Below are 115,343 nucleotides of genomic sequence, written 5' to 3'. Positions count from 1 at the left end.
GAGCGTGGACAAGATCGTCGCCGCCGCGAAGCGGGCGATGGCGGCGGGCTGAAGTCCCGGGCGCCGGTCCGCCGGCGCCCATGCCGCGCATGACGCGCACAGCCCCGCGGATGCGGTACACCACAGGGCACGCGGACGCGGCATCCGCAGCGGATATTCCGACGGCAGGCGCCGCCTGCCTGCACCCCATCTACGGCGGGTCGCGACCCGCGCTACGGAACGACACCATGGCCAATCCCACTTCCTTCCGCCTTCCCGATCTCGGCGAAGGCCTGCCCGATGCCACGATCGTCGAATGGGCGGTCAAGGTCGGCGACACGATCCGCCTCGATGACGCACTGGTCTCGATGGAAACCGCCAAGGCGGTCGTCGACGTGCCCTCCCCGGTCTCGGGCAGGGTGCTCCGGCTCGCCGGCGAGCCCGGCGACATCATCGAGACCGGCGCGATCCTGGCCGAGTTCGAGATCGATATCAGCCAGCCGCAGCGCGCCGAGGGCCAGGACACCGGCCACCATCACGGCCCCCCCAAGTCCACGCCCGGCAAGGGCGTCGGCAGCCAGGACCCGGCGCCCGACGACAAGGTCGTCGCGTCCAGCGAAGGCGGCGCGATCAGCGCCAGTGACGAGGCGCAGCCGGAAGCGAAGTCCGAAGCGGCCGGCGGCCGCGCCGACAGCGGCACGGTTGTCGGCGCGATGCAGTCCTCCGATGCGGTGCGCAGCGAGCAGGCCAGCTCGGCCGGTGGCGTCAAGGCGATGCCGGCGGTACGCGCGCTCGCGCGCAAGCTCAAAGTGGACATCGTCCGCGTGCGTCCCAGCGGCGCCGACGGGGTGGTGACGATGGCGGACGTCAAGCAGGCAGCCGCCGACGGCAGCGCCGCCCAGGGTGCGCCGGGCCCGCGCAGCGGCGAGCTGGAATCGGCTGCCAGTCATGCACGCCCGGCCCCGGCGCCCGCAGCGCAGCCGGTACGCCAGGCCAGCGAACGCACCGCGCTGTCGGCGTCGGGCAAGCCGATGAGGACCCAGCCGCCGACGGTCTCGGCCTCCGGCCAGCCCGAACCGCTGAAGGGCGTGCGCCGCAACATGGCGCGGGTCATGGCCGATGCGCACGCCAAGGTCGTGCCGACGACGCTCAGCGACGACGCCGACATCCACGCCTGGACGCCCGGCAACGACGTGACCTCGCGCCTGATCCGCGCGATCTGCGTGGCCGCGCGCGCGGTGCCGGCGCTCAACGCATGGTTCGACGGCGACAAGCTCACCCGCACCCTGCATCCGCACGTCGACATCGGTATCGCCGTCGACACCGACGACGGCCTGTTCGTGCCGGCGCTGCGCAATGCCGACATGCTCGACGCACGCGGCGTGCGCGAAGGCATCAATCGCCTGCGCGCACAGGTCGAGGACCGCAGCATCCCGGGCAGCGAACTGACCGGCTACACGATCTCGCTGTCGAACTTCGGCATGTTCGCCGGCCGTTACGCGACTCCGGTCGTGGTGCCGCCGTGCGTGGCGATCGTCGCCGCCGGCCGCGGCCGCCACCAGATCACCCCGGTGATCGGCGGCTTCGAATCGCACAAGGTCATTCCGCTGTCGCTGACCTTCGATCATCGCGCCGCGACCGGCGGCGAGGCCGCGCGCTTCCTCAAGGCGATGCTCGACGATCTGGCGCTGCCGAACTGAGTCGATGACCGGCAACGTGGCCGCGCCAGCGTTTGCGGGCCGTCGCGTCCTCGTGGCCGGCGGCAGCCGCGGCATCGGATTCGCGATCTCCGATGCGTTCGCGCGCGAGGGTGCTGCCGTGTCGTTGTGCGCACGCGACACGGCCGGCCTGCGACGCGCGGCCGACGCCCTCGCCCGCCACGGCCGCCCGGTGCATCCGGTCGCCTGCGACCTGGCCGACGCATCGCAGATCGACGCCTGGGTCGGGCCGGCCGAGGACGCGCTCGGCGGCATCGACATCGTCGTCAACAACGCCTCGGCGCTCTCGCACGCACAGGGCGACGCCGCATGGCAGGCCGGCTTCGATGTGGACCTGATGGCTGCGGTGCGCTGCAACCGCGCTGCGCTTCCGCAGCTGCGGCGCAGCCCCGCCCCGGCGATCCTCAACGTGAGTTCGATCAACACGCTGAATCCGACGCCGCGCGCGCCGGCTATTCGACGCTCAAGCCGCGCTGAACTACTACACCACGACGCTGGCCGCCGACCTCGCGCGTGAGCGCATCCGCGTGAACGCCATCGCGCCCGGATCGATCGAGTTCCCTGACGGGCTGTGGGCGCGACGCGCCGACAGCGATCCGACTTGTCCGCACGCATCCACGACTCGATTCCGTTCGGCGGCTCGGCACGGCGCAGGATGTGGCTGCGGCCGCATTGTTCCTGTGCGGACCACAGGCGCGCTGGATCACCGGCCAGATGCTCGCGGTCGACGGCGGGCAGTCGCTCGGCGTCTAGCGCGGGACGCCAGACTCGCCAGGCGGGAAACTCAGCTTCGCGCCGGCGCCGTCGTGCTGCGCCCCGCTTCGCTCAGGGAGGCGACAACCACGCATCCGCGGCATGCATGCGGTAAAGGCCGGAGTCGGCCGCCATCTGCTGCAGGTGGTTGCCGTGGCCGGCGCCGTAGATCACCAGCACGCGGTCACCGTCGCCGGTCCCGCGCGCGATCGAATTGAAGATCGCCAGGTTGCGCCCGTACCAGTAGCGCACCCAGCGCGCGCCGACCAGATCGTCCACGCTGCCGAACTGCGCGAGGGCGTGGTAGCTGCGCCCATTCTCCGCCCGCCACGGGTCCGCATTGAGATGACGCAGCATCTCGCGCACGGTGCCCGATGCGAGCACGCGCTTGTCCGCCTCGGACCAGGCCTGCATCTCAGCCAGGAACGCGTCATACGCCGGCTGCTGCCCGGTCCCCGCGAGGGCTGCGGTGTAGTCGATGCTGGCCGGTTCGACGCCCGGCGCGAGATCGTCGGCATCCACCGCGAAGACCGTTGGCAGTCCCGCGGCGCAGGCGATACGAAAGCCGAGCTGTTCGGTCTCGCTGCGCCGAAGCGGCCGCTCGCCTGCACACGAGGCTGCATAGTCGCGGTCGATGCGCGGCTGTCGATCGGCGCCTGCATCGATCATCACCTTCGTAGGCCGATACCGGGCCAGCTGCTCCGCTACCGCCTCGATCTCGCGCTGGCGCTTTGCGCCGAGCACGTCGTCGGCCACGACGTTCACCACGTCCCGCCCGGGATTGTCCATGTGGTAGCTGCCGACGAAAAGGAACTCCGCCCGCGGCGACGCCGCGGCCGCAGGCTCGGCGAGCGTCGACGCGAACAATCCCAGGGTGATGGCAGCAGTCCGAACGGGGGACATGGCACGACTCCGGCAATGGCGGGCGGCAGCGCCCGCACTGACGCGAAGCTGACGCACTCACGGCCGTCGCTCACCTGCCATAGGTCATAGGCGCCACGCAGTGGATACGGAACACGCGCGATGCTCCGGCCTACCGCCCGTGCCGAAGGATCTCCGATGTCCCACCAGAGCCGCCTGTCCACGTTCGTTCTCGACTGCGAGGTCGACGATCTGGCGCCGCATGTCGAATTCTGGAGCCGCGCGCTCGGCAAGCCGGTCGCGACCGCCGACGAGGATGGCGACGGCCGCTACGCGGTGCTCGAAACCGCGGACGACGAGCCGATCCTGCTGCTGCAGAAGGTCGACCATGCATCGCGCATCCATCTCGACATCGAGTCCGACGACATCGACGCCGAGGCCGATCGCCTGGAAGCGCTGGGGGCGAAGAAGATCGCCTTCGTCAAACGCTGGTGGGTGATGGAGGCGCCGAGTGGCCATCGTTTCTGCGTGGTGCGTCCGCAGCGCGCGCAGTTCGGAGCCCATACGAGCCGCTGGGACTGATACGCGCCGTCTGCCGCTGAGGCCGCGGCCCGACGTCGCTGCGCTTCGGGATGACGCCCCGGCCGTACCCGCCCCCAAGGCGAGTACAACGAAACTCCACCAGGCACGGCGCGCGATTGCGATTGGGAGCCGCACAGGCACTGCGCGCCACAGCGCTTTTTCCTCAGCGCACAGCGCGGTCCAGCCACACCGCCAGGCCCTGGGCGTTGATCTCGATGTCGTTGCCGAGGACCTCGACCACGCGCGAGGACGCGTCCTCGATGCCGTGGTCGCGCGCGCGCGTCGTGTAGAGACGCGTCAGCCCCCCGACGATGCGCGCATGGCGGTCGGCGTGCCCGTGCGCGTCGCGGGCGATCGCCACCATCGCATCGATCTGTTCGTGAAGGTCGGCGCCCAGACGCACGCAGTCGTCGACCTCGCCGTAGTGCGCGATGCGGATCGTGTCGGGCGCGCGGGCGAGCAACTTCTCGATCGAGTCGTGCATCTGCTGCGGGTCGAACTGCACCGGCGAGGTCGTCGGCACCGCGAATGCACCGGAAGACCCGTCGAACTCGCGATATGAGAGGCCGAAGGTGTCGCCAGCGAACCAGCTGCGCGTGGCCGCGTCCCAGACGCTGTAGTGATGCAGTGCGTGGCCCGGCGTGTCGATGCACAGCAGCGGGCGGTCGGCGAGCTTGACGACGTGTCCGTCTTCGGCGACTACCACGCGATCTTCGGCCACCGGCAGCATGCCGGCGTGGTCACGCGCGAACATCGCCTCTCCATAGACCGCCTTCGCGCCGGCGATCAGCCGCGTCGGGTCGATCATGTGCCGCGCGCCGCGCGGGTGCACGACAAGCTTCGCGTTCGGCAGCGCGCGCATCAGCGGGCCGGCGGCGCCGGCGTGGTCGAGATGCACGTGCGTGACCATCAGCCAGTCCACCGCGTCGCGTGACACGCCAGCTGCCTCGATCGCATCGAGCACGGTCTGCGCGCAGGTCGCGGTGCCGCAGTCGATCAGCGCAGCGCGGCCACCGGATTCAACGAGATAGGCGGCGCACAGGCCCGGGCGGACATAGCCGGTGTCGATGATCGTGATCGCGTTTGGATCGTGCATCCAGATCTCCCGTTGAACAGAGAGGACAGTCTAGGACGCGTGGTGTCGACGCCCGATACGGCCTTGGTCGAAGCTTCAGCCGCGGCGCCGCAGCACGCGCGCGCGCAGCGCGAAGGCGACGCCGAGCACTGCGAGGAACACACCGTAGCCCACGGCGGTCGCGAGGATCTGCGCCCACATCGAGCCGTGGCCGCGATCGGCGACCGCGTACGCCCAATGGATCGACAGCAGGAAGGCGCCCACCGAGACGGCGAGACTGACCATGTCGAACACCACGCGGCGCGCGCCGCGCGGCTGGCGCGGGTACACCCAGAACAGCGTGCCGAGAATCAGGAACCACGGCAGGAACAGCAGCAGTGCAAGATTCTGGGCGACTGTCGGGCTCACGACGTGGCCTTCTCGGCGTCGGCGGCGGCCAGCGCATCGAGCGCGGCCTGCACGGTGGCGGCATCGACCCCGACGCCGAACGTGGCCGGTGCGTCCGCAAGTGCGAGCTCACCGCGGCGCAGGCGCGCGATCATCTGGCCGGCATCACGCGGCGCATCGAATGCACTGCTCTGCATCAGCACGCGATCATCGTCGACGAGCTTGAAGTAGAACTTCCCGTCGGCCTCGCGGTACTGCTTGAACATCGGCGGCGCGGCCTTGGCGGACGCGGGCGCGTCGGACGGAAGCGAGGCCGCGCTGCCGAGGTTGCGCAGACCGACCGCGTCGCGCAGTTCGCGCAGCAGCGGAATCGCGTAGCGCTCGCGCAGACGCTGGCCGCCATCGCGCAGGATGTCCTCGATGTCGCCGGGTCTGGTGATCAGGGTCTCGTAGCGGTCCCGCATCGGCGCGATCTCGCGTTCGACGACATCGAACAGCTGCTGCTTGGCATCGCCCCAGCCGATGCCGTCGGCGAACGCCGCCGCGAAGCCCGCGGTTTCGTCGGGCGTCGCGAATGCCTGGTAGAGCTGGAACAGCGCCGAACCTTCGGTCGACTTCGCCTCGCCGGGCATGCGCGAGTCGGTGAGGATCGAGAACACGAGCTTCTTCAGCTGGGCGGGCGGTACGAACAACGGGATGGTGTTGTCGTAGCTCTTGCTCATCTTGCGGCCGTCGAGACCCGGCAGGGTGGCGACGTTCTCGTCGATCGCGGCTTCCGGCAACGTGAACCAGTCGCGGCCATAGACATGGTTGAAGCGTTGGGCGAAATCGCGCGCCATTTCGATGTGCTGGATCTGGTCGCGGCCCACCGGCACCCGGTCGGCGTTGAAGATCAGGATGTCGGCGGCCATCAGCACCGGATACATGAAGAGGCCTGCGGTCACCCCGGCGTCATCGTCCTCGCCCTCGGCGCGATTCTTGTCGACAGCGGCCTTGTACGCATGCGCCCGGTTGAGGATGCCCTTGCCGGCGACGCAGGTCAGCAGCCACATCAGTTCCGTGGTCTCGGGCACGTCGCTCTGGCGGTAGAACCACACCTTCGACGGATCCAGGCCGGCCGCAAGCCAGGTCGCCGCGATCTCCAGCGTCGAGCGCTGGGTGCGCGCCGGATCCTGCGCCTTGATCAGGCTGTGCAGATCGGCAAGGAAATAGAAGCTTTCGGTATCAGCCGCACGGCTGGCGGCGATCGCAGGTCGCACGGCGCCGACGTAGTTGCCGAGATGCGGCGTGCCTGACGTGGTGATGCCGGTCAGGACACGGATGGGGCGCTGGGTCATGGGTTCGCGGAAGGCGGATAACAGGCCTGCAGTCTAACCGCTGGTGCCGCCCGACCCGGCCGATGCCGGCGTGACCAGCCCCTGGTGAACACGAAGCCCGGACCCCCGATCATTCGTGCCAGGCAGGCCGCCCCGCCAGATACCGCCGGTCGGGGCTTCGCATGATCGATTGCAAGCCGGATCCGGAGAACAGCCCCGGCCCGCGCTCAACCGGCCGCGAACCCGCACAAGCGAACGGACCGGGGTGACCGGTCCGTCCGTTTCCGCGCGATGCGCGCAGTGGTCAGTCGTTGAGCGTCTTCTCGAACTCGCGCACTTCCTTTTCGGCACGGTCGCGTTCCCAGCCGTATCGCTCCTGCAGCTTGCCCGCGAGATATTTGCTGTCGCCGGCCACCACGTCGAATACGTCATCGGTCAGGTCGCCCCACTTGGCCTGCGCCCTGCCTTTCAACTGCGTCCACTTGCCGGCAATGATGTCTTTGTTCATGGGTTTTCCTGTGTGTGGTGGGGATGATCCGAGCGGGTTTTGCGTGGCCCGGATATCGGGATCCATCCTGACTTGGCACACATGATTGCCGGGTCGAGAGTTCGTGAGTCGGCCGTCACCTCGCTGAGTGCCCGCTCAGGTAGAACGCCGCCCCCCAAAAAAAAAGGCCGGCATTGCCGGCCTTTTCTCCACAGCGGTCGAATCAGGGGCGCGTGGTCGTGCCACCGGTCCGGTCCGCGCTTTCTTCAACCTTCTCGCCAACCTTCTGGACGTCCTGGCCAGCGCCCTTCATGGTGTTGCAGGCACTCAGGGTGCCGGCGGTGAACAGGGCGAGCAGCAGCAGTGCGGTCGTACGCTTCATTGAATCCTCCAGGGAGTTCCGGGTCGTTGCGAACAGCTGCGGGTATCCGCAACCATGGCGCGACTATAGGAAGGCGCCTCGTGAACGCGGCGTGCATCGCGAGCCGCGCCCGAGCGCCCTGTTCAATATTGCATGCAGGATGTGACGTCCCGTTGCTCAGTCGCGCATGAGGGTGGATTTGCCGAACAGGCTCTCCACCAGGTCCACAGCCAGCTCGGCGGTGGCATTGCCCTGGTCGAGCGCGGTGTTGACCTCGACGATGTCGAGCGAACCGAGGCGCCCGCTGTCGGCGATCATTTCCATCACCAGCTGCGCTTCGCGGTAGTTGATGCCGCCGGGGACCGGGGTGCCCGTACCCGGCGCGATCGTCGGATCGAGCACGTCGACATCGAAGCTCACATGCAGGTGCGTGCCCGCATCCACCCCCTCCAGCGCCTCCTCGATCACCCGGCGCATGCCGACTTCGTCGATGTAGCGCATATCGTAGATGTCCAGGCCGTGCTCCTTGACCATGCGCTTCTCGTCGGGATCGACAGAGCGGATGCCGATCTGCCGGAACTGCGAGACCTGCATCGACGGCGACGCCCCGCCCAGCGTGGTCAGCACGTCCGGGCCGATGCCGCACAGGCAGGCCACCGGCATGCCGTGGACGTTGCCCGACGGGGTGATCTGCGAGGTATTGAAATCGGTATGCGCGTCGAGCCACAACACGCGCAGCTTGCGACCCTGGCTGCGGCAGTGGTTGGCCACCGCGGCGATCGAGCCGATCGCCAGGCAATGGTCGCCGCCGAGCATCACCGGCATGCGCCCGCGCGCGAGTTCGGCCGTCGACGCCTCGAGCACCGCGCGATTCCACGCAACGACTTCCTCGAGGTGTCGATAGCCGTCGTGCGGGCCGGTCCACGGATTCTTCGGACCCTTGAGGTCACCCAGATCGGCGACATCCACGCCGCGCGCGATCAGCGCCTCGACCAGTCCGGCGACCCGCAGACCTTCCGGCCCCATCGAAGCACCGCGGCGACCTGCGCCGACATCGGTGGGCACGCCGAAGATCGAGACCGGGGGATACGTCTGCTGCATGAGTGCTCCTCGCGAGGCGCGACCGCCACGTGCCGACGGCGGTGGGATGGCATCGACACCGGGCAACCGCGGGGGGCGCGAACATGCGCGAAGGCGCGGGCGGCATCGGAACTGGTGCCGGCACCCGGATTCGAACTGGGGACCTACCGCTTACAAGGCGGTTGCTCTACCAACTGAGCTATGCCGGCATGGCATGCGGCGGCGCCGCGCGGGGATTCTAACCTGCATCCCACTTCGGGTTGCACGCGTGCGGCTCGACACGCGGCGCACCGGCGCGATCGCGCAGCGATGCCGTGGTGTCGCTGTCGGCCAGCATCGCGTCGATCCAGTGGCGCTGCTGGGGATTGGGGATGGGCATGGCAACCACCTCGAAGCCGGCTGCGCGCAGCGCCTGCGCCCGTGCGCGCGCGCCGGACTCGCCGCCGAAACGGCCCAAGGCGATGGCGTTGGCCTCGGGGCCGTCGGCAATGATGTAGTAGTCGTTGAAGCCTGCTTCCAGCAGGCGCGCGACCATCTGGCCCGCGGCGGCGCGGTCGGGCAGCGGCGCCATCCACACCCGCCAGCCGCGGGATGCGTCACCAACCTCGCGCGAGGCGACACGGACCACGTCGGGTGCGATCCGTTGCAGCGCCGCGTCCCGGGCGGCCGCGGTGTCGAACGGCCCCAGGGTGGCGCATTGCGGAGGATCTGCCGGACGCGGTGAGACGGGGGCGTTCGGCGACGCGGCCGACATCCGTGTCACCGCCGGCTCCAGCGCTTTGCCTCCGGCCGACACGGCGCCTTGCGCCTCGCCGCGATCCGACCCTGCAGAGCCGGGCCCTGCAACCTCCCGCGCCAGCTGCAGGGTCGATTCCGCCGTATCGGCCGCAACGACCTCCACCGCTGCGGCGCGCAGCGACCACCAGGCGGCGACGCCGAGATTGAGGATCACCAGCAGGACAACGAGCGCGCGCAGCAACATGGTCGAATCCTAAGCTTCCCGCCGGGCGGAACCGATCGCACGGTACCAGCGCGCGAGTCCGTGCAGCACCAGGTCGCTGCGCCAATGCGCGCCAGGTAACCGCGCGCGCAAGGCGGCGGCACCACCGCCATGCAGCAGCAGCCGTGGCATGGCGCCCAGACGCGCGTGCGCCTCCGTCCGACTGCGCTCGACGAGGCCGAGCGCCGCGCCTTCGCATCCCGACACCAGCGCATCTTCGGTATCGGCGGCGAACTCCGCATAGGCGCCACCGCTCGGCGGGAGCTGGGCGACCCGGCGATGCAGGGCCTCGCGCATCAGCGACGGCGACGGCGCGATCCGGCCGCCGAGGTGGCGCCCCGCGTCGTCGATCAGATCCACGGTGAGCGCGGTACCGACCCCGACCACCAGCGTCGAAACCCCATCGGCCTGCGCGGCGAGCAGTGCGAGGAACCGGTCGACACCCAGCCGCGCCGGGTCCGCATAGGCGATGCGCAGGCCGTCGAGCGCGGGCAGGGTCTGCGCAAGCTGCACCCGGGCGCCACGGGCCGCCAGCGCATCGAGCAGGATCGCCCGCAGCGCGGGCGCGGCGACGCTGGCGACGATCGCAACGTCGATCCGCGCCGGCAGGGCATCGAGCCATCCGGCATCGAATCCGCCGTCCCCATGCGCGGTGCCCTGCACCGGGCCGATGTCCCCGTCGTCGGCAAGCGGGGCGAACTTCAGCCGTGTATTGCCCAAGTCGAACAGCCAGGTGCTCATGCGGCGCCGGTCCTGCGCACGCTGACTTCACCGGCGTGGAAGGCGCGCAGCAGGCCATCGATCTCGACCTGCAGCGCGCCGTCGTCGGCGATGCCCGCGGCGATGCCGCGCACCGGCGCGGCCTCCGTGTGGATCTCGACCTCTGCCCCCGAAAGCGCATCGATCCGCGCGTAGCGTTCGCGGAACGGGGCCAGGCCTTCGCGGTCGAACAGGTCGAGCGCCGGCAACCAGGCCCCCAGCACGGCTGCGGCCAGACTGTCGCGGGTCGGTACGGCGCTGCCGCCGCACCGCGTCAGGTCCGTCCAGGGCTGGTCGATCAAGGCGGCCTGGGCCTCGGGCATGCGCACATTGATGCCGATCCCGAGCACGGCGCGCGCCGGACCCGCATGCTCGCCCCCGCCCTCGACCAGGATCCCGCCGAGCTTGCGCACCCCATCGGCCCCGGCGACGACGAGATCGTTGGGCCACTTCAGCCGCACCGCGCCGATGCCGAGGCCGTGGATCGCCTCCACCGCGGCGACGCCCGCGACGAGGCTCAGCCCGCCCAGACGCGCCAGCCCGCCCTCGAAGCCGCGCTGCAGCGACAGGTACAGATGCGCGCCCAGCGGCGACTGCCACTCGCGCCCGCGCCGGCCACGCCCGCCGGTCTGGCGCTCGGCCAGCAGCACCTGCGCAAGGGCGCCGGGCATGGGACGTCGCAGCAACTGCGCGTTGGTCGAGTCCACGCTCCAGGCCACCTCGAGCGACGAGAGCCGCGCGCGCGCATCCGCAGGCAGCGCGGCACGGATCGCGTCGGCGTCGAGCAGGGAGAGCGGCTGCGCCAGCGCGTAGCCGACGCCCGGCCGAGCGACGATCGGCACGCCGGCCTCGCGCAGCAGGCTGATCCGCTTCCACACCGCGGCACGCGTCTGTCCCGACTCGCGCGCCAGCACGTCCCCCGAGACCGGCCCGGCGATGAGTCGCTGCAGCAGGGTGCGCTCGGGCGTGGGATCGGCTGGCGCCGACGGCGGCGGGAAGGAAGGCATCGAAGGATTATCGGCGAGCCGGCGACGGGTGTCGCCCGCTGTTGTGCACGACGCCCCCGAGGCTGGGGTATGATCGGTCGGCTGCGCACCGCTTCCGCCGGGGGTTCCGATGTCCGCACGTTTGATGGTCTGCCTGTTGCTGCTGGGCGCGAGCCTGCCGGTCATCGCACGCGATGCGCGCGCCGAGGCGGGCGCCGAGGCGCTGTGTCCTCCCGCCACCGGCCAGGCAGAAGCGGTGCTCGACACCGGAAGCGTGCGCAGTGCGCCCGCCGCCAGCGCGACGAAATCACGGCCCGCGGCCAACGGCGGCGGCGAGGTCGAGCACACCGTCCGCGGCACGCGCTGGCACAGCTTCCTGCCGGGCATGTTCCGCTGAGGCGCGTTGCCGGCACGTGCGTTCGCTGATCCGCCGCCTGTTTCCGGGCGCGCCACCCACCATTCCCGATGTTCCCTGGGCTGCAGCCTGCGAGCGCCTGCCCTGGGTGGCCGCGCTCGATGACGCGCGTCGGCAACGGCTGCGCACGCTCAGCGGCGCCTTCCTCCACGACAAGACCATCACTCCGGTCGCCGGCCTGGAACTCGACAGCGAGGCGCGGGTCGCGCTGGCAGCACTGTGCTGCCTGCCGCTGCTCGAGTTCGGCGCGCAAGGCCTGCATGGCTGGTCGCAGCTGATCGTGTATCCCGAGGCGTTCCGGGTGAACCGCAGTCATCTCGACGCGGCGGGGGTGATGCACGAATGGGAGGACGAGCTGATCGGCGAGTCCTGGGACAGCGGGCCGCTTGTGCTGTCCTGGGCCGACGTGCAGGCCGACATCGCCGAGCCCGATGCCGGCTTCTGCGTGGCAGTGCACGAGATGGCGCACAAGATCGACGTCCTCGACGGCCTGCTCGACGGCACTCCGCCGCTGCCACGCGAGTGGCAGCGCGCCTGGGCGCGCGATTTCCAGCGCAGCTTCGATGCCTTCGTCGAACGCGTGGACGCCGGCGAGGACATGCCGATCGATCCCTACGCGGCCGAGGCACCGGAAGAGTTCTTCGCGGTCTGCAGCGAATACCACTTCAGCGCGCCAGCGTTGCTGGCCGAGGTACTGCCCGATGTCGCCGCGCACCTGGTCCGCTTCTACGGCGCCTCGCCGTTCGCGACCCGCGATCAGAAGCCCGGCGGCAACCGCACAGAGAAACAGGCGCCGCCGAGTTCCTCGGACCGGCCTACGCTCAGTTCGCCCCGATAGCTGTGGACGAGGTCCTGCACGATCGACAGGCCGATGCCATGGCCCTGCACGCGCTCGTCGCCGCGCACGCCGCGTTGCAGGACCGCGGCCACGCGGTCGGGCGGAATGCCCGGACCGTCGTCCTCGACGATCAGCACCAACCCCGGACGGCGGTTGGGTGCGGTGTCGCCGGGCCGCACGGTCAGCAGCACCCGTGACTTCGCCCACTTGAAGGCGTTTTCCAGCAGGTTGCCCAGCAGTTCCTGCAGGTCGCCGGGCTCGCCGTGGAAGCGCGCGCTCGGGTCGATCTCGAACTCGCAGACCGTGCCCTTGGCCGCGTAGATCTTCTCCAGGCCGCGCACGATCTGCTCGGCATGCGGCTCGATCTCGATCGGCGCGGAAAACAGCTGATGGCCGCTCGAGGCGGCGCGCGCGAGCTGGTAGGTCACCAGATCGCTCATGCGCTGCAACTGGGTCTCCACCTCTTCGCGCAGTTCGGCATCTCCGGTGCCCGCGTCGAGGCGCGAACGCAGCACCGCGAGCGGTGTCTTGAGGCTGTGCGCGAGGTCGGACATCGTGTTGCGTTGCCGGGCGAGGTGCTCGCGCTCGCTGTCGATCAGCGCATTGATGCTTTCGGTCAGCGGTTGCAGCTCGTGCGGATGCTGGGTGCCCATGCGCTCGGCCTGGCCGCGCTGCACGCGTACGAGTTCCTGCTCCACGCGCCGCAGCGGCCACAGACTCCAGCGCACGATCAGGCCCTGGAGCAGCAGCAGGATCACACCCGCGACGCCCAGGTTCACCCACAGCGCCGCACGAAAGACACGCAGCTGACGCGGCACGATGCCGGCGTCCTCGATCACGTAGATGGTGTAGGGGAATTCCTCTTCGCTGCGGCCGTCCGGCGCCCACACCAGCCCAAGACCGTAGCGGTAGACCTCGCCCGGGGTCCCGTTACTCTGGACCATCGGCAGCGGACCTTCGAACTTCTCTTCGCGCGCCGACAGCATCGGCGCTTCGGGCAGCTGCGGACCCGACGCCGAGCGCGAGGTCCACGTACCCGACGGCAGTACGACCTCGGCGTAGAGCCCGCTGCCCGGCCGCAGGAAGCGGTCGTCGGGCGGCGACTCGGAGGGATAGATTTCGCCGCCGCGCAGGAACTCGATGTCGCCGGCGTAAGAGTAGACGTAATTGCGCAGCCGCTCGCGCTGGCCTTCACTGGCCACGTCGATGAAGGCGCGATCAAGCGCATAGCCGGCGAGCGCCAGGAAGGCGAGCAGGCCGATACTTGCGGCGAGCAACTGCCGCGCCCGCAGCGAACGTGGGCGCAGGCGTGCGGACAGTGGGCGATCAGCCACCATGGTTCAGAACTTCGTACACATCGGCCGCGCATGCTGCGCGAGCGGAGCATGCGACGCCAGCGCGGAATGCCGGCGGCGCCGGATCATCCCTCGCCGTTGCGCGGGATGGCGAACCGATAGCCGCGACCGCGCACCGTCTCGATGGGCTTGAGCGTGCCATCGGGATCGAGCTTCTTGCGCAGGCGGCCGATGAAGACCTCGAGCACGTTGGAGTCGCGGTCGAAATCCTGCTGGTAGATGTGCTCGGTGAGATCGGCCTTCGAGACCAGCTCGCCGGCATGCATCATCAGGTACTCGAGCACCTTGTACTCGTAGCTGGTCAGGTCGACGTTCTTGCCGTCGACGCTGACCGTCTGCGCTGCCAGATCCAGCATGACCGTGCCGCATTCGAGTGTCGGCTTGCTCCAGCCCGCGGCGCGGCGCACCAGCGCATTGATGCGCGCGAGCAGCTCCTCGACATGGAACGGCTTGACCAGGTAGTCGTCGGCGCCCTGCTTGAGGCCGTCGACCTTGTCCTGCCAGCTGGAACGCGCGGTCAGGATCAGCACGGGAAACTGCTTGCCTTCTTCGCGCAGGGCCTTGATGAGTTCCATGCCGGACATCTTCGGCAGCCCCAGATCGATGATGCCGACGTCGAACGGAACCTCGCGACCCATGTACAGGCCTTCCTCCCCGTCCTGGGCAGCATCGACGGCGAAGCCTTCGCGCTTCAGACGCGCGGCAAGGGTCTCACGCAGGGGGGCTTCGTCTTCGACGAGCAGGATTCGCATGGGTCAACTCCGGTCTGACGGCCGGACCGGCCGTGAATGGGGGCGAGGATGCACGATCAATCGTCGTCGCCGCGTGCACGGGACGCGCGGTCGCGCTGGGCCGGATCATCCACGTAGATGCGCACGCGCCCGCTGTCGTCCATCACCTTGACGCGATTGAGGTCGCGGCCGTCGGAGTGCATCTGTTCGATGCTGAGTACGCGACCGCCGGTGTTGCGCTCGATCCGTCGCACCGACGCGGTCATCGAGTCCTGCGAGCGCTGGCGACCGCTCTCGTGGCGCGGCAGCGAGGTGCGCATGTCGGCGCCCCGGCTGGCCGGGTCCTGCTGCGGCGCCTGCGCGATCGCGCCCGTCGAGACCACGCCGAGCAACAGCGCAACCAGGACATACAACGGACTTCGATGCTCGGGGACAGACACGGCCGCTCCTTGGAGGACAGGTCGAAGAGGAGAGCAAGGATGGTCGGGGCCGGGCAGTGAATCCGTCCTTAACTTTTCGTTGACATGGCTGACTCTATTCAGCTTCGCGCGTCCGGTCCACGATCACGCCGCGCTGCGGTCGCGCGCGCGGACCTCGGTAACGGCGAGGGCTTCCTCCACCAGGCCCCAGTCCGCGCCGGGACGATGGGCGCCCTCGCTCAGGACCTGACGGAATGCGCGCCCACCGGGCTGCCCGTGGAACAGGCCCAGGACGTGGCGCACGATGTGCTTGAGGGCCGCGCCCTCGGCCATGCTCGCCTCGGCGTAGGGACGCAGCGCACGCAACAGTTCGCCCCTCGGGCGCAGTGGCGCGCCGCGCAAGGTGGCGTCGATGGCGTGCAGCAGATACGGGTCGTGATACGCGGCGCGGCCCAGCATCACCCCGTCGACCTGCCTCAGGTGCGCCAGTGTCGCGTCCAGGCTCGCGATGCCGCCGTTGACCACGACCGGCAAGCCGGGCCGTTCGCGCTTGAGCCGGTGCGCCCAGTCATAGCGCAGCGGCGGAACATCCCGGTTCTCCTTGGGCGAAAGCCCCTGCAGCCAGGCGTTGCGCGCGTGCACGACGATCATCGAGGCGCCCGCCGCGACCGCGCCGTCGACGAAGGCCGCGAACACGTCGTAATCGTCGTCCTCATCCACGCCGAGCCGGCATTTCACCGTCACCGGCACGTCGCTGGCCGCCGCCATCGCCGCCACGCAGTCGGCGACCAGGGCGGGCTCGCGCATCAGGCAGGCGCCGAAGCGCCCCGCCTGCACCCGGTCGGACGGGCATCCGCAATTGAGGTTGACCTCGTCGAAGCCATGCGCCGCCGCGATGCGGGTCGCTTCGGCGAGATCGGCGGGCTCGCTGCCGCCCAGCTGCAGCGCAAGCGGCGCCTGCTCGGGCGTCAGCGCCAGCAGGCGGCTGCGATCGCCATGGATCACTGCGCGGGCGTGGACCATCTCGGTGTAGAGCCGCGCACCGGGCGCGAGCAGGCGGTGGAACTGGCGGCAATGCACGTCCGTCCAGTCCATCATCGGGGCCACCGACAGACGCACCGAAGCTGCATATGCAGCGGCGCGAGGGTCGGAGGGCGGTGTGGGCGTTGCGGTCGTCATGTCTGCTGGGAAAATCCGGGGCCGCGATGCACCGGCGCCGTTGGACGCGCCAGGCCCGCGCGCGGGGCGTCAGGATACACGCCACCCCTTCATGCCACGACGGAGCTGGTTCGGCGATCCTGCGCCGCCGCGCCCGAGCCGAGGCATCGATGGTCTTCGCCCAGATCCTGACGCTAATGCTGCTGGCGTGGTCGCTCGGCGCGATCCAGCTGATCGACCGCGCGCGAGGGCTGCATGCCACTGCGTTGTGGCTGGCCGGCGGATGGGCGCTGGCGGTGGTCGCCGTCATCGGCACCGGTGGCTACGGCCTGCTGCGTGACGGCCACTGGCAGGCCCTCTCCACCGGCCAGGCGCTGCATGCGATCTTCGGCGAGGGCAGCCTGGCGCTGCGGCGTTCGGAATGGGGAGCGCTCAATCGCGCCGTCGGCGTCTATCTCAATCTCGACATCGCCTGGACACTGCTGGCGCTGTGCCTGGCGCAGTTCCACGGCTTCGTGTTCCGGGCCGGCGCGGCCGAGCGCCGCAGGCGGCAGCGCTTGCGTCCGCGATCCCGCTGAATCGCGTGTCAGTCAGTCGGCGCTCGCGGAGTCCGCGGTGGCGCGGCCGATACCGGAAGCACCCGCAGCTCGGCGTGGGCGCCGTCGAGCACCGGCGTCGCCTCGATCTGACTGCCCTCGACCGGCAACGCGCCATGCGCGCTCGACTGGCTGACGATGCGTACCAGCTCGGTCGAACCATCCGGCCACACCACGCGGAACGTGTTGCCCGGCGGCAGCGCTAGGAACGGCGTCGGACTCTGCGCACGATAGAGCGCGGCGATCTGCGCCGCGCCGAGCTGGCGTTGTTCGAGCGGCGCGGCCGTGGTGGTTGCGGCAACCTCCGACAGGCGCCGGTAGTTGTCGCTGACTGCATCGACGACCACGCCGGCCACCGCCACCGAATAGCCGACGAACAAAGCCACCCAGAGCCAGGCCCGGAGCTTGCGGGGAAGGATTCGTCTCATCTCATCACCATTTCGAGCAGGTGTCGGGACTCGGGGGCGTCCTCGACCAGGGTTTTTTTCATGCGATCGATCGCTTCCGCACCTTGCCGCGGCACCGCCGCGTCACGGACGAAGCTGGAGAAATCCTGACGTGCATCGCGCGCGCAGATACCGCCGTTGGCGCAGTACTGGGTCATCAATGCGCCGCCCGAGCTGCAGTCGAGGCCCAGATCGCAGGCAGCGAGCTGCCAGGCGAACTCGCTGGCCTGGGTGCCGGCGACGGTGTCGGCCAGCGCCACATCACCGCTCGCCGCCACGCCCATGGCCGGCGACAGCGCGGCGAAGGCTTCGGGATCGCGCGATATCTGCACGCGTTCGACCAGGCCACGCCGGTAGTCCATGTCCTCCGACAGCGGTGCGCCCATCGCCAGCAACGCGGCTTCGGCCGCGAGGCTGCCGGCCTCGGCGGCGTCGCGGCGCCTCTCGACCAGTTGCACGAACGTCGGCGCATCGGCCGGAACGAATCGCCCGCAGCGCGTCCCGATCCGGCCGCGCGCGGCGCCGAGCGTGCGCGCCGCATCGAGCTGCATGCTGTCGATGAGGGCGCTGTCGCGGGCGAAACCGGCGGGATCCCGGGCGAACGGCGCGCAGTACTCGTCGACCCGGCTCAGCATCCAGCGTGCCTCGGCATCGCCCCGGTCAGCCATTGGCCGCAGCTGCTGGCGGAAGGCGAACAGATCCTCGGCCGCCTCGAAGGCCTGCGGCAGCGGGCGCGTCGGGGCCGGCGGGCGGACAGCAGTCGCGCGCGGCGGGATCTGCGGCGCCGCCAGCTCCGGGGTGGGCGTGCCCAGCGTCTCGCCAACCGGTGCCTCGCTCCAGTCGTCCCCATCGGTGCTGGCGGCCACTGGCGCGGCCGGGCGCCACATCGCCAGACCCGCGGCGAGGACGCTCAACAACACAATGGCGGCGAACATTCGAACGGTCACGTGAGGTCCCTGCGGCCCGGCCGACCTACCGTCGGCGGCGGGTTTCGCGCGAATTCTAGCCGACTGCCGCTGCCTGGCCCGACAGGGGCGCGTTGCCGCGCGCAGCGGGCGACAAGCGTGCCCGGGCCGCAGCTGCCCCCCGCGCTGCGGCACCCCGACCCTTTACGCGCATCGGCGGGCGGACCAAGATGCCCGGCCCCCTCCCCCCTGGATCCGCCATGCCCTTCCTCGAACTGACTCTGCGCTGCACTGAAGCCGAGCAGCCGACCTATGCGCAGGTACTCGAGGACGTCGGCGCCCTGGCGGTGACGATGCTCGATGCCGATGCCGACACCACCGACGAGCAGGCGATCCTCGAGCCCGGCGTCGGCGAGACCCCGTTGTGGCGCGCGATCGTGCTGACGGCGCTGTTCGAGGCCGACACCGATGCGCTGGCGCTGCTGGCCGATCTGGAAGCCCTCGATGCGACCCTGGACTGGAGTCGCGCCGGCTTCCGCAAGGTCGAGGACCAGGACTGGGAACGCGCGTGGATGGACCAGTACGCGCCGTTGCAGTTCGGCGCCCGGACCTGGATCGTGCCGTGGAACGCGGACCTGCCCGAGGCCGCCGGCCCTGACGCGGCGGTGGTCCGGCTCGATCCGGGCCTGGCTTTCGGCTCGGGCACGCATCCGACCACATCGCTGTGCCTGCAGTGGCTCGATGCGCTGTCCGCCGAGGGCGCGCTCGCTGGCGCCAACGTGCTCGACTACGGTTGCGGCAGCGGCATTCTCGCCCTGGCTGCGCTCAAGCTCGGCGCCGCGGGCGCGGTCGGCATCGACAACGACCCGCAGGCGCTCATCGCTTCGCGCGACAACGCCGACCGCAACGAAGTGGGTCCGGCGCTGGAGGTCTTCCTGCCCACCGACGCCCCGGACGCGACCTACCCGGTGGTCGTGGCCAACATCCTCGCCAGCGCACTCGATGCACTGGCCGAGACCCTGGCGCAGCGCGTGGCGCCCGGTGGACGCATCGCACTGTCGGGAATTCTCGATGGCCAGGAGGAAGAGCTGCTGCGCCGCTACCGCCCCTGGTTCGAGCAGCTTGCGGTGACCCGCGAGGGCGACTGGGTGCGGATCGACGGCGTGCGCAAATCGGGCTGATCCAGCGCGACGGTCCCGCGGCGCGTGATTCAATAGCCGCATGTTCATCAACTGCAAGCACTGCGGTGCGCTGGTCGCCACCGAGCCGGCGACCGATCTGCCCCCGGAGCGCTGTCCGCGCTGCCGGGGCGTGCTGCGCAGTGCCGCATCGGCGCAGCAGGTCTCGGTGGCCAGCCTGCTGCGACCGGTGGCGACAGGCGAAGCGGTCGCCACCGGCGCGGCGGAGGCATCTGGACGTCCCGCGGCCGTAGCGGCCGCGTCCGCTGCGGACGCGGCACGCGAACGTCCCGCGGCCGCCCAGGCCGACCCCGAGGCGCCACCCACGCCGCCGACGCGCGCCGCAGCGTCGGCGGCGACCCCCGAGCCCGCCCCCGAGCCCGCCCCCGAGCCCACCCCCGTCATCCCGGCCCCGGCTCGCGGTTCCGCAGACAGTGCGGACCATGCTGCGCTTGCGTCCGGGGCATCGCCGGCAGCGCCCACCTCGCCCCCCGCTGCGGTTTCGGCCATCGCATCGTCGCGCGCCTCGCCGAGCTTCGTGCGGGTCGGCGCAGGGACGCGCGCTGCGCCGGTCGACGGACAGCGCCGTGCGCTGTCGGTCGCGCTCGTCGCGCTGGCGCTCCTGCTCGGCCTGCAGATCGTGGTCGCCGACCGCGCGCGTCTCGCCGCCGATCCGGGCTGGCGGCCAACGCTGACGGCCCTGTGTGCCGTGCTGCGTTGCAGCCTGCCGCCGTGGCACGAGCCCGCGGCGCTGACCCTGCTCGCGCGCGACGTGCGCCCCGATCCGGACCAGGACGGTCGCCTGCTGGCGGTCGCGACGTTCCGCAACGATGCGCGCTGGGCCCAGGCCTGGCCCCGCCTGCGACTCACCTTGTCGGACATCGACGGCCGCCCGGTCGGCAGCCGCGTGTTCGCCGCCGAGGACTATCTCGAGACCACGCCGACAGCGCCCACCCTGGCGCCCGGACACAGCGCGCAGGTACGCCTGCACCTGCGCGAGCCCGAGGGTGCCGCGGTCTCGTTCGCCTTCGATTTCCTCTGATCGCGCGCTGGCAGGTGTCCGGGCCGCGCGATAGACTGCCCTGCCGCCACGTTCTGGACCGTCGCCCCCTGCGTCGACGGCGCCGCCGACGCCGTACCTTTCGAGAATCGAATTGAACGCAGACCGCACCGACAGCCCGACGCGCGAGGCGCCACGTACGCCGCTGCGCGACCATGTCGCCGCGTCGATCCAGCGCTACCTCGGTGACCTCAACGGCAACGAGACCGACAACCTCTACGAGGTCGCGCTGCGCGAGCTGGAGATTCCGCTGTTCGTGGAGGTCCTGAATTTCTGCGACGGCAACCAGAGTCGAGCCTCGGCCATGCTCGGCATCCACCGGGCGACGCTGCGCAAGAAGCTGCGCGAGTACGGCCTGGTCTGAGCGGCCTGCTGCGGTGCCGCCGCTATAATTGCCGGCTCCCCGCCTGCAGCACACTGCCATGACCGCTTCCGCTCCGTCCGGCGCGACGACCACGATCCGTCGCGCCCTGCTGTCCGTCTCCGACAAGACCGGCCTGATCGATCTGGCCCGCGCCCTTGCCGCGCGCGACGTCGAACTGCTGTCGACCGGCGGCACCGCGAAGGCGCTGCGCGAGGCCGGCCTGCCGGTGCGCGACGTCAGCGATGTGACCGGCTTTCCGGAAATCATGGATGGCCGGGTCAAGACCCTGCACCCGAAGGTGCACGGTGGCCTGCTCGGGCGCCGCGGCACCGACGACGCGGTGATGGCCGAACACGGCATCGAGGCGATCGACCTGCTGGTGCTGAACCTCTATCCCTTCGAGCGCGTGGCCTACGCGGCCGATGCGAAGTTCGACGACATCGTCGAGAACATTGACATCGGCGGCCCGGCGATGCTGCGCGCGGCGGCGAAGAACTTCGCCCATGTCGCGGTTGCGACCGATCCGGCGCAGTACGACGCGCTGCTGGCCGAACTCGATGCCAATGACGGGGCGCTGTCGGCAGCGACGCGCTTCAGGCTGGCCGTCGCCGCGTTCAACCGGGTCGCCCAGTACGATGCGCGGATAAGCGACGTGCTGTCGTCGATCGACGAGCCCTCCGATGCCGGCGCCGCGCAGCGCGCGGCCTTCGGCGGCCAGAGCAACAGCAACTTCGTCAAGCTCATGGACCTGCGCTACGGCGAGAATCCGCACCAGCAGGCCGCGTTCTATCGCGACCTGCATCCCGCGCCCGGCACCCTGGCGACGTTCGAGCAGCTGCAGGGCAAGGAACTCTCGTACAACAACATCGCCGACGCCGACGCGGCGTGGGAGTGCGTGCGCCAGTTCGACGCGCCCGCCTGCGTGATCGTCAAGCACGCCAATCCCTGCGGTGTCGCCGTGGGCGCGGCCTGCGGCGATGCCTACGAGCTCGCCTATGCGACCGATCCGACATCGGCGTTCGGCGGCATCATCGCGTTCAACCGCACGCTCGATGCAGCGAGCGCGAAGGTCATCCTCGACCGCCAGTTCGTCGAAGTGCTGATCGCGCCCGATTACGAGCCCGCGGCGCTCGACTACGCGAAGAAGAAGGCCAACGTGCGCGTGCTGCGCATTCCGCATGGCGACGGCCACAACACGGTGGACGTGAAGCGCGTCGGCTCGGGCCTGCTGATGCAGAGCGCCGACCTGCGCGACGTGACCCGCGAAAACCTCCGGGTGGTCAGCCAGCGCGTGCCGAGCGAGGCGCAGTTCGCGGACCTGCTGTTCGCCTGGAAGGTCGCCAAGTTCGTGAAGTCCAACGCGATCGTCTACGCCAAGGACCATCGCACGATCGGCGTGGGCGCCGGCCAGATGAGCCGCGTGTATTCGGCGCGTATCGCCGGTATCAAGGCTGCAGACGCGGGTCTGGTCGTACCCGGCTCGGTGATGGCGTCGGATGCGTTCTTCCCGTTCCGCGACGGCATCGACGCGGCCGCCGAGGCCGGCATCGCCGCGGTGATCCAGCCGGGCGGTTCGATGCGCGACTCCGAGGTGATCGCCGCGGCCGACGAACATGGCATCGCGATGGTGTTCACCGGCGTGCGGCACTTCCGCCACTGACGCCGGATCCGGGGTGATCACGGTCGGCATGCTGCTTGCGGGGTTCGCACTGCTCGTGGGCGGTGCCGACCTGCTGGTGCGTGGCGCCGCGCGCCTGGCCGCCGCGAGCGGATTGTCGCCGCTGGTCATCGGGCTGACCGTGGTCGCCGTCGGCACGAGTGCGCCCGAGCTTGCGACCAGCATCGGCGCGGCGCTGTCGGGCTCGCCGGACATCGCGCTCGGCAACGTCATCGGCAGCAACATCGCAAACGTGCTGCTGATTCTCGGCCTGACCGCGCTGATTGCGCCGCTGACGGTGTCGCAGCAACTGGTGCGGATGGACGTACCGATCATGCTCGGCGTGTCGCTGCTGGTGTTCGGCCTGTCGCTCGACGGCGATCTGGGGCGCGGCGAAGGCATCGGGTTGCTGGCGCTGGCGCTCGCCTACGTCGGACTGCTGCTGTGGCTGGCCAAGCGCCAGCCGCATGGGGACGCCGGGACCCAAGGGGATACGGTGGCGCCGGTGTGGTGGCGCGATGCGCTGTACGTGCTCGCCGGACTGGCGCTGCTGGTGCTCGGCGCGCGCTGGCTGGTGGGCGGGGCGGTCAGGATCGCGGAACTGCTGGGCGTCAGCGAGATGGTGATCGGCCTGACCGTGGTCGCGGTGGGGACCTCGCTGCCGGAGCTCGCCACGTCGATCCTTGCGACTGTGCGCGGGCAGCGCGACATGGCGGTCGGCAATATCGTCGGCAGCTGCATCTTCAACCTGCTGCTGGTGCTGGGCGCGACCGCGGCATTGTCGCCGACGGATATCAGCGTGGGGCCGGCCGTTCTGCGCTTCGACCTGCCCGTGATGACCGCGGTGGCGCTCGCCTGCCTGCCGATCTTCTTCACCGGCTTCCGGGTGCGGCGCTGGGAAGGCGCGCTGTTCGTGGCCTACTACATCGCCTACACCGCCTATCTGCTGCTGCGTAGCGCGCATTACCACGCGCTGCCGGCCTACAGCATGGTGATGATGGGCTTCGTGGTGCCGCTTACGGCGATCACGCTCGCACTGCTGGCTGCACGCGCCTGGCGTTATCAGCGTCGGCGCCGCGCCTGACGGCGCATCGACCGGCCGGGAGACGATCGCGACCCGGGGCTCGTCGCAGCGGATGCGCATCGCGCGCGCGGCGGCCGGCATGCGGCGCCGCCGGCGTCGGATTCCGCATCGACGCCTGTCCGGCCCGTACGCGCTCCACCTGCGGTGCGATCGCGCGGCGCCAAGCGATCGAGGCGGAATCGGTGACGGCGACCTCCCGGCGTCCGCGCCGCCGCGAGAACGCTATTCGTCCTTCGTGACAGGTTTCACGAGCGGCGGCGCGGTGGGTGTCGCGGTCCAGATACTGCGATCGATCGAATCCCCGAGTTCGGGGAAATCGTCGGCGTCGAGCCGCGGCGATCGATCGCCGGCGCGGATCTTGCGGTCGTAGTCGCGGGTCAGTTTGATTGCCACCCCCGACAGCAGCACGATCGCCAGCAGGTTCACCATCGCCATGATGCCCATCGCCGCGTCGGCGGTGTTCCAGACGATGTCGAGTTTTGCGAATGAGCCCCAGGCCACCATCGCCAGGCAACCAATGCGCAGCAGGGCCATGCCGATACGGCCGCCGCGCAGGAACACCACCGCGCTTTCGGCGTAGGCGTAGTTGCCCAGGATCGAGGTCAGTGCGAACAGCGCCAGTGCGATCGCGACGAAGGTCGGACCCCAGCTGCCGAAATGCACCGCCATCGCCTGCTGGGTCAGCGCGACGCCGTCGCCGCCACCGGTGCCGAGTACGCCCGAGAGCAGGATCATCAGCGCGGTGGCGGTGCAGACCATGAGGGTGTCGACGAACACGCCAAAGGCCTGGATCAGGCCCTGGCTGGCCGGGTGGTGCGGCGACGGCGTCGCCGAGGCCGCGATGTTGGGCGCGCTGCCCATGCCGGCCTCGTTGGAGAACAGCCCGCGCTTGACGCCGTTGAGCAGCGCGACCGCAAGCCCGCCGAGCACGCCGCCGGCGGCCTGGTCGAGACCGAAGGCACTACGCACGATCAGCGACAGCAACGCCGGCAGCTGCGTGATGTTGCCGAGGACTACCCACGCCGCGAGCGCCAGATACGCCACTGCCATCACCGGAACCACCAGTTCCGAGATCCGCGCCACGCGCCGCAGCCCGCCGAAGATCACCGCGGCTGTGAGCGCAACGAGCACCGTCGCGGTCCAGCCCGGCGGAACGCTCCAGGCGCTGGAGACCGCCTCTGAGATCGAATTGGCCTGCACTGCGCTGAACACGAAACCGAAGGCCACGATCAGGCAGACCGAGAAAATCGCCCCCAGCCAGGGCTTGCCCAGGCCGTAGGCCATGTACAGCGCGGGCCCGCCGCGGTAGTGGCCTGCGGCATCGCGGCGCTTGTACAACTGCGCCAGGGCGCTCTCTACATAGGCCGTCGCCATGCCGAAGATGGCGACGACCCACATCCAGAAGATCGCACCGGGCCCCCCGACACCAAGCGCGATCGCGACGCCGACGATATTGCCGGTGCCCACGCGCGAGGCCAGGCTCGTGCTCAGCGATTGCAGCGGCGAGATGCCTGCGTTGTCGCCTCCCGTGCTGCGCACCATCCCGGAGAGCATCTTCGGAAACCGCCGCAGCTGGATGAAGCCGAGCGAGGCGCTGAACCACAGTCCCACCAGCGGCAACACGCCCACCAGCACGTAGTTCCACAGAACCCCATTGATGCCGTTGACGACGGGCGAGAGGATGTTTTCGATCAGCTGGAGCAGATCCATCGGCGGACATCACTATCTGCGGTGGGGCGTGGGAGCCTAGCATTTGGCCTACTGACAGGCAGCCCGCATCACGATGCAACCAAGACCCGGACGGTGCGACGCCGTAAACTGGGGCCCCCTCTGCACCCGGTCTGTCGCGCATGAAGAAGGTCCTCGTCATCGGTTCCGGCGGTCGCGAACACGCGCTTGCCTGGAAGCTCGCGCAATCGCCGCAGGTTGGCGAAGTGCTGGTCGCGCCCGGCAATGCCGGCACCGCGAAGGAAGCCGGCTGCCGCAACGTCGATGTCGCTGCGACCGATCTCGACGCACTGCTCTCGCTGGCGCGCGAGGAAGGGGTGGCGGTGACCGTGGTCGGGCCCGAGGCGCCGCTGGTGGCCGGCATCGTCGACCGGTTCCGTGAAGCGGGCCTGCGCATCTTCGGACCGACCGCGGCGGCCGCCCAACTTGAGGGCAGCAAGGCCTTCGCCAAGGACTTCCTCGCCCGCCACGACATTCCCACCGCGGGCTATGCGGTGTTCACCGATGCCGACACCGCGGTCGAATACGTGCGCCAGCACGGCGCGCCGATCGTCATCAAGGCCGACGGCCTGGCGGCCGGCAAGGGCGTGATCGTGGCCATGTCGCTGGAAGAAGCCGAGACCGCGATCGCCGACATGCTCTCGGGCAATGCGTTCGGCGCGGCCGGCGCACGCGTGGTGATCGAGGAATTTCTCGATGGCGAGGAAGCGAGCTTCATCTCCATCGTCGACGGCGCGACGGCCTTGCCGATGGCGACCAGCCAGGACCACAAGCGCGTCGGCGACGGCGACACCGGCCCCAACACCGGCGGCATGGGCGCGTATTCGCCCGCCCCGGTGGTCACGCCCGAGGTGCATGCGCGGATCATGCGCGAGGTGGTCGAGCCGACCGTGGCCGGCATGGCCGCCGACGGCGTGCCGTTCACCGGCTTCCTTTATGCCGGCCTGATGATCGATGCGCATGGCGCGCCCAAGGTCATCGAGTTCAACGTGCGCTTCGGTGATCCGGAAACCCAGCCGATCATGCTGCGCCTGCAGTCCGACCTGCTGGATCTCGTCGAAGCCGCGATCGACGGCCAGCTCGCCGGCGTGGACGCGCAGTGGGATCCACGTCCCTCGCTCGGCGTGGTCATGGCGGCCGAGCACTACCCCGACACCCCGCGCACCGGCGACGTCATCAACACCTGGGACACGCCGCCATTGGACGACACCAAGGTCTTCCATGCCGGCACGAAGCTCGACGCGCACGGCCAGGCGGTGACCGCCGGTGGACGCGTGCTGTGCGTGGCTGCGCTCGGGAGCAGCGTGGAAGACGCGCAGCAGCGCGCCTACGGCGAGATCGCCGGGATCTCCTGGCCGGGCGAGTTCCACCGCCACGACATCGGCTGGCGCGCGATCGCACGCGAGCGTGAAGCGCAGTCCGCCTGACCATCCGCCCCATCGGAGCGCCGGGATGATCCCAGGCAACGCCCAGCTCAGCATGACCGTGCTGATGACACCGGACATGGCGAACTTCTCCGGCAACGTGCACGGCGGCACGTTGCTGAAGTATCTCGACGAGGTCGCCTACGCCTGCGCCAGCCGCTACGCCGGCCGCTACGTGGTCACGCTGTCGGTCGACCAGGTGACATTCCGCGAACCGATCCACGTCGGCGAGCTGGTGACCTTTCTCGCCTCGGTGAACTACACCGGTCGCACGTCGATGGAGGTGGGCATCAAGGTCATCACCGAGGACATCCGCAACCGCGCGGTGCGCCATACCAACAGCTGCTTCTTCACGATGGTCGCGATGGACGAGAACGGCCGCGCCACGCCCGTGCCGCCGCGCGAACCTGCGACGGCGGATGAGGTGCGCCGGTTCGAACAGGGCCGCCAGCGCCGCGAGATCCGCCAGGAACTCGAACGCCGCTACCGCGCGGTCCGCGAGGAAACCGTCACCATCGGTTAGACCGGGCAGGCCCGGTCAGCGAATGTGGGGCCGACACGCGCGAGAAGCGCCAGCTGGATGCTGCATCGGCGCACACACCGCGTGGCGGTGCGTGCCCGGCCACGCGTAGGCGCTGCTTGTGGATGGACGACAGCCTGCTAGGCTCCGCGCAATCGCCAAGGAGCCTGCATGGCCGGCCAGTCCCAGTTCGCCCTGCTCAAGCAGCGCCGTTTCATGCCGTATTTCACCGTCCAGGCCCTGGGCGCATTCAACGACAACGTCTATCGGCAGTCGATCATCGCGCTGCTCGTGGTCATGGGCGTCAGCCTCTCCGAGCGCACGCTCTACACCAATCTCGCGCCGGCGATCTTCATCCTGCCGTATTTCCTGTTCTCGGCGATCGCCGGCCAGATCGCGGAGAAGGTCGAGAAGCACAAGCTCATCGTCATCACGACCGCGATGGAGATCGCGATCATGTCGATCGCGGCCGTGGGCTTCCTGCTCGAGAACATGCCGGTGCTGCTGGTCGCGCTGTTCCTGACCGGCATGCAGTCGACACTGTTCGGTCCGGTGAAGTATTCGATCCTGCCATCGGTGCTGCGCCCCGAAGAACTCACAGGTGGCAACGGCCTGGTCGAGATGGGCACGTCGCTCTCGATCCTCGCCGGCATGATCTACGGCGGCCTGGTGATCAAGCTCGCCGGCAGCTACGGGCCCGAAGCCGCCGCGATCTCCATCGTCGTCCTGGCGATCGCGGGCAACGTCGTCGCGCGCATGATCCCGAAGGTCGATGCGGGCGCGCCGGCGCTCAAGGTCAACTGGAATCCGGTTCCCGAATCGGTCGCCATCATGCGTCTGGCCAAGCGACAGCCCGCCGTACGCAATGCGATCCTCGGCGTCTCCTGGTTCTGGTTCGTCGGTACGGTGCTCACCGCGCAGCTGCCGACCTACGCCGAACTGCACCTGGGCGGCGTCGCCAACGACACCGCGCTCTACATTTTCGCGCTGGCACTGTTCTCGATCGGCGTCGGTGTCGGTTCGTTGCTGTGCGAGAAGCTCTCGGGGCGCTCGGTCGAGATCGGCCTGGTGCCGATCGGCGCCTTCGGCATCACCGCGTTCCTGCTGGACCTGTATTTCGCCCGTCCAGGCGCGCCGCCCGCGACCGGCCTGACGATCGCGCAGTTCCTCGGCGACCGGGCCGGCTGGCGCATCGTCATCGACCTGACCGGCATCGGCGTGTTCACCGGGTTTTTCGTTGTGCCCCTGTTCGCGTTGATCCAGAGCCGCACGCCCAGGTCGGAACTCTCGCGCGTCATTGCCGGCCTCAACATCCAGAACTCGCTGTTCATCGTCACCGCCGCGATCCTCGGCGTGCTGTTGCAGATGGACGGCTTCAGCGTTGGCGGCCTGCGTATTCCGCTGCCCGGGCTGAGCATCCCGCAGGTGTTCCTGGCACTTGCGATCGCAAACGGCCTCGTTGCGCTGTGGATCTTCACGATCGTGCCCGAGTTCCTGATGCGCTTCGTCAGCATGCTGCTGGTGCGCGTGCTCTATCGCCTGCATCCGCGCGACATCGAGTCCTCGGTGCCGGCCGAGGGTGCGGCGCTGATTGTCTGCAACCACGTCAGCTACATGGACGCGCTGATCCTGTCGGCTGCGATCCCGCGGCCGGTCCGCTTCGTCATGTACTACCGCATCTTCAACGTGCCGGGCATGCACTGGATCTTCCGCCACGCCAAGGCGATCCCGATCGCCGGCGCGAAGGAAGACCCCGCACTGATGCAGCGCGCGTTCGATGCGGTCGATGCCGCACTGGCGAATGGCGAACTGGTCGGCATCTTCCCCGAAGGCAAGCTGAGCCGCGATGGCGAGATCGCCGCGTTCAAATCGGGCGTCGAGCGCATCCTCGCGCGGGCCGCGGAACGCGGCCAGCGCGTCCCGGTGGTGCCGATGGCATTGCGTGGCATGTGGTCGAGCATGTGGAGCCATCGCGATTCACGCATGGGCCGCATGCGTCTACCGCGCCGTGCGCGTGCGCACGTCGAGGTCGTCGCCGGTCCGCCGATCGAGGACGGCACGTCGACCGATGCAGGCGCGCTCGAAGCACAGGTGCGGATGCTGCGCGGCGACGCCGCATGAGGCCCGCCATGACGCCGCTTTGCGCGTCTCTGGGGCTACAGTAAGACGCCCCCGTCCACAGACGGCGGTCATCGACGTTTCCCAACCGTTCCAGCATCCAGGAGCTTTCTCGATGAGTTCGATCCCGCCGCCGCCACCCGGCTCGTACGGCATCCCGGAAGCACCCCTTCCCGGCTCGCCGATCGCCCCGGGCACCGTCCCCAACTACCTCGCGTGGTCCATCATCGCCACCGTACTGTCGCTTTGCCTGTGCTGCGTCGTCGGCACGATTCCGGGCATCGTCGCCATCGTGTTCTCGGCGAAGGTCAACACGCTGCTCGGCCAGGGCGATCTCGCCGGCGCCCAGCGCGCTTCCAATACCGCCAAGACCTGGTGCTGGGTCACCACCGGCCTGTGCATCATCGGCCTGCTGTGGCAGATCTACACGCTGACGATCGGCGGCGGCATGGAGCAGTACCAGATGATCTTCGACCAGATGCAGGTCGGCGGCTGATGTCACTGGCCGGCAGCCATGCGCCGCGCCGCATCCGTGCTTCGACCGTCGCCCTCGCAGGCGGCGGCTTGGCACTGGCGGCGGGCGGCGCGTGGCTGCTGCGCACCTTCGATCCGAATGCCCCCGGCAATCCGTTTCCAGCGTGCATGTTCTACAGCGCCACCGGCTGGCACTGCCCAGGCTGCGGCCTGACCCGCAGCCTGCACGCACTGGTGCACGGCGACCTCCCGCGCGCGTTCTCGATGAACCCGCTGCTGCTGGCGCTGCTGGCGCTGGCGCCACTGCTCGCGGCCTGGCACCTCGGGTGGCGGCCGACATGGCTGCAACACCTGGCGCGCATCGCGTCCGATCCCAGGCCGTGGGTGGCGCTGGTGCTCGTCTACTGGGTCGCGCGCAACCTGCCGTGGGCGCCGTTCACCCTGCTCGCGCCGGGCTGAGCGACTGCTGCGGGGGTGGCCCGCCCACCTGCTGCGCGTACCACTGCGCGATGAGCCAGCGCGAAATCGACAGCCGCGGCGACAGCGACAGGTGGGGATGCGCATCGCGCAATGCCAGCTCGATATCTCCCGCCTCGAACCAGCGTGCGTCCTCGAGTTCGTCGTTGACCCGGGGCGTATCGGGCGACGCATCGGCCAGGAAACCGAGCATCAGCGACGCCGGAAACGGCCACGGCTGCGAGGCCAGGTACCGGCAGCCGGTCACGCGCACCGCGCTTTCCTCGAACACCTCCCGCACCACCGTCTGCTCGAGCGTCTCGCCTGGCTCGACGAAACCGGCCAGGGTCGAGTATCGCCCGGGCGCCCACGCCGCCTGTCGACCCAGCAGCAGGCGCCTGCCATCGCTGACCGCGACGATCACCGCAGGATCGGTGCGCGGATAGTGCTCGATCCCGCAGCCCGTGCAGCGTCCAAGCCATCCGGCGCGCACGTAATCGAGCGGCGCGCTGCAGGCGCCGCAGTAGCGATGGCGGTCGCGCCAGTGCAGCACCGCGCGGGCCTGCGCGAATGCGCTGGCCTCGCGCACCGGCCACTGCGCAGCAGCATCGCGCAGGCTGATCGTCGCCGACATCTCGAGCCTGCCGGGCGCATCGATGGCCGGCACTGCGAACCATCCCTGCCCGTCATGCAGGCCGAGGAACACGGCAGAGGCGGGACGCTTGCCGACGGCGGTTCCGTCGAGCCCCGGCGGCATGCCCTGGGCGTCGACGCCGGCGTCTCCCTTCGCGTCGAGCACCAGCACGCGCGCATCCGGCCACAGTCGTGCCAGCGCATCGGAATCGGTCCGGAGGTGTTCGGCGCGATCGAGTGGCGCGTCCGCGAAGCTGAAGTCCATGCGGCCGATTATGGCCGGCGCTGGCGTCGTGTCGAGGTCGATGCCTGCTAGACGGTGAAGCTGCTGCCGCAGCCGCAGGTGGACTTGGCGTTGGGATTGCGGATCGTGAACTGCGCGCCGTGCAGGCTCTCGACGTAGTCGACCGACGCGCCCATCAGGTACTGCAGGCTCAGCGGATCGACGACCAGGGTCACGTCATCGGTGACCACCGCCAGGTCATCCTCGCTGCGCTGCTCGTCGAACTCGAAGCCGTACTGGAACCCCGAGCAACCGCCGCCCTGGATATAGACCCGCAGATTGAGCGCGGGATTGCCTTCGCCCTCGATCAGTTCGCGCACCTTGGCTGCGGCCGCCGGCGTGAAATCCAGAGGCCGCTCCAGCGACTGGTACCCGGGGCTTTCGATGGTGAGCAACTCGTTCATGGCGCACAGGATGGGGCCCCGCCCCGCTGCCTTCAAGCGCCGGGGGCGGAACGCGGCGTCACATCGGCCCAGCTGAACGAACGGTCCACTTCGCTGCCGCGTTCGGGCGAGAGCCGCACCGTCACGCGCAAGGGCTGGAACCCGGCCGGCAAGACCACATCGCCCTCGACCTGCTGGAAATACTTGAACGAGTACGGCTGTCCGGCGGCCGCATTGCGCTGGCGCAGGTCGTCCCACTCCAGGGTCTCCAGCCGGCCGGCGCGCGTGCCTTCGATGGCCAGACGCATCGTGCCGACGCTGGCGGCGTCGCGGTTGAGGCTCTGGGTCAGCGTCGCGGTGTAATGCCAGCCCTGGTCGGTGCGCGGCTGCATGCGCAGCTCGTGGACGGTCAGGCCACGCCGCTGCGCGGTTCCACCGACGAAACGCTCGTAGAACGCGACGTCGGCGCGCAGGGCCGCGATCTCCTCGTCCCGCTCGGCCAGCGTGCCCTGCAGCTCACGATTCGCGTCGCGGCTGATCTGGTCCGAGCGCGTGAGCGTGGAGACCTGCTGACGCAAAGCCTCCAACTCTTCCTGTTGGCTCGCCAGCTGTCGCTGCGGATTGTCTACGCCTGGCGCCAACACCTGCCAGACGCCCCACAGGCCGAACAGCAGGGCCAATCCGAAGACGATCGCGGCGACGATGGCGAGGCGCATCCGGCGCGCACGGGACGTGACCAGCAGCGGCCGGGTGTTGGGCGGAACGTCAGTCATCGCGACACGGTATAGCCAGTGCCCTCGCGCCGCGTCAAGCAAGCCGCTCCCTATACTCCCCGACGTTGTGCACCCGTTGTCGTTCGCCCGGAGCGTCCGCGATGTCCGAAGCCCATCTGTTCGCGGTCGGCGTGCTGCTCGCCTGGCTGGCCGGCATCCGCGTGTACCTGACCGTATTCGGCGTCGGTCTGGCAGGCGCGCTGGGCTGGCTGGACCTTCCGCCTGCGCTGGAAGCGGCGTCTTCGCCATGGGTACTCGGCGTGTCCGGCGCGCTCGCCGTGGTGGAGTTCTTCGCCGACAAGATCCCGGGAGTCGACTCGGGCTGGGACCTGCTGCAGACGCTGGCCCGGGTCCCGGCGGGCGCCTTCCTTGCCGCGGCCACGCTGTCGCCCGATGGCGACCTCGGCGCCGGCATGCTCGCCACCGGCGCCGGTGTGGCGCTCACCAGTCATGCGCTCAAGGCCGGCAGCCGCCTGCTGCTCAACGCCTCGCCGGAGCCGGTCAGCAATGTCGTCGCGTCGAGCGCCGAGGACGTAATGACGGTGGGCGCATTGTCGCTTGCCTTCGTATATCCATGGCTGGCGTTGGCGCTGGTCGCGGCGGCCGCGATTCCCGCGGCATTCGCGATGTGGTGGCTGTGGCGGCGCCTTGCGCGTCGATCGCCGGGCCGGCTGCGCGATTGAATCGCGCGGCGCCGAGCATCCCGTTGTGCACGCCTGCGCAGGTAAGGCCGGGTAAAGTTGCCCGATCCCCCTCATCGCGTCACAGTGCCGCACCTATGTCCGATGCCGACAGCAAACACCGCGCCGAATATCCGCCCGTCGCTTATTGGCGGCGCTGGGCCGCCGACGCCGGACAGCCCACGCTGCCCGCCGATCCGGCCGAGCATGCAGCCGCCGCGTCGACGACCGCGTCGATCAAGGGCGATGCCACCGAAACCCCGCATCGGGTGCTGATCGTCGAGGACGACCCCAGCCAGGCGCTGTTCGCCGAAAGCGTGCTCAATGGCGCGGGAATGCAGGCGCGCGTGGTGTCGGTGGCGAACGAGTTCATGACGGCGCTCGGCGAGTTCCAGCCCGATGTCGTGCTGATGGACCTGCACATGCCCGGCATGGATGGCTCGGAACTGACGGGGCTGCTGCGACAGCAACCTGCGTTCTCGCATATCCCGGTGGTGTTCCTGACCGGTGACGACGATCCCGAGCGCCAGTTCGAGATGCTCGAGCTCGGCGCCGACGATTTCCTGACCAAGCCGGTGCGCCCACGCCACCTGATCGCGACGGTGCAGAACCGGATCCGGCGTGCCCGCGCCCTCCAGCGGATGCCCGACCCCGGCCGCAATCCGCTGACCGGCCTCAACAGCCGCCTGCAGCTGCTGCAGCAGCTCGCCGAAACGATTCCGGCAGCGCCACGCGGCGCGCTGGGTTTCGTCGAGATCGAAGGCATCACCGCGCTGCGCGACCGCTACGGCTATGCAGGCCTCGAGACCATCCTCGCCGATGCCGGGCGACACCTGCGCAGCCTGGTCGGCGATGCCGCCGCCACCCGTCTCAACGACAACACCTTCCTGGTGCTCGCACCCGAGGTCCCACGGACCGGTCTCGATGCCTGGGCGCGCAGCCTGCGCGACGGCATCGGCAGCCATCCCTTCCCGCTGGCCGGTCAGACCATCCGTCTGCGTGCGCTGGTCGGGTATGCGGATCTCGCGCACGGCTACGACGATCCCGGCACGGCACTGGCCGCGGCGGAGCAGGCCTTGCGTGAATCCCGCGGCACGCCGCTTGGCATGTCGGTGCACATTCCGCTGCCCAGCGTACCGGCGAGCGAAGCGGCCGGTGGCCTCGTCGACGACCTGCGTGACGCGTTGGCCCAACAGCGCATCGAACTCGCGTTCCAGCCGATCGTCGCCGTCGCCGGCGGTGACGAAGCCCAGTACCAGACGTTGCTGCGCTTGCGCGGACGCGATGGCGAGCTGCACATGGCCGCGCGCGTGCTGCCCGCGGCCGAAATGGCCGGGCTGCTGCTCGACATCGATCGCCGGGTGGTCGAGCTCGCGATCGCCACGCTGCTCGAACACCGCCGGACCGGCAACTCGATGCGCCTGTTCGTCTCGCAATCCTCGCGCAGCCTGATCGAGACGAGCTATGCCGACTGGCTTCTCCAGCAGCTCGAGGCGGCCGGTATCGCGGGCACGTCGCTGGTCATCGACGTGCGCCAGGACGATGCGCTGATCCATGCGCTGTCGCTGCAGGAGCTGTGCGCGCGCATGGTGCCGGCCGGCGTCCAGTTGTGCCTGGGCCAGTACAGCGCGAGCGAGGAAGCCGACGCCCTGCTCGCCCAGCTGCCGCTCGGCTTCGTCCGTCTGGCCGCGCGCTATTCGCGCCAGCTCGACGAGCCGCGCGTACGCGACGAAATGCGCGGCGCCGTGGAGCGCGCGCATCGGCTGGGGTTGCAGGTGATCGGCCAGCAGGTCGAAGACCCGCAGGCCGCCGCGACGCTCTGGATGAGCGGCATCGATTTCATCCAGGGCAATCTGGTCCAGCGCGTCGCAAACGTGCTCGACTTCGACTTCCATCATTCCGTGCTCTAGGCCTGGCGACGCGCATGACGCATGCCCCGTGCCACTCCGACAGGCGCCGGCCGGCACTGGATGACGCAGCGCCGGCGCGTCCGTCGGACTTGGCCGGTTCGCGTGGCACGGTGGCCAGCGGAATGGATACGGCGTGGCCGGGCCTCCGGACCCGCTCTGCCGCCTTGCTCCGGGAGGTTCCGCCGCATATGCCAGTGCTCTTGCTCACCGCCCGCGCCCGCCGGGCGGCCGTCCGCGGCCTCGGCTTGGGCAGACCTCGATGATCGGCCGCCGTCGACATCCCGCGCTGATGTTGCGCTGGCTTGCACTCGGGGCCGCCGGCGGCGCGGCGCTGACGATGATGCTTGCCGCGATCCCGGTGCCCGGCCCCTGGCAACTGCTCGCCCTGGTCCTGGCGCTGGTCGCGGTCGCCGCGTCGAGCGTGGTCGCGATACAGATGCACCACAGCGTGAGCGAGCTCGAAGCGGCCGACGAGCGGCTGCGCCAGGACGAACTCGCGCTGGGCGAACTGCAGCGCCAACTGGAAGAACGCACCACGCTGGAGCAGGAGCTGCGCCGCGCCAAGAATGCGGCCGAATCGGCGGTCATGGCCAAGGGCGAGTTCCTGGCCACGATGAGCCACGAGATCCGCACGCCGCTCAACGGCATCACCCCGATGCTCGACCTGCTGATGCATGCGCAACTGGCGCCCGACCATGCCGAACTGGTGCGCACCGCCTACCTGTCCTCGCAGCAGATGCAGCGCATCGTCGACGACATCCTCGACTACTCCAAGCTCGAATCCGAGAAGCTCGACCTGGAAGTCACCGGGTTCAACCTGCGCGAGCTGATGGATGGCGTCATCCAGGTCATGGAACGCGCCGCCCAGACCAAGGGCCTGCGCCTGGGCCTGCAGATCGAGGCAGGCGTGCGGCTGCCGGTGCGCGGCGATCCGGTGCGCCTGCGGCAGGTGCTGGGCAACCTGATCAGCAATGCAGTCAAGTTCACCGATCGCGGCAGCGTGGCGGTGAGCGTGCGCCGCATCGGCGAAACCGTCGCCCAGCACCAGTTGCGTTTCGAAGTCCGCGACACCGGCATCGGTATCAGCCCGGAAGGCCGCAGCCGGCTCTTCCAGGCGTTCAGCCAGGCGGACGCATCGACGACGCGCCTCTACGGCGGCACCGGCCTGGGGCTCGCGATCTCGCGCCGCATCGTCGATCTCATGGGCGGGCGCATCGGCGTCGATTCCGAGCCCGGGGCCGGCTCCACCTTCTGGTTCGAGATCCCCCTGCTCAAGGCGCAGGGAGACATGCCAGCCGAGGACACCACGCCGCGCGACGGACGGGTGCTGCTGCTCAGCGCGGATCCGCGCCTGCGCTTGCGGCTGAGCATGCTGCTGCCCAACTGGGGACTGCGCGTGAGTTCGGTGGAGACCACCCAGGAGGCCCTGGACCGTCTGCGCACGGCCGCCAGCCAGGGCGCGCCATGGGCGTACTCGGTCGTGCTCGCCGACCTGGCCGGCATGCGCAATACCGCGGTGGCGCTGTACCGCAACGTCACGCGGCAGGAGGCGTTCGACGGGCTGCGCCTGGTCTGCCTCTACGGCGACGACCCGGTGCCGGACGAACTGCGTGGGGAGGCGACACTGCTGAGCCGCCAGTCGCCCGATGCGGACCTGCGCGAGGCCGTGCTCGGCGCCGATGGCCTGTCGCAGGCGGCGCCGATGGACGTCCTGGACCCGGCCGCGGCAGGCGCGTCCGACGGCCGCCCGCCCGACCGGGACGCGACAGCCATGCCTGCAGCCTCGCCGGAATCGCAGTCAACGAGGCCAGGTGTCCCGGCCGACTCATCCCGCCCACGGGATCTCGCTTCGACCGAAAGCCCGCGCGACGCCACAACGCGCAAGCCGCGGGTGCTGCTGGTCGAGGACAACCCGGTCAATCTGATGGTCGGCCAGCGCCTGCTGTCGGTGCTCGGCATCACCTGCGACACGGCCAGCAATGGCGAAGCCGCACTGCTGCGGCTCACCGCGTCGCGCTATGACATCGTGCTGATGGACTGCCAGATGCCGGTGATGGACGGCTACACCGCGACCCGCCGCTGGCGCGAACACGAGGCAGCCGGGCGCGTCGCAAGGCGCCTGCCGATCATCGCGATGACCGCGAACGCCATGGCTGGCGATCGGCAGAAGTGCCTCGATGCGGGCATGGACGACTATCTCGCAAAGCCCGTCACGCGCAACGAGCTCGAACGCTGCATCCACCGCTGGTGGGATCCCGAGGCGTCGCCGGCGCCGGTCGAGACCGCACCGCCGCCGGCTCTGATGGCGCAGGTTGAACCCGACGACACACGTATGCCCGATTCTTTGCAGGCGGCCGAACCCGCCGCGCCGGCCGCCACCACCGCGGACGTGCCACTGGCTCTGCCTCCACCATCTGCCGTCCCGCCGCCGGCACCGCGCGCGCCGCTGCCGCCGGTCATCGACCATGAAGTCCTCGACGATCTGCGCAGCGTGCTGGGCGAGGAAGTCGACCGTCTGATCGATCTGTTCATCGACGACACGCCGCGGCTGCTTGCCGCACTCGAGAACGCGGTGGACGGCCCCGATTACCACGCACTGCGCGAAGCGGCGCATGCGCTCAAGTCATCGAGCGCCAACCTTGGCGCGATGTCGCTGTCGGCAGCGGCGCGCCGGATCGAGGCGGGTGCGCGCGAACACCAGCTCGAGCGCCCCGCTGTGGCAGTCGCGCTGGTATCGAACGAATTCGCGCGGGCGCGGCGCATGCTGCGCGAAGGCCGCGTCTCGAATCCCGTCTGAGCTGCTGCCAGCGGCTGGCCGCGATCAGTCGTCTTCGAGCTGGCTCTGCAGGTAGTTCTCGACGCCGAGGCGCGTCACCAGATCGAGCTGCGTTTCCAGCCAGTCGACGTGCTCTTCCTCGGACTGGAGGATATCGACCAGCAGCTCGCGGCTGACGAAATCACCGACCGCCTCGCAATGCGCGATGCCGTCGCGCAGCGCCGGCAGGCCGTCCATTTCCAGCGCGAGATCGCATTCCAGCGATTCCACCGGTGACTCGCCGATACGCAGCTTGCCCAGCGCCTGGAAGTTGGGCAGACCCTCGAGGAACAGGATGCGCTCCGACAATGCGTCGGCGTGCTTCATCTCGTCGATCGAGGCCTTGTAGGCACGCTTTCCGAGCGCCTCGAGCCCCCAGTTCTTCAGCATCTTGGCATGCAGGAAGTACTGGTTGATCGCGGTCAGCTCGTTGTAGAGCGCCTGATTGAGAAAGCGGATGACCTGCGCGTCGCCCTTCATCGGGAGACTCCTGGACCAGTGGAATGCGGACACTCTAAACGTCGTCCGCCGGTCATGACGGAACGCGAATCGTGCGCATTGTTGGCCGCCGGAGCGGGCGCGGGTTCAGGCCGCCGAAGCGATCAACGGCAGATCGATCATCGGCGCGCGTTGCGCCGCGTGGCAGTCGTCGAGGAGGCCCGCCGCCATGTCGAGGCAGCTCCCACAGGTCGCACCACAGCCGGTGCGCATGGTCAGTTCCGAAACCTCGCGGCAACCGTTCGCGGCCGCCTGGCGGATCTGGGTATCGGTGACGCCGTTACAGATGCACACGTACAAGGCTGGGTTCCTGGACGAGACTCTAGAGCGCCCATTCCGCCACAAACAAGAATCATTGTCAAATGAGAACAGTTCAGGCCGAGCTGCCGCCGCCATCGTCACGGCCGCGGGCCGCCTCCTGAACACGGCGCGCCTGTCGTCGTTGCGGACGCCGGCTGCGCGAGCGCGCTTCGAGAACGGCCTGGGGAATCGCCTGCGCGCCGGCAACCTGGCGGGCGTACTTGGCCAGATGGCTCAACGCACTGACATAGACACCGCGCTTGAACACGACCACATGCTCCAGCGGATACCAGAAGTCGACCCATCGCCAATGATCGAACTCGGGCTTGTCGGTCAGGTCGAGTCGCAGGTGCGCTTCGTCGGCGACGAATTGCAGCAGGAACCAGACCTGTTTCTGGCCCACGCAGACGATGCGGTCATTGCGGCGGATCGCCCGTTGCGGGAGCCGATAGCGCAGCCAGCCCGGCGTCGCACCGAGGACAGCGACATGTTCGGGGAGCAGCCCGGTCTCCTCGCGCAGCTCGCGATACATCGCCTCGAGCGGCGTCTCGTCGGTGTTCATCCCGCCCTGCGGGAACTGCCACCCGTCACGCCTGACGCGGCGCGCCCAGAAGACGCGCCCATCCGGGCGCATCAGCACGATGCCGACATTGGGCCTGAACCCGTCCGGATCGATCACGATGCGGACTCCTAATGCGATTGACTTGCGTCACTGGCTTCGACTCTGCCACGGCGCTGGCAAAGCGACAAGCGCATGCTGAACGCATTGCCGGCGTCGATCGTGTTCAGGCGTCCAGCGCGCCTCAGGCCGGTATCCGCGCAGGCGAACGTGCGTTCGGACGCGCTGCAGTAGCCGCTATCGGAGCCGACTGCGGCTATCCAACCTGTTGAATCCATGTCGCCTGCCTCGCTTCGCACGCCTGGACTAAGCACCCGCGACGGGCAGCCGCAGACGATCGACCACCGCCCCCGGTCTTCTCCCGGATCGGCACAGGCGCGCGCACAGAAGGCCCGGGCGCCATCGCATCGGGCCTGATGCTCAACCATCGCTCCTCGCCGTGACCGCCGCGACATTGTCCCGGCGCAGCGCCTCTGCAGCGCGCTTGCCGGCGAGGAAGGCGTGATCGGAGTTGTAGTACTCCCATTCGCTGTAGCGACCGGCCAGCACGATGTCGCGGGCTGCCAGCCATTCGCGGATGAGCGCGACGTTCGCGGCGCGGGCGTGGTCGTAGATCACGTAGGCATAGGGCATGTCGACGACGTTCGCGGTCAGCACCCGGTCATCCTCGCGCAGCATGCCCACCTGGATGCACTCGGCGATGCAGCGGTCGATGAGTCCCTGGTCGTCGCAGGGCAGCGGCTTGGTCGGAGAGTAGGTGATCTCGCAGGTCAGCCCGAAGCCGCCCGGCGGATTGTTGCCCGGGCTCGCATTGCCTTGCACGAAGATGCGGTGGAATACCGTGTCTTCCGGATAGTAGATCCAGTGTTTGTCCGTGATGTCCTCCCGACCGATGCCAAGGTTCACGCAGCGCACGGATACATGCCGCAGCGCCGCCGCGGCCTCGCGTACGGCGGCCGGCGCTTCGTCGCCGATGATGCGGATCAGTTCCGGCAACGGCAGCGTGCTGACAAGCGACGCATAGCTGCGCTGACGTCCGTCGGAGAACACTGCGACACGTCGCTCGGGATGCAGCGCGGTCAGGCGGGTGGACAGCACGAGTTCGCCTTCCAGATGCGGCAGGAACCCGTCCATCAGCGCCTGGAAGCCGCCCGTCCTGGGATAGCCGAATCGCGCGTTGGGGCCCACCGGCTTGGAGACCGGACGCAGCGCGCCGTCGATCATCTCATCCAGGTCGGGCATGGGTACGCGTCCGCCGAGCCACGAGGTTTCCATGTCCTGCAGTGGGACGGTCCACAGCTTGAGGTTGTAGGGCACCGCAAAGTGCCTGGCCACGCCGGCGCCCCAGACTTCATGGATGAACTCGTGGAAGTTGCGCGGCGCGCGCCTGGTCGCGAGCGTGCGGACGTCGCCGGTGGCGTGGTCCTTGACGTCGCCATCGGCCGGTTCGGGCACCGTGCCGTCGCCGCAGCAGTCTCTCGGCAGCGCGCCCACCGCGTCACGCGACGCGGCAGGGGTGCCGTCGCCATCGAGCGGACCGAAGCGGGCCTCGATCGCACCGATGATGCACTCCTTGAGCACGTCGGTCGGCAGGCCGTACAGCGCGCCCTGGAAGGGGTAACGCGTGTGCACGCCCTTGCTGTAGACCCAGGCCTCGCGATCCTGCCAGTGCAGGTTGTCGCCGAGGAGCCGCTCGTAAAGCGCAAGCACATCGGGGTCCTTGGAGAACATGATGTGGCCGGCGTAGTCGAACACGAAGCCCTGGTCGTCGATCGACCGGCACCAGCCGCCGACCGAGTCGTTGGCTTCGACCAGCACGCTGCCCTTGCCGTAGTGCAGGGCCGCCGACAGTCCGGTCGGTCCGGCGCCGATGATCAGGCACTCCACGGGCGCCTCGCGTGCCACACGGCCGACCGTCGCCTCCTGCTTGGGGAGGGTCACCACCCGGCGCCCGTCCAGATATTCCTGCACCTTCGGCCGCAATCCGCCGTGGACGCGGCTGATCTCCTGTACGACCACCTCGGCCGCGCGATCCCACGAAGTCTGTTGCACCAGCTGCTGCTGCCCGGCGAGACGGCCCGCGCGTTGCGCCTGGCCTTCGGCGAGCGCCTCGCGGCACGCAGAGATGAAGGCGTCCGGGTCTGCGGCGATGGCCACCCCCGCCGCATAGAGACGGCGCACGTCGGCGATCGCGGTACTGACCACCGGCTTGCCGGCCGCCATGTATTCGAGCGTCTTGGTCGGGCTGATGAATTCCGTGGAGGCGTTCAGCGCGAACGGCATCAGGCAGACATCCCAGGCGGCAAGCACATCCGGCAGGTCGTCGTAAGCCTGTTGCGGCAGGTAATGCAGGTTGGCGCGCCGCGGCAGCATTGCCGGATCGATCTTCACCACAGGACCGACGATGCAGACCTGCCACGCCGGGTCCGCATCGGCGATGCGCGCGAGCAGGTCGAGGTCGAGGCGCTCGTCCACCACGCCGTAATAACCGAGGCGTGGACGCGCGATGCCGGAGAAGAGATGGCTCGCCACGTGCCCTTCCTCGCGCGGCGCGAAATGCGCGGCGTCGACACTGCTCGGCAGTGAATGCACATTGGCGCTGGCCGTTCGCTTGGCATCGTAGAGCGACGGTCCGCCGGTGAAGACCACGCTGGCGATATCGAGCAGCGTGCTTTCGCGGCGGAGCAGCTGCGGCGGCGCACCCAGGAACGCGCTGAGCTGATCCATGCAGTCGTAGACGATCACCTCGGGCGTCAGACCACCAAGCAGGGGCAGCGCCATCGGCGTGTACAGCCACACGCCATAGTGCTCGATGCGATGTTCGGCAAGGTACTCGTGCAGCAGCGCGGCAATGGGTTCGAACTGCGTATCGACGAATCCATGGCCTTCGGCCAACGTGCGGGGTTGCAGTACCGTGACCCCAGGCGCGGGCGTGGACACCTCCAGCGATGGCGCGCCGTGCACGGGCTCCTCGATGAAGAGGATGTCCCACTGCGCGGCGACACGGCTCAGCAGATGCTGCGGACGCTGGTAAACGAATCCCCAGCGCAAGTGCGAGAAAACGATCAAGGTCTTCATGGGGCTCCGGGTGGCTGGGGATGGCGGCCGATCCGCACATCGCCTGTGGTGCTGTGCAAGCGCGAGCGCCTGCGCGTAATCGGGATCGAGGCGTCGTCGCAGGCTCTCGGGGCACACGTGCCACAAGCCGCTGCGATGCCAGTGGTCCGGACGTTCCCAGTCGGGCCGGTCCAGCGCGGGATACAGGCACACCCCCTCGACCGGCACGCCTTGCGCGCGCGCGACTTCGACCTCGGCGCACACATCGAGCAGCCATGGCCCGCGGCGCTCATCGGTGTGGCTGGTCTCGCTGATCGCGAGCGGCCTGCCGTACCGCGCATGCACGTCCGCGAGCAGCGCCGACAGCCGTCGGCGCCCGGGATCGTGTGGCCATTCAAGCGAGCGGCGGGTGCCCACACTCCACTGGTTGTAGGGGTAGTAGTTGACGCCGACGAGATCGAGATGCCGTATCGACCCCCCGAGCTGCGGCTCGAGCCGACCGGCGAGCATGTCCCAGGCCTGGAACTGGTACTGGATTTCGCACACAGCGCGCTCGCCCTCTTCCGGGGTTTCGGCGATCACATGGATCAGCGGGTCCACCGACAGGATGCGCGCACGCGGATCCGCGGCATGGATCGCATCCACCGCGGCAATTGCCGCGCGCGCGAGCTGCATCTTCAGCGGATACCCGTCGTGCGCACGATCGCCGATGTGGGGATACATCAGACCGGTCTCGCAGACCGCCCAGCACAGGAACGAGATCTCGTTGATGGGGGTGTAGACAGGAGCAAGACCGTCGTCATGGAACGGCGCGAGATAGGCCGCAAGCGCATGCGCGTAATCGGCGAAGCGCGGCACGAATGCCGGCGAAAAGATGTCCAGTCCTTCGGGCATTCCGTAGTGGAAGAAACTCCACAGCAGCTGCACGCCGTGCGCCCGCGCCGCTCGGGCGCGCATGCCGACGTGGCTGAAATCGTAACGGCCGCAGCCCGCCCGCTCGATCGATCGCCACCCGGCACTCTCGCGCGCGGTGTACAGACCGAGCCGGGCCATCCGCCGGTAATCGCCACCCGCATCGGCCAGGTGGCCGGTGGACGAGTTCAGGCACAGCACCTGCGCGCTGCCATTGATGTGGTCCGCACCTTCGAACCCCGCCTGCCAGAACCCCGCGAACGGCGACGGCGGCCTCATCCGCGGCCCCGCGAGCCGGCGGGCAGCGGCCGCTCACCATCGGTCGGAACACCACGCACGCCGGGCACGTCGATACTGATGGCAGGGCTCCTCGGACGCCGAAGGCGTCGCCGTGCGGATCGCTCGCACGGGAGCGCGATGGGGATCCGACAAGGCGACGTTGCGCCGGGATTCGACAGGCCGCCGTGAATTTTGGCGCCGGAATGCTGACCGCGCGAGCCGCAACGCGGCATCGCCATCAGGGGGAGGTTCTCCGGAAAAACGGCGGCCAGAACGCGAAAAACCCGCCTAACGGCGGGTTTTCTGGTGACGCCCGATGATGGTGGCTATGGGTGGACTCGAACCACCGACCCATTATGAGAGCGAGGACGATGAACTACGTCGTTGAACTTTAAGTTGCACCAGAGCTATGTACTGAACACTCGGCTGGAACCCGAACACAGCTGTAAGCAGTTGATCCGCAAGTCGTCTTTCTCACTGCAACGATCTAACGGCTCTCGCACGCAGATCATCGCGATTTCGGCCACTTAGGCGAACAGGGTGCATTAACGACGTTAGATGACTGTCACTACGCTTGTGCGAGGTATGACCCTAGCACTAGGCTAGCGGCAATGGATGTCGCCGCAGGGGCTAACCACCCACTCTTTGTCTTGGACAGACACCAGGTTCTCCCTTCGTGGGAGCCGAACCTGGCCCGAGTTCTGCTCAACTTGCTCGAACGCTGCTCCGATCAGGATCACGCAGTTCTCTGGTCACTGTCGGCGTTCGGGCTACGGCATGCGGGTGAGCTGGAAGCATGGAGTTTCCGAGGGGCCGGGGGCCGCCAGCTCCCCGACATCAAGCTGCCAGAGGGGAGTCACAAGGGCCAGCCGGTCGCCGCGACCCTGATTGCGTTGGGGGCGGCAGGCACGTCCGCGGGGCGGGGTTTGGCCCTGTTGACCGCCGTGCTCGTTGCCGCGGCCATCGAGGCAGCGGTAAAGCCCAGCCGTTTGGGAAGCCTCGGTAGCATGATCCGCGGCGCTCTGAGCGAAGATCAGGGTTCCTTGAAGGTGATCCTTGCAGAGGTCCACTCGATTCCCGAGATGGTTCGGATTGTCGAAGTGCACGTGAACACCGGAACCACACTGCATCCGAGCTTCGAAGCACTGTGGAAATCTTGGCTCAGGGACACGCTGATCCGCTGGACGTTGGCGGATCCAAGGCGGCTGCGGCGGGCATTGCAGCCGACCATGTTGGTCCCTGATGTCGACTCGCCGGTTATCCCTTTTGGCGGCGAAGCTGTAGACCCTGACGATGCCACCGACGTTCCGAACATCCTCATCGAGGAAGCTGGCTCCGACGAGTTCGGCTTGACCCCTCGGACGCTACTCCGGCGAGCCAAAGCAGCAGCCCTCGTCCGGCAGAGCCAAGGAAACCTACATATCCCTTCCGACCTCCTGGTTCCCGCGGAGGTAATTGGCGAACTGGCTCGAGCATCGGTCCAGAGAGGTCGGTCCACACACGGCCCTGATGATGGGCTCCGAGAGCGTTTCTTGGCATTGGCTCTCGCCATCGCGACAGCATCGAGAGAGATCGATCTTGCTGGCATCGTTTGGGGACATCAGAGCAAAGGTCCTTATCACCTTGCGCTCGATCCGGAGCACCCCCGGCTGTACCGGACAGTCCGGCGGCCACCCAATGCCGTCGTACCCGGGCAAGCATTGGAAGTCTGGCTCGAAGCGACGACGGATCAGCTCGTCTGGCCGATACCTTCGTCGCTTTACCGTGCGCTTCAAGACTTGTCACCGCTGACGGCACGTGAAAGCGGGGCACCCGTGCTCCTGCAGCGAGCAGCCTCACTGGCCTCTCCTTATTTGCTCAGCAGCGTGGTCGCAGAGTTGAAACCCGGCTTACAGCTCGGCGCCGGGCGACTGCGCATCGCCATGGCGGCGGAACTGTCGCAGAATTTCGGCCCTGAGATCGCGCAGTTGGTGCTCGGGGACACCTTCTCGCTCTCGGTGGCACCCGCGTACTACTCGGCGATACCGGCCAGCGAGATCGGTGACTTCGTTGCCCGTGTCCACCAGGACTGGTTTGGTGATGCAGCTCAGGCTTCGTCGTCCACGGGGGGCTTCATCGGATCACGACTGGTCCTTGCCGACCAGGGCGCGCGCCTTTGGCCATCCCTGTTGCGTGACCGCATGCGATCCGTAGTCTATAGAAAGGCAACGGATGAAATTGCCGAGTGGGCGGCCCATCGGGACCGTTTGGCCGCGGCCCTATGCGCAGTCACCGGCCACCGGCCCACAGATGAAATCGGCCGCATCACACTCGATCAGGTCGTGCCCGAGTACGGCCTTGTCGTCCTGCGTGACAAGCAGGCTGACGCGCTACGGGCTACTCGTGTGGCAGCGACGGGGCGGCGTTGGCTCACGGATCTCCGCCACTTCCTTGACAAACTGGTCGAATTCGCAAAAAACGATACGGTTCCAGCAGGAAAGCTGGCTGCGGAGATCCTGCGAAGCGAAGCGCCTCTGTTCACTGCGCCGGACTCGGATGGCGCGATGGGGAACATGAGCGCAGCGACCTTGCGCGCCACCATGCCGCCGGACCTGCAGGCCACCCCGAACCACTACCGCCATCGCATCAACCAGTACTTGCAGGCGCACAGGGTTGATCCCGAACTTCGCCACGCGCAACTCGGCTGGGCCATCTCGCCGGCGCATGCTCTGGCCGATCTCTCGCCACTGGCCGCTACCGATATAGGCGCACGTCTGGGCCCAGTTCTGGACGCATTCCTGGTGGGCGACGGCTGGTATCCATCCTCGCAACGCACGTCACCTTGGCGCTGGGACGGTGTTCCCTGGCGGGCCCTGAAAGACTGGAGTGAGGCTGTTCGCAAGCATGAAGCTTCGCACCAGCTCAACGTGAGGCGACTGAGGGAAGAGCTTAGGGTGCGCGGTAGAGAGGCCGAGAAGGCGGTGCTCCCTCGGCTCGCAAGTGCCGTCATGGAGTTCCTGCCCAATTTGCGCCTGGATGAGGAGAACCGCCGCCTTGTGCGTGGACCGGGGCGTTCCGGTAACGAACCCGTTGAAGTGACGGCGGATCACCACGCACTCCTCTGCGACCGCGTGCGGATGGCGGATGAGAATCCGGCCGATGCCGTTGAGGCTGTCGCGGCCCGGATTGTGCTTCACCGCCTGATCTGGAAAGCGCGTCGCGAACGGATCGTGCTAGGCCCCCTTCCCAGTCGACCGCGCCTGAGCGCGACTGCCGAACTGTCGCCCTTTCTCCCGGATTTGGGATTGGCAGTGCGGCAGGCCCATGCCCTGCGAGGATGTCTGCTGGAACGGGCGAAGCTCGGCCAAGAGCCCGGTGGAAGGCGTAAGCAAGGTGTAGTTGCGCTTCTGCTGGTGCTGATGTACTCGCCGTACCGGGACCTTGAATCGGCGCGCGCAGCCCTTGGCAGTGCGTCCAAGGGGAAGCGTAACGGCACACCGGGTGATGTCTTCCGCGTCCCGGCATCGATCGATCGCAAGGCAGTGGCCATGGTGTTCGCGGGCCTGCCGGCGCTTGCTCTCGCCCGATGTGGCGCAGCATTCGCCACGGCGCGTCCACCGACAGACCAGCAGGTCAGCGATTGGGTCGCCTCGAAGCTCGGAGTGCCGTTCGATCTGCCGTCTGAAAGTGCGGGCGAGACGCTCAGGCTGCTGGTGAACATCTTTCGGACCGCAGGCCGCCTCGAGCTTTCTGGGCAGGAGCGGCTGGTCACACTCGGGCAAGCCAGGCTGACTGCCACTTCCGTGGACAGGTGCCTTGCCCGAGACGATGAGTGGCCGGTGCGAACGCGAAAGGCCGAAGACCGGCCGGCTGCCGGAGAGGACCTCGAGACGTTCGCGCGGACCGTGGACGAGACGCTTACCAAACATCCTGGCCAAGCCACTGCGAAAGGCTACGGACTACTCACTACCGCCCTCAATCCCGAAGGGGTTACGGCGATTGGACACAAGGACTCCAGACACGGCTGGCGAGGGCGGCTGGATACCGAACTCAGCCGCCTGATAGACGAGTTCGGTGCGACGACCAACGTTGGTCTCGTGACAGGGTTCGTGCGGCACAGGCTCCGCTACGGTGGTCAACACAAGAGGGAGCTAGCACACCGAACGCTGCACCGCGAGGTGACCCGATTCGGCGGTGGCCTGCTCAAGGTCCTGGGCGCGCGCTCTCTGCTGTTATCGGACGCCGAGCAGATGCGCGAATTCTATCTAGCAGTTCTGGAGTCGAAGCCGTCCACTGCGCGCGCACAAGCGCTCGACGCTCTCGCGCTGTTCCATCGATATCTGTCAGACGCGCACCAGGTGTCCGAGGTGAGTTTTGCCGAGCTCTCTGCGTTTGCTGGTCCGCGCCCGGACTTCGTCGACCCGGGGCTGCTGACAGGCAACGAAATCCGGCTCGTCCTAAGCACTTTGCAGGAAGACCTGAAAAGGGAACAAACGCGTCCACATGCCGCGCCTGAAGCCATCCGATTAGCGGAGCTGCGGGTATTGCTGTTCCTTATCCTGGAGGCTAGTGGGGTTCGACCATCTTCGGCGCACGGCCTCACGCTCGGCGATCTCCACTTGTACGGGATAGATCGGGATTTCCTTCATATCCACCGCACCGGCGGCTACGGCGAAGCCAAGTCCGAGGCATCGATCGGTTTTGTCCCGCTGCAAGGCCACCAATGGGAGGCCTCCAGGGGATGGGTCAGAGGCTGGCTCGAGCGCCAGAAGTCGTCGCTGGATGGCACGCACTGGTGGAAAACGCCGGTCTTCGCCACGGCGCCCGGGGTCCATCGCCGATTCAACCGCCGCTACCTCACGGGCCGGTTCGATGAACTCCTGAAGTGGGCCAGCGGGGAAGCCAAGGCGCGAACCTACTGGCTCCGCAAGAATCGAGTGATGGCCAGGCACCGCCACGCGTCTTCGCAGTCACAGCCGCGGGCGCGCGATTCCTATGCAGCGTTGCGCAGCTCGGGCCACACGCACATCACAGTACCGATTACGAGTTACATCAGTGATCCGGCGATCGTCATGTCCCACCACGTCAGACAGGGTCGGGCTGCCGCCCGCAAGGCCATCCTAGGCGTGACAGGACTGCCTGATGCCCCGTTGGATTCCGCATGGTTACGCCGCGGGGGCGCGGATGCTCCGAATCGCCTCGCCGTGGTGCTTGATCGAATGGATGTGCAACCTGCCATCGCACCCGGCGAGCGCCTGACGCCACCCCCACCACTGCGTCGACATCAGAAGCTCATGCCTCGGCACATCGACAGCTTCGCTCGAGCCAAGCACAAGCACGAGGACCGAACCGAGGCGATGCTATGTTCGGGTCTTTCCGACATCCAGGCCGATGCTCTGGATCGCTTCGCAGCGGAAATGGCCGTGCGGCGCGGATCGGTTCCTTGGCGTCCTCCGGGTCTCAAGCATCCACGCTCGGTGCTGCGGCCTCCGCGGCAGTTCGAGGGAACTGGCGCTTTGAATGGTGCGTTGGATGCCCCGCCCGATCAGCCACTGTGCATCTTGGCCGAAGTGTGGGTGCGGAACGGCCATCTGCAGAGGCTCCATGGGTCCGACGTGCTCATGGACCTGGCCACGCCCGAAGAGCTTAGCGCTGCGATCGACGTGTTGAAGAAGATGCCGCTCCTTCTCAGGATCGAAGAGAGGGATGGGAGGAGGGTGATATGCGTCAACGATCGCGGAAACAGGCGCAAAAGCCACGCCGCCGCTTTTCGATGGACCATGGCCATCATGTGGCTGTACATGCAGATGCCAAGCGAACGCCCAGACGACTGAGCTATGCGACGCCGGGAAGTGAAGGCTGAAGAATGATCGCGGTCTCTGCGCAGACGCGCCAAGGACTGCCTCGCCCCGGGCGTTGAATAGTGCCCCTCAGCCATGCATCACAGTTCAATACGTCGCGAATCGCAGCCCAAGCCCATTTCGGGTCATTGAGAGGGCAATGCACGATTAGGTCGTCTCGCGTGATCAGCAGGCGATGACCGTTGGCGTCGTCCCGGCGCAGACCAACGATCCTGAATTCTCCCGTTTTCTGATGGAGGTCCTCCGGGCTGGGTTCGGTGAAATCGGCTGCCGTAGGGATCGGAAGCAGATGGTTGCTGCCATCGATGCTGAGGACGGGCGGGTTGTTCGCGTCCGTGAACCCATTTTTGAGTGCGTGAAGAATTGGCAAGAGGTTGTACGAAGTTACGGCCACTGTGTGCGGCTTGGGATCTGACGAATGGGCATTCCTTTGAATCTCGTCATGGGTTCGGCGCAAATCCTCGAGGATTTGCTCGGGCGAGATTTGCGCCAAGTCGTCGGATGCTCGAAGTATGTCGAGTACCAACATGCCGCCTCGGACGTAGGGGAGCGAAACCAGCGGTCCGTAGGCACCAATTATCGACTGGATGCACTTGAGCTTTTGGGGAAAATTCTTGCGATCTTCCTTCGTGAGCACAAGCGGTTGGCCGGGAAGTGGCTCTTGGGCGAAGCGAACGCAGAATGAATTGTGGTGCGGTTGGGCGAGCTCGGGCATTGGGGTCTCCTTTGCGACAAGCTTGATCGCGCGCAGGAGCGCGCGGTGGCCCCAACCGGGCCCCATTTGTGGGGGGGTTGGCGGCTGGAGCAGATCATCAATCGCGAGGCAAGCCACGATCCAGGCAACCTCGCGGCGCTCTACGAGATCTTCGACGATCGGCAGCACCCCTAGGACCGCATCGCCGCGTAGCCCAGAGTGGACGCTCAGGCGTTGCGCGACTTGCGGTTCGTCAGGTGGCTTGGCATGTGGCCCACGATCACCTGCAGCAGTTCCTCCGAATAGTGGAAGTAGACGCGCAGGATGAGCTTCGGATCGAAGCCGGCGCCGCGCTTGAGGTGCATGTCCAGGCGGATCTCCTGGCCCTTGTAGAGCTTGCGGTACCCCGCCTTGAACAGCCGGCTGTCCACCGCCGTTCCCACCGGTCCGCACTCGACCCCAAGGTCCAGCAGGGACCGGTCGGACGCCGTCTTGAAGTCCTCCTCGCCCTCAGCCCGAGTGCGCATGTTGACGCACTCATTGGCCAGCAGAAGAAGGGAGCGGTAGGCAAGCGGGATGTCTTCGAAGGTCGACTCGCGTGCCGCCTTGACGGCACTGGGCAGGAGCACAAGTCGGCCCGAACAGCGGCGATCGACCCAGTCTTCGAGGTCATCCCAGGTCTCGGGAATGTCCTCGGAGGTGCATGACGCATCCTCCGACTCGACAGTGCGCACGGGTTCGCCGCGCCACACGTGGGCCGCCTCGCGCTTCAGGCTCCGGACTTTTCGCAAGACTCCTCGTCGCCCGGGATCATGCCGTTGTCGCGCAGGATGCACTGAAGCTTCGACCAGATGTGCTCGTAGTCGCCCCCTCATCTGCCGCTTCCAAGGACTTATTGGCGATGCCGGCGAACTCTTCCATCAGGTGCGGGTGGTCGGGTTATTCGCAGGCAGCGCATAGGGCCCCATCCTTCGTCAAATTATGCTTAATTATGGATCGACCCATAATTGTCGATAATGCACATTCCTGAGGCCCTTCCCTACTTCTCCCGCGCGCCGCTCGAAGCCGAGTGTCTCGGCCATATCGGGCTGGGCAAGGGTGTCTCGATGCTCGCCCCACGCCGGGCGGGCAAGACGTCCTTTGTCGAGAACGAACTGATCCCGGCGGCCGAGAACCACGGTTACGACATCATCTACGTCGATGTGGGGAAGCGGGAAAAGTCCCCCGAGCTCGCCATCGTGGAGACCCTGGAGGCGTTCAATGGCAAGTCGGCCTTCAAGGTGACCAGCGCCAAGATCGAGGGGTCGCGCGGGGCCGGGCTCGGGCTGGCGCGGAGGTCACTGGGCAGCGCGCCGGCGGCCACCATCGACCTGGTCGCCCGCCTGTCCCGTGCCTTTGATCGGATCCGCCCCACCGCCAACGTACTGTTCGTCATCGACGAGTTCCAAGCCTTGGCCAACTGCACCGAGCCCGGCTTCGTTGCCGCCCTGCGCACCCATATCCAGCGGCTTCAGCGGCTCAAGTTCTTCTTTACGGGCTCCTCCCGACGCGAGCTGTCGAACATGCTCTCCACGCAGGGCGCACCGTTCCTCGGCATGACCATGCCCGTCCCACTGCCCGAGCTGGACAGGTCGTTTGTGGAGGACAGGTGCACCCTCTTCCACGAGCGCACCGGCCGCACGATCGACATCGACGCCATGGAGGCCGTCTTCAAGCGGCTCGTGCTCGTGCCCGAATACCTCAATCAGGCGCTTGGGCTGATGATGGTCCGGGGGATCTACGACCCGGCTGCGGGCTATGCGGCATGGAAGGACGCCATACTCGAGCAGGGTGAGGGAAGCAAGCTCTGGAGCACGCTGTCCGAACTGGACCAGAAGATCATTCTCCTGCTCAACCATGCCCCGGCCACGCCCATGTTCGCCAAGTCGACGCTGGATTGGCTCGGCAACTGCCTGCCAGGCGAGAACATCACGACCACGCGGATTCAGACCGCCCTGCAGCGGCTGGTGCGCAACGGTGTCCTCGAACAGGCCCAGGCCAGAGGTGGGTACGAAGTGAGCCACGATGAACTGCAGGTGTTCGTGAGCCATCTGAAAAAGCCCAAGCTCCCTGCACTCCCGGCGCGGCGGCGGTAACAACTTCATGGTGGACGATGCGCCGCACAGATGACCGGGCAGGTCACGGTGCGCCCGCCGCAGTCCCAGATCATTTCGGTATGGCACCAGCTGCCCCGGGCGTACCGAAATCGTCTCGATGCGGCCTACTGAAATCGTCAAGGGACGCATCCACGGGCCGCGACATTGCCCAATAGGGGCGACTGGAACACTGCTTGAGCGCTTGCGGCATTCGGAGCCATAAACGGCCGTCAGAGGCTTTTGACCGCTGTTATGAGCGTTTTCGCATCACCCATGGCGCACGCCAGGTGACGCCAGCCCGCTCCCATGGGGATCCCGGTGCGGGGTCTGGCAGCAAGGTCTTGACGATTTCGGTACCGAAATCGTCAAGGAACGCATCCCGGGCCGCCACATCTCCCGCCAAACTAGGGACTGGCCCGCTGAGACCTCGCCGCCCCCTGTGACTGCTCTCAGCTACGCGGGTCTGCGGCTTTCAGCCTCGCGATAAGTGCAGTCGGCATCGTGCCGTCCTGACGCCTACGCGTGATGGGTGCCAGCGCTCATGTGTCGCCTAAGCAGGGCGCGCAGCTCTGCCGTGTCGAGTGTGTCGATGTCATCGGATGTCAGACCGTCGGCCGGGGCCTGAGCGGTCTTGCGAGCACGCAGTCCGCCAATCCGTCCTGAAGGGCGAGGTTTCGGAAGACTGATTAAATTTTCAATCCGCTGGCGCCGAGGAAATTGAATGGGCACCGAAGACTGCAAAGACTGTGCTTACACTGTGCGCATAGGTGGAGGCGCCCTTTCATGGCAGCAGCAAGGCACGAGACGACCGAGGTTTTCCGAGCCGGGCACGACACATCTGTCTCCGCGGATCTTCGCTCAGGTGATGGAACTCGATCTGCCCGAGTTGGCCGAAGCATTGGGCGTGCATCTCAACACGATGCGATTACACCCTTACGGATCAAGGACGCAGGAACGCTTGCGCGAATACAACCGTGTGTTTCAGTCGCTGACCCATGACAAGGCTGAAATCGTCGACGTGGTCTTCCACATGAAGAACACCCCAATCCGGGTGCTCGGCGGGCGGTCGCTTTTTGAGGCAATCCGCGATGGCGACACTTGGAAGGCGTTGCGCTACCTGCAAACGATATCAGGTGGTCAGAACGGATGAGGCTTAGCGGCCCCGCTGGCGGCCAACACCCCCATCTTGATGCGCGCCAAGGGGACAACCTCAGGGCCGACCCGATAGGCGCTCATCGAGAAACTGGTCCACGATCGCTCAGAGAGCTGGCTGGGCAGGTCATGAGCCGAGATGGCTTGGTTTCCAGCGCCATGGTGTGAAGGCAGTTGACCCGCGCCCCCCCGGATGCCAGTTGCTTGCACCGCTCAACCATGGTCTGCTCTAGCGACGCCCGGTAGCAGGGCAACCAGTAGTTCGCAGTCGAGGGCGTCGGCTGCGCGATTCAAGATGTCCAGCGTGACCTTGCATCCGCCTCGCCGTGCTCGAGCTAGGACAACCTAGAGGTGTTCTGGGGTGGCCAGTTCGGGACATCGCCAGGCTCATGCTCGCTGAGCGCTTCTACGAAAATGTCGAAGGGGAAGGAAGAACTCCGTTCCGGAGGTGCCGGCTGCCATCGCCGCCCAACGCCCGCGCTCAAAACGGCTTCCTGCCTTTCCTTGGCTTCCGCGGGTCCGGCAGGATCTCGACCTTGGGCAGAGATGCGCGCTGCGCAGCTTCGATCTCCGCTGCCTTGATTCGATTGTCGACCTCGCGCATTGCCTCGGCGCCCCATTTCCGCATCCACGCCTCGACGTAACGACGCCCGCCGGTTGCCGTCGCCATGCGTCGCTTGTGGGTATAGCCCTCGCTGTAACAGCGGGTCACCACCTCGACCGTGCCGTCTGGCTCCCTGTAGATCCGGGCGATCGGCAGCCCGCGATACCGCAGCTCATCCGCGTTCGACTCGATATGCCACACGGCCGGCGGGCGGTTCATGGGCGAGATGCTACGCCTCGCAGTCTCGTTGACTGAGACGCGGCGCAGACAGGATTACGCTCCCACCCTGCCCCGATCGGCCCCTCTCCGTGTGCTACTCCGCCCAGGTCTACGCCGAGCTCAAGCGCTTCAAGCGGCTCTATCCCGATGTGGAGATGGACGAGGAAACCTACGTCAAGACGTTCTGGTGGGATCGCGGTCGCAACCCGATGGCGAAGGCGCCGCGCGCCTTGATCCGGGAGCTTGAGCAGATCGGGCCGCCCGCCCTGCAGGCCAATTTACGGGAGGCGGACGCGGAAGCCCTCGCCCAGCTCGAGCAGGAAGTGTTCGCCCAGCGTAGGCGCGTGGCCGATGCCGAGCGAAAGCTGGCGACCAAGGTCACGAAGAAAGCCCAGGACGACGTGCGCATCGGCACCAACAAGGTCGAGCAGGCGATGGACCGAATGGCGATGATCAAACGGACCACCGCGGAGCCAGCCGACAGCCGCATCTTCCCGGGCATCTACTGCCCCGTGATGGTGAGCGAGGGCGGTCGCCGTGTACTGAGGCCCATGCGCTACCAGTGCCGACCTGCCGGCAAGCCTGCGTTCTACGACCGGAAGTTCCCGGGAACGTACAACGCGCGACGCGACAACCTCGAAGGGTTCTGGGGCGGCCTGTTTGGCTTCACCCACGGGATCATGATCGCCGATCGCTTTTATGAGAACGTCGAAGGCTCGGACGGCCGCAACCGACGCCTTGAGTTCGTGCCGCGCACCGGCGAGCCCATGCTGATCGCCTGCCTGTGGTCGCACTGGACTGACCCTCAAGGCCTGGAGCCGGACCTGCTGTCCTTCGCCGCGATCACCGACGACCCAGAGCCCGAGGTCGCGGCCGCCGGCCACGACCGCACGATCATCAACATCAAGCCCGAGCACGTCGACGCCTGGCTCAACCCGGACCCCAGCAACCTCTCAGCTCTGTACGCGATCTTCGACGACAAGCGGCACCCGTTCTACGAGTACCGGGAGGCCGCATGAGCGACGTTCTGAGCGCCGAATTCATCCGCGCCGCGTCAGACCTCAGCCGCTGGGTGAGCAGCTACGAGCCCAGCGGACGCACTTTCCGGCAGTTCTGGGCGGACTACGCCGTCGCCGCTGGCGAGTTCGAGGCGCTGAGCCGCGCACCGGGGTTGCCAGTCGAGCTGGTGGAAGCTGCGCATACGGTCTACGACATGCCGGTGCACCGCGGCTTTGAGCCGTCGGCATACTCGCCCGCACGCGGCCTCGATGAGCTGATCCACGGCGGGACCGGTGACAGCTGACGGTCTGGTACCGCAGCCTGTTCTATGAATACAGGTGGGCGGCTAGAGAGGCTTTTCGTTCTGCTACTTTGGTGGCCGACGTTTCTCGAACGCCACCGAGGAAATCAGATGCCGACGCGTAGCCTTGCGCTGCTGTTGGATCGCTGGGAGCGCGAGCTCCACATGGTGATGGAGACCGGGCCAACTTACGGCGAGTTCTGGAGCTACTGGACGGAGCGCGAGGCGGCGGCGGAGCGCGCGGTCACACCCGATAACGAGGCCAAGTTCGAGAGCGGGCTGGAGCGGCTGTTCGCGATCGCCGAGCGACACGGGTATCTCCGCACCCCTCGGCCGGTGGCGGCGGAAGATCCCCCGCGCGACGACTCGCCCGCGGCCTGCATCTCTGGCGACCTAGCTATCGCGAGCAGCGTGTGGCGGTCGCCCGAGACTCGGCCTTAGACAGGAGAGCATCGAATTCGGAGACTTCGCGGGCCGAAAGATGCCGCAGCGGGCAAAGCCAATCTGCCTCCGGCTCAGCCCCCCACGTGTCGTAGTCACCGACGCGGCCATCCGGCGCCACTGCGCGGTCGATGTAATCCACGGCTCCATCGCGATTGGATATCGACAGCTTCCAGGCGCCGAACTCGAACAGCACCAGATATCCGCCCAGCCTTCTCCAAGGCCCGTAACTGCCGATCATCCGCACTGGGATCTGGCCAGAAATCGCCTGGCGAATCACTGAGGCCACTTCCGCGGAACTAATGTCGGCCATCGCTGAACCGTGCTCCGTCTGAGCCTCAACAGCCACGTGCGCTGGCCGTAGCCGGCGACAGTCGCGTGGGGTGCGAGGGACGCGCGCACGTGCTGTGTATCCAACATCAGGCATCGCCGGCGCCCGTCACATCGGTGGCCGCCGGAACAGCATGTCAGTATCTCCCTACAACAGCTTGCATTGGCCGTCGTCCCACGACTTGATGATCAACTCTCCGGCTGGCGTGCCGCGGCTGTCGGCCGCGCCGATCGTGTGCGGCGGCACCATTTCCAAGCCACCGAAAACCTCGCGTGTCGCTGGGTGATCGTTGATCGAAACCACCGCCGTGCCTTGAGTGATGCGCAGCAGCTGCGCCATCCTCTCAGCTCCTGCCTGGCGTGCGGCTGGACCTACCGAAATCGTCAAGACGTCCCGCAGCCGAGCGGCTGACCTACCGAAAACGTCAAAACCTCCTGCCCAGGAGCGGCTGGACCTACCGAAATCGTCAAGACGTCCCGCAGCCGAGCGGCTGACCTACCGAAAACGTCAAAACCTCCTGCCCAGGAGCGGCTGACCTACCGAAAAGGTCAAAACCCCCTGCCCAGAGCGGCTGGACCTACCGAAAAGGTCAAGACCTCCTGCCCAGGCGGCGGCTGGACCTACCGAAAACGTCAAAACGTCCTGCCCCCCAGGCGCCCGGCTGACCTACCGAAAAGGTCAAGACCTCCAGCCCTGGTGGGCGGCTGGACCTACCGAAATCGTCAGGACCTGACCCTGCCGAAATCGTCTCGACCTACCCCCCTACCGAAATCGTCATGACCTGACCCTACCGAAATCGTCTAGATCTAGGGGGGGGGGTACTCACTGATGATCGGCCTCGTTGGATCCACAGCCTTCATGATGGGGAGCCTATGTAGGGCGCTCGATCGCTTCAGGGGCCCGTTCCAGGGTTCATTTTTATGAGTACCGGTTAGCGTGTCAGAACGGCAAGGAAATCGCGTATAGGGCTCTACAAAGCGGTTTTTGGCGCCTCCGGTTGGCCAGAGGGCACCGTTCGGGTAAGCCATGACGATTTCGGTAGGGGGTCTGGCGCGTGCGAGTAGAAGACGATTTCGGTAGGGGGTCTGCGCGTGCGAGTAGAAGACGATTTCGGTAGGCCCCTGAGGGGTGATGACGATTTCGGTAGGAGGTCGAGACGATTTTCGGTAGTGGGTCCAGGCAGAAAACCCCGTAACGGCGCGGTCTTAGGGCAGTTTCGGTGGATGCCGAACCGCTTTTAACCGCTTTTGAACACCTCTCTAACCACTCTTGGACCGCTTCGCGTCCAACGGCAGATGTAGAACAGCAGGGAAGCAAGAGCTCGGCAGCCACCCCATGTCGCAATGGGGGCAGTTGGAGTTCCCATCCTGGTGAAGCTCGGGCAACAATCACCGGCCGGATTGAAGAATTGGTCGAGTACATCCCTCAGACACAGGACCAGTAGCTCGACGCAGGCAGGGGCTCTAGCGTCCTAGATATCGCCCAGTGAGACGGCCGCGGCCTATCGTCGAGCAAACAGGTAGGCACAAGTCCTGCATGAGTTGATGCCGTGGTCGCAGGACCGGAAGTCGAGGGCGTTGTAGTGCACTGAGTTCGTGTATCGCAACGATCGGACGCCGTGCCGGACAGGCAACTTCTGGGAAGTCGTGAGGCCACGCTGCATGGGAAGCAGCACAATAAAGCGCGCGGGGGGCGCGAACATGGACAAGAAACTAGGCCGGGAGCCCGTTGATGGCAGGCCTCTATATCAATATCGCGTTGGTTTGCAGTCCCTTGATGGGCTGGAGGTGCTGATCAACCATCCGCTAGCCCGGGACTCCCAGAAGATTCACGCGCTCGCTCCTGTGGCGGCCGCTAGATTTGCTTCGAACTATGACGGCGGCGTGCCCTCATGGGCGCACTGCGGCACGGAGGTTGAGCGCCTCTACAGGGCCAATCAGGCCCGGTTTCGTTATCTCATGGAATCAAGCTTTCAGCGATATGGCGTGCCGATCGTAAAGCGGCCCGGAGCTGACCTTCTTTTCGAAACCGTCGTATGTCAGGCGGGCCTGCCAAGCGGAATGCTCAAGCGAGGCGGACTGCTGCGTGAACTACTCTTGGAACTCATGGCGGCTGCCGCGCAGGGGCACAATGACCTCTTGAGGCACTCAGGTAGCTTGATTCTTGAGCAGGCGCGGAAAGGAAATCTGAGAAAAGCCTATCAGGAGGCGGGACACCTGCCGAAGCTGTGTGCAGACCTGGTTTTAGCGGTCATCCGGCTAACCGAGAAGGCCGGTTGGGACGGCGGTCCCCTCGATGCTTTGTGGGCACCCGACTGGGACAGGGATCTGCCATTCCTTGTTGACCAAGATGCAGCGCGTGACATCGTCAGTCAGTTGCTCGACGTCGCAGTTACCGCCGCTGCTGGCTCAGGGCTCGAGGTGGAGCGCATACTTTCCCGAGCCAACGGTGATTGGCGGTTTCTTACTCGCGTCTTGGTTCCGGCCGAGGGTGTCGAGCTGCCGCGAGAGCAACCGGACGTGGTGTCCGTGCATTACACAGTCACTGGTGAGTCCGCCGGCGAGGCATGTCGGCTGCGCAGACAGGAAGGCGTTCGCTACACGCTCCCCAGGCCCGTGCAGGATCTCAACGGCGTACCGGCAGATCGTGCCGTATCGCTCGCCTTGCGTGAGGACGAAGGCTTCCTGCCTCTGGACTGCCGCGGCGGTGAACCATTGGAGACAGCCGGCGCTTGGGTTTTCGACGCACGCGGAGGCGACTATGTCTACAGGACTCCGGCGCCGACCCGCCTCTGCTCCCAGGAACTCTTCGTCGCCGCGCCGGCACAGACGGAAGTCGCCGGCGACGCCATACAGTTACCAGGGGTGATGTTGGGGACGAGGGCCCTATGGAAGGTGACCGGAAGAGCCCTTTTCACCGGTCCAGACGGAGAGCCCGCGTTGGTGGAAGCTGGCTACGCCGGGCCGCAAGTCTATCTCCACTTCAAAGGCAAGCCGGCCGCCTTCCAGGTAAAAGGTTTCACGACCGTGTTCATCGGAAATCCCGAGCCGCGCCGCCAAGGGGGACTGGGTGGCCGAATTGAATGGCGCAGAGCAGGTTCGACCGACTGGCAGAGTTCGACTACGCGAAGCGTCACAGGACAGCTTTCTTTCAGGCTCGTGGACTTTGAAGGTGAGGCGCTCGCAGAACGGCGTAGGGTGCTCGTCCTGCCGGATTCGTTCCGACCGGAAGTCGGGCCCAAGACGGTTTCCTTCACCTTGCCGCCGGGCTACTCAGCGCCCGGGGCCACGGCCGGATCAGACGGCCGCTACGTCTTCGAGTTTGGTTCGTCGTCTCGTCTGGACGTGACGCTGGCGTCATCGCACGGCGAGCTGACCATAACGTTTGATCGTCCGAACTCGACATCGTTTGTTGACGTGGCGACAGGTGAGTCCACAGTGGAAGGGCGGAGGAGAATAGACGCCAGATCGACGGCCCGAATTCGAGCCGTTTCTACCCAACACGAACATGTCTACGTGCGCCGGACACAAGACCGCTGGAGTGCCGTCCATCCCATCCCGTTGCGGAACGGTGCACTCTCTCTTGGCGCGGTAGCTGAGTTTCTGGCGGCGCTCGCGTACCACCCCGGAGGTCGGACTTATGCACTCACAGTGCAGTTCGAGAATGGCCCAGCTGTCGACATAGACGCTCATCGTATCCGCCGGGGGGACGCGACCCTCGAGATCACGGATGCCCATCCGGATACCCGCATCGAGTTGCGCTCATTGACGCATTTTGAAGACACTCGATCGGGGGTTGTCGAGGTGGATCGCGTGGATGCGACCACCTGGCGTCTCCCGGACCTTGGTCAGGAGGCCCCGTTCTACCTTGCGATCGACACAACCCACCGTGCAGCGCCCTGTCTGGTTCCGACTCGAGCCCTACCTCGAGGGGGAGATAGGACATTTCTCGAAACGATCGCAATCCCCGAGGTGGGCGAACGTGAGCAGGCACTGGTCCGGTTGTACGAGCGGATAACCGAGGACCCGAATGACGCGAGCGACTCTGCGCAACTGGATGTGTGCTTGGGGTGGTTGGGGGAGTTTCAATTCGAGTTGTGTTTCCTGGATCCCTTCCTGGTTCTGGCTGCGAGGCCGCGCCTGGCTTTGAGGATGCTTTGTCTGGCAAGGGTTCGGGATAGCCCGCAAGCAGAACAGGGACTCACGTGGGCATTGGACGCGATTCCATTTTTCTGGCACGGCGTGACAGGAGCCGTGGTATCCGACGCCATGGACTGGGCGTCGCGAACGTGCGGCGCCCAAACGATAAGCACCTTGGTAGTGCTTCTGACGACGCTCGAGTCCTCGGTGATTCCTCGCATGGTGATGCAGGCAAATGCGGGACTGCACTCGCATGCCGAGCGCTGGCACTCCGCAGTACTCGACTGGGGTGGGCGTGCGGAGGATGACGTCGTAGTTCGGTCTCACTCATTGGGCGACAAGGCGGTAGCGCTGTGGCAGAAGAGCGGTGATCCGCGGATCCAGGCAGCCCTATGCCAGAACCCGAGGTCGGTCCCCACCAGCGTGGACATCTGCAGGACCCGGCTTTGTGCGCCCTTCGAGCTCGCCACAGCAACGGTACTTGGAATCGAGGTCGAGAAGGATCTGATTGATGACTTCGCTTATGCGAGGTACGTCATCGACAAGCAGCGATTCGACGAAGCATACGCAGCAGCGGTGGTTTTTCTGGAGAAGAATTGATGGACACGTTCGACAACCTGCGGCTGGATCCGCTTCTGCAGCGCATTCCCAGGCGTCTGTCCGACGCCATGCTTGGGATGCTTCGGCCGGCTGATGCCGGCCTACGCGCTTGGCTCGAGACTCGTCTTAGTGCGTATCCGGGCAGTCCAGAATCGGTACTTGGCGATCCCCTGATCGAGTGCATGTATCGCTGGAGAAGCGGAGACGAGGCTGTAGAAGACCTTGAGAAGTCGGGCGTACTGCACCCTTCCTTCGTCGCCGCTCTCGAGAACGCGTCAGGGGACTACGAGTTTCCCAGGAGCCGGAAGCTTTTCAGTCATCAGCGCGAAGCGCTGAAGGCCACCCAGTCGGGGAAGTCCGTGCTGGTATCAGCAGGCACCGGCGCAGGCAAGACTGAGTCATTCCTGTTCCCTATCCTCAACCAGCTGTGCGAACAATCGGGTAGCGCGCGTGCGCCACTGGAGGGCGTGCAGGCACTTTTCATCTATCCGCTCAACGCACTGATCCGTAGCCAGAAGGAGCGCTTGGTCGCCTGGCTGGAAGCCCATGAAGGGCGCCAGAGATTCGCGCTATACAACGGCGATATGGCGGAATCTTTGCCCGCCACGAGCAAAGATGTCCTGCCTGGCTGTGAGGTCCCGGATCGTAAAGGTCTTCGCGACAGTCCGCCTCCGTTGCTGATCACCAACACGACGATGCTCGAGTTGATGCTGGTAAGGCCGCAAGATCGGCCCATCCTCCAGAAGTCTGCAGGCAAGCTCCGCTGGGTCGTCATCGACGAGGCACACTCGTACACGGGCAGTCAGGCTGCCGAACTGACTCTTCTATTGCGGCGCACGCTCCAAGCCTTCGACGTGAAGCCGGAGGACGTTCGCTTCGTCGCGACCTCGGCGACCATTGGCGACCAGAGTCAGGAATCAACGGATGCGCTGCGTCGCTTCTTGGCTGACGTCGCCGGCTGCCCAGAACAGCAGGTGGAAGTGATCAGGGGCTATCGCGAGACGCCCTCACTGACTCCAATCGCTGGGACTGCCCCAACTCTCGACCAGCTGGAGGCACTCTGTCGAACTGCAGGCAGCAACGCTGCCGAGCTCGTGACCGAGCTGAGAAAGTCGCCGATCGCGATGTCGATTCGCAGTCACCTGCTTGAAGCATCCGCAGCCACCCTGGGCGCGATTCGAGACAGGGCCGGATTCACGACCATGCAGGAAGCGGCGCGATGGATCGATGTGATCTCCTCTGGCAAGTTTGAGGGTGAGGGGGGAGCCGATGGCAGGTTCCTGCCGATCCGAATACATCTCTTTCAGCGCACGATCGATCACGTCTGGGCGTGCGTGAATGCCAGTTGCCAGGGCCGACCACATGTCGAGCCGGAGGCTTGGCGGTTCGGTGCGATGTTCACCGACTTGCACAAACAATGTTCCCATTGCCACTCACTAGTGCTGGAGGTGACGCTGTGCAACGACTGCGGAGCAGCTGCGCTGCAGGGCGTGCTCTCGTCGAACCGCCAGCAAATTCGTGCGACCCGTGATGACGAGGACGAGTTCTTCTTCGACGTGGAGGCCAGTCAGGACGACGTCGACAAGGCAGCCAGCGCAGGAAGGGTCCTGATCACAAGTGTGGAAGACAACGCGGCTTTAGTTGAGGTTGGGGATGCCCGCTTCAACCCAGCTGACGGAGAGATCGCCTCCCTGGATTGTGAGGTCGGTTTCTCCGGCATCGTGTGGAACCCCTACGACCCGCAGACCATGCGGGAGGCTCACGCCGAAGAGGCGAAGCGTCCGTGCCGCTGCCCGCGCTGCGGTGCATCGAACGGGGATCTGGACAAATCCCGGCGCCCGATCCGCCTGACGGCGCCGTTCTCGCTGAGCAATGTCGTACCTGAACTACTGGCGGCGGCCCCGCCAGACCCCAAGGCCGATGGTGATGCCGTTTTGATGGAGGGCCGCCGGCTTCTGACGTTCACCGACAGCCGTCAAGGCACCGCGCGCGGCGCTGCGCGCCTCTATGACTCTGCCTTGCGGGACTACATTCGCTTCGCCGTTCCGGCGCTCCTCCCGCAGCCGCTAACCGATGAACAGCGCAAAACGCTCGAGAAGAAAGTCCGTAGGCTGGAAGCCGATCTGACCCAAGCCGAGAGCGCGTTCGAGCGGAGCGACATCGAGCAGGACTTGGAGGCCGCGAGGAAACCATTGGCCGGTACGGCTCCAATGCGCTGGCCCGACGTTCGGGACAAGCTCGCTGACCGCCGCATTGTGAGCCAGGCCATCACTCCGTATTTCGCCGAGCTGATGGGTCACGCGGAGCCAGGAAAGGTGTCCCACCTTCTGCTGCTTCGGGAGCTTTATCGCAGGCCCAAGCGCACCAATTCCCTGGAAACACTCGGACTTGTGTCGATACGTTATCCCGGTGTGGAGCGTACCAGCGAGGGCCAGCTGCCTCGTGCGTGGGTGGAGATCGGCGGCAGTCTGCAGGAATGGAAGAACTTCCTCAAAATCTTCCTCGACTTTGTGATCCGGGAGAATGCATGCGTCGAACTGACCGATGACCAGAAGAACTGGATCGGTACGCGCTTCAGCCGGAAGTACCTCGTATCCGAGATCCCGGCCGGTCAGTTGCGCGCACAGAAATTCGTATGGCCAAAGCTGGATGCAGCCACTGGAAGCGGTGGCCGCGCCCGGCTGCCGCGTTTGGTGCGGTTGGCATTCCCGGGTGCACGCGACATGCAGGCCAGCGAGATTCTCGACAGTGCTCGTGCCGCTCTGTTGGCGAGTGGTCACCTCACCAAGGGCGAAGATATCGGCCATTATCTCAGCTGGGAAACGGTGCAGTTGTCGCGTCCCGAGCAACTTTGGCTCTGCCCTGTTACGCGCCGCCTGCTCGATACCACCCTCCGGGGCATCTCACCCTATCAACAGGGTGATGCTGCTCCGGTGCCGTGTCAGCCCGTCGAAATGCCGTCACCTCCTCATCCCCAATGGGAGCGTGAAGGGTTAGCGGTTCCTGGGTCGGAGCGGCGAGCCTGGCTCGACCGCAATAAACAGGGCCACCCGCTTGTGACCTTGGGCCTGTGGCCGGAAGCGTTGGATCGGGCATTGGTTGGCGCCCCGTTCTACGCGGCTCGCGAACACTCGGCCCAGATCGACCAAGTCCGACTCGATGAGCTGAACGCGGACTTCCAGGCGGGGCGGCTCAACGTGCTGAGTTGCTCCACAACCATGGAGATGGGTGTCGACATCGGTAGTCTTGCCGTGGTTGCAATGACGAACCCGCCGCCCACCGTCGCGAACTACCTGCAGCGTGCAGGTCGCGCCGGACGTCGCGGAGAGACTCGCGCGCTCGCGTACACCGTGTGCCGCGAGGAGCCGAGGGCGCTTGCGATATTCAATAAGCCCGCCGCTTTCCTGGCATCAGTGATCAAGCCACCTGTCGTGCAGCTGGGGAGTCCCGTCATCGTTCAGCGGCATTTGAATGCCTGGTTGCTGCGCGATTTTATCGCTGATGCAGGCTCAGGTCAGGAGGCGCTGCGAATGAAGGCGGGCGGCTTCTTCGGCATCGCTGCGCCCACACCCCAAGGCCAGCTCGGGGAAGACCACCGTGACGCCTCCGCCTATCAGCGCCTGATGGCGCACTTGCACGATCAACGGAATTACTCAGAAGACAAGGTCGCCTCGCTCAGCGCCATTCTCCATCGATCCTGCCTTGCCGACGTCGCGCTGCAGGTACTGCTTGATTCGGCACGGCAGAGTCTCGAGGCAGCGGCGCTGCACTGGTATCTGGAGTGGGACGCCACCAAGCATCAGTGGGATGAAGTGCCCGCTACCGATGGCCCCGCCAGGCGCGCGCTCTCCTACCGGCTGAGTCGCATGTGTGATGAGTACCTGCTGCAGCTCCTCACCATCCGTGGTGTGCTACCCGCGCGAGGATTCCCGGTTGATGTTCGCGATCTGATCATCGTCCAGGCCGACAAAAGAGTCGGTGACAAGTCCGATCGCAAGGCAATGCGCAACCGGACATTGAGTCGCGAGCTTCCGGTCGCACTTCGGGAGTACCAGCCCGGCGCCAACGTTGTCGTCGGCGGCGCTGTGTACACCGTCGGTGGCCTGACGATGAACTGGAAGCGCCCCGCAAGTTCCGAAGCTGCCGGTGAGGTGCAGAACCTCCGTTGGAGACTCGTGTGCCAGGAGTGCAGTGAGGTGACCGACAGTCCCGTGCGCCCGAGTGAATGCTCCGGGTGTGGGCATGCTGTGTCTGATGACTGCCGTAATCGGTTCGAGTACCTCGTACCTGCCGGCTTCCTTGTGCCTTTGGGTGCGAAGCCGAACGACGACATCTCCAGGCCCACCTATGTGCCGGGAGAAATACCTCTCTTCGGCGTGCGCAACCAGGATGGCAGCCATGTCGCACGACGCGTTCTGCGAAACCAGATGGGCTGGTTTCGCGTGGGGCATGGTGCAGACATCTACCATCACACGCGCGGGTCTGAACGCAGTGGCTTCACTGTGTGCCTTGCCTGCGGATGGTCGGCGCCGGGATACGTGGCGCCCGACAGGCATGGCAAACAGCAACACCGGCAGCCATTCACCAATCGCCCCTGTGAGGCTGCGTTGGATAGCGCCTGGGTGGTGAAGCATCTGGGCGCCCTGGGCGCCACGACCAGAACGGACGTGCTCGAGTACGTGCTTGAACCCGGCATGGACGGTACGCCGCTGTCCGATCAGGTCGTTGCATCGACGCTGGCCGTCCTGCTTCGTAATGTGGCAGCGCGTCAGCTGGAGATCGAGAATCGGGAAATTGGCTTTGCCGTACAGAAGGTTCGCCTGCGTGGCGAGAAGGGCTTGGCAATCCTGATTTACGACGCCGCGTCGGGTGGTGCAGGTTACGTATCGGGCCTCGGCACCGCAGCCGAGGAGCTTCTGGTGGCCGCCATCGGCGAAGCGGCGGTTTGCCCAGCCAACTGTGACTCGGCATGTCCGGAGTGCCTGCTTGGACATGACACCCGCGATATCGCTGACGAACTTGATCGCCATGCTGTCACAGGCCTATTGGGCGGGCAGTTCCAGGGAGCCCTGCTTGTCCCCGCTGCGGCAAAGGCGAGTGTTGGCGCTGATGCGGGCTGGGAGGCCCGTAGCCTGCTGGATGCCATTGCAGCCACGTTGTCGACTGCTGCTGGCGCAAGCGTCACGGTATTCGATTCGGGTGAGCAGCAGGCCACGCAGGGCTCGGTCGCGATGTCGATACTTCGACGCGCCCAGGATCGCTTCCCGGACACGTCTCGCAGGCTGGTGGTGTCAAGCGAGAAGTTCTCAGCGGAGCCTACGTTCCGCCGCCGTTGCGCAATTCTTCGCGAGGCCGGCATTGTCTCTTCGATCGGGCTCTGGAGTGGCGGCGAAGCTGCGTTCGTCCCCTGCGCCGTCATTGAGAAGCCGGGCCATTTGCATGCGTGGGCGCGGGAGGCGGAAACCGGCATCCATGTGCGCGGCGGCCGTCCTGATTTCCCAGCGATCGAATGGCCGAAGGATGCCGACCTCGCCCGTGAGCTGCATGCAGGTGGCAACGCCTCCGTGGCCGAGATCACCCCACATGACCCGTTGGAACCACGTCGGTTCTTCGATGAGCTCTTCCTGCCGACGCTTGTGCGGCTGGATCCGGGGCTTCCCGACAAGCTTGAAGAGAGCGTCGTGCGCATCGAATACGCCGATCGCTATATCCGCCGCCGTGCGTGTGCGGGCGTGTTCGCGGCGCTTGTCAACGGACTTGTAGGTCATACCCGCGGCTCTGACCGCGAGGTAAAAGTGGTCAGCCTTTCCGTCATGGAGCGGAAGCCGGGTGAGCCCCCTGGACATCAGGATTGGCAAAGCGATCTCGAACGCGAGCGCGATCTGCGCGCTAAGCTGTCCGGCTTCAAAGTGGCGACGGTCGAGGTGTCCAGGGCCAACGCACCGCACCAGCGGACCCTGAGTGTCCACTTCGATGACGGAAGCGTGCTCAGGATCATGCTGGATCCGGGCGTCGACTATTGGGAGGCAACGCGGGGACTGGCGATCGCGCCCACCGCGCGGAACATCCGCGTCGGTGAACGGCAGATCGTGATCGCGCGGCTGGAGCCAGCACTTGTCCCGGAGCTGGCCTGAACTGATGGGGCGGCGGCTGAAGGGCCCTGCCCCCCCTGACAACGAAGGGCGCCACGGCTCATGGCGCCCTCTTACAAATGAAACCAGCCTTCGCCAGATGGCGAGGCATTACGAGCACGCCTGTCAGTGCCCCCCTTAGGCGCCGAACGGCCCTTGATGCGCAGCGAGGTGCGACAGATACGCCCGAATTGCCGCGATCCACTCTTCCGGAAACCGGACTGCACTCTTGTGCTCCAAGATTTGTTGGGTCAGGAGGTGTCCTTGCGACCTAGGTCGCAGCGACCGGTAATCCGAAAACATCTTGCCGAGCATCGTGACGGGCTGCTTCAAACCCGTGACATTGCGATGAAAGTGATTGATGGAGACGAAGCAAGCCCTAGTCCCTTGCGGAAGCACTCCATTGGCCAACCGTCGTTCGAGGTCGGGCAGGTGGCTTTCGGTTCGCTGGAGAACACCCACAAGACCCGCCGGGCGTTGGATGACGGCATCCGGGATTTTCTCCATCGCCCGATAACAAGCACTCTCCCATGGCCGCTGCCAACTGGTCTGATCCACTACTGACCAAGAACCGGCGCGGTAGGCCGCCAGCACGTCGGATTTCTCGTCACCCACCATGGCGACCTCCGCCGCATCGGTGATGCCGGCGGTGCGCATGGCACTCAGCACGCCCTCGGGATGAGGCTTGGTCAGAGCAACGTCCTCGCGCGCAACGACGGCATCCCAACGCAGCCCTGGATAAGCCCGGTGCAGCAGGTAGTTCGCGTAGGCTCGAGGGGATCGGGTGAACACCCCCATTTTATGCCAGGAAGCGACCTGCGCAGATCGTCGAGATGTTGCGGCGTGTAGAGGTGCCGTTGCCCGCCTTGGTCGTAGGCAGCGCCCAGCGCCGCAAGGTAGCCAGAAGCTTGGTTGCCAACGTTCCCGGCACCTCGGAATTGCTCCAGATCGTGCATGCGCAATAAGGTGTTATCGAGGTCAAACAAACACAGACGGATCATCCTTAAGCCTTCGCTGAAGTCCTTAAAGCCGCACGGTGCCGCGGCTTCCTCGCCGGCCAGTGCGCGCCTCTCTTCCTATCCCCGGCGCCACGCTACCCCGTCGCTACACACTGCGCCAGCACCGATACCGCATTTGACCTCATTGGAATCCTTGCGATCGAAGGCTCGCGCGCGCCATCCTGCACCCGCGCCGGGATCGGGCGCCCCACCCCAGAAGGACTTGACCTATGTCGCTGACCTCCCTGCTCAACTCTTTCAACGACAGCATGAAGGGCGTCAGCAAGACGCTCCGCCAGACCAACGAGGTCAATCGCGTGACGTCCGATCTGAAACACCATGCCTACGCCGAGAGGTGCGTGCTCGAAGCCGCTCTGAAGCTGGCCAAGGTGGATGTGGAGACTCAAGAGCGGCGAAAGGATCCGGGCTTCCGCGACATTCACGACAGGTTCTTGAAAGCCGCCAGAGCCAAGTCATCGTCCGAACCAAAAGCAGAACCGATCTCGAATCCAGTGCCCAATTTTGCTCTCGTCTCCTCGCATGACGATCCGGAGACGCTGGCACAGATAGATCAGACCGTTGAGAAGATTCGACAAGAGCGCCAGGCATTCCTGTCTAAGGTGCGTGCCGAACTCATCGCCAACAAAGATGCACTTCCGCATTTCTTGAATCGCATCAAGGAACAGCATTCTGAGCGCTATTTGCCAGACCTTGCGCCTCCGCTGTCGTGAGCTCACCGCCCTGGCGGATTGCCCTCTGTCACCCTAACCGGCCGCCACGGTACACGGGCTAGCTTCTTTCGTGTTGTCGGGCCAAGGCCTGAGTATTCGGGCCCATTCAGCGAAATACCTAGTAGCGGATCCGAAGTAGCCTTTGCATTACGCGTGAACTCTCCTCGGGCCGCCCGGGTCGACAAGCTGCACGGCTACCAAGGGATGTCGTCTGCGTTGGAAGGTGCCGTCGTAAGCTGCAAAGAACCTTCCCTGCCTGATTGGAGCAGCAGTTCCCGCCCCGTTGGCGGGTTTCAGGCCCGGTGCTCACGCAGGCCACCGCCCAGCCGTTGCGGACCGTCCAGCGGTTGATCGATTCGCCGGCCACGAAGCACTCGGCCACCACCCGGCCATACCGGTCGGTGTCACGCGGCTCGCAGGAGAGCGGTCGGCGCGCGATATGGGCATCGAGCGCCAGTGCGGCCTGTTGCCCGCATCGCCAGCGGCTGCCATCCAGCCTCAAGCAGAGCTGATTGCTTTCGGGCGCGTCAATAGCGTGGAGCCGGACCGAGGCGTCGTGGATGCGAACCGTGTCGCCGTCCACCACGGACGCCGTGCCGACGATGGCGCGCGCGGTCGCAGGGGATGTTGCCCCACCGGCGAGAAGGGCCACCGCGAGGACTAAGGCGTTGGGCGGCCGCGTCACGGCCGATCCCAGAGTGGCTTGTCCGGGAACCGGTCCTCGATCTCGCGCAGGAGCTGGCTGGGTAGCGCGTCTACCGACACGGCTTGGTTCTCCAACGCCATCATGTGAAGGCCGTTACTGCGCAGCCACTCGCTGTCCAGCGGCGCGCGCCGGTCAGTGAGAGTCTGTTCCAGAGGGCGCGTGGCGCGAGGGTAACCAGGAGCTCGCAGTCCAAGGCGTCGGCGGCGCGCTTCAGCGCGTCCATCGCGATCTTCCCATCCGCCTCGCCGCGCTCAAGCTGGGCGACGCGCTGCTCGCCCACGCCCGTGCGCCCGCCCAGCTCGTGGCGGGGCATGCCTAGCGCCTCACGGATCGATCGGATCCCCACCGCGCGGCGTGGCGAACAAGTCGGTAGCTCGGGAACGCAGGCCGGCAAGGCGCGCATCCAGCGCCATCCTGGCGAGCTGCCGCATCATCGAACGTGTCGTAGTCATATGGGGCTCTGGCCATAAATGCATGGCTGCGGTCGAATGGCGTGTTCGACATATATCTTGAAAGTTGCAGGCGTCCCGGCATGAGTTGACCAAGCCAGTGTTGTACAGGCGCTGCAGCAGGGTGATGGCGGCAAGCGTCCGCTGTGGACGGCGGCAGTGAGGAAACCCGGCCCCTGCGTCAGGCGGCCTAGCTGTGTAAAGCCATCACGTTGTTCAGTAGAAGGCGGCTGATCGGGGGCTGGTAGCCGAGGCTGGCGTGAGGTCGATGCCAGTTGTACTGGTGCAGCCAAGGCGACAGTGCGTGGGCACGCTGGTCGGAGTGGTCGTAGGAACGGGCGTAGGCCCATTCCCGCAGTGCGGTCTGGATGAAGCGTTCGGCCTTTCCGTTCGTGCGCGGCGTGTAGGGTCGGGTGCGCAGGTGTCGCAGCCCGAGGCGGCGCAACAGGCGGCGGAAGGCGCCGGATTTGTAGCAGGCGCCGTTGTCGGTCATGACCCGGGTGAAGCGCACGCCGAGCCCGCGGTAGTAACGCAGCGCCTGCAGCAGGGCGTGGCATGCGCTGATGCCGCGCTCGTTCGGGTGGACGGTGCTGAAGGCCACGCGGGAGTGATCGTCGATCGCGATGTGGACGTATTCCCAGCCGGCGCCGTCCGAGGCGCCTTGGCGATCGCCGGTCACGCGGTGGCCGGGCCGCCAGAAGCGCCCCAGCTTCTTGATGTCCAGGTGCAGCAGGTCGCCCGGCTGTGCGTACTCGTAGCGGTTGTGTGGACGCGCCGGCTCGAGTTCGGCCAGCCGGTGCAGCCCCGCGCGGCGCGCCAGGCGCGCGATGGTGCTCATCCCGATTGGCAGGCTCTGGGCGATCTGACGGTAGGTGCGGCGTTCGCATCGCGCCGCGATGACCTGCGCCACCAGCACCGGTGAGGTGGCATGCGGACAGCGGTGCGGGCGCGAGGAGCGATCCCACAGCCCGCGCTCACCTTCCTCGCGGAACCGGCGCAACCACTTGTAGGCCGTTCGCACGCTGACGCCAGCTGCGTGGGCGGCCTCCTCAACCCGCAGCCCCTCGTCGAGGACTCTGTGCACGAGAAGGGCTCGACCACGCGGGGTCAATCGGGCATGTTTATGCAGGTTCATCCGGGGCTCCTGGGGTACTGGTTGGGTCGCACCTCCAGTCTTCCGGGATTACCCCGGATGAACAACCTACTGAGAGATCACACCTAGCCAGCCTCGTCGATCTGCATGCAGCGCGTTGCGATGTCGCGCACCGTCATGTAGTGCCTGCGAGTTGGCCGTCAGCAAACAACATCGCTATCGGTGCGAGTCGCATCAAGGATCCATTGCCTGCTGTGGACGGATCAGACGCGCCGGCTAGCGGGTCCCCGACTCGACGGAAGCGCATCAGCGCTCCGGCAACCGTTTTCCCAAGGCCCAAAGCATGCGGTCGCTTGGACCGGTGTCCCGGCCTCGGCCCAGTGCCTATAGCGCTGCATCTGGGCCACCGGATCGATGCCTCGGCAGGCCGGCAGGCTATCCGCGACAAATCGACATGGCCGTGGCGTCGATCCACCTGCGCGACGCGATGAATCGCGGTGCGAGGACGAACTCCCCTATGCGGCTTGGCTTCGGCTCGCCCGCAACTCTCGTTCCACACGCGACTCGGGAGACGGGAGGAATGATCCCCAAGAATATCCGACGAAATGCTTCAACAATGCCATTGTTGCTATCGTTATCCACCCAGATCATCGGATCTCAAATGAGCCACGTCCCGCCTCTCGATCAAGCCATCGTCCGATGCGTGGAAGGGGCGGCGACACAAGTGTTTGGTAGTTCTGCTAGGGCAAAGCGATGGTTGTCTACGACACACCTGATCCTGGGCCGGACTCCGTTGGAGCTGCTGGCTACCCCCGAGGGGATACTCGCAGTAAAAGAAGAATTGGGCCGCATAGAGCACGGCATCTTCGGCTGACTGAGCCCCCGGCCTGGCTGATCGATCCGTAGTCAGCGCTTCGCAGGTCCGTTGCTGCGGTTGCCGCCCGATGGCACGCCGGCCTTGGTCGACGGCCAGCCCCCCGCATTCCCCTGACCCCGAGCACCACCGGCAGTCGAGCCGCCCTTCGATCCACCACCGGCCTTGCCAGCCGATCCGCCATTACCCTTTGCCATGCTCGTCTCCTTGTGAGCCCCACATGGGGCAAGGAAAGCTTGAACGTTGGCAGGACCCGCATAAGCCCCAAAAGTTCACAGGTGGGGCAAAGCGCATGTACTGGGAAAGGACTTAGGCAGCGCCCGCCTTGTAGACGGTGCGCTTTCCCACGGCGGCCTGCTTCTTGGCCGTGGGTTTGGCCAGACCTGGGATGAGGAAGTCGGCCGCCTGGTGGCCGCGTTTCACCTTCGCTGCCAGCCATCGGGGTTGGCTGCCCCGACCCGACCAGGCGTTGCGGCGGTTCTCGGGGTCGCGGTACTTCGCAGCCACCTTCGGCAACTTGCGTGCGGCGCGCTTCTTTGGGCTGGCCGGCTCAGGCGCAGTGCCCAGCAGATCATCGATCGCGTAGCCCTGCGACGCTGCGAAACGTGTGAGGTCGGGCCGGACATCAGCGATGGGCCGGCGCTTGCTGACTACTTTCAATCGCTGTTCGGCGGTTTTGATCAGCTGCTTCAGCTCAGCCAGGGAAAAGTGCTCAAGTGCGAAATTCATGGTCATAGCCTCAGGCTGATCATCAATGTCGAACCGTCAGGTTCGCGGTGGCGCGGCATCCATCACGGTAGCGCGAACAGCCGAGAAACGGACCATTCGACCCATTTCGCTGCTGGAGGTTGCCCTTTTTACAGATGGGGCACCGATCACCTGCCGACACTGGCGTGGTGATGCGTTGGGATGTGGCGGGCTGGGTTCGCCGTGTAGCCCCATCCTCAATGTTGCGTTTGTAGTCGCAGGCCGGGAAGCGGCTGCAGGACAGAAAGGGTCCGTATCTCCCATCCCGTTGCGTCAGAACGCCAGCGCTACATTTCGGGCAGGCTTCCAGTGCCTCTCCGTCGATGGGCTGAATCTCCAGCCCATTCTTCTTGCCTAGCTCGACCAGGAATTGCGAGGGCTGGCCCAGCACCGTGTAGAAGCGCACCTGCTTGCGCGCGCGCGTCATGGCCACGTAGAACAGCCGGCGCTCTTCGGCGAAGGGATACGGGTCGGGCACGGGCATGGCCAGCTGCAGCGCCGGGTCGTCCTGGATCTGGCTAGGAAAGCCCATCGTCCCTTGTACAACGTTGAGAACGAACACGTACTCGGCTTCAAGGCCCTTGGATCCGTGCGCGGTCCGATACTCGATCGACAGGCGCTCAGCAAACTGGCGTTGCCACGCCTTCAAGGCGGAAGGCTCGTCGTTGCGATAGCGCCCCAGCAGCATCACGCTCATGCGCGTGCCCTTGGCGGGCGTGAGCTTGCCGTCCACTAGCAGTTGGTGCATGTGGGCCAGCTGCTTTTCGACGTAGGGCGCGATGTTCGCTTGATCCGCAAACCCATAGGCCAGCAAGGGTGTCTTGGTCAGCGGATTGGTCGTTTTGACCTTCTTCTTGATCTGGGCTGGGTTGGCTTGAACGAACTGACTGGACACGTCGCACAGGCTTTTCGGACACCGGAAGGTTGTGGTGAGCGAGAGGCGCGTGGCGTGGTCGAATGTCTTCTCGAATTCGGTCATCACGGTGATATCCGAGCCGGCAAACCGATTGATGCCCTGCCAGTCGTCGCCCACCACACACAAGTGCGCAGGCGGGCTGGTCTGGCCCGACAGCGCTTTCAACAGGCGGATGCGAGCCCGCGAGCTGTCCTGGAACTCGTCGGCCAGGATCAAGGTGTAGTGGCTCTTGTAGGCCCCGGACTCCACGTGGCCGGCCGCGAGGATCAACATGTCCTCGAAGTCGATAAAGCCACCGCTCTTGAGGCGCTTTTCCCATTCCGCGGCTATGCGCTCGTAGATAGCCAGGTACATCCGCAGGCGTGCGCCGAACCCGTCTTCTGATTGTTCGGCGAGTGCGTCGACCAGGTTCCGGTGGGTCAGTCCGTTATTCTTCACGTGCTGCTGAAACACACGAAACGATCGGGCCAGATCTTGCTCGTGGACAGGCGCTAGACCCGTGGCCTCCTTGTTCGGATCGAAAACCGGCTGGATGCCGGCCTTGATCAGCGCTTGCTCCAGCGCCGGGATCGCCTCGCCGGTCATCAACCCGTGCGAGGTGGTCTCGAAAAGCGCTGTTCCCTTCTCTTTGTGGATCTTCCGCTTCCACTTCACGCCCTCCAGGTAGTTCCCGAAATGCTTGGGGGCCTGCCCTTTGTCGTTCAGTGCGAAATGCTCGTGATAGAGCTTGCCATCGGGGTAGTAGAAATCTGGGAAGTACTGCCGATGATGAGTGGTTGCGGTGTCGTGTTCGTAGGGTTGCTCGTACACATAGTTCACACCGTTGTAGAACAACCAGTCAGCAATCGTGCGCTCTTCCTTGCTTTTGACCACTTCGCCGCGCGCCGTCCGAAAGCCACGAACGCCGTTTCCGTAGGCATCAGGCACGTCTGGCTCATTCCACCTCCCGACATCGCGCGCGTAGACCACGCGGAACAGATCCCAGTCTCGCTTGAATGCTTTGTCCTGCTCGGAAAGTGTCCGAATGATGTCGCCGACCTCCCGGACATCCCCACCCGGATTGCTGGGATCCACCCAGGGCGCGAGCGCCGGCTTCTTACCGGTAGCCTTGGCGATGACATCCGTGCCGAACGCATGGAAGGTGTTCGATCGCACCTTCTCGACCTGGGGCACACCCTTTAACTGCTCGGCGATCCGCTGTCCGACTTCTTCGGCCGTGGCCTTGTTGAATGCCAGCAGCAGAATTTGATCGGGCGTGGCCAGACCTTGGTGGAGCGCGTAGCCCGTCTTGGCCACCATCGTCGACGTTTTGCCGGAGCCTGCCGCGGCCACCACCATCACGGCGTCGTCCATGCAGATACACGCATGAATCTGTTCGTCGGTCAGCGGGTTCTTCTCGACCTTCGCGAAGAAGTCGGCACGCTTGAGCCTCACCAGAATGGCGTGCTGCGTATTCGCCTTGTCGAACTGGGTGCGCAGTGTCGTCAGTGGCGAGTCATCGCCTACCGCCTGTTTCCAGCTTTTTGTTTGGTGCTTGGGCGCGGGGTTGGACGCCAGGAAGCGGCTGGCTGTGCCCTTGGGGATCCATCGCACAGAGCCTGTGCCGGCGTATCGCGTGGCGGCGTCGATCCACTCGCGGTACGCCGCGTCGAACGTGGCCTGCCAGCGGGCCGCATTCGCTCGAGCCTCTTCGGCCACCTTCGGATCGACCGGTGGCGTGGGCGGTGCCTTCGGGGTTTTGTTGCCAAAAATGGTCCCAATGAGCCAGAGCAGCCCAATGACGATCAGAAACTCCATATCCCCAAACCCAGTCCCGTGGCCCCGGCTCCTTGGGATCATATTGCCACGCAGGTGGCAGACTGGGCCTAGCTGCGCTTCCCCAGTCCCGGGCTGCCACCTTGGAGAACAGGACTGCCGCCCCGGCGCCTGCGTTCGCCCGCATCGGGGCCCAAGGCACGCTCCATACGCTCCTTAGCGTTGCGCGGGGGAGGCCTGGGCGGGACGGCCGGCGGGAGCTTGGCAATCTCCGCACGGGTCAGCTTGACTGGGGTGCGGGGCTTCTTGGGGATGATGGCCTTCGGTTCCGCCATCACCCCAGTCTTGCGGTAGCGCTTCACTGCCGCCCGCGCCAACTTCTCTGCCTTCGATCGACAGTGGCGACGCTTCACGCCGTCGATGACCAGGCGGTCGTAGTACGCCTTCTCGGTCGCGTTCATCGGCCTGTGGGCGGGCTGGGTCTGGGCTGGTTGCGGCGTTGCCTTCGTGGCTGCTCGCTTCGGTACTGCTGCGGGGGCGAGAGCCCTGCTCTTCTGGCGCTCTATTTCCGCCCTCTTGGCCTGCAGGGGACGCGCCACGGCCACGCGCTTTTGAGCTGCGGGTGCCCCCGGTTTCGTATCCCCTGGGAAGTAGCCGAGCTTCCGAAACCGCTCAACCATCTTCCCGGCCATGGTTTCTGCTTTCGCTCGGGAGTAGCCGAACGCACGCATGGCGTCTTCCACCATGCGCTCGAACTTCGGCTTCTCGTCATCCGTGAGTGTGATCACGGAAGCGACTCTTGCCCGCGGAACTGCTTGGCCAGTTCGCTGGCACACAGCGGCGCGCCCTTGGGGTGCGCATTGGCCACCGCGAATGCGGCCACCTTCGTTGAATGTTCCAGCACCTGCTTGGTCATCCCGTCCTCGGCCCAGTCTTCCGGCAACGCCGCAATCGCCCCCAGCGCTTCCTTGCCAGACAGATACTGCATGCAGGTCAGTAGCGAACACTGCGTGCCCGTGGCCTTGCGCAGTAAGCGCCCCGCACCTTTTTCAGACATACGATCGGCCAGCACCGCAACCAATGCGAACGCGGCCAGCTTCACTTTGACGAGGGGTGGGAGCTTCTTTTTTGGGTGGCGTGAGGTTGTGGTCCCTCACTGCTGCATCTGCTCGTCTGGCACGGCCCATCCCGCGTCATCGGCCGACGCCAGCAGATCAGCTAAGTGCTCTCGCAGGTGAGGATCCGCATAGTCTGACCACATTTGGTCGACCAGATCTTCTGCGATACGGTCCCGCCCAGCCAAGAATTCGGTGTGGGTGATGCTGTGATCCGTGGTCGTCAGGTACTCGGACAGTTGGACGAGTCGTGGATCAATCATGTGCGGGCTCCGGGGCGTCCTCGCCCATCTTCATGAGGTAGTGCGGTTCCTGCCCAATGGCATTGAACATCGCGCGGAACTTGCCCAATAGGTAGGGCACGTCGTAATCGGTCCAGTCGATTGGCGGACCATTGATCGCGTCTCGGTGGGAACCTCGATCGACGAAGCGATCCAGTGCCGCGTATTTGCTGGATGTATCTGCGTCAGCCAAATGCTGGACCGCCACGGGGAAGTCAGAAGACCCGGTGGTGAAGGTGAAGAACTGCTCCAGGATGTTGCGCATGGCGTTGGGCACGATCTGGGTGGGGATCTTCCCATCCTTGGCATCCCTAAGGATCTGCCACCACACGTCGTAATCGTTCAATAGCTTAGTTGGATCCAGCGTCTCGACTTCCGAATGCGCATTCTTGACCACGCGCAGCAGTCCGCAATGGTTGTGTGCCTTGGGCAGACTCGTCTTGTGCTGACGGATCAGCTCATGGAAGAAGAACAGATTGTGCGTCAGAACAATCACCTGCTTGACGAGCTGGGGTCGACCATCTGGCTTGGCCAGCTCGCGGTGGATCATCATGGCAATGTCATACACGTAGTTCTGGGACAAGCTGGAGATCGGATCGTCAATGACGGCGATCGTGCGCCGTGCGTCCACAGTTTCGTGTTCGTCGTGCGATCCCTTGAGCGACTCCATGAAGTAGAGAAACGCGATCAGCGTCTTCTCACCCTCGCTCAATGACTTCGTCTCGCTGCTGGCTACCCCTGGGCGAACCAAGCAGTACACGCGATCCTCGCCTGTCTTTCGATCGATGCTAAATGCCGTGATCCCCAAGCTGCGGAGTCGATCGTTGATCGCATCGATTGAAGCGTCGACGCCCTTTTGAAGCCGGCGCAGATCACGCAATTCGGTGTTGAGGCCGTCTCGCTCCTGTCGCTTCGCTTGCAGATCTGCGTTTGCCTGCGTTTCAGCTTCCTGCAGCGGTCCGAGCAACGCGCCATGGTGCGCGTAGGCGTCCATGCGCTCGGCATGCATGACCTGGAAGAGCATGGCCTTGATCCGCTCACGCTCGCCTCTACGATCCCGGATGCGTGCGTTGAAGTCAGCGATCAGGGCGTTGAGCTTGACCAATGCCTCGACCAGTGCGTCCACATTGACGGGGACGATGGAGACTGCCTCCCCCGGCTGCGCCTCTTTCCGGCGCAATTCCGTCAATGTGTCGTGGAACGCCCCGCGAGTCTGGGACCAGGCAAGCTCCACCCCTGCTTCTTTTGCGTCGGGCTCGGTCAAAATGGTCCGGGCACGCAGCTCCAACGCGTCGAGCTGGGCGGCGTAGTTCTGAACCAGCAGCGCGATCCTGTCGACCTTCGCCTTGCGCTCGCCTTCCAGGAGCCGCGCCAACTCTTCTCGGAAATCGTGAGGCAACCCCTGCTGGCAGAACGGGCACTGGTCTTTGTGCGTGTACGCCTGACCACGTGCGACCCAGTCCGCGTTGCCCAGTTCGGCAACGAGCGGTGCTAGGCGACTTGTGGTCGACACCTCGACGACCTCGCCCCAGATGGGGTCGTTCTCGATCCTGCTCAGCGCAGTGGTATCCAGGGACACCGATGCGCGCTCGCTTTCTGTGCCTGAGACATCGCCCCAGCGCTTTTCCAGTCGTTCGATCGAGTCCAGCTGCCCGTCCTCGGGCAGGACATGCGTGCGCAGGTCGGTGAAGAACTTTTCCTTGTTCCGGCCGTAGCCTTCAAGCAAAGGCGCCAGCGCCGTCTTCTTGCCCCACTCGTGGGCCTTCCAGATGTCGTCCTTGGCCCGCACGAACTCCTTGGCAATGTTGCCCTCGGCTGTGCTGACGCTTGCGGTGGCGCCTGCGATCAGGCCCTCCAGATCGCCAATGCGGGTCTCGATGTCTTGGATGCGTTGCTGGCGGACGGTATCGACTTCGCCAACGGTGAAGATGCCTTGGATCGGCTGACCAATCAGGCGCTCCACGTAGTGGTGGTTGTAGACCAAGTACCGATAACGAGCGTTGTCGGTCGTATCGATCCGGCAGTGGGCGAACGCAGCATCGTTGCGCGCCAGACCGTCGACGACTTCACCTATGGCGGACTTTCCTGCTCCATTGAGGCCGTAGACATACGTCGCGGTCTTGTTAGGGATCTGGACAGAATGCTCGTTGGTCGGATGAAAGCTCTTGTGGCGATGGATCGAGATTGTTCTGATCATGCCCGCTCCCTGCGGGTTCCTCGTGGATCGGGCCGTGAGGCCGCTTCCTTGACCGCCCGTAGAACGGCTGGCGCTTGTCAAGCGACTATAGCGAACAGTCGGCTCTGCTTGGCATGGGCTTCGTGGCTTACGGATACCCTAGCCAACTGGCGCGGGGCGCTGCTCTCTCCTCTGCACGCATTGAGAACCCCGCTCCTAGGGGGCCGGTCAGCCCGCGGTCGGGCGTGATGGCATCACTGACGAACCCCAGCAGCGGCGCCAGCAGTGCCAGTACGATGGTCATGCCCGCGCACAGCAGCATCACCACGCTCGCCTTCGCGAAGAAAACGTGCCTGCGCGGTATCGGCAGCGCGAGCAGGTGATTCCACATCCGCGGCCCATGCTCCATCTGCGCGACCAGCACGGTCAGGGCCGTGACGGTCATAGGCAACATGAAGAATGCCCACGTGGCGGCGTTCCCCATCAGGTACATCCGCCAGGGCGTATCGCCGCCGCCATGCCGGTTGAAGATCAGTGCCATCAGAACGGCGACGACAACCGGCGCGACGAGGCACAACAGCAGCGCCAGCGAGCCACGCAGCTTGGTGAATTCGGCGCGCAGGCAGCGCGACAGGGTGTGCTCAGGCGGCGGCGGACAAATCGTCGCGATCTCCGGTGGCGTCGTGAAAGAGAGCTTCGAGGCGAAGCGTGCCAGGGCCCAGTCCGTGCACCGGGATGCCGTGGCGGACCAGAAGCGCGTTGAGGTCCGCGGCCTCCGGCGCACCTTCGCGACACGGAACGACCAGCCGCATGCCATCGGTGCGCACCACCATTCCAGCCTGTCGCAAGATCGCGGCGGCTTTGTCCGGTTGCGCGGTGTCCACCTCGATCGCACTGCGGTTGCGTCGCCGCAGCTCCTCGATCGGCGCCTGTAGCACGAGCCTTCCCTCGTGCATCAGCCCGACGACGCGGCAATCCGATGGGCCTTTCACTCATCGGCCTGCAAACGGCGCATGCACTAGATTTCTCCAGCCCTAAATCCCAACACGATCTAGAGAGCGCCGAGCACCTGCTCCAGCAGTTCCGGTCACAGGCGCAGGCTCTGGATGCCCCCTGGGCGGTGGAATGGATGGTGAAATGGTGCGAGGCGCGACTCGCCGCATGGCGGCGCGACTTCAAGTCCAGTCTTGCGCTGTACGAGGAAGCTTTTGCAGCCTCCGTCTACCGCTCCGGGCGCGAAGCGCGCCGAATACTGATCGAAGCACTTACGCTCGCCTGCTTGTTGCGCAAACGGCCACACATGAAGCGCCTGATTCATCAAGGCAACGCACTAGCGATTCTGCCGGCCATCCTAGGCGACGTTTCGCCGGACGCGGGACGACGGGCACGCAATCGCTGGGCTTCTCATCATGCGCTACTCCCAGCATTTTCCTCGCCCGCCAGTCCCGACCGGCCGCCCGGCAACGCTGCGACGCCGTCGTTATTGATAACCGCCTTGCGTCGGGAGCGGACATGTTTACTACCCTTGATAACCAGCCCTAACCCTCACTGCGGCCCGCTGAGAGTTCCGGATCCCAGAGCTATGACTCCTCCGCCGTAGTAGCGCTACTACGACCAGGACAAGTGCCACCAGCATCCCAAGTGCGGCCAGCACCGTTCCTGGGCCGACCCCCAATACTTGCATCAGCAAGCCAAATTTTCCTTGCGCCATCGCCGGAGGCGACACTTCCAGCTCCGCATCGATCACCGGCCGGCCTGCAAGGAATCCGGCGACATGCGCGGCTATTTTCGGGTTGCCCAGCCACAACTCGTCGTCATGACTGGCACCGCGTACGCGCAAGTGAACGGCGTCACTGAATCCGGACAGCAGCGCCTCGGCGTTTGCCGGCGGTGTGCGGCCATCGAGCGTACCGCTGACAAACAGTGCCGGAAGGTCGCTCTGCAGAGGCGCACGGAACGCCTCACCGAGATCCATGAGCCCCAGGCCATCGCCGATCATCGGGAAAGGAAAGTTCAGCGCATCGCCGAACAGACTGTCGTTTGCCTGCGTCTCGGCCATGGCGCGCCGATCTGGACTGTGCCCGGACGCCACCTCCATCGCCAGCGGCATGGCCCGGAACTCGCCGAGCTGCTCGCGCACCGCAAGCACAAGGGTCGCCAGCAGGTCGTAGTCCCCCTCTTCGGCGTCGCGTAACGCCAATGGCAACATCTGCTGGGTGGACCGCCGGCCGAGCGAGACTGCGATTGCCAGCTGCGCATCGTAAGCGCCCATGGTCACTTGCCTGCCCCGGTGCATGAGGCTGCGGCCTTGGGCGGGCTCCCGACGCAGCTTGGCCAATACGCGTCGGGTCATACCGGTCAAGTCCTCGAAACCCTGCTCCCGGGCGATATCGGCCAGGTCCGCGAGCAGCGCGTCTGCCGCCCGCGGAAGTTTCAGGGTGTCGTCCGGGCCTTCGACGCCGATCAACACGACGCGCTCGACGCCCGCACTGTTCAGGCGGAGGCTTGCCAAGGCCAGGTGGGTACCGTAGCTCATGCCCCACAGGCTGATCCGCGGCACGCCGAGCGCACGCCGCAGGTCCTCGAGGTCGGCGGCACTCTCGGCAGTGGTATAGGCCGCGAGGTCGACCTCCTCCTCCCGCCAATGGGCGATGCATCGGGTGGCTGTGCGGCTCAGCGCCGCCAACGCGACTTCGCGGTCCAGGGGCGTGGCATCGTCGAAGCGGTGGATGTAGGGGCACGGCGGCGGGGGCTCCGACAGGCCGGTACCTCGCTGGTCGAGCAGCAAGACGTCGGTTTCGCGCTGAACCTGTTCGAACACCGGCCAGCGCGGCCCGCGTGCCGTTCCGACACTGGAGCCGCCTGGGCCACCGGCCAGGTAGACCACCGGTGAGGCGCTGCCGTCGCCACCGGCGGCCGGCAGGCGCACTACGCGCAGCCGCATGCGCGGGCCGTCCGGGTTGTCGCGCCGACGCGGCACGTCCAGGAACGCGACCTGCGCGTCGATCGTGCCGTGTCGCTCGGTCTCGAACGCGTAAGGCGCGAACTCCAGCGACGTATCGGCACGGGTCGCATGCATCGGCAGCATCCCCACGAACAGCATGCAGACCGCCATCCAGCTAAGGGGCAGCATCAACGGTCGGGGGCTTGATTTGGAAATTACGCGCAGGGAATGGGGCATGACGGGTTCCGGCCGGCAGGATGCAAGGGCGTTCCAGCAGCATCCACGCTGCTCCGAAGATTAGGGCGCCTCACTCCGCCCAACGACTCCATTAGGGGGACGAATGTCTCCGTGCGGCCAGTACGATATGGCGCATGACGATCACAAAGGTACTGGCCGCCCCTGCCGTACTGGTGCTGGTGGTCGCCGCCTGGCTGCTGGCGGCATCGCACGCTCCAGTGGCCGTGCAGGTGCTGTCCGCCGAGATGGCGCCCGCCCCGGTACCAATGTCGGGCCGCATGCCGGAACGGCCTCCGGACGATCTGGACTGGCAACCGCTTGATCCCGGCGTGCTGGCCGGGTGGCAGGATCCCCATTGGCTGCGTTGGCGCCTGGCCGCCCCGGCGGACGATGCCGGCCGCCTGCTGCACCTGTCGCTGCGTGCCGCCAGCCAACCTTATTGGAACGGACAGCCGCTGGCCGCCAACGGCATCGTCGGACGCAGCAAGGATGAGGAACAACCGGGGTTGATCGATATCGTCCGCGTGCTACCGCCATCTGGAGGTACCGGAGCCGATGAGCTGATCGTTCTGGCGTCGAGGCACCATCAGTGGCTGCGCATGGGCACGACCGATGCCGGCCTGCAGATCGTACCGATCGGGGGGCCTCCCCTCCATCCTCTCGGACCATGGTTGATCGTGGCCTTTGCCGCAGGCGCGCTCGGAGCCGCCTGCCTGTACTTTCTGGCGGTTCAACGCGGGCAGCCACGTGCGCACGGCGCTCCGTTGCTGCTCGCGCTGGGCGCCGTCGGCTTGGCGCTGCCAGTAGTCGAAGCCTGGCGCCCGCTGTTCGGATATCCCTATCCATGGCACGGCCTGCGTATGTTCGCGCTGCTGGCGCTGCATGCGGCGGCAGCGGTGCTGTTGCCGGTCTACCTTGCGCGCCGCTTCGACGTTGACGTGCCGGGGCCTGCTCGCATTGTCTATCTGGCAACGCTGGCAGGCGTCGTGGCTTTCCTGCCCAGTTTCGATGGGCGCGGAGCGGCTGTTCTGCTGCTGAGCCTGCTGGCCTCCGCATGGCTGCTGCTGCATGCACAAGGCGAACACGAAGAACGCCGACCGGTCCTGGTCTTGATGCTGGCCGGTGCGCTGTCGATGCCGGTCGCCGGTGGCGCATTCCTCGACGGGCCCTATTTCCTGCTGCTGGCGGTCCTGATGGGCTTCCTGCTGCTGCGCCACGCGGAGCGGCTGCGCACGCTGGACCGGCACAATGCGCGGCTGCGCGAGGAGCGCGCCCGGCTCTCGCTGCAGCTGTTGCAGCGTGGCATCCAGCCGCACTGGCTCATGAACACGCTGACCTGCCTGCAGGAACTGATCGAGCAGGTACCTCCACGCGCCAGCCGTCTCGTCGAGTCGCTGGCTGAGCAGTTCGACCGCCTGCGCGAGAGCAGTCGCCACTCGCTGGTTCCGTTGGGGGACGAACTGGCCCTGTGCCGCAACCATCTAGACATCGTAGGCTTGGCGCTGGGCCAGCCGATCGGCTTTGAGGTGGACGCCGACGACACCGATCTCCTGCTGCCACCCGGGGTGCTACACGCCCAGGTCGAAAACGCACTCACCCATGCCGGCGCCAGCGCCTGCACGCAGCACCCCTTCCGGTTGCGCGTGCAGCGCGAGAACGGGCGCCGGGTGCTCGAGCTGCGCAGCCCCTGTGGGACCGCGGGGCATTGCGGACAAGGCACCGGCACGCGCTACATCGAGGCCAGCCTCGCCGCCGCCTTCCCCGGCGGCTGGCGCTTTACCCAGGGCCCGGACGATGCGGACTGGTGCGGTCGGATCGAGCTGGCATGCGCATCCTGATCGTCGAGGACGAACCGCTCATTCGTGAGCGCCTGCTGCGCATGTGCAGCGAACTGGGGGGCGGACGAGCGCGTTTCGACGCCGTCGCGGACCTCGACCTGGCTGGAGACCGACTGCAGCGCAGCCTTTACGACGGTTTGCTGTTGGACCTGAACCTCGGCGGCGAGGACGGCTTCGAGCTGCTGCAACAGGCGGTGGCCGGGCGCTACCAGTGCGTGGTGGTATCGGCCCATCGCGAGCGCGCCTTGCAAGCATTCGAACACGGAGTGCTGGATTTCGTCCCCAAGCCGTTCACGCGCGAACGCCTCGGCCAGGGCCTCAATCGCCTGCTCGACGCCGCCCGCTATCGCCCGGGACTCGCGCGCTATCTCGGCATCTGGCGGCCACAGGGCACGGCACTGGTCGAGTTGGCCGACGTGCTCTGGATCCGTGCAGACGGTGACTACAGCGAGGTACGCTTGCTCGATGGCCGCAGTGAACTGCACGACAAGTCCCTGACCTCGTTGGCTGCCGTATTGCCGCCCGATTTCGTGCGCTGCCACCGCTCCTGCCTGGTCAATCTGCGCCATGTCCGCTCCCTGCATGCCGGCTCCGGCAGCCGCTACTGGCTGGTCATGGCGAATGGGAAGGAACTGCCTGTGGGCCGCGCCCATGTTTCCCGCGTGCGCCGGGAGCTTGGCATCGAATGATGCTTCCGGTGCCCTACCCTCGATAACGCTTCCTAATCTATCGCCGCTGTCCTGCTGACGATGCCTCTGGCCAAGCTGACGTCGCCACAGACGACCTTGAGTGAGGGCACTTCGCGCCGTCTTCGAACCGCATCTTCGCTCCCGTCTGCCTGCCCTCAATTTGCACGCGCACGCTACCGCTGCTCTTAGCACCGCATCCCGCCCCCAGCGTTGCCTCATCGCCTACAACGTGAGGCTCCTATTGCATTCACAATGCGTCCGAGATTCGGTTCCTAAGGGCCTCGGTGGCAGGCTTGACAGTCACCAGGGGCGCCCGACGCTTTGCGCATGAAAATCGAAATCGACGCGCTTAGCCCGCGTGAGCTGGACGTCCTGTTGGCTGCTGCCGAGCGGCGGCAGACTCAGTTATCCAAGCGTCGCCCAGTCTCAGTCGTCCGTGCTGAGCTGATCGCGTTCGCACCAGTAGCGGCTACTCGATCGAGGAGATCGTCGGCGACCAATCATCCACGCGCCCCGCTCCCGCAAAGCGAGCTTCCAAACGGAAGACTGAGAAGACCGGCAAGGTTGCCGCGAAGTATCGAGATCCGGACAACAAAAGGCGCACGTGGTCTGGCCGCGGGAGCATGCCGCGCTGGCTGACTGAGAAGGTGAAGCGTTGCCAGAGCGCCGTAGATTTCCTGATCCCTGGACTTGCCAGGCCTACGCCAACGATTCCAAGGTGGGTCAACGATCTGTGTTCAAGCAGCGCGAGTGAGTGCGATCTAGGTCCGATCGCTAGACCTTGGCCTACTCGAGCGCATCGCCTCGTCTCCGTTGAATAGCGCGAGAAAGAAGCTTGCGATGCTCCAAGCTGTTTTCTTGATGCTCATCTAGGTCCGCAAATTGGGCTGATGCCTGCTGCTCTGGCGAGGGCTAGAAGCGCGCATGAGGTTATACAGCGGCGGATGTCTGTGGGATCGGCCGCCTGACCGATTGGGCGTCAGAGATCCCCTACCCACCGCTAGGCAGGCCTTGTTGGGGCCGCCGATATATGACCCCGCTTCTCTGGGAAGCGGGATGTGGATGACGGTTCGATCAACTCACTCGGCAGAGAGCCAAGCGTCATCACCCGTTCCTTCCACGACGACGCGGCTACCAATACCTAGGCCTTCAATCCGCTCGCGTGGCTGCGTGATGGCCAGAACGCTGCCATCGTCCACGCGAACCTTCACCATGTAGCGTGCAGCAGGTCCTGTTCCAACAGCGCGCTCGGCGATCGCACCGCCGATCGCGTCGCCTTGATTGATGGCGAGTTGCCCGGCAAACAGTCCAGCCTCTGGCGATGCCTTGCCGATTCCGAACGCCGCGGCGACGCCACCAATTCGGCCAAGCTTCTCACCCATTCGGCGGGCGCGCTTTGTCTCCTCAGTACGATCGTCTCCCCTGTTCTCAATTGGGACAAGCTCTTCGATGCTGCCGCGCCTTTCCTTAGCAAATGCATCGCTGCCGATCACAAGCATCGCGATCAGAAACAAAAAGAAGCCGCCTTTCAGACATGTTCTGATACTCATCACCTACTCCTTGGCCTGCGTCTTAGAAAATTGTCTCGCGCTCACTTAGGCGCCACGATGTCCTGACGACACATCGGACCCGCGTAGCGATACCGTCTGATCTTTCCTTCGCGATCGGCCACATAAGTGATCTGGCAACGATGCTGCTCAGGATGTTGGATGTTCTGGGACACTACTGTTGTCGGCACCAGACCAAACAAGCTGCTGGAAGCGACGACGACCTGCTCGTTCCACGCCTTGTTGATCGAGGTCCACGTGTAGTGAGTCTCGCCGTCAGCCTCTTCAATCTGGACGCGCCCACCGTCAACCCGCAGTTGAATAAGTAGTTCACCAGCGTCGCGGCCGAGCCAAGCCGATGCCTTGCTGTCAGCGGTCTGCGCAGCGGCAGGCGCCATGGCAAAAGGAATGAGAGCGCCCATGAGCGCAAACGCAATGCGACTTGATCCAGTCCTCATGCCTTCACCAGATCGGGCGAAGCTGCGGATTGATCCGGCTTAGAGCGTACTTCTGGCTGCGTTGCCGACTTGCTTGGAACATAGGACGGGCCCCAAGGCGTGTGGATCGCGACAGAAACGCCTAGCTCATTGGCCAGTTGCATTCCGATCGCCTGTGAGGCGAGTTGCGCTCCTAGCCGTCCCTCAAATGCTTCTTGATGGAGTCCCTCGGCAAAGACCTCAAAGCGTCCGTTTTCCAGCTCCCTGACCTCGACCATGCGCCACCTCCTCTGTGTGCACGTCGAGCCTACGTTGACGCCATAGCCTTGCGTGTCATACATACCCGCAATCCGGCTAGGTTTGTTCTGACATCATTAGTAGGGTTGCGCCCCCTTGCGACCTGAGCTAAGTGGCGGCACTCTCAACGCGTGTTGCCTGTTCTTCCACAAGAGCCCGCCAGATCGCAGTGATCCGAGCTTCTATTTCCCGCGCCGCGGTCACAGGAAGGCGTTGCCGAGCTTCTTCAAGAAGTGGCACCGCATACTCATCGAATGCTGATCGAGCGCTCTGGACGTCGAGAGACGCGTCGGTAATCGCTTGCTTCATGTCAGACAGTCGGTCTACGCGTAACTCCATCTCGGCGCGGCGGCGCGACTTTGATACGTCTTCGACGCTCAGTAAGAGCCCCATCTCCTGCATCAGCAAAAGGGTTTCTTCGGACGACTCTCTTGGGTCGGTGTCGAAGTGGCAAAGCGTTCCGAAAATAGTGCTGTCAGCCTGCAAAGGAACACTGCAATAGGCGCGAACATGATTTCTGTAAGGATTAGCAGCCAACCGCGGATCTACCGCTGCATCTTCGATGACTAGCGTTGTCGCTAGCGAATGGACGATGTGGCAGTAAGTATCATCGCGGGGGATATCAGCCGCGAACATCGTGTCTGGTTCGTTCTCCCGATCGATGAGCATGAAGTTCTCAGCGTGCGTCGGGCCCAGCCGATAGATGGCGGTAAACCGATATCCAGACTGGATGTTGAGGAATTCAAGCGCGCCCCTGATGTGCCCGGCCATCAGTAGGAAGCGGAGTTGCTCAAGGTAGATCTGGTTGGCATGCATCACCAGAGCCTAGCACCATAGATATCCAATCTAGTTCGGGCTGAGCGGTGGCCTAGGCGATGATCAGTCGTCCTGCTCCCATCGGGCCAGGTTCTGCTCGATCCCGTTGATGCCTTCCCACGAATCCTTGCGTCGACGTTTGAGCATCGCGGGCACGTCTCGCATGGTGAAGCTGTCCGCCCGTTTGAGCTTCGCCAGATCGTTCCAGGACAGTGGCATGGCTACCGGGGCGCCTGGACGGGCGCGCAGGGAATATGAGGCTACCGCCGTCGCGCCGCGGCCGTTTCGTAGGTAGTCCACAAAGATGCGCTTGTTCCGGAGCGCCTTGGTCGACGTAGCCAGGAACCGGGTCGGCTCCGACTGCGCCAGCGCTTCAGCGAAGCCCTTGGCAAAGCGCTTGGTCAGGCCCCACTCGCACCAGGGTTCAATGGCACAACGACATGGAGACCGTTGCCGCCGGACACGCGCAGAAGGATTCGAGTTCGAGCTGCGCAAGCAATTTTTGAATATCTGTCGTGGCCTTCTTGACCTCGGCGAACGGCACGTCCGGCCCCGGATCCAGATCGAATACGACCCGATCCGCCATGTCGGGGCGATCGGCATGCGAGCCCCAAGGATGGAATTCCAGCGCGTTGAACTGCACGAGTTCCATCAAGCCGGCCGCGTCCTTAACGACCAAATAGTGGGCATTGATCCCGCTCTCTTCTTTCAGCTTCGCCGAGGAGACGAGCTCGAGGCCAGCCGTGTGGTGCTTTTGAAAAAAAGCACGGCTTCTCGGAGCCGCTGGGGCAGCCACCCGCCCATACCGGTCGGTGTCGCGCGGCTCGCAGGAGAGCGGTCGGCGCGCGATATGGGCATCGAGCGCCAGGGCAGCCTGCTGCCCGCATCGCCAGCGGCTGCCATCCAGCCTCGAGCAGAGCTGATTGCTTTCAGGCGCGTCAATGCCGTGCAGCCGGACCGAGGTGTCGTGGATACGAACCGTATCGCCGTCCACCACGGACGCCGTCCCGACGATGGTGCGCGCGGTTGCAGGGCATGTTGCCCCGCCGGCAAGAAGGGCCACCGCGAGGACAAAGGCGTTGGGCGGCACGGTCACGGCCGATCCCAAAGTCGCGTGTCCGGGAACCGGTCCTCGATCTCGCGCAGGAGCTGGCTGGGTAGAGCGTCTACCGACACGGCCTGGTTCTCCAACGCCATCGTGTGAAGGCTGTTGCTGCGCAGCCACTCGCTGGCCAGCTGCGCGCGCCGGTCAGTGAGGGTCTGTTCCAGAGGGCGCCGTGGCAGGAGGGCAACCAGGAGCTCGCAGTCCAAGGCGTCGGCGGCGCGCTTCAACGCGTCCATCGTAAGCTTCCCCTCGACCTCGCCGCGCTCAAGCTGAGCGACGCGCTGCTCGCCCACGCCCATGCGCCGGCCCAACTCGTGGCGGGGCATACCTAGCGCCTCACGGATCGATCGGATCCACCCGCCGCGCGGCGTGGCGAACATGTCGGCGGGTCGGGAACGGAAGCCGGCAAAGCGCGCATCCAGCGCCTTCCTGGCAAGCTGCCGAATCGAACGGGTCGTAGTCATGTGGGTCTTTGTGCCATAAATATATGGCAGCGGTCTAATGGTACTTGCTACATATATGTATCAGATTACCGGACGGTAACGGAAATATGTCCTTTTCCAACACGCCTGGCCTGTGCTCCCACAGCGTCCAGACGTCTCGGAATCGCAGCCCCATCGACATGCGCGCGCGCCAACGAGCTCAGGAGAATTCACCTTCCGGGAAGACGTCCCGGACCCGCTCAACGCACCGATCCGGATTAGATCCGCTGCACCGCGTACAGGCAGATGCTCGAGTGGCCCGAGGCCTGCTCCCACTGCGCGGTCGGGGAAGGGACACCGGAGGACTACCGTTTAATCCACTCCGGAAGTTCTACTTCCGGCCTGCGGCTTGGGCAGGGGACGTCATGAAATGGAGGCTCGGGCGCAAACACCCGCAGCCGTCGGGGAAAATTATGCTCAATTAGGCATCGATGCCTAATTGCGCATAATTGACGCACGTCACAGTTTGATGCTGCCCCAGTCCGGACTGGGTCCCGCTTCAGCCCTTCTCCCGCGATTGGACGCTGTTGAGTCGTACGGCTCACAATGCCCATGGCGACATTGTGAAAACCCGTGTGCTGAGCGCCTCGTTCAGAAATGAGAACCGCGCCGCGCGCTTTGGGTACGCCATCATCGGTTTGCGCTGCTCGCCGGGACCAGGAGGCTTCCCGCGGGGACATTGAGAAGCGCGCAAAAAACGCATCGCCCCTCAACACCGCGGGTCGACCATGGTGGCGCCGCAACCGCCGCAGGCCGGCCCACATACTGTGAGGCCTTCTTGGCAGCTTAATGAAAATGAGTTGTCCCCGCGGCCGGCTCAGGTTTGGCGCGGGGCCGCATGTGGCTCAAACACCATCCCACCGGGCTCGCATGCAATTCAGCTCATCGCTGGCTGAGCGGTCATGCGTGCTGGAGCCCATGCGCTTGCTCAGTCCGATGGCGGACTGGAGGTGCAGAGGTCGCCGGGAGCTGCTTGCCGTACCAGCTTGGCGAGGTGCCGCGATCGAACAGCAGTCTGCACGAGCTGGAGACTGAGAGCTCATGTCGTAATCGGCTCGTAGTAGGGATGCCGCTTCGGAAAATCCGAATTATTTTCGAAATTAAATCGGATTGAAATTCTTTAAATTCAATTACTTGCGCGCATTTTTGCTCAGATTCCCACAGTGGGAAATGGGCCAGTGGGGAGGGCTCTTTCGGGCTTCCGGGGTGCAAGCGCATGGGCTGCGATGCTTTGCTCGCTAGGGGCGCGGCCCGCTATCGTCCGGGGAGGACCACAGCTTCCCTATGGATCACCTGGCCGATCAGCATTCACCTGCCCGGAGCAGGAATCGGCGGACTGACCGAGGTCGGGCGACGCGCTCCCGACGTGAATTGGCTATCGACAGCCCGTTTGAAAAGTGCGGCCGCGAGTGTGACGTGTTGCCCCGATCGCGTCGTCCAGCTCCGAGACGGAGCTACGCGGCACTCGCAGTGGAGAGGTGACGTTTGAGGAGCCGTCGCAGTGTGGCCGCATCCAAAGCGTCTATCTGATCAGCCGTGACGGACTGTGTGCGGAGTGCGCTCGTCCCGCTGACGAGCCCGGTGAAGGCAAGCCCATCCTGGCGGGTGAGATTGGGCACGTACCGAGAATAGACAGTGAAGAGCATCTGGGTGTTCGTGTGGCCCATGAGCCGGGCGATCCACTCGGGGTTCTCGCCGGATGCCAGCATCAGGGTCGCCGCTGTGTGCCGTGTCTGGTACGGCCGGCGCTTTTCAAGCTCGAGGTAGCGCAGCAGCGGATACCAGGTTCGGTTGGCGAAGTTGTGCGCATCGATCGGATTGCCAGTCCGACTGCAGAACACGTACTCGGCATCGGGATCACGCTCTTTCCATTGCTGCCGCAGCGCCTCCCTGACCATCGGTAGCATCGGAATATCGCGGAGAGAACTTTCGGTCTTGGCGTTCTCTTCCGCTTCGCCGCCGGAGAAGACCTCGCGGACCTTGATCAGTTCGTTTTCGAAATCGACGTACTTCCACTTGAGTCCGTTGATCTCGCCAGTGCGCATGCCAGTGAAGAATCTGCAGGTGACGTAGTTACGGAAGTCCGGCCGGATGGTGGCACGAATCCTCTCCACCTCTTCCAGCGAGAATGGCTTCACGTCAGGGCGCCTACCCTTCAGGCGTTTGACGCCCTTGAATGCACTCGTCGTTTCGAACCGCTCGCTCGCTTCCTCCACGCACTGGCGAAGGAGCCCCATGATTTTGTTGACGGTGGCCGCGGCCAACTTCTTGTTCGAGCGTCCGGGCATTGCGGCGAGCTTCGCGCGGAACGTAAGCACATCTGCCTTGGTGATAGAGCCGACCGGCCGGTTACCGAATTCGGTCAGAAGATGGGCATCGAACACTGCATCGACACTTTCCCTGTGCTGTCGTCGCCACTGGGGTGCCATTTCGTTTCGCCAGGTCACGGAGAACTCCGCGAAACTCGGAGTGACCGGAGCCGGGTCGACCGCCGGAGCGGTGGTACTGCAAGACATCTTCGTCGCCGCATTTCCCATGGTGTCGTCCGGTGGCGCGCTGAACTGCAATGCTCTCGGACTTCCCGGAAACGTCGCCGCGTAGTCAAAACGACCCTGCTTGATCTCCCTGGAGATGCGATTCATCAGCGCCTGCACACGCCGGCGATTCTCCGCCGTGTCCTGCAAGGCGGTCTGTTCGCGGCAGCGGACACCTCGGTAGAAAAAGTCGAGGTAGAGCATCCCCGTTTCGGGTCGCGCGCGGACCTTAGCCATGGATCAGACCGCCACTGGCCATCGGGATGCCTGCGCCACGCGCCACCGCTGCGTTCGGCGCCCGTCCGGCCGAAAACTTGCCGATGTCTCGCTGGATCGCTTCCCAGATGAAAAGAAGCTTCCTGCCGCCGAACGGTCGGATGTAATGCACACCCTCAAGCAGCACTGCATCTTTGAGACGCGTGCGTATCGTCCGCGCGTCGTAGTGGATCCGCGTAGCTAACTCGTCCGTGGTGATGTAAGTTTGCAAGGTGTTTCTCCGTGTCGTGCTTAATCAACAGGTGTCGCGTATAAGCGACGCTCGGTGACGATAATAGACAGCGGATGCCGCGTGTCAACAACATATGTCGCCAATAAGCGACACCAGTAAGGTTTTATTCATGATCAGGTTTCGTCTCGCCGAGCTTATTGCCGACAAGGCGTTCAAAGAGCGACGCGTCGTGCCGCTGACGGAGGTGGCTGATGCCACAGGCATCCATCGGGCCACGCTTTCGAAGATCGCCAACCAACCCGGTGCAAACATCGGGACGGACATCATCGACAAGCTATGCAAGTACTTCGGGTGCCAGCCAGGCGACTTGCTGACGTACGTAGAAGGAAGCACTGGATCGGTTTGACCGATCCCAATCAGTACCTGAGACGCAATCCGCGACGATCGCTGTGATCACCAGGGAATGAAATGACCAACGAAGAATTCAAGCGCACCCTTGGGGAGCGGCCGACAAGCTGCGCGGCTCTGTCGCGGCGGCTACCTACAAGTACCCAGCTCTGGGCCTGGTGTTTTTGAAGTACGTGTCGGACATGTTCGATGCCCAAGCCAAGCGCATCCGAAAGCGCTTGGCGGAATCCGCAGGCCGAGTACTACATCGAGAACGAGGACAGCCGCGACGCGCTGGCCGCGCAGTTCGCCGCCGACAAGACCTTTTAAGAAGACCGCGCTGCGCCAACTCGTCGCCACTGCTTGCTAGTGGAGGGCGTGAATGACATCTACAGCACGCTTGGCCTGGACAAGCCGCACATCAGCCTGCTGGACGAGGACTTCCTGGCCCAGATCCGCGGGATGCCGACGCAGAACTTGGCGGCCGAGCTGCTGGAACGCCTGCTCGCCGACCAGATCCGCCAGCGCGGGCAGAAGAGCGCACTGCAGGGCAAGGAGTTCGCCGAGCGCTTGGAAGAAGCGGTACCCCCGCTACCGAAACCGTCGCTTGACCACGGTTGAGGTCATCGAGGAGCTAATCCGGCTGGCGAAGGAGCTCAACGAGGCGCGCCCGCCTGACGGCATAGCGGGGAGGAGCTCGTCTATACCAGGCGCTGGCGGAGAACGAATCTGCCGTACGCGAGCTCGGCCACCCAACGCTGGGGGGCGCTGGCCCAAGAGCTGACCAACAAGCTGCGTAAGTCGGCCTCAATCGACTGGCAAAACCGCAAGGACTCGCGCACGCATCGCTATGGTGAAGATCCTGCTTGCGCGCTACCGCTACCCAACCGACCGGCGGCCACAAGCACCCGTAAGAGTGATCGAACAGGCGGAATTATTGGCCGATCCATGGGCCGAGCGTCGGCGTGAGCCATGAGCTGTCACAACGAACTGGGGTCAAACTGGAGGTCCGGGGTGTCCTGTGACATCCGAAAGTGTCACAGAAAGTGTCACAGGAACCGTTGGAACATCGGTTCAGCCTTGAAGAAAGAAGAGCGGAAAACAAAAAACCCCATGAGAATCATGGGGTTTGATGTGTGGATCTAGTGGTGGCTATGGGTGGACTCGAACCACCGACCCCAGCATTATGAGTGCTGTGCTCTAACCAGCTGAGCTACATAGCCATCGGCCCGCGCGGAGCTCCGCAACGAGCCGCGCATTCTGCCCCAGCCTCCGCCGCTACGTCAATCGTCCGTGCGCGTTGGCGGCCGGGAGGTCACCTGGCCGGTTGCGCCGTGCCCAGGCCAAGCTGGTCGAGCATGAACGCGTACATCTCGGCCGATTCGCGATAGCGGCGGAAGCGGCCCGACTTGCCACCGTGACCGGCTTCCATGTTGGTGCGGAACACCACCGGATGCGTACCGGTGTCGAGATCGCGCAGCTTCGCCACGTACTTCGCCGGCTCCCAGTACTGGACCTGCGAATCCCACAGGCCGGTGCCGACGAACATCGCCGGATAGGCCTTGGCTTCGAGATTGTCGTAGGGCGAGTAGCCCAGGATGTAGTCGTAGTAGCGCTTGTCCTCCGGGTTGCCCCACTCGTCGTATTCGTTGGTCGTCAGCGGAATGCTCGGGTCGAGCATCGTTGTGACCACGTCGACGAAAGGCACCTGCGACAGGATCACGCGGTACTTCTCGGGGGCCATGTTCGAGATCGCGCCCATCAGCAGGCCGCCCGCGCTGCCGCCGTAGGCGGCGACCCGATCCGGCGCGGCATAGCCCCGGCGGACCAGATCGTCGGTGACGTCGATGAAGTCGGTAAACGTATTGATCTTGTTGAGCAGCTTGCCGTCGTCGTACCAGGCCCGGCCCATCTCCTCGCCACCGCGGATATGCGCGATCGCGTACACCATGCCGCGGTCGAGCAGGCTGACGTTGGTGACCGAAAAGCCGGGATCCATGGATGCTCCGTAGCTGCCGTAGCCATACTGCAGCAGCGCCGCGGTGCCGTCCTTCTGGAAGCCCTTGCGATAGACCAGCGACACGGGGATACGCTTGCCGTCGCGCGCCGTGGTCCACACGCGCTCGGTGACGTAGTTCGACGGTTCGTAGCCGATCACCGCCTGCTGCTTTAGCTGGCGACGCTCGCCGGTCTTCGTGTTGACCTCGAAGGTGGTGGCCGGCGTGGTCAGCGAGGTGTAGCCGTAGCGCAGCCACGCGGTGTCGGGCTCGGAGTTCACCGCCAGTCCCATCGCATACGCCGGCTCGTCGGCCTGCACGAATTCGTCGCTGCCGTCACTTTTGAGCACGCGCACGCGGGTCAACGCTTCGGCGCGCTCCTCGATCGCGGTGAAGCCGTCGAACAGCTCGAAACCTTCGATGTAGACATCGTCGCGGTGCGGCACGAGGTCGGTCCACTGCCGGCGCGATGTTGCACCACTCGGCGCGGTGACGAGCTTGAAGTTGGTCGCCGGCACACCATCGGCAGCGGGGGCGTTGGTGCGGATCACCCAGCGGCCGCTGTAATGGTCGGCGTCGTATTCGACATCGCGCGCTCGCGGCGCGAGCACGGCGAAGGTTTCGGGATTGTCCGCCGGCGCGTAGCGCGTTTCGCTCGACACGGTGCTGCCGATGCCGATGACGATGTAGCGATCGTCACGCGTGCGGTCTATGCCCAGGTAGAAGCTGTCGTCCTTCTCCTCGTACACCAGCACGTCGTCGGTGGCCGGCGTGCCGAGGACGTGCTTCTTCACCCGCACGGTCAACAGCGTTTCCGGATCGTTCTCGACATAGAACAGCGTCCTGTTGTCATCGGCCCAGACCAGGTTTGCCGACACGCCGGTGATGACGTCCGGATAGACCTCGCCCGTCTCGAGGTTCTTGAATCGCACCGTGTACTGGCGACGCCCATTGGTGTCGTCGGCGTAGGCGAGAATGCGATTGTCGCGACTCACGTCCCAGTCGCCGACCGCGTAATAGTCCTTGCCCTCGGCAAGCGCGTTGACATCGAGCAGGACCTGCTCGCCGCTGAAGTCGCCGCGTGCGTTCGCTGCCTGGATCGACAGCGCATCGATGCCGACGCCATCGGCGCGGCGCGCATGCACCGGATAGTCCTTGCCGGTCTCGTAGCGCGAGTAGTACCAGTAGCCGCGATCGCGGTACGGCACCGAGCTGTCGTCCTGCTGGATGCGGCCGACGATTTCGTCGTAGAGCGTGTTCTCGACCGGCTTGAGCGGTGCAAGCATCGCGTCGGCATAGGCGTTTTCGGCGTTGAGATACGCCAGCACCGCAGGGTCCTGGCGCTTGTCGTCGCGCAGCCAGTAGTAGGCATCCTCACGCGTGGCGCCGTGCGGCGCCTTGACGGTGTGCGGGCGCTGCTCGGCGTCGGGCGGCACCGGCGCGGCGGCGTGGGTCGTGGTTGGAACGCTCATCAGGCTCAGGCTCGTCAGGATCGGCGCAGCAAGCAGGGCCGCCGCGCGCGGGAAAGAGGTCTTCATAGGTGGGTCCATTCGCTGCGGATGCAACGCCGAAAAGAACACCGGCCGCGAGAGCGGCCGGTGCTGGATGGAATCACTTGCCCAGTTGCTGCCACAGGAACGTCAGGTAGAGCGCATCCATGTGCGCCTGCTGCCGGTTGTTCGCAGCGCCGCCGTGACCGCCCTCGATGTTCTCGTAGTAGCGCACGTCCTTGCCGGCTTCCGACATCAGCGCGTGCATCTTGCGCGCGTGGCCGGGATGGACGCGGTCGTCCCGGGTCGAGGTGAGGATCAGCGTCGGCGGATAATCCTTTGCCGGATCGAACAGGTGGTACGGGGAGAAGGTGCGGATGAATTCCCATTCCTCCGGCTTGTCCGGATTGCCGTACTCGGCCATCCACGAGGCACCGGCGAGCAGCTTGTGGTAGCGCTGCATGTCGAGCAGCGGCACCTGGATCACGACCGCACCGAACAGCTGCGGATACTGGGTGAGCATGTTGCCGGTCAGCAGGCCGCCGTTGCTGCCGCCGCGGATGCCCAGATGCGCGGGCGAGGTGATCTTGCGATCGATCATGTCCTGCGCGACCGCGGCGAAATCCTCGTAGGCCTTGTGACGGTTGGCCTTGAGCGCAGCCTGGTGCCAACGCGGGCCGTACTCGCCGCCGCCGCGGATGTTGGCGACCGCATACACGCCGCCCTTCTCCAGCCAGCCCTTGCCGACGCCGCCGGAGTAGCCGGGCGTCAGCGAGATCTCGAAGCCGCCGTAGCCGTAGAGCAGCGTCGGATTGCTGCCGTCGAGCTTCATGTCCTTCGGACGCACGATGAAGTACGGCACGCGCGTGCCGTCCTTGGACGTGGCGAAGTGCTGCTCGACCTCATGCGTGCTGGCGTCGAAGAAGGCCGGCATGGTCTTGAGCGTTTCCGGCGCGGCATTGCCGCCCACCTCGGCCAGCATCAGCGTGCTCGGCGTCAGGTAGTCGGTGACCGTCATCCACACCGCGTCGGACTCGTCACTGTCGACGGCGCTGACCGCGACGGTACCGAGTTCAGGCACGCCGGCCAGTTCGCTGCGCGCCCAGCCGTTGGCGCCCGGCGTCAGCACGGTGAGCTTGTTCTTGACGTCCTCGAGCACGTTGAGGACGAGGTGGTTCCTGGTCCACGTCGCGCCAGCCAGCGAGGTCGTCTCGGTGGGTTCGAACAGCACGTCGAACTCGCGCTTGCCGCCCATGAAGGCATCGAAATTGGTCGCCAGCAACGAGCCCGCCGGATACGTGCGGCCCCCGACATCCCAGGGTTCGCGCAGTTCCAGCATCAACCAGTCGCGGTGCACCGACTTGTTCGCAGAATTGGGCGCATCGATCCTGGTCAGCTGGCCATCGGCGCCACGCAGATACAGCTCGTCGTTGTAGAAGGCCAGCGTGCGGCTGACGAAGTCGCGCTCGAAGCCCGGCGTGTCGTCATGGATCGCGGCGATGTACATATCGTCCGGCTTGCCTTCGTAGACCAGCTTCGCCTGGTCCATCGACTGGCCGCGGGCCAGCTGCTTGACGATGCGCGGGTAGCCCGACGAGGTCAGGGAGCCGTCGCCGAAGTCGGTGTAGACGTAGACGTTGTCCTGGTCGATCCAGCCCAGCGCACCCTTGGCTTCCTCGCGGAAGAAGCCGCCGTCGACCCAGGACTTCGACGCGACGTCGAACTCTCGCGTCACGTCCGCATCGGCGCCGCCGCGCGACAGCGCGATCAGGCAGCGGGTATAGGCCGGCCGCAGGCAGCTTGCCCCATGCCACACCCAGTTCTCGCCTTCGGCCTTGTTCAAGGCGTCGAGGTCGAGCACGGTTTCCCACTTCGGCTGCGGCTTGCGGTATTCCTCCAGCGTCGTTCGCCGCCAGATACCGCGCTCATGGTTCCGGTCGCGCCAGAAGTTGTAGTACCAGTCGCCCTGCTTGTAGACGGCGGGGATCTTGTCGTCGGAATCGTAGATGCCCAGCAGATCGGCTTCGAGCTGCTTGAACTCGGGCGTGGCCGCGAGTTCGGCCTCGGCCTTGGCGTTCTGCGCGCGGACCCAGTCGAGCGCCTTCTCGTCGGTGACGGCTTCGAGCCACTGGCGCGGATCTGACATGGTGGCCTCCTGGGCGGATGCGGCGCCCATCGACAGGCCGACGGCGACGGCCGCGGCGAGGCAGAGCTTGGACACGTGGGACATGGGGACTCCGGTGACACGGACGGATAGCCGGCAACGCTAGCACGCAGCGCCAAGGCGGACCGCATGACCAAAGTCCACCCCCAACGGCGAGGCGCAGGGTCAGCGCAATCCCGGCAGCAGCCCCGCCGCCACCAGCGCGGCGCGGATCGAAATCCGTTGCCCCCGGCGCGGCGCCGGTCGCCGGCGGGCCTGCGCGAGACCGGGCCGACGCCGCCGCAGGACCGCTGACGAGGCCGGTTTCCGCCGGCGCGTCAGGTGCCGGAGCGCCAGGGTGCACCAGGCCAGGGCCGGCATGCCGAGCAACCACATCGGTGCCCAGCCGACCGCGCTTGTTCCTGTGCGCAGGCCGGGAAACGACAGCAGGGCGATGGCACCGAGGAACAACGTGCCCAGGAGGGCGGCCGGCAGGGTGGCGTCGGATCGGACAAATGGCGTTGCGGCGATACGGGACATCTCGACAGCTCCTGTGAACGCGATCGCCCGGCTGGGCAGGCGCACAGTCTGTAGAGCGGCCATCTCACGGGCTGCGACCTTTGCGGGTCGTGGCTCGATTGCGGCATGCCCGCAGGGGCCACGCGCGAGCGCTATCCGATGCTCGTGTCGAGGATTCCGTTCCGGGCCAGGACGACCCGGAGCATGGCCTGCTGTCCAGCCGACGCCTCGCGGGACCCAAGGCCAAGGCGGACGTAGCGCTGCTGATCCTTGTCTGGACCGGCCGGGCCAAGCATGTGCGACAGGTCGGCAGGGCGCAGGTGGATGTCGTGCCAGCTCATGCGGCGCTCGCGCCCGGGCGCCCGCCCGGGTCAGCCCGCTGCGGCACTTGACGCATGTGCCGCGTCTGTTCCCCGGCGCGCTCAAGGCAGTGCGCGACTGCGGCCGCGCCCTGCCTCTGCGCTGCAGTCGAGCCGCCTCAGCGCTCGTACTTGTCCAGCGCCATCATCAGCAGCGAGCGCGCCTGTTCGCGCAACGCCACCGGCTCGACGACTTCGGCATCGGCGCCGTAATGCAGCACGTCCATGAGCAGTTCGCGGGCACCGCTGTAGGGCACCTTGAGCTCGAAGCGCCCGTCCGGCAGGAACCGGCCCTGCTGCTGCGAGTGCCAGTGCTCATCGGCGACCCAGCGCGCGGCCTTGGCGCTGAAGACGATCGTCGCGATGCCCTTCGGCGGGCCGGAGAAGATGCCGTAGCTGCCGGCCAGATGCCGGTCGAGTTCGTCGTCCTCGATGTCGCGCGCGACCGCATCGAGCACCCGGGCGGTGGCGATGCGGTCGACCGAGAAGCTGCGCAGCGCGTCGCGATCGTGGTCCCAGGCATCGAGGTACCAGTTGTCGCGGTAATGGGTGATGCGTTGCGGCGAGACCGTGCGCCGGGTCTTCTCGTCGGTCGAACGCGCGCGATACTCGAACGCCAGCTGCTTGCGCTGCAGCACCGCCGAACAGACATTGCGGAAGGCGTGTTCGTCCATGCGCCGGCCGCGATGCGGGATGACCCGCACGCGCTGCACCGGCCACTGCTTGCCGGCCGAATGCTCGTCGAGCAGCTTCTCGATACGCGACTGCAACGGCGCCAGCGCTGTCGACAGCACGCCCCCGCTGCTGCGCGACATCAGCTGCTGCGCCGCCAGCAAGGCATGCAGCTCTTCGGAGTTGAGCCACAACCCGGGCAGTTCGAAGCGACCGCCCTCGTCGCTGTCGTAGCGGAAGCCGGCATCGCCGTCCCCGACGATCGGGGCCATCAGGGCATCGCGCAGGAAGGCGAGATCGCGATAGACCGTCGCCCGCGAGCATTCAAGCTCGTCGCGCAACTTGGCCACGGTCACCGGATAGCGCGAGGTCTTGAGGATGCGATGCAGCGAGAGAATACGTTCGTATCGGTCCATGGCGCGATTATGGCGCCAGTGCGCCGCCACGGCGTGACCGGATGTGGATAACTGCCGGTTAACGCAGCCGGGCGCTCGCTGACGTCACACTCCGCCATCGGAATCCGACAACACGACATGACGCAAGGAATGCGAAACCCCGGCGTGCGCATCGCGCTGGGTGCGACGGTGCTGGTCCATGCCGGTATCGCCTGGTGGCTGCTCGGGCTACGCGAAGCGCCGCCGGTCGACAGCACGATCGCGCTCCAGGTGGCCTGGATCGACCGGCCCGCGACGCCATCGCTGCCCGCCTTGCCGGAACGTCCGGCTCCTGCCACGACGACGCGCACACGGCGGGTCTCGACGTCGGCCCAGCCGCGCCCGCTCCAGTCGGTCGACGTTCCCGCCGCTGCGAGCCCCAGCGAGCCGTCATCGCCGGACGCGGCCGCGCTGCTCGACCAGGCCCGCGACTGGGCACGGACGCAGTCGCCGCAGCCGGCTTTCACCCACGACCCGCTGCAGCGACGGCCGCCGCCCGCCGCGGATGGCCGCTTTGCGATGCGCGGCCCCATCACGCCCGAGGACATCGCCAAAGGCATCGGCCAGTTGTTCGGCGGCGCCGGGTATACGCAGGATCCCTGCCCGCAGATCCGGCGCAACATCGCCAACCTCGGCACCGGCGGCGACACCGAACTCGCCAGCGAGGAAATCCGCCGGCTTCGCCAGTTCTGCCTCTAAGCGGCGGCGTCGCTTCCGAGCCCGCGACTGATCCCGGCAGCCACCCGCTCGGCCTGGCCGCGCAGTTCGGGCATCGCGATCGTCTCCCACAGATCGCCGATGCGCAGCGCACCCAGCGTCCACAGCCCCTCGACCGGCGCGCCATCGGCGCCCAGCACCTGGCCCTCGCCGCGGGTCGCAATGCCCATGCCGAGCGGACCGGCAGCAATCAGGCCGCGCGAAAGCATGGCGGGCAGGAGGGCGCCGGGGGCACGCGCGGCGCGCTTTTCCATGCCCGTCGCGTTGATCACTACGTCAGCGGACATCGACCTGGGCGCACCGCGCCGCGGCGTCCAGTCCACGTGCAGGCGACCATCGCGCGCGGCGATGGCAGTGAGTCGCCCTGCCTGCAGCGAGAACTGTCCACTCTTGGACATGGCATCGACCGTTGCCGCGACGCCGGGTGCGATGCGATGGCGATGGATGTCCCACTGCCGGACCGCGTGCCGCAGGAAACGGCGTTGCTCGGCCTCGGGCCAGGCCTGCCACAGCGCGCGCACATGCGGGCGCAGCCGCTCGAGCGTGTCCTGCCAGGGCCGTCCCTCTTCAACCGATTCGGCGGCCCAGCGCCGCAGCAGGCGCATGCGCGCGCGTACCCCGAGCGGCAGCAGCTCATCGATGCCGCCAGGCTGCGGCACGGTGCCCGGCGCGTGCGCAAGCGGCATCAGTCCGTTGCGCGACAGCGCGCGGATGCGTCCACGATGGCCATTGGCCTCCAGCGTCAGGAGAACGTCGACCATGCTGAGCCCCGCACCGACGATGCAGACGTCCGCGTCCACGGGCACGGCCGCCACCGCCGCGTAGTCCCACGCCTCGACGAGGCCAGGCACATCGCCACCGCCCGGCAAGGCCGCGGGCAGATTGCCGATCGCGAGCACGACATTACCCGCGCGCACTTGCCGGCCCGAGGCGAACGTGACGGCGAACCCCTCGCCCTCCTGTGCGACATCGACTGCGGTGTCCGCGAGCATGGCCAGCTCTGCACGCGCCGGGTGCGCGTCCAACCGCGCCTGCAGATAGCGGCCGTAGAGCTGTCGCGGCGAGAACCAGGCCGCCAACGCGGCCTCATCGAGACCCGCAGATTCCGGCTGCGTGCGCAGGAAGTCGACGAAGTCGCCCGGCGCCGCATCGAAGGCGCTCATGCGGGCGGCATTGACGTTGAGCACGTGTTCCCCGCGGGGGGTGGAATAGGCTGCGCCACGCGCCGGCAGCGGCCGCGGCTCGGCCAGGGCGATCCGCAGCCCCGGGGTGTCCAGCAGGTGCAGCGCCACGAGCGCCCCGCAGGCACCGCCGCCGATGACCAGCACATCGACGCTTGCATGGGGGGCGGGATCGGGCGCGGCTGCGGACATGGTGAGGCCTGGAGAGACTAAGGACGCTTAGTATCCCATCCGCCCCGTACCATGGCCGCCGCCGGCCGCGTGCCGGCGCATGGGACGGCGCGTCTCGCGGGGTACCGGCTCGAAGACGATGGAGGTTGCGTGGAACTGTGGTTGACGCTGGCGGTGATGTCCGGCGCGATATTCCTGTTCGTGACCGAGAAGCTGCGCGTGGACGTGGTGGCGCTGCTCGTCGCGACCGCCCTGCTGGTGCTCGGCGTGGTCACCCTGCCCGAGGCGCTGTCGGGCTTCAGCAACCAGGCCACGGTGATGGTCGCCGCCATGTTCGTGCTCAGCGGCGCGCTGCAGCGCAATGGCGCCGTGGTTGCGATCGGCGACCTGCTGGCGCGCATCCGCAGGCCCTGGCTGTTCGGGCTGGTGATGATGGTGCTGGTGACGTGCGTCGCCGCATTCGTCAACAACACCGCGACGGTCGCGGTGTTCCTGCCGCTGGTGCTCGCGGCCACCACCGCCAACCGCTGGGCGCCATCGAAGTTCCTGATCCCGCTGTCGTACATGTCGCAGACCGCAGGCGTCTGCACCCTGATCGGCACTTCGACCAACCTGCTGGTCGACTCGATGGCGCGCGAGAGCGCCGGCGTCGGCTTCACCCTGTTCGAGTTCGCGCCGCTGGGCATCGTGTTCGTCGGCATTTCGATGCTGTACCTGACGACGGTCGGCCGCCTGCTGCTGCCCGACCGCGGCGTGCCCGGCAGCGGTTCGGCCGACACGATCGGGCGCTACGTCGCCGAGCTGCTGGTCCCCGATGGGGCGACGGTGATCGGCCGCGCGCGCGGCGAGATCCTGCCCGAGGGCCATGACGAGGTCGAAGTCCTGGAGCTGCTGCGCGACGGCCGCGCGGTGCGCGGCGCCGATGCGCGCGTCGAGGCCGGGGACCGTCTGCTGCTGCGCGGGCTGTGGCAGGACATCGACACTGCGCGCAAGTCGCTCAAGCTCAGGTTCGACCATGTCGCGCGCGATCTCGACGGCGACGTCAAGGCCGAGCGCCTGCATGTCGAGGTGATGGTCGCGCCGGGCTCGCACCTGATCGGCCATACGCTGTCGGGGATGCGCTTCGGCCACACCTATCGCGCCCGCGTGCACGGCCTGCATCGACGCCAGCTGGGCGTGCACCGGCCGCTGGACCAGGTTCCGCTGACCGTTGGCGACGTACTGCTGCTGGATGCGCCGATCACGGCCATCGCCGACCTGCGTGGCGACCGCGGCCTGATCGTCATGGGCTCACGCGCGCAGCGCAAGGTGGACACGACAAAGGCCACGCTGTCGGCAGTCGTCATGGCCGCCGCGATCGCCGCCGCTGCGCTGGGCTGGATGTCGATCGTCGCTTCGGCGCTGCTGGGCTGCATCGCCCTGGTGGTGCTGCGCCTGATCGATCCCGACGAGGCCTACGAGGCCATCGACTGGCGCGTGATCCTGCTGCTGGCCGGGATCATCCCGCTCGGCATTGCGCTGCAGAAGACCGGCGGCGCAGCGCTCGCGGCCAACCAGCTGATCAATCTCGTCGGCCATTACGGGCCCACGGCCACGCTGGCCGCGGTGTACCTGATGACCTCGACGCTGACCGAGTTCATGAGCAACAACGCCTCGGCCGTGCTGCTGGTGCCGATCGCATTGGCGACCGCCGACTCGCTGGGCGTGGATCCAAAGCCCTTCCTGATCGCGGTCGCATTCGCCGCGTCGACCAGCTTCGCCACGCCGATCAGCTACCAGACCAACACCATGGTCTACACCGCCGGCAATTACCGCTTCAGCGATTTCGTCAAGATCGGCATGCCGCTGAACATCATCTTCCTGGTCACCGCCACGCTGCTGATCCCGCGCTTCTTCCCGTTCTGACTGTTCGGCGGCCAGGGGGCGTGGCACCCTGCGCGACGGTCTGACGGGGAAAGTACGGATGCGCCAGGTGCTGATGATCGCCGCGTTGCCCCTGTCGGCAGCCGGGCTGGGCCTGCTGATGTGGAGCGGCATGACCACCGCGCTGCTGCAGCTGCGCCCCCCGGGGTCGGCCGCGCTGCACCAGCTGCAGCTGATCGGCATGCTGATGGGGAGTGCGCTCCTGGTCTGCGGCATGCTGGTCCGGCGCTTCGCGCCCGCGCCCCGTCTGCCCACCGCGCCGCCCGGTCGACGCACCCGGCTGCTGGTCTGGACCACGCTCGGGATCTCCGTATTCCTGTGCGCCCTGCTGATCTCGGGCGCGTGGATGCGCGGGGGCGTGTGGCTGGCGGTCCTGGGTGTCGTCCAGATGCTCGTGGCGTTCGGTGCCGTGGCGGCGATGGCGAGCGACCATGCACGGCCGCCGTCACCGCCCGCCTGGCAACAACCGCTGGTGCTGCCGGTGCACCTGCTGCTTGCGATGAGCACCGGGCTCGCCCTGCTCTACCTGCTGATGGACCGGTTGCTCGTCTCGGGCAGCGATGGTCGCACCATGCTCGGGACACTCGCCGGCCTCGGCATCTGCCTGGCGCTGTTCAAAGTGGTGTACTGGCGTGCGATCGACCGGTTGGCGACCGCCGCTTCGCGCGCCCATACGTTTCACGCCCCGCGCGTCGTGGTACTTGCGCTCGCCGCGGGTGTGCCGTTCGCGGCGTGGCTGCTGGCGCCGTCCGGCACGGTGCCGGCGACCGCGCTGCTGGTCATGGCGGCATCGGGCGTATGTGCTGCCGCGGTGCTCGAACACCGGCTGTTCCTCGGCGAAGGTGCGACGCCCGCGCGCGCAGCCGGTCACGTTTCCTGAAGCCCGCTTCGATCGTCCGGGCGGCTTGATGGCCCATCGACCGCTGCCCCGGCATACTTCACCTGTAACCGCTTCCATGACTGGATGACATGCTTGCAGGCTGGTGGTTGGCCGTCGCGGGCCTTCCGATCTATACCCACCCGCTCCCGGCTGCGCCGGAGCAACCCGCCGTCACTGCCGTGTTCTCACGGCAGGTGCCGCTGCGTCGCCCCTGCTATCGGCTCTCATGCCGGGACGTGGAATGGGTGGCTGGCGCTGCGCGGCCGCGGATCTGGTCGCCGAAAGCGCCTGGGGTTCAACCGCGCACGGTCGCCCAGCCGCTGGTCAAACTTCCTGATCGTCGCTTCGTTTCCCTGCACTCGCCCTTCTCGAGCCGCGAGTGGACCCGCGCCGGCGGCAACCACGTGCGCTGGGACGCCAGCTACGGGCTCGAGGCGATCCGCAGTCCCGAAACCCTGTTGCGCGTCGAGTTCGGCACTGGCTTCCGCATCGAGCCCTATACCGACTACGGCACCGCGGCGATGGGACCAGTCGCCCGCGGGCAGCTGCAGCTGTCGCAGGAACTCGGCAGGCACGCCTCGTTCACCCAGCAGGTCCAGGTGGAGACCGGACGCGAGAACACCTTCCTGCGCCAGACACTGGCGTTCGATTACGAACTGTTCCCGCAGTGGACCCTGCGTTCGGACTTCGAACTGCGCCACGACACGCTCGGCAACGGCGGCCGCGGAAGTACCGATACCGAAGGCTCGCTCAAGCTTCGCCGGGTCTTCTGAGTTCGACCGCGAAGGTGGCGCACTGCTTCGGGCACACGCTTCCCCGGACGTCCGAGGCTCAGCTCAACCCGGCAGAAATGCCCCGGCGCCCGCTTCCAGCAGCAACGCCGCGACCCGCGCGCCCAGGGCCTCGCCCTCGGCCGGGGCCGATTCGCCGCCCGCGCGCACCGCGCGTCCATCAATCGCCGAGCCCACCAGGCCTTCGAGCCGCAGGCGATCGCCTTCCAGCCAGGCGTAGGCGGCCACGGGCACATGACAGCTGCCGTGCAGGGCGCGATTCATCGCGCGCTCCGCCTCGACGCAGCGCCGCGTGCGCGCATCGTCGAGCGTGGCGAGCAGGTCCCGCAGCTGCGGGGCATCGTCCCGGCATTCGATCGCGATCGCGCCCTGCGCCGGGGCCGGCAGCCAGTCGGGGGCGTCCAGCCGCGCGCGGATGCGTGCTTCCAGCCCGAGCCGCTGCAGCCCCGCGCAGGCCAGCACGATCGCGTCGTACTCGCCGGCATCGAGCTTTGCCAGGCGCGTATTGACGTTGCCGCGCAGGTCGCGCAACTCCAGATCCGGCCGAACTGCGCGTAACTGCGCCTGCCGACGCAGCGACGAGGTCCCCACGCGCGCGCCTGGCGGCAGCGCCTCGACGCTGTCGAAGGCATTGCTGACGAAGGCATCGGCATGATCGGCGCGGGCGAGGATGGCGGCCAGGGCGAAGCCCGGCTCCAGCTCCATCGGCACGTCCTTGAGCGAGTGGACCGCGCAGTCGGCGTCTCCGGCCTGCATGGCGATCTCGAGTTCCTTGAGGAACAGGCCCTTGCCGCCGATCGCGGCGAGCGAACGGTCCAGCACCTCGTCGCCGCGCGTGCTCAGCGGCACCAGGACGACCTCGAGCCCGGGATGGCGGGCACGCAGGCCAGCGGCCACGTGCTCGCTCTGCCACAACGCAAGCGGGCTCTTGCGGGTGGCGATACGCAGACGATCCATGCCGGCATTATCGGCGATCACCGCCGGCCGCGTCTGCCGCCGGTTCAGAGCTGGCGGACGGCTTCTCGCAACTGCGAGACGCAGCGCCGGCTGACCTCGAGCGGCCGGTCGCAGTGGCGCAGGACCGCGTGCACGTGTCCGTCGAGATCGCGCCGCAGTTCGACCAGCTCGTGGCGTGCGACCAGGCAATTGCGATGGATGCGCAGGAACCGCTCGCCGAATTCGTCTTCGAGGGATTTCAGTGACTCTTCGACCAGATCCTCGCCGCGCGCATGATGCACGACGACGTATTTCTCCTCCGCCTGCAGGTAGCGGATTTCCTCGACCGGAATCAGCCGCAGGCTGCCGCGCAGCCGCGCGCACAGATGAGTGCGACGCTTCTCGGCGCCGCTGTCGGCGTCGGGTGTTGCGCGCCCCGCGGTGAACGTCCGCGCGCGTTCGATCGCCGCCTGCAGCCGCTCGGGTCGTACCGGCTTGACCAGATAATCGACCGCAGCCGCTTCGAAGGCCATGAGCGCGTGCGCATCGTAGGCGGTACAGAACACCACTGCCGGGCGCGGCTCGAAGGCGCTGAGATGCCGCGCGACCTCGAGCCCGTCGATGCCCGGCATCGCGATGTCCAGCAGCACCAGCGCCGGATCGTGCGCGGCGCAGGCTTCCAGCGCGGTGCGGCCGTCGCCGGCCTCGGCGACCACGACAACGCCCGCGTGCTGTGCGAGCAGCATGCGCAGGCGCTCGCGCGCGAGCGGCTCGTCGTCGGCAATCACGACCCTCATGGCGTGTGGCCCCCCCGGACCTTCGCGGCGCCGTCCATCGGCACCGGCACCTGAATGGTGCACGCATAACGGCCTTCGTTCCACCCGTAGCGCATGCGTGCGCGAGGACCGAACGCGAAGCCGAGCCGGTGGGCGATGCTGCCCTGGGCATGGCCGGCACCCTGCGCCGGGGCGCTGTCGGGCGGCAGGGACGGATTCGCAACGCCGATCTCGAGCACCCCGTCCTCGATCGCCAGCCGCACCTCGATCGTGCCGCCCTCAGGCAAGCGCGAGATGCCGTGCAGCACGGCGTTCTCGAGAATGGGCTGCAGCGTCAGGCGCGGCATCTGCAGTGTCCACGGGAGTTCGCCCCGGCGGTCCCACTCGACACGCAAGCGGTCACCGAGGCGCAACTGCTCGATCGACAGATAGCGTTCGGCCAGGGACACCTCATCGGCCAGCGTCGACGCGCCGCCGGCGCCGAGCGCAGCGCGGAACAGATCCGACAGATCCAGCACCGCGCGCTCGGCCACGATGGGATCGCGCCGCAGCAGTGTGGCGATCATGTTCATGCTGTTGAACAGGAAATGCGGGCGGATCCGCGCCTGCAGTGCGTCCGCTTCGGCACGCGCATGCGCCGCCACCTGCGACTGCCACCGGTCGATCACGTAGAAATAGCGAAGCGCGATCGCCGTCAGCAAGGCGACCACCGCCCCGCTGCCCCCGACGAAACGACCGAAGCCGGGCAGGCCTTCCCCATTCCCGACGCTCGCGAAGAGCCCGTGCACGATGGCCGATGCGATGAGCGCGATCGCCATTGCCAGCACCACCGCGGCCATCGCGCCGACGCGCAACGGCAGCCGGGACAGCGGGCGCCGGCACGCGCACAGCAACACCGTGACCGAGAGCGCGAGCCACAGCGCATAGCCGCTTGCCGACACGAACGCCCGCAGGTCCCAGGACGCTGCAGGATGCGGCACCAGCAGCACGACGAGCACGGTGAGCTGGGCCAGGCCCAGCATCGCCAGCAGGCGCGGCAACCTGCACAGGTCCGGCAACCAGAGGCCGTCGGGCGCCGGCGTGGCCATGCTCAGCCGGCCGCGAGCCGGCGTTCGAACCAGTCGCCGATGGCGACGATTTCCTCGGCGCAGACCGAATGCGGCATCGGATAGACATGCCAATCAACATCGAAACCGGCATTGCGCAACCAGCCGGCGCTCTGTTCTCCGGCAGCCAGCGGCACCACCGGATCCTGCCGGCCATGCGCCATGAACACCGGTTGGCGCGAGGCGCCCTCGGCCAGTGCGGCGTCGGCGGTACGCGGCGCGGGCAGATAGGTGGACAGGCCGATGAGGCCGGCCAAGGGGGCGCGCCGACGCAGCCCGGCAGCCAGTGTCACTGCGCCGCCCTGGGAGAATCCGGCCAGGATTACCCGCGACGCGGGTATGCCGCGCTCCGCCTCGCGTTCGATCAGGGCATCGACCTGTGCCACCGACTCGAGCACGCCGGTCTCGTCGGCTCGGCTGGCCAGATCGAAATCGACGATGTCGTACCACGCGCGCATGCGCACGCCATTGTTGATCGTGACCGGGCGTACCGGCGCATTGGGGAACACGAAACGCAGGGCTGGCCAATGCGCACGCACCAGCTCGGGCACCAGCGGGACGAAGTCGTTGCCGTCGGCCCCCAGACCATGCAGCCAGATCACGCTCCACTCAGGGGCGGGACCGGTCTGGTGTTCGATGCAGTCGAGCAATGCGGGTGTCGTGGAATCCATACATGGGTGCCGGCTGACGGTGCGCCAGTGTAAGCGCTCGCCGCCGGCCGCCTAGGCGTGGGTCGCGCGCGGCGCTCCCGCGGTCGCCTGCGTCTGTGCCTCGGCGCGCAGCGCGGCCGCGCGCACGAGGACCTCGGGCGGTGACTGTTCTTCGGGCGTCGCGAACAGACCGGCACGACGCATCGCCATACCGATCGTGCGCGAGGAGGTGAACCGCACGATCGGAATCGAACCCGCGAGTCCGATGATCATCGGCGACATCCACAGCACCAGCACCGGCGAAAGCCACCAGGCGCCGACTCCCATCACGAGGCCCAAAGCCGTCGTGCCGTAGTAGTTGCGCCACAAGTCGCCCCAGGTCTGACGGCCATCGTCGCGCCGCTGCGCATCCCACCCGGAATCGCGCCCGGCCAGCACTTCTGCCACGCCGCGCGACTGCACGTACATCGTCACCGGTGCCATCAGCGCTGCAAACACGTTCTCGATCAGCAGGCTGACAAAGCCGCGCACCGCCCCGCCGCTGCCGTGGCGCATGCGCGGATCGGCCAGCGTGGCGATGTATCCGAACACCTTGGGCGCGAACAGCAGTGCCATCGTCAGGACGAAGACGCCGAGGAAACGGCCGTCGTCGATCGCCATCCAGTACTGCGCCGGCGAGACGCCGTCGCCCAGGACGCCGTGCTGGAGCGGGATCGCCAGACCGATCAGGACCAGCATCGCCCACAGTGGCGCGGTGAGGTAATGGCCGATGCCGATCAGCAGGTGCCAGCGGCTGACCCAGTGCAGGCCGCGCGCGGGCAGTACGCCCCCGTGCTGCAGGTTGCCCTGGCACCAGCGGCGGTCGCGCACCAGCATGTCGGTCAGCGTCGGCGGCCCTTCCTCGTAACTGCCTTCGAGCGTCGGCACCATGTGCAGCGCCCAGCCGCCCCGCCGGATCAGTGCCGCCTCGACGAAATCATGACTCAGCACCGCGCCGCGGAAGGGCGTGGTGCCCTGCAGTTCGGGCAGACCCCCGTGCGCGGCGAAAGCGGCAGTGCGGATCAGCGCATTGTGGCCCCAGTAGTTGCTCTCGGCGCCGTGCCACCACGCCACGCCGTGCGCGATCACCGGGCCGTACATGCGGCCGGAGAACTGCTGCATGCGCGCGAACACCGTCGATCCATTGACGATCACCGGCAGCGTCTGCACCAGGGCGACATCGGCGTTGCCTTCCATCGCCGCGGCCAGACGGACCAGCGTGTCACCGGTCATCAGGCTGTCGGCGTCGAGGATCAGGAACTGCGGATACGCCCCGCCCCAGCGACGCACCCAGTCGGCGATGTTGCCCGCCTTGCGCTCGCGGTTGTCCTCGCGGCGCCGGTAGTACAGCCGGGCCTGCGGGAATGTGCTGCGCAACCGCTCGAACGCGAGGACTTCGCGCCGGTGGATGGCCTCGTCGCGCGTGTCGCTAAGGACGAACAGTTCGAAATGTCCGCTGCGCCCCGTGGCCTCCAGGGATTCCTGGATCGCCTGGAGCCCCGCGAACAGGCGTTCGGGATCCTCGTTGTAGGTGGGCATCAGTAGCGCGGTCCGCTCGCGCAATGCCGGCAGCGGCGCAGCCGGATCGATGCCCAGCCGTGCGGGCCGTCGCATCAGCACCAGCGCGAACCCCGCGAGCGAACTGGCGAAGGACTGCACGATCCAGGCAAACAGGGGCACGAATACCAGCAACAGCAGACCTTCGAGCAGATCGATGCCGCCGACGCGCAGCAGCCACCAGATCTGGTAGGTCGCAAAGAGTGTCAGGATCGCGGACATCGTCACGATGAACGCCCGCCGCCAGGCCATGCCACGGGGCGCGCTGGGAAGCGGGCGCCGGGCGAGGCGGCCTTCGTGCAAGGACTGCACCGGCATCTGCAGCGGCGATGCCTCGGGCATCGTCAGGGTTTCGATTACGGTCACGCGCTCCACCGGTAGGTCCAGGTTTCCGAGATGGCCCGACCGCCGCGATGCAGGCGCATACGCAGCTCGCTTGCGGCGTCGCCATCGGGCGCGAACTCGAAGGCCGCCCGCCAGCCGCCGCCGGGTCGGGCATGCACGACGGGATGGGTGACGGTGCCACGACTGGCGGACACCTCGATCTCCGGAATCGCAGCGCCCGCCTCGCCCGCATCGCCGTCGAAGTCGACGACGATCAGGCGGACGCTGCGGTCCTTGCCCGGACGTGCGCCGATGCGGGTGGCCTCGACAGCTGCCAGCCCCGGCTTCCACCGGGGCGACGCCGTCCAGTGCAGCCGGTAGCGCCACCGGCTCTCACTGCCTGCTTCGAGCGGCGCCTGCGGTCGCCAGAACGCGACGATGTTGTCCTGGTACTCGTCTCCCGTCGGAATCTCGACCAGGTGCACCTCGCCCGGCCCCCAGTCGTCGAGCGGCTCGACCCAGGCCGAGGGCCGGTCTTCGTAACCGGCCTCCGCATCCTGGAAGTCGGAGAACGTGCGCTTGCGCTGCATCAGGCCGAATCGCCTGGGGGAGCGGTCCTGGAAGCCGCTGTGCTGGATCGCGGCGGGATTGCGCAACGGCCGCCAGACCTGCTCATCGGTACCGGTCCACAGGGCCAGTCCGTCGGAATCGTGCACCGCAGGGCGATAGTCGTCGACGCCGCCCCGGTCCGAGGCGTCGAACTGGAACATGCTCGTCAGCGGCGCAATACCCACATGCGGCAGGTCTACGCGCGGGAACAGGCGTGCATCGACCTCGAATATGGTCTCCTCCCCCGGGTGGATGCGAAACCGGAATGCACCCACAACGCTCGGCCCGTCGAGCAGAGCGTCCAGGGTGATCGTGTCCGCGCCTGGCTCGGGGCGATGCAGCCAGAACGCACGGAACGCCGGAAACTCTTCGGGCCCCGGGTCGCCACTCCCCAACGCGATACCGCGCGCCGAAAGACCGTAGCCCAGCCCCTTCGCCACGGCCCGGAAATAACTGGCGCCGAGGAACACGCAAAGCTCGTCGAAATACCCGGGGTTGTTCAACGGCGCGTGCAGACGGAAGCCCGCAAATCCCAGTTCCGGCTGCAGGGCCGGGGTGGGGTTGGGGCCGTAGTCGAAGAGGCTGGTCGAGAACGGCACCTGCTGGGCGCGACCGTCTGCCACGACGTGGATGTCCACGGGTGGCTTGAACAGGAAGCCCCGATGAAAGAACTGGGCCTGGAACCTGCTGCCGGGTAGATCGCGCCAGAGCGCCTTGTCCGGGCGATATCGGAAGTCGCGATAGCGGTCGTAATCGGCCGCCGCCAGCACGGCCGGCAGGGTCTCGTCCGGCGGCGCGTACGGGCGGGCCGCAAGCTCGCGCGCCAGCTTCCACACGGTGTCTGCATCGAACGCCTCCGAAGGGGCGCCCTCTGCCGCAGCTGCAAGCGCGGGCCACAGCCCACCCAACAACGGCACGGCCATCGCCGTCGTCAGAAAGTCGCGTCTTCGCACCGAGGGCCCACCATGTCGTATTCAGGTCGCGGCAATGTAGCCGCGTCGGTGTAAGAATTTGCGAAATTCCAGGTCGCAGCAGGAGTGCGTGTTCTGATTCAGGCAGGCGAAGACGCCGGGGCGACCGCGTGGGGGCCCGGAAGCCGTCACTCGAGCTGATGCCATCCGGTCGATCCAGCCGATCAGCGTTCTGGTCCAAGGCGATCGACCCGCTTTAACCAGAGCCAGGGGAGACGTGGCGGCCCGCGTCCCTCCGAAGATCTCGCCACGCACGCCGCGAGCAGATGCGTCCCGGGAACCGCGCTACGTGCCGGGCTCTGCTTCGGCGGCGTCCGCCGGACGGGACGCTTGCGAGGGGGCGCAGTCCGGCAACCCTGAGGTAGCAATTCCGGCCCAGGCACGCTCGGCGAAATGTGCGAGGGTGCCTGCATGGAGCACCCCCAAGCCTTACGCTGTCCGGGCCACAAGGGGAGCCCACAGTGACTGTTCGAGCCAGCGCGACTGACGACACTTCCCGCCGGAGCGGTTGTCCAGCAGTCGACCGAGCCACTTCATGCGGCACGTGGCTTCGGCCGGTGCCACCTGGGCTCTCTGGCCGACCTGGCGCGGAATGCCGCCGCGCGCGCTTGGGCGTGGCGGCGCGATGGCAACCAGCGTCGATCGCCACATGCGCAAGGACGGCGCTGGGGGTCACCCGTGGCTGATCCCATGGTCCAGCCCGGGGCGCGCACGGCGGACGCACACCTGCGCCTCACGCCCCAGGCGGCGCTTGTGCGCCTGGCGCCATTCGTCCTCGAGTTGGAAAGCAAGGCCCAGGGCCGCGTTGCGATCGGACTCGCCGGCGGACCAGGATCAGGCAAGTCGACCCTTGCCGCGGAACTGGTCGCCATGCTAAATCACGATGATCCTGCCCGCGCCGCGCTGGTGCCAATGGATGGCTTCCATATCAAGCACGCCAGGCTCGAGGCCTTGGGTCACACCGACCGCAAGGGCGCCCTCCATACATTCGAAGCTAGCGACTTCGTCCGCTTCCTGCGCCGCATCAGAAGCGCAACGGTGCCGGTTAGCGGGCCCCTGTATTCGCGCGATACGGTCAGTTTTGTTAATCACTAACAAAACCTTAAGGAGGCGGGCGTAACCAAAAACGTCTAAAACAGATAATCCCGACGGCAAGCGGAATAGCGGCGTTTCTTCACGCGAACACGACACTTTCGGCGAGCACACTCGGCGCGCAGTTGTTGGCGAACGTTCAGTTTTTGGGTGCCCAGCGCCGGCAGATCCGCCACGCGGAGAGCCGGAATAGCCGTACTGCTACTCAGGACGAGGTCACCCGTGCGTGCTTCCCTACTTACTGCGGTCGCGCTGCGGGGCCTGTTGGCCGCCACGCTCGGCCTCGGGCTTTCCAGCCCCGCCCAGGCCCAGGTCGCCAACACCACGGTGATCACGCCGCCTTCTGGCGTCATAGACAGCAACCCGTCGAATAATACGTCCACTGTCACCACGCCACTGGCCAGCGTGGTCAGCAGCAGCAAGGCTGCGTTTCCTGCTAGTGGCAGCACGGTGATAATCGGGCAGCAGATCAGCTACACGCTGACCGACGTCCCCCCGCTTTCAGTAGCGGGACCGTTTGGAGCCCGGGGTTACTGTAGCTGAGCTTCTGCCAGTTGTTTTGCGTGGGCGGCGGGCGTCAGCCCGCCGAGTGATTTCTTTGGTCGTTCCTCGTTGTATTCCTGCCGCCAGCGCTCGATCTCGCTTCGGGCATGCAGCAGCGTCGGGAACCAGTGTTCGTTGAGGCATTCATCGCGTAGGCGCCCGTTGAAGGACTCGACGTATGCGTTCTGATTCGGCTTACCCGGCTGGATCAAGCGCAGCATCACGCCCTGCTCGTGCGCCCAGGCCACCATCGCCTTGCCGCAGAACTCCTTGCCGTTGTCCGTTCGGACTATCTTCGGCAGGCCACGGCTGACTGCCAGGCGGTCGAGCACACGACTGACCCCGTGCCCGGAAATCGCGCGTTCGACTTCGATCGCCACAGCTTCGTGGCTCGCGTCGTCCACGATCACCAGGCACTTGATGACGCGGCCGTCGGCTGTGCGGTCGAAGATGAAGTCCATCGACCACACTTCATTGGCCGCAACCGGACGGATCAGCGGTTGCCGCTCGCCCACCGGCACCTTCTTGCGCTTGCGTCGCCGCACCTGCAGCTTGGCCTGCTGATACAGCCGCTCCACGCGTTTGTAATTCACGGCATGGCCGCCTTGCCGCAGCTTGAGATAGATCATGCCCACGCCGTAGCGCCTGTGCCGATGCGCCAATGCCTGGATCTGCTCTCGCAGTTCGACATTGCGATCCGGACGAGGTGTATAGCGCAGTGCGCTGGCGCTCATGCCCACCACGCGCAAAGCGCGCCGCTCGCTGAGGCCTTTACCTGCCATGTAGCGCACCTGCTCGCGACGGGCCGGTGCGCTCACCATTTTTTTCGCAGCACGTCCTTGATCACCTCATTCTCGAGGACT

At 66.2% G+C, this 115,343-nt stretch carries 98 protein-coding genes, 2 tRNA genes and 5 pseudogenes (1 of these 105 running past the window's edge); 40 read left to right on the top strand and 65 right to left on the bottom strand.

Annotated features, from left to right (window positions below):
• The 3 genes and pseudogenes from EGK76_RS00520 to EGK76_RS00510 form a co-directional block, all read left to right on the top strand.
• Window positions 1–52: the final stretch of an alpha-ketoacid dehydrogenase subunit beta gene (locus EGK76_RS00520; protein WP_123831125.1), read on the top strand. The gene continues 980 nt to the left of window position 1, outside the view; 52 of the gene's 1,032 nt are visible here — the last part of the coding sequence; its start codon lies off the left edge, out of view; the stop codon is at window positions 50–52.
• Between the two features lie 175 nt (window positions 53–227).
• Window positions 228–1,679: a dihydrolipoamide acetyltransferase family protein gene (locus EGK76_RS00515; protein ID WP_096296374.1), complete on the top strand. Its 1,452-nt coding sequence runs from the start codon at window positions 228–230 to the stop codon at window positions 1,677–1,679.
• Between the two features lie 4 nt (window positions 1,680–1,683).
• Window positions 1,684–2,450: pseudogene (locus EGK76_RS00510) on the top strand (SDR family oxidoreductase).
• Window positions 2,451–2,522: 72 nt separating this feature from the next.
• Here EGK76_RS00510 and EGK76_RS00505 read toward each other — a convergent pair.
• Window positions 2,523–3,353, bottom strand: a complete 831-nt coding sequence (locus tag EGK76_RS00505; protein WP_123831124.1) for a DUF5694 domain-containing protein — start codon at window positions 3,351–3,353, stop codon at window positions 2,523–2,525.
• 156 nt (window positions 3,354–3,509) lie between these two features.
• Here EGK76_RS00505 and EGK76_RS00500 point away from each other — a divergent pair, with 156 nt between their 5' ends.
• On the top strand, window positions 3,510–3,893 hold the full coding sequence (locus EGK76_RS00500) for a VOC family protein (RefSeq protein ID WP_123831123.1): 384 nt from the start codon (window positions 3,510–3,512) through the stop codon (window positions 3,891–3,893).
• A 163-nt stretch (window positions 3,894–4,056) separates the two neighbouring features.
• On the opposite strand, the gene EGK76_RS00495 is transcribed toward EGK76_RS00500, so the two are convergent.
• The 10 genes from EGK76_RS00495 to birA form a co-directional block, all read right to left on the bottom strand.
• The gene (locus tag EGK76_RS00495; RefSeq protein WP_123831122.1) at window positions 4,057–4,989 is read right to left on the bottom strand and encodes an MBL fold metallo-hydrolase; all 933 of its coding nucleotides are present in this window, start codon (window positions 4,987–4,989) and stop codon (window positions 4,057–4,059) included.
• Window positions 4,990–5,064: 75 nt separating this feature from the next.
• Window positions 5,065–5,376, bottom strand: a complete 312-nt coding sequence (locus tag EGK76_RS00490; RefSeq protein WP_096296378.1) for a hypothetical protein — start codon at window positions 5,374–5,376, stop codon at window positions 5,065–5,067.
• Window positions 5,373–6,692, bottom strand: coding sequence for a tryptophan--tRNA ligase (locus EGK76_RS00485; protein WP_123831121.1), 1,320 nt, complete (start codon window positions 6,690–6,692; stop codon window positions 5,373–5,375). The genes EGK76_RS00490 and EGK76_RS00485 overlap by 4 nt, the downstream gene beginning before the upstream one ends.
• Before the next feature lie 283 nt (window positions 6,693–6,975).
• Complete coding sequence (locus EGK76_RS00480; protein ID WP_096296380.1) at window positions 6,976–7,179, bottom strand: CsbD family protein; 204 nt, start codon at window positions 7,177–7,179, stop codon at window positions 6,976–6,978.
• 202 nt (window positions 7,180–7,381) lie between these two features.
• The gene (locus tag EGK76_RS00475) at window positions 7,382–7,540 is read right to left on the bottom strand and encodes an entericidin A/B family lipoprotein (RefSeq protein WP_096296381.1); all 159 of its coding nucleotides are present in this window, start codon (window positions 7,538–7,540) and stop codon (window positions 7,382–7,384) included.
• 156 nt (window positions 7,541–7,696) lie between these two features.
• Window positions 7,697–8,620, bottom strand: coding sequence for an arginase (gene rocF, locus EGK76_RS00470; RefSeq protein ID WP_096296382.1), 924 nt, complete (start codon window positions 8,618–8,620; stop codon window positions 7,697–7,699).
• 112 nt (window positions 8,621–8,732) lie between these two features.
• Window positions 8,733–8,808: transfer RNA gene (locus EGK76_RS00465), tRNA-Thr, on the bottom strand.
• A gap of 29 nt (window positions 8,809–8,837) precedes the next feature.
• On the bottom strand, window positions 8,838–9,581 hold the full coding sequence (locus EGK76_RS00460; RefSeq protein WP_123831120.1) for a hypothetical protein: 744 nt from the start codon (window positions 9,579–9,581) through the stop codon (window positions 8,838–8,840).
• A 9-nt stretch (window positions 9,582–9,590) separates the two neighbouring features.
• A complete protein-coding gene (locus tag EGK76_RS00455) occupies window positions 9,591–10,340 on the bottom strand; it encodes a type III pantothenate kinase (protein ID WP_123831119.1) in 750 nt (249 codons plus the stop codon).
• Window positions 10,337–11,365: a bifunctional biotin--[acetyl-CoA-carboxylase] ligase/biotin operon repressor BirA gene (gene birA / locus EGK76_RS00450; protein WP_123831118.1), complete on the bottom strand. Its 1,029-nt coding sequence runs from the start codon at window positions 11,363–11,365 to the stop codon at window positions 10,337–10,339. Before birA ends, EGK76_RS00455 begins: the two co-directional genes overlap by 4 nt.
• Window positions 11,366–11,474: 109 nt before the next feature.
• Between birA and EGK76_RS15585 the strand changes: the two genes are divergently transcribed.
• Window positions 11,475–11,741 carry a hypothetical protein gene (locus EGK76_RS15585; RefSeq protein WP_233580117.1) on the top strand — a complete coding sequence of 89 codons (267 nt, stop codon included), beginning with the start codon at window positions 11,475–11,477 and terminating at the stop codon, window positions 11,739–11,741.
• Between the two features lie 25 nt (window positions 11,742–11,766).
• The gene (locus EGK76_RS00445; protein ID WP_233580178.1) at window positions 11,767–12,597 is read left to right on the top strand and encodes a M90 family metallopeptidase; all 831 of its coding nucleotides are present in this window, start codon (window positions 11,767–11,769) and stop codon (window positions 12,595–12,597) included.
• On the opposite strand, the gene EGK76_RS00440 is transcribed toward EGK76_RS00445, so the two are convergent.
• From EGK76_RS00440 to dusA, 4 genes are all read right to left on the bottom strand, one after another.
• Window positions 12,516–13,931: an ATP-binding protein gene (locus EGK76_RS00440; protein WP_233580116.1), complete on the bottom strand. Its 1,416-nt coding sequence runs from the start codon at window positions 13,929–13,931 to the stop codon at window positions 12,516–12,518. The two genes, EGK76_RS00445 and EGK76_RS00440, sit on opposite strands and share 82 nt — an antisense overlap.
• Window positions 13,932–14,017: 86 nt before the next feature.
• Window positions 14,018–14,704 carry a response regulator transcription factor gene (locus EGK76_RS00435; protein ID WP_096296388.1) on the bottom strand — a complete coding sequence of 229 codons (687 nt, stop codon included), beginning with the start codon at window positions 14,702–14,704 and terminating at the stop codon, window positions 14,018–14,020.
• 56 nt (window positions 14,705–14,760) lie between these two features.
• Window positions 14,761–15,123 (bottom strand): hypothetical protein, encoded by a 363-nt coding sequence (locus tag EGK76_RS00430; protein WP_123831116.1) that lies wholly within the window; start codon window positions 15,121–15,123, stop codon window positions 14,761–14,763.
• Between the two features lie 123 nt (window positions 15,124–15,246).
• Window positions 15,247–16,281, bottom strand: coding sequence for a tRNA dihydrouridine(20/20a) synthase DusA (gene dusA, locus EGK76_RS00425; RefSeq protein WP_123831115.1), 1,035 nt, complete (start codon window positions 16,279–16,281; stop codon window positions 15,247–15,249).
• 149 nt (window positions 16,282–16,430) lie between these two features.
• Here dusA and EGK76_RS00420 point away from each other — a divergent pair, with 149 nt between their 5' ends.
• Complete coding sequence (locus EGK76_RS00420) at window positions 16,431–16,838, top strand: hypothetical protein (protein ID WP_123831114.1); 408 nt, start codon at window positions 16,431–16,433, stop codon at window positions 16,836–16,838.
• A gap of 8 nt (window positions 16,839–16,846) precedes the next feature.
• Here the strand turns inward: EGK76_RS00420 and EGK76_RS00415 are convergent, their stop codons facing one another.
• The gene (locus EGK76_RS00415) at window positions 16,847–17,284 is read right to left on the bottom strand and encodes a hypothetical protein (protein WP_342744079.1); all 438 of its coding nucleotides are present in this window, start codon (window positions 17,282–17,284) and stop codon (window positions 16,847–16,849) included.
• Entirely contained in the window at window positions 17,281–18,237 is a 957-nt protein-coding gene (locus EGK76_RS00410) for a hypothetical protein (RefSeq protein WP_123831113.1), read from the bottom strand. The genes EGK76_RS00415 and EGK76_RS00410 overlap by 4 nt, the downstream gene beginning before the upstream one ends.
• Before the next feature lie 230 nt (window positions 18,238–18,467).
• Between EGK76_RS00410 and prmA the strand changes: the two genes are divergently transcribed.
• From prmA to EGK76_RS00385, 5 genes are all read left to right on the top strand, one after another.
• Complete coding sequence (gene prmA / locus EGK76_RS00405; RefSeq protein WP_123831112.1) at window positions 18,468–19,388, top strand: 50S ribosomal protein L11 methyltransferase; 921 nt, start codon at window positions 18,468–18,470, stop codon at window positions 19,386–19,388.
• A 40-nt stretch (window positions 19,389–19,428) separates the two neighbouring features.
• Window positions 19,429–20,427, top strand: coding sequence for a DUF3426 domain-containing protein (locus EGK76_RS00400; RefSeq protein WP_123831111.1), 999 nt, complete (start codon window positions 19,429–19,431; stop codon window positions 20,425–20,427).
• 112 nt (window positions 20,428–20,539) lie between these two features.
• The gene (gene fis, locus EGK76_RS00395) at window positions 20,540–20,809 is read left to right on the top strand and encodes a DNA-binding transcriptional regulator Fis (RefSeq protein WP_096296395.1); all 270 of its coding nucleotides are present in this window, start codon (window positions 20,540–20,542) and stop codon (window positions 20,807–20,809) included.
• Window positions 20,810–20,867: 58 nt separating this feature from the next.
• Window positions 20,868–22,469, top strand: a complete 1,602-nt coding sequence (gene purH / locus EGK76_RS00390; protein WP_123831110.1) for a bifunctional phosphoribosylaminoimidazolecarboxamide formyltransferase/IMP cyclohydrolase — start codon at window positions 20,868–20,870, stop codon at window positions 22,467–22,469.
• 13 nt (window positions 22,470–22,482) lie between these two features.
• Window positions 22,483–23,550, top strand: a complete 1,068-nt coding sequence (locus EGK76_RS00385; RefSeq protein ID WP_233580115.1) for a calcium/sodium antiporter — start codon at window positions 22,483–22,485, stop codon at window positions 23,548–23,550.
• Between the two features lie 222 nt (window positions 23,551–23,772).
• Here EGK76_RS00385 and EGK76_RS00380 read toward each other — a convergent pair whose 3' ends face one another.
• A complete protein-coding gene (locus EGK76_RS00380; protein ID WP_123831108.1) occupies window positions 23,773–25,260 on the bottom strand; it encodes an alanine/glycine:cation symporter family protein in 1,488 nt (495 codons plus the stop codon).
• Between the two features lie 140 nt (window positions 25,261–25,400).
• Here EGK76_RS00380 and purD point away from each other — a divergent pair, with 140 nt between their 5' ends.
• The 5 genes from purD (at window position 25,401) to EGK76_RS00355 (ending at window position 30,273) form a co-directional block, all read left to right on the top strand.
• On the top strand, window positions 25,401–26,705 hold the full coding sequence (gene purD / locus EGK76_RS00375) for a phosphoribosylamine--glycine ligase (RefSeq protein WP_123831107.1): 1,305 nt from the start codon (window positions 25,401–25,403) through the stop codon (window positions 26,703–26,705).
• Window positions 26,706–26,730: 25 nt separating this feature from the next.
• Window positions 26,731–27,225: an acyl-CoA thioesterase gene (locus EGK76_RS00370; protein ID WP_096296400.1), complete on the top strand. Its 495-nt coding sequence runs from the start codon at window positions 26,731–26,733 to the stop codon at window positions 27,223–27,225.
• Window positions 27,226–27,393: 168 nt separating this feature from the next.
• Window positions 27,394–29,343, top strand: coding sequence for an MFS transporter (locus EGK76_RS00365; protein ID WP_123831106.1), 1,950 nt, complete (start codon window positions 27,394–27,396; stop codon window positions 29,341–29,343).
• 112 nt (window positions 29,344–29,455) lie between these two features.
• The gene (locus EGK76_RS00360) at window positions 29,456–29,836 is read left to right on the top strand and encodes a CD225/dispanin family protein (protein WP_123831105.1); all 381 of its coding nucleotides are present in this window, start codon (window positions 29,456–29,458) and stop codon (window positions 29,834–29,836) included.
• Window positions 29,836–30,273 carry a DUF2752 domain-containing protein gene (locus tag EGK76_RS00355; RefSeq protein ID WP_123831104.1) on the top strand — a complete coding sequence of 146 codons (438 nt, stop codon included), beginning with the start codon at window positions 29,836–29,838 and terminating at the stop codon, window positions 30,271–30,273. Before EGK76_RS00360 ends, EGK76_RS00355 begins: the two co-directional genes overlap by 1 nt.
• Here EGK76_RS00355 and nudC read toward each other — a convergent pair.
• Genes nudC through EGK76_RS00340 form a run of 3 tightly spaced genes read right to left on the bottom strand, consistent with a single transcriptional unit; the run spans window position 30,251 to window position 32,342 of the window.
• Window positions 30,251–31,168: an NAD(+) diphosphatase gene (nudC, locus tag EGK76_RS00350; protein ID WP_123831103.1), complete on the bottom strand. Its 918-nt coding sequence runs from the start codon at window positions 31,166–31,168 to the stop codon at window positions 30,251–30,253. The genes EGK76_RS00355 and nudC overlap by 23 nt on opposite strands.
• Before the next feature lie 47 nt (window positions 31,169–31,215).
• Entirely contained in the window at window positions 31,216–31,590 is a 375-nt protein-coding gene (gene erpA / locus EGK76_RS00345; protein WP_096296405.1) for an iron-sulfur cluster insertion protein ErpA, read from the bottom strand.
• A 32-nt stretch (window positions 31,591–31,622) separates the two neighbouring features.
• Window positions 31,623–32,342: a type II secretion system protein M gene (locus tag EGK76_RS00340; RefSeq protein ID WP_233580114.1), complete on the bottom strand. Its 720-nt coding sequence runs from the start codon at window positions 32,340–32,342 to the stop codon at window positions 31,623–31,625.
• A 101-nt stretch (window positions 32,343–32,443) separates the two neighbouring features.
• Between EGK76_RS00340 and EGK76_RS00335 the strand changes: the two are divergent.
• From EGK76_RS00335 to EGK76_RS00325, 3 genes and pseudogenes are all read left to right on the top strand, one after another.
• A pseudogene (locus tag EGK76_RS00335) lies at window positions 32,444–32,998 on the top strand (DUF4126 domain-containing protein); the annotation flags it as partial.
• Between the two features lie 122 nt (window positions 32,999–33,120).
• Complete coding sequence (locus tag EGK76_RS00330; RefSeq protein WP_123831101.1) at window positions 33,121–34,932, top strand: EAL domain-containing response regulator; 1,812 nt, start codon at window positions 33,121–33,123, stop codon at window positions 34,930–34,932.
• Window positions 34,933–35,269: 337 nt separating this feature from the next.
• A complete protein-coding gene (locus tag EGK76_RS00325) occupies window positions 35,270–37,729 on the top strand; it encodes a hybrid sensor histidine kinase/response regulator (protein ID WP_199730858.1) in 2,460 nt (819 codons plus the stop codon).
• A 24-nt stretch (window positions 37,730–37,753) separates the two neighbouring features.
• Here EGK76_RS00325 and bfr read toward each other — a convergent pair whose 3' ends face one another.
• From bfr to EGK76_RS00305, 4 genes and pseudogenes are all read right to left on the bottom strand, one after another.
• Window positions 37,754–38,227: a bacterioferritin gene (gene bfr / locus EGK76_RS00320; protein ID WP_123831099.1), complete on the bottom strand. Its 474-nt coding sequence runs from the start codon at window positions 38,225–38,227 to the stop codon at window positions 37,754–37,756.
• A 105-nt stretch (window positions 38,228–38,332) separates the two neighbouring features.
• The gene (locus tag EGK76_RS00315; RefSeq protein ID WP_123831098.1) at window positions 38,333–38,545 is read right to left on the bottom strand and encodes a (2Fe-2S)-binding protein; all 213 of its coding nucleotides are present in this window, start codon (window positions 38,543–38,545) and stop codon (window positions 38,333–38,335) included.
• Window positions 38,546–38,711: 166 nt separating this feature from the next.
• Window positions 38,712–39,224, bottom strand: a pseudogene (locus EGK76_RS00310) (RNA pyrophosphohydrolase); the annotation flags it as partial.
• Between the two features lie 360 nt (window positions 39,225–39,584).
• Window positions 39,585–43,412, bottom strand: coding sequence for an FAD-dependent oxidoreductase (locus EGK76_RS00305; RefSeq protein WP_123831097.1), 3,828 nt, complete (start codon window positions 43,410–43,412; stop codon window positions 39,585–39,587).
• Between the two features lie 611 nt (window positions 43,413–44,023).
• Between EGK76_RS00305 and EGK76_RS00300 the strand changes: the two genes are divergently transcribed.
• Window positions 44,024–49,225 carry a hypothetical protein gene (locus tag EGK76_RS00300; RefSeq protein ID WP_123831096.1) on the top strand — a complete coding sequence of 1,734 codons (5,202 nt, stop codon included), beginning with the start codon at window positions 44,024–44,026 and terminating at the stop codon, window positions 49,223–49,225.
• A 1-nt stretch (window position 49,226) separates the two neighbouring features.
• Here EGK76_RS00300 and EGK76_RS00295 read toward each other — a convergent pair whose 3' ends face one another.
• Together EGK76_RS00295 and EGK76_RS00290 are read right to left on the bottom strand one after the other, a co-directional pair.
• Window positions 49,227–50,135 (bottom strand): hypothetical protein, encoded by a 909-nt coding sequence (locus EGK76_RS00295; protein ID WP_148087420.1) that lies wholly within the window; start codon window positions 50,133–50,135, stop codon window positions 49,227–49,229.
• 38 nt (window positions 50,136–50,173) lie between these two features.
• Entirely contained in the window at window positions 50,174–50,680 is a 507-nt protein-coding gene (locus tag EGK76_RS00290) for a hypothetical protein (protein ID WP_123831094.1), read from the bottom strand.
• Window positions 50,681–50,962: 282 nt separating this feature from the next.
• Between EGK76_RS00290 and EGK76_RS00285 the strand changes: the two genes are divergently transcribed.
• Window positions 50,963–52,081 carry a hypothetical protein gene (locus tag EGK76_RS00285; RefSeq protein WP_123831093.1) on the top strand — a complete coding sequence of 373 codons (1,119 nt, stop codon included), beginning with the start codon at window positions 50,963–50,965 and terminating at the stop codon, window positions 52,079–52,081.
• Between the two features lie 721 nt (window positions 52,082–52,802).
• Window positions 52,803–53,231 (top strand): DNA-binding protein, encoded by a 429-nt coding sequence (locus EGK76_RS00280; RefSeq protein ID WP_123831092.1) that lies wholly within the window; start codon window positions 52,803–52,805, stop codon window positions 53,229–53,231.
• A gap of 483 nt (window positions 53,232–53,714) precedes the next feature.
• Here the strand turns inward: EGK76_RS00280 and EGK76_RS00275 are convergent, their stop codons facing one another.
• Entirely contained in the window at window positions 53,715–54,056 is a 342-nt protein-coding gene (locus tag EGK76_RS00275) for a hypothetical protein (RefSeq protein ID WP_123831091.1), read from the bottom strand.
• Window positions 54,057–54,145: 89 nt separating this feature from the next.
• Here EGK76_RS00275 and EGK76_RS00270 point away from each other — a divergent pair, with 89 nt between their 5' ends.
• The 3 genes from EGK76_RS00270 to EGK76_RS00260 all read left to right on the top strand — a co-directional run bounded on the left by EGK76_RS00270 (window position 54,146) and on the right by EGK76_RS00260 (window position 55,797).
• On the top strand, window positions 54,146–55,075 hold the full coding sequence (locus tag EGK76_RS00270; protein ID WP_233580113.1) for an SOS response-associated peptidase family protein: 930 nt from the start codon (window positions 54,146–54,148) through the stop codon (window positions 55,073–55,075).
• Window positions 55,072–55,359 (top strand): hypothetical protein, encoded by a 288-nt coding sequence (locus EGK76_RS00265; RefSeq protein WP_123831089.1) that lies wholly within the window; start codon window positions 55,072–55,074, stop codon window positions 55,357–55,359. The genes EGK76_RS00270 and EGK76_RS00265 overlap by 4 nt, the downstream gene beginning before the upstream one ends.
• Window positions 55,360–55,467: 108 nt before the next feature.
• Entirely contained in the window at window positions 55,468–55,797 is a 330-nt protein-coding gene (locus EGK76_RS00260) for a hypothetical protein (protein WP_123831088.1), read from the top strand.
• Between the two features lie 478 nt (window positions 55,798–56,275).
• Here EGK76_RS00260 and EGK76_RS00255 read toward each other — a convergent pair whose 3' ends face one another.
• The gene (locus EGK76_RS00255) at window positions 56,276–56,467 is read right to left on the bottom strand and encodes a hypothetical protein (protein ID WP_123831087.1); all 192 of its coding nucleotides are present in this window, start codon (window positions 56,465–56,467) and stop codon (window positions 56,276–56,278) included.
• A gap of 1,361 nt (window positions 56,468–57,828) precedes the next feature.
• Between EGK76_RS00255 and EGK76_RS00250 the strand changes: the two genes are divergently transcribed.
• Window positions 57,829–60,867, top strand: coding sequence for a hypothetical protein (locus EGK76_RS00250; protein ID WP_123831086.1), 3,039 nt, complete (start codon window positions 57,829–57,831; stop codon window positions 60,865–60,867).
• Window positions 60,867–67,001, top strand: coding sequence for a DEAD/DEAH box helicase (locus tag EGK76_RS00245; RefSeq protein ID WP_123831085.1), 6,135 nt, complete (start codon window positions 60,867–60,869; stop codon window positions 66,999–67,001). Before EGK76_RS00250 ends, EGK76_RS00245 begins: the two co-directional genes overlap by 1 nt.
• Window positions 67,002–67,136: 135 nt before the next feature.
• On the opposite strand, the gene EGK76_RS00240 is transcribed toward EGK76_RS00245, so the two are convergent.
• Window positions 67,137–67,796 carry an HAD family hydrolase gene (locus tag EGK76_RS00240; RefSeq protein WP_123831084.1) on the bottom strand — a complete coding sequence of 220 codons (660 nt, stop codon included), beginning with the start codon at window positions 67,794–67,796 and terminating at the stop codon, window positions 67,137–67,139.
• Window positions 67,797–68,226: 430 nt separating this feature from the next.
• Between EGK76_RS00240 and EGK76_RS00235 the strand changes: the two genes are divergently transcribed.
• Entirely contained in the window at window positions 68,227–68,727 is a 501-nt protein-coding gene (locus tag EGK76_RS00235; RefSeq protein WP_123831083.1) for a hypothetical protein, read from the top strand.
• Window positions 68,728–69,512: 785 nt separating this feature from the next.
• Here the strand turns inward: EGK76_RS00235 and EGK76_RS00225 are convergent.
• From EGK76_RS00225 to EGK76_RS00170, 12 genes are all read right to left on the bottom strand, one after another.
• Window positions 69,513–69,746: a helix-turn-helix transcriptional regulator gene (locus EGK76_RS00225; protein WP_158613413.1), complete on the bottom strand. Its 234-nt coding sequence runs from the start codon at window positions 69,744–69,746 to the stop codon at window positions 69,513–69,515.
• A gap of 10 nt (window positions 69,747–69,756) precedes the next feature.
• Window positions 69,757–69,885, bottom strand: a complete 129-nt coding sequence (locus EGK76_RS15705) for a hypothetical protein (RefSeq protein ID WP_255409762.1) — start codon at window positions 69,883–69,885, stop codon at window positions 69,757–69,759.
• Between the two features lie 187 nt (window positions 69,886–70,072).
• Window positions 70,073–71,017 carry an IS481 family transposase gene (locus EGK76_RS00220; protein ID WP_123831081.1) on the bottom strand — a complete coding sequence of 315 codons (945 nt, stop codon included), beginning with the start codon at window positions 71,015–71,017 and terminating at the stop codon, window positions 70,073–70,075.
• Between the two features lie 1,141 nt (window positions 71,018–72,158).
• Window positions 72,159–72,578, bottom strand: a complete 420-nt coding sequence (locus EGK76_RS00205; RefSeq protein ID WP_123831078.1) for an H-NS histone family protein — start codon at window positions 72,576–72,578, stop codon at window positions 72,159–72,161.
• 22 nt (window positions 72,579–72,600) lie between these two features.
• Window positions 72,601–75,309: a UvrD-helicase domain-containing protein gene (locus EGK76_RS00200; protein WP_233580112.1), complete on the bottom strand. Its 2,709-nt coding sequence runs from the start codon at window positions 75,307–75,309 to the stop codon at window positions 72,601–72,603.
• Between the two features lie 68 nt (window positions 75,310–75,377).
• Window positions 75,378–76,055, bottom strand: coding sequence for a hypothetical protein (locus tag EGK76_RS00195; protein ID WP_123831076.1), 678 nt, complete (start codon window positions 76,053–76,055; stop codon window positions 75,378–75,380).
• Window positions 76,052–76,369, bottom strand: a complete 318-nt coding sequence (locus EGK76_RS00190; RefSeq protein WP_123831075.1) for a hypothetical protein — start codon at window positions 76,367–76,369, stop codon at window positions 76,052–76,054. Before EGK76_RS00190 ends, EGK76_RS00195 begins: the two co-directional genes overlap by 4 nt.
• Before the next feature lie 51 nt (window positions 76,370–76,420).
• Window positions 76,421–76,645 (bottom strand): hypothetical protein, encoded by a 225-nt coding sequence (locus EGK76_RS00185; RefSeq protein WP_123831074.1) that lies wholly within the window; start codon window positions 76,643–76,645, stop codon window positions 76,421–76,423.
• Window positions 76,638–78,860 (bottom strand): AAA family ATPase, encoded by a 2,223-nt coding sequence (locus tag EGK76_RS00180; RefSeq protein WP_123831073.1) that lies wholly within the window; start codon window positions 78,858–78,860, stop codon window positions 76,638–76,640. Before EGK76_RS00180 ends, EGK76_RS00185 begins: the two co-directional genes overlap by 8 nt.
• A gap of 127 nt (window positions 78,861–78,987) precedes the next feature.
• Window positions 78,988–79,461, bottom strand: coding sequence for an ABC transporter permease (locus EGK76_RS15580; protein WP_255409777.1), 474 nt, complete (start codon window positions 79,459–79,461; stop codon window positions 78,988–78,990).
• A 19-nt stretch (window positions 79,462–79,480) separates the two neighbouring features.
• On the bottom strand, window positions 79,481–79,831 hold the full coding sequence (locus EGK76_RS15575) for a hypothetical protein (protein ID WP_233580110.1): 351 nt from the start codon (window positions 79,829–79,831) through the stop codon (window positions 79,481–79,483).
• Window positions 79,832–80,358: 527 nt separating this feature from the next.
• Window positions 80,359–82,020, bottom strand: coding sequence for an alpha/beta fold hydrolase (locus tag EGK76_RS00170; protein WP_123831071.1), 1,662 nt, complete (start codon window positions 82,018–82,020; stop codon window positions 80,359–80,361).
• 134 nt (window positions 82,021–82,154) lie between these two features.
• Here EGK76_RS00170 and EGK76_RS00165 point away from each other — a divergent pair, with 134 nt between their 5' ends.
• The 3 genes from EGK76_RS00165 (at window position 82,155) to EGK76_RS15570 (ending at window position 85,368) form a co-directional block, all read left to right on the top strand.
• Window positions 82,155–83,858: a sensor histidine kinase gene (locus EGK76_RS00165; RefSeq protein ID WP_123831070.1), complete on the top strand. Its 1,704-nt coding sequence runs from the start codon at window positions 82,155–82,157 to the stop codon at window positions 83,856–83,858.
• Window positions 83,846–84,547, top strand: coding sequence for a LytTR family DNA-binding domain-containing protein (locus tag EGK76_RS00160; RefSeq protein WP_123831069.1), 702 nt, complete (start codon window positions 83,846–83,848; stop codon window positions 84,545–84,547). The genes EGK76_RS00165 and EGK76_RS00160 overlap by 13 nt, the downstream gene beginning before the upstream one ends.
• Before the next feature lie 476 nt (window positions 84,548–85,023).
• Window positions 85,024–85,368 carry an H-NS histone family protein gene (locus EGK76_RS15570; protein WP_343205617.1) on the top strand — a complete coding sequence of 115 codons (345 nt, stop codon included), beginning with the start codon at window positions 85,024–85,026 and terminating at the stop codon, window positions 85,366–85,368.
• Window positions 85,369–85,626: 258 nt separating this feature from the next.
• On the opposite strand, the gene EGK76_RS00150 is transcribed toward EGK76_RS15570, so the two are convergent.
• From EGK76_RS00150 to EGK76_RS00115, 8 genes and pseudogenes are all read right to left on the bottom strand, one after another.
• Window positions 85,627–86,097, bottom strand: coding sequence for a hypothetical protein (locus EGK76_RS00150; protein ID WP_123831068.1), 471 nt, complete (start codon window positions 86,095–86,097; stop codon window positions 85,627–85,629).
• Between the two features lie 41 nt (window positions 86,098–86,138).
• Window positions 86,139–86,516 carry a hypothetical protein gene (locus tag EGK76_RS00145; RefSeq protein WP_123831067.1) on the bottom strand — a complete coding sequence of 126 codons (378 nt, stop codon included), beginning with the start codon at window positions 86,514–86,516 and terminating at the stop codon, window positions 86,139–86,141.
• A 32-nt stretch (window positions 86,517–86,548) separates the two neighbouring features.
• Window positions 86,549–86,809: a hypothetical protein gene (locus EGK76_RS00140; protein ID WP_123831066.1), complete on the bottom strand. Its 261-nt coding sequence runs from the start codon at window positions 86,807–86,809 to the stop codon at window positions 86,549–86,551.
• Between the two features lie 127 nt (window positions 86,810–86,936).
• The gene (locus EGK76_RS00135; protein ID WP_123831065.1) at window positions 86,937–87,644 is read right to left on the bottom strand and encodes a GAF domain-containing protein; all 708 of its coding nucleotides are present in this window, start codon (window positions 87,642–87,644) and stop codon (window positions 86,937–86,939) included.
• A 63-nt stretch (window positions 87,645–87,707) separates the two neighbouring features.
• A pseudogene (gene ligD, locus EGK76_RS00130) lies at window positions 87,708–88,435 on the bottom strand (non-homologous end-joining DNA ligase); the annotation flags it as partial.
• Between the two features lie 301 nt (window positions 88,436–88,736).
• Window positions 88,737–89,213 (bottom strand): mobile mystery protein A, encoded by a 477-nt coding sequence (locus tag EGK76_RS00125; RefSeq protein WP_123831064.1) that lies wholly within the window; start codon window positions 89,211–89,213, stop codon window positions 88,737–88,739.
• A 1,472-nt stretch (window positions 89,214–90,685) separates the two neighbouring features.
• Window positions 90,686–91,969: a site-specific integrase gene (locus EGK76_RS00120; protein WP_199730856.1), complete on the bottom strand. Its 1,284-nt coding sequence runs from the start codon at window positions 91,967–91,969 to the stop codon at window positions 90,686–90,688.
• Window positions 91,970–91,994: 25 nt separating this feature from the next.
• Window positions 91,995–92,252, bottom strand: coding sequence for a hypothetical protein (locus EGK76_RS00115; protein WP_123831062.1), 258 nt, complete (start codon window positions 92,250–92,252; stop codon window positions 91,995–91,997).
• Window positions 92,253–92,382: 130 nt separating this feature from the next.
• Here EGK76_RS00115 and EGK76_RS00110 point away from each other — a divergent pair, with 130 nt between their 5' ends.
• From EGK76_RS00110 to EGK76_RS15455, 3 genes are all read left to right on the top strand, one after another.
• Window positions 92,383–92,619 carry a helix-turn-helix transcriptional regulator gene (locus tag EGK76_RS00110; RefSeq protein ID WP_123831061.1) on the top strand — a complete coding sequence of 79 codons (237 nt, stop codon included), beginning with the start codon at window positions 92,383–92,385 and terminating at the stop codon, window positions 92,617–92,619.
• A 76-nt stretch (window positions 92,620–92,695) separates the two neighbouring features.
• Window positions 92,696–92,986, top strand: a complete 291-nt coding sequence (locus tag EGK76_RS15765; RefSeq protein WP_199730855.1) for a type I restriction-modification system subunit M N-terminal domain-containing protein — start codon at window positions 92,696–92,698, stop codon at window positions 92,984–92,986.
• Window positions 92,979–93,221 carry a type I restriction enzyme endonuclease domain-containing protein gene (locus EGK76_RS15455; protein ID WP_199730819.1) on the top strand — a complete coding sequence of 81 codons (243 nt, stop codon included), beginning with the start codon at window positions 92,979–92,981 and terminating at the stop codon, window positions 93,219–93,221. Before EGK76_RS15765 ends, EGK76_RS15455 begins: the two co-directional genes overlap by 8 nt.
• 525 nt (window positions 93,222–93,746) lie before the next feature.
• Here EGK76_RS15455 and EGK76_RS00100 read toward each other — a convergent pair.
• From EGK76_RS00100 to EGK76_RS00075, 6 genes are all read right to left on the bottom strand, one after another.
• Window positions 93,747–93,823 (bottom strand) — tRNA-Met (locus EGK76_RS00100).
• Between the two features lie 92 nt (window positions 93,824–93,915).
• Window positions 93,916–96,069, bottom strand: coding sequence for a S9 family peptidase (locus tag EGK76_RS00095; RefSeq protein ID WP_123832011.1), 2,154 nt, complete (start codon window positions 96,067–96,069; stop codon window positions 93,916–93,918).
• 139 nt (window positions 96,070–96,208) lie between these two features.
• Complete coding sequence (locus EGK76_RS00090) at window positions 96,209–98,317, bottom strand: prolyl oligopeptidase family serine peptidase (protein ID WP_123831060.1); 2,109 nt, start codon at window positions 98,315–98,317, stop codon at window positions 96,209–96,211.
• 99 nt (window positions 98,318–98,416) lie between these two features.
• A complete protein-coding gene (locus tag EGK76_RS00085; protein WP_123831059.1) occupies window positions 98,417–98,770 on the bottom strand; it encodes a hypothetical protein in 354 nt (117 codons plus the stop codon).
• Window positions 98,771–98,901: 131 nt separating this feature from the next.
• Entirely contained in the window at window positions 98,902–99,090 is a 189-nt protein-coding gene (locus EGK76_RS00080; RefSeq protein WP_123831058.1) for a hypothetical protein, read from the bottom strand.
• Between the two features lie 137 nt (window positions 99,091–99,227).
• Window positions 99,228–100,196 (bottom strand): YafY family protein, encoded by a 969-nt coding sequence (locus EGK76_RS00075; protein ID WP_096296420.1) that lies wholly within the window; start codon window positions 100,194–100,196, stop codon window positions 99,228–99,230.
• A 129-nt stretch (window positions 100,197–100,325) separates the two neighbouring features.
• Between EGK76_RS00075 and EGK76_RS00070 the strand changes: the two genes are divergently transcribed.
• Window positions 100,326–100,913, top strand: a complete 588-nt coding sequence (locus EGK76_RS00070; protein ID WP_123831057.1) for a hypothetical protein — start codon at window positions 100,326–100,328, stop codon at window positions 100,911–100,913.
• Here the strand turns inward: EGK76_RS00070 and EGK76_RS00065 are convergent.
• A complete protein-coding gene (locus EGK76_RS00065; RefSeq protein WP_123831056.1) occupies window positions 100,910–102,304 on the bottom strand; it encodes an FAD/NAD(P)-binding protein in 1,395 nt (464 codons plus the stop codon). The two genes, EGK76_RS00070 and EGK76_RS00065, sit on opposite strands and share 4 nt — an antisense overlap.
• A gap of 129 nt (window positions 102,305–102,433) precedes the next feature.
• Between EGK76_RS00065 and EGK76_RS00060 the strand changes: the two genes are divergently transcribed.
• The 3 genes from EGK76_RS00060 to EGK76_RS00050 all read left to right on the top strand — a co-directional run bounded on the left by EGK76_RS00060 (window position 102,434) and on the right by EGK76_RS00050 (window position 105,859).
• On the top strand, window positions 102,434–104,188 hold the full coding sequence (locus EGK76_RS00060; protein WP_158613411.1) for an SLC13 family permease: 1,755 nt from the start codon (window positions 102,434–102,436) through the stop codon (window positions 104,186–104,188).
• A gap of 58 nt (window positions 104,189–104,246) precedes the next feature.
• Entirely contained in the window at window positions 104,247–105,086 is an 840-nt protein-coding gene (locus tag EGK76_RS00055) for a hypothetical protein (RefSeq protein WP_123831054.1), read from the top strand.
• An 89-nt stretch (window positions 105,087–105,175) separates the two neighbouring features.
• Complete coding sequence (locus tag EGK76_RS00050) at window positions 105,176–105,859, top strand: DUF481 domain-containing protein (protein WP_096296424.1); 684 nt, start codon at window positions 105,176–105,178, stop codon at window positions 105,857–105,859.
• 63 nt (window positions 105,860–105,922) lie between these two features.
• On the opposite strand, the gene hemC is transcribed toward EGK76_RS00050, so the two are convergent.
• Genes hemC through EGK76_RS00020 form a run of 6 tightly spaced genes read right to left on the bottom strand, consistent with a single transcriptional unit; the run spans window position 105,923 to window position 112,797 of the window.
• Window positions 105,923–106,834 (bottom strand): hydroxymethylbilane synthase, encoded by a 912-nt coding sequence (gene hemC / locus EGK76_RS00045; RefSeq protein WP_123831053.1) that lies wholly within the window; start codon window positions 106,832–106,834, stop codon window positions 105,923–105,925.
• A gap of 44 nt (window positions 106,835–106,878) precedes the next feature.
• Window positions 106,879–107,610, bottom strand: coding sequence for a LytTR family DNA-binding domain-containing protein (locus EGK76_RS00040; protein WP_096296426.1), 732 nt, complete (start codon window positions 107,608–107,610; stop codon window positions 106,879–106,881).
• Window positions 107,607–108,677 carry a histidine kinase gene (locus EGK76_RS00035; RefSeq protein ID WP_123831052.1) on the bottom strand — a complete coding sequence of 357 codons (1,071 nt, stop codon included), beginning with the start codon at window positions 108,675–108,677 and terminating at the stop codon, window positions 107,607–107,609. The genes EGK76_RS00040 and EGK76_RS00035 overlap by 4 nt, the downstream gene beginning before the upstream one ends.
• A 2-nt stretch (window positions 108,678–108,679) precedes the next feature.
• Window positions 108,680–109,366: an alpha/beta hydrolase gene (locus EGK76_RS00030; protein ID WP_123831051.1), complete on the bottom strand. Its 687-nt coding sequence runs from the start codon at window positions 109,364–109,366 to the stop codon at window positions 108,680–108,682.
• A 51-nt stretch (window positions 109,367–109,417) separates the two neighbouring features.
• Window positions 109,418–111,283 (bottom strand): glucans biosynthesis glucosyltransferase MdoH, encoded by a 1,866-nt coding sequence (gene mdoH, locus EGK76_RS00025; protein ID WP_123832010.1) that lies wholly within the window; start codon window positions 111,281–111,283, stop codon window positions 109,418–109,420.
• Between the two features lie 20 nt (window positions 111,284–111,303).
• The gene (locus EGK76_RS00020) at window positions 111,304–112,797 is read right to left on the bottom strand and encodes a glucan biosynthesis protein (RefSeq protein ID WP_233580109.1); all 1,494 of its coding nucleotides are present in this window, start codon (window positions 112,795–112,797) and stop codon (window positions 111,304–111,306) included.
• A 738-nt stretch (window positions 112,798–113,535) separates the two neighbouring features.
• On the opposite strand from EGK76_RS00020, the gene EGK76_RS00015 reads away from it, so the two are divergent.
• On the top strand, window positions 113,536–113,940 hold the full coding sequence (locus tag EGK76_RS00015) for a hypothetical protein (RefSeq protein WP_123831049.1): 405 nt from the start codon (window positions 113,536–113,538) through the stop codon (window positions 113,938–113,940).
• Between the two features lie 35 nt (window positions 113,941–113,975).
• Here the strand turns inward: EGK76_RS00015 and EGK76_RS00010 are convergent, their stop codons facing one another.
• Entirely contained in the window at window positions 113,976–114,359 is a 384-nt protein-coding gene (locus EGK76_RS00010; protein ID WP_123831048.1) for a hypothetical protein, read from the bottom strand.
• A gap of 108 nt (window positions 114,360–114,467) precedes the next feature.
• Window positions 114,468–115,343 (bottom strand): annotated as a pseudogene (locus EGK76_RS00005) (IS3 family transposase); the annotation flags it as partial.

Origin of the sequence: Luteimonas sp. 100069 (assembly GCF_003813845.1) — a bacterium.
GTDB lineage: Bacteria > Pseudomonadota > Gammaproteobacteria > Xanthomonadales > Xanthomonadaceae > Luteimonas > Luteimonas chenhongjianii.
This window is presented reverse-complemented; position numbering and strand designations above follow the sequence as displayed.

Excerpts from the sequence above, each read along its gene's own strand:
- EGK76_RS00205 (WP_123831078.1), bottom strand. The coding sequence starts at position 72,578 with ATGAATTTCGCACTTGAGCACTTTTCCCTGGCTGAGCTGAAGCAGCTG.
- EGK76_RS00085 (WP_123831059.1), bottom strand. The coding sequence starts at position 98,770 with ATGTCCCGTATCGCCGCAACGCCATTTGTCCGATCCGACGCCACCCTG.
- EGK76_RS00140 (WP_123831066.1), bottom strand. The coding sequence starts at position 86,809 with ATGGTCGAGGTCAGGGAGCTGGAAAACGGACGCTTTGAGGTCTTTGCC.
- EGK76_RS00365 (WP_123831106.1), top strand. The coding sequence starts at position 27,394 with ATGGCCGGCCAGTCCCAGTTCGCCCTGCTCAAGCAGCGCCGTTTCATG.
- erpA (WP_096296405.1), bottom strand. The coding sequence starts at position 31,590 with ATGAACGAGTTGCTCACCATCGAAAGCCCCGGGTACCAGTCGCTGGAG.
- rocF (WP_096296382.1), bottom strand. The coding sequence starts at position 8,620 with ATGCAGCAGACGTATCCCCCGGTCTCGATCTTCGGCGTGCCCACCGAT.
- EGK76_RS00110 (WP_123831061.1), top strand. The coding sequence starts at position 92,383 with ATGATCAGGTTTCGTCTCGCCGAGCTTATTGCCGACAAGGCGTTCAAA.
- EGK76_RS00400 (WP_123831111.1), top strand. The coding sequence starts at position 19,429 with ATGTTCATCAACTGCAAGCACTGCGGTGCGCTGGTCGCCACCGAGCCG.
- EGK76_RS00095 (WP_123832011.1), bottom strand. The coding sequence starts at position 96,069 with ATGAGCGTTCCAACCACGACCCACGCCGCCGCGCCGGTGCCGCCCGAC.
- EGK76_RS00225 (WP_158613413.1), bottom strand. The coding sequence starts at position 69,746 with ATGCCCCGCCACGAGCTGGGCGGGCGCACGGGCGTGGGCGAGCAGCGC.
- EGK76_RS00415 (WP_342744079.1), bottom strand. The coding sequence starts at position 17,284 with ATGAGACGAATCCTTCCCCGCAAGCTCCGGGCCTGGCTCTGGGTGGCT.
- EGK76_RS00505 (WP_123831124.1), bottom strand. The coding sequence starts at position 3,353 with ATGTCCCCCGTTCGGACTGCTGCCATCACCCTGGGATTGTTCGCGTCG.
- EGK76_RS00125 (WP_123831064.1), bottom strand. The coding sequence starts at position 89,213 with ATGACTACGACCCGTTCGATTCGGCAGCTTGCCAGGAAGGCGCTGGAT.
- EGK76_RS00150 (WP_123831068.1), bottom strand. The coding sequence starts at position 86,097 with ATGAGTATCAGAACATGTCTGAAAGGCGGCTTCTTTTTGTTTCTGATC.
- EGK76_RS00165 (WP_123831070.1), top strand. The coding sequence starts at position 82,155 with ATGACGATCACAAAGGTACTGGCCGCCCCTGCCGTACTGGTGCTGGTG.
- EGK76_RS00090 (WP_123831060.1), bottom strand. The coding sequence starts at position 98,317 with ATGTCCCACGTGTCCAAGCTCTGCCTCGCCGCGGCCGTCGCCGTCGGC.
- EGK76_RS00040 (WP_096296426.1), bottom strand. The coding sequence starts at position 107,610 with ATGAGGGTCGTGATTGCCGACGACGAGCCGCTCGCGCGCGAGCGCCTG.
- EGK76_RS00070 (WP_123831057.1), top strand. The coding sequence starts at position 100,326 with ATGCGAAACCCCGGCGTGCGCATCGCGCTGGGTGCGACGGTGCTGGTC.
- bfr (WP_123831099.1), bottom strand. The coding sequence starts at position 38,227 with ATGAAGGGCGACGCGCAGGTCATCCGCTTTCTCAATCAGGCGCTCTAC.
- EGK76_RS00495 (WP_123831122.1), bottom strand. The coding sequence starts at position 4,989 with ATGCACGATCCAAACGCGATCACGATCATCGACACCGGCTATGTCCGC.
- purH (WP_123831110.1), top strand. The coding sequence starts at position 20,868 with ATGACCGCTTCCGCTCCGTCCGGCGCGACGACCACGATCCGTCGCGCC.
- EGK76_RS00500 (WP_123831123.1), top strand. The coding sequence starts at position 3,510 with ATGTCCCACCAGAGCCGCCTGTCCACGTTCGTTCTCGACTGCGAGGTC.
- EGK76_RS00515 (WP_096296374.1), top strand. The coding sequence starts at position 228 with ATGGCCAATCCCACTTCCTTCCGCCTTCCCGATCTCGGCGAAGGCCTG.
- EGK76_RS00480 (WP_096296380.1), bottom strand. The coding sequence starts at position 7,179 with ATGAACAAAGACATCATTGCCGGCAAGTGGACGCAGTTGAAAGGCAGG.
- EGK76_RS00420 (WP_123831114.1), top strand. The coding sequence starts at position 16,431 with ATGGTCTTCGCCCAGATCCTGACGCTAATGCTGCTGGCGTGGTCGCTC.
- EGK76_RS00435 (WP_096296388.1), bottom strand. The coding sequence starts at position 14,704 with ATGCGAATCCTGCTCGTCGAAGACGAAGCCCCCCTGCGTGAGACCCTT.
- EGK76_RS00145 (WP_123831067.1), bottom strand. The coding sequence starts at position 86,516 with ATGGGCGCTCTCATTCCTTTTGCCATGGCGCCTGCCGCTGCGCAGACC.
- EGK76_RS00455 (WP_123831119.1), bottom strand. The coding sequence starts at position 10,340 with ATGAGCACCTGGCTGTTCGACTTGGGCAATACACGGCTGAAGTTCGCC.
- birA (WP_123831118.1), bottom strand. The coding sequence starts at position 11,365 with ATGCCTTCCTTCCCGCCGCCGTCGGCGCCAGCCGATCCCACGCCCGAG.
- EGK76_RS00260 (WP_123831088.1), top strand. The coding sequence starts at position 55,468 with ATGCCGACGCGTAGCCTTGCGCTGCTGTTGGATCGCTGGGAGCGCGAG.
- EGK76_RS00285 (WP_123831093.1), top strand. The coding sequence starts at position 50,963 with ATGCACATTCCTGAGGCCCTTCCCTACTTCTCCCGCGCGCCGCTCGAA.
- EGK76_RS00160 (WP_123831069.1), top strand. The coding sequence starts at position 83,846 with ATGCGCATCCTGATCGTCGAGGACGAACCGCTCATTCGTGAGCGCCTG.
- prmA (WP_123831112.1), top strand. The coding sequence starts at position 18,468 with ATGCCCTTCCTCGAACTGACTCTGCGCTGCACTGAAGCCGAGCAGCCG.
- EGK76_RS00330 (WP_123831101.1), top strand. The coding sequence starts at position 33,121 with ATGTCCGATGCCGACAGCAAACACCGCGCCGAATATCCGCCCGTCGCT.
- EGK76_RS00180 (WP_123831073.1), bottom strand. The coding sequence starts at position 78,860 with ATGATCAGAACAATCTCGATCCATCGCCACAAGAGCTTTCATCCGACC.
- EGK76_RS00275 (WP_123831091.1), bottom strand. The coding sequence starts at position 54,056 with ATGAACCGCCCGCCGGCCGTGTGGCATATCGAGTCGAACGCGGATGAG.
- EGK76_RS00240 (WP_123831084.1), bottom strand. The coding sequence starts at position 67,796 with ATGGGGGTGTTCACCCGATCCCCTCGAGCCTACGCGAACTACCTGCTG.
- EGK76_RS00360 (WP_123831105.1), top strand. The coding sequence starts at position 29,456 with ATGAGTTCGATCCCGCCGCCGCCACCCGGCTCGTACGGCATCCCGGAA.
- EGK76_RS00370 (WP_096296400.1), top strand. The coding sequence starts at position 26,731 with ATGATCCCAGGCAACGCCCAGCTCAGCATGACCGTGCTGATGACACCG.
- EGK76_RS00055 (WP_123831054.1), top strand. The coding sequence starts at position 104,247 with ATGCGCCAGGTGCTGATGATCGCCGCGTTGCCCCTGTCGGCAGCCGGG.
- EGK76_RS00250 (WP_123831086.1), top strand. The coding sequence starts at position 57,829 with ATGGACAAGAAACTAGGCCGGGAGCCCGTTGATGGCAGGCCTCTATAT.
- EGK76_RS00015 (WP_123831049.1), top strand. The coding sequence starts at position 113,536 with ATGGTCCAGCCCGGGGCGCGCACGGCGGACGCACACCTGCGCCTCACG.
- EGK76_RS00050 (WP_096296424.1), top strand. The coding sequence starts at position 105,176 with ATGCTTGCAGGCTGGTGGTTGGCCGTCGCGGGCCTTCCGATCTATACC.
- mdoH (WP_123832010.1), bottom strand. The coding sequence starts at position 111,283 with ATGCCCGAGGCATCGCCGCTGCAGATGCCGGTGCAGTCCTTGCACGAA.
- EGK76_RS00245 (WP_123831085.1), top strand. The coding sequence starts at position 60,867 with ATGGACACGTTCGACAACCTGCGGCTGGATCCGCTTCTGCAGCGCATT.
- EGK76_RS00485 (WP_123831121.1), bottom strand. The coding sequence starts at position 6,692 with ATGACCCAGCGCCCCATCCGTGTCCTGACCGGCATCACCACGTCAGGC.
- dusA (WP_123831115.1), bottom strand. The coding sequence starts at position 16,281 with ATGACGACCGCAACGCCCACACCGCCCTCCGACCCTCGCGCCGCTGCA.
- EGK76_RS00475 (WP_096296381.1), bottom strand. The coding sequence starts at position 7,540 with ATGAAGCGTACGACCGCACTGCTGCTGCTCGCCCTGTTCACCGCCGGC.
- EGK76_RS00300 (WP_123831096.1), top strand. The coding sequence starts at position 44,024 with ATGGATGTCGCCGCAGGGGCTAACCACCCACTCTTTGTCTTGGACAGA.
- hemC (WP_123831053.1), bottom strand. The coding sequence starts at position 106,834 with ATGGATCGTCTGCGTATCGCCACCCGCAAGAGCCCGCTTGCGTTGTGG.
- EGK76_RS00035 (WP_123831052.1), bottom strand. The coding sequence starts at position 108,677 with ATGGCCACGCCGGCGCCCGACGGCCTCTGGTTGCCGGACCTGTGCAGG.
- EGK76_RS00080 (WP_123831058.1), bottom strand. The coding sequence starts at position 99,090 with ATGAGCTGGCACGACATCCACCTGCGCCCTGCCGACCTGTCGCACATG.
- EGK76_RS00065 (WP_123831056.1), bottom strand. The coding sequence starts at position 102,304 with ATGTCCGCAGCCGCGCCCGATCCCGCCCCCCATGCAAGCGTCGATGTG.
- EGK76_RS00325 (WP_199730858.1), top strand. The coding sequence starts at position 35,270 with ATGATGCTTGCCGCGATCCCGGTGCCCGGCCCCTGGCAACTGCTCGCC.
- EGK76_RS00265 (WP_123831089.1), top strand. The coding sequence starts at position 55,072 with ATGAGCGACGTTCTGAGCGCCGAATTCATCCGCGCCGCGTCAGACCTC.
- purD (WP_123831107.1), top strand. The coding sequence starts at position 25,401 with ATGAAGAAGGTCCTCGTCATCGGTTCCGGCGGTCGCGAACACGCGCTT.
- EGK76_RS00380 (WP_123831108.1), bottom strand. The coding sequence starts at position 25,260 with ATGGATCTGCTCCAGCTGATCGAAAACATCCTCTCGCCCGTCGTCAAC.
- EGK76_RS00185 (WP_123831074.1), bottom strand. The coding sequence starts at position 76,645 with ATGATTGATCCACGACTCGTCCAACTGTCCGAGTACCTGACGACCACG.
- EGK76_RS00135 (WP_123831065.1), bottom strand. The coding sequence starts at position 87,644 with ATGCATGCCAACCAGATCTACCTTGAGCAACTCCGCTTCCTACTGATG.
- EGK76_RS00075 (WP_096296420.1), bottom strand. The coding sequence starts at position 100,196 with ATGGACCGATACGAACGTATTCTCTCGCTGCATCGCATCCTCAAGACC.
- EGK76_RS00410 (WP_123831113.1), bottom strand. The coding sequence starts at position 18,237 with ATGTTCGCCGCCATTGTGTTGTTGAGCGTCCTCGCCGCGGGTCTGGCG.
- EGK76_RS00200 (WP_233580112.1), bottom strand. The coding sequence starts at position 75,309 with ATGGAGTTTCTGATCGTCATTGGGCTGCTCTGGCTCATTGGGACCATT.
- EGK76_RS00235 (WP_123831083.1), top strand. The coding sequence starts at position 68,227 with ATGTCGCTGACCTCCCTGCTCAACTCTTTCAACGACAGCATGAAGGGC.
- EGK76_RS00170 (WP_123831071.1), bottom strand. The coding sequence starts at position 82,020 with ATGCCCCATTCCCTGCGCGTAATTTCCAAATCAAGCCCCCGACCGTTG.
- EGK76_RS00340 (WP_233580114.1), bottom strand. The coding sequence starts at position 32,342 with ATGACTGACGTTCCGCCCAACACCCGGCCGCTGCTGGTCACGTCCCGT.
- EGK76_RS00220 (WP_123831081.1), bottom strand. The coding sequence starts at position 71,017 with ATGAACCTGCATAAACATGCCCGATTGACCCCGCGTGGTCGAGCCCTT.
- EGK76_RS00280 (WP_123831092.1), top strand. The coding sequence starts at position 52,803 with ATGGGCACCGAAGACTGCAAAGACTGTGCTTACACTGTGCGCATAGGT.
- EGK76_RS00305 (WP_123831097.1), bottom strand. The coding sequence starts at position 43,412 with ATGAGGCCGCCGTCGCCGTTCGCGGGGTTCTGGCAGGCGGGGTTCGAA.
- EGK76_RS00020 (WP_233580109.1), bottom strand. The coding sequence starts at position 112,797 with ATGGCCGTGCCGTTGTTGGGTGGGCTGTGGCCCGCGCTTGCAGCTGCG.
- EGK76_RS00460 (WP_123831120.1), bottom strand. The coding sequence starts at position 9,581 with ATGTTGCTGCGCGCGCTCGTTGTCCTGCTGGTGATCCTCAATCTCGGC.
- EGK76_RS15585 (WP_233580117.1), top strand. The coding sequence starts at position 11,475 with ATGTCCGCACGTTTGATGGTCTGCCTGTTGCTGCTGGGCGCGAGCCTG.
- EGK76_RS00030 (WP_123831051.1), bottom strand. The coding sequence starts at position 109,366 with ATGGATTCCACGACACCCGCATTGCTCGACTGCATCGAACACCAGACC.
- EGK76_RS00120 (WP_199730856.1), bottom strand. The coding sequence starts at position 91,969 with ATGCTCTACCTCGACTTTTTCTACCGAGGTGTCCGCTGCCGCGAACAG.
- EGK76_RS15705 (WP_255409762.1), bottom strand. The coding sequence starts at position 69,885 with ATGACTACGACACGTTCGATGATGCGGCAGCTCGCCAGGATGGCGCTG.
- EGK76_RS00355 (WP_123831104.1), top strand. The coding sequence starts at position 29,836 with ATGTCACTGGCCGGCAGCCATGCGCCGCGCCGCATCCGTGCTTCGACC.
- nudC (WP_123831103.1), bottom strand. The coding sequence starts at position 31,168 with ATGGACTTCAGCTTCGCGGACGCGCCACTCGATCGCGCCGAACACCTC.
- EGK76_RS00255 (WP_123831087.1), bottom strand. The coding sequence starts at position 56,467 with ATGGCGCAGCTGCTGCGCATCACTCAAGGCACGGCGGTGGTTTCGATC.